Below are 115,343 nucleotides of genomic sequence, written 5' to 3' on the forward strand. Positions count from 1 at the left end.
CAGACGAAACCTTGAACGTTACTCTGCTTTCAGGCCGTCGGCCGATACAGCTTTAACGCCTTTGATTTTCTTGGTGATGGCAACCGCAGTTTCTTTCTGCGATGCAGTCACAGCAGTCGGGGACGACAGGGAAACTACACCTTTGTTGGTCTCGACCTTGATATCAGTGCCAGGAATACCTTTTTCGGTAACCAGGTCAGCCTTCACTTTGGTGGTGATCCAAGTGTCGCTGGTGGTTTCTTTGGCATCAGCAGCCGCACCTTTGGTTTTGTCGATGCCGTCAGCTTTGACAGCGCCGCCAGCCAGCAGGCCGTCAGCCGAAACAGCACTCACACCTTTGATTTTCTTGGTGATGGCTACAGCAGTCGCTTTCTGCGAGTCCGAGATAGCTACGTCCGAAGATAGGGAAACCACACCTTTGTTGGTTTCTACCTTGATGTCGGAGCCTGGGATGCCTTTTTCAGTCAGCAGGTCTGCTTTGACTTTGGTGGTGATCCAGGTATCCGAGGTGGACTCTTTAGCCTTGGTCATTTCGCCAGCTGCCAGGGTCATTGGCGCCTGGGTTGGCTGAGCGAAGGCGGCGTTAGCCATGGCCAGGGTCAGAGCGGTAGCAGTTGCGGTAGCGAGAGCGAACTTCTTCATACGAGTAACTCCTGTTTTATTAAAAGTCTGCAGCGTGTGAACCTTGATGCGGCAGCGTTAACAGGGATAGTGCAGGCGGCGTGCCAAGTGGGATAACAGGACAAAATCGTTATAAAACAACAAGTTAAAAAACAGCGCGCTTTTCGAAATCGTGCAAGTTGCATGAAGCAGGTCGTGCCTGCGTGCAAGTTGCGGTTTTTTGCAGGCGACTAAACAACTGATTTTAGGGGAATTTCCTTCTCCCACAAAAAAGGGACTCCGAAGAGTCCCTTTTTTTCAGCTAGAACGCGGGGTGATTAAACGCCCGAAGCCTTGGCTGCTGCTACGTCCTTGATGGACAGCTTGATACGGCCGCGGTTGTCCACGTCCAGTACCAGCACTTCCACTTCCTGGCCTTCTTTGAGAATGTCGGTCACTTTCTCAACACGAGCGTCGCTCAGCATGGAGATGTGAACCAGACCGTCTTTGCCCGGCAGGATGTTGACGAATGCGCCGAAGTCGACGATGCGCTCAACCTTGCCGACGTAGATCTTGCCGATCTCGGCCTCAGCGGTAATGCCCAGGACGCGCTGGCGTGCAGCTTCAGCCGCTTCCTTGGTTTCGCCGAAGATCTTGATCGAGCCGTCGTCTTCGATGTCGATCGAAGCCTTGGTCTCTTCACAGATCGCACGGATGGTCGCGCCGCCTTTACCGATAACATCACGGATTTTGTCGGTGTCGATTTTCATCGCGATCATGGTCGGAGCGTTTTCCGACAGTTCGGTACGCGACTGGCCAATGATCTGGTTCATCTGGCCGAGGATGTTCAGGCGCGCTTCCAGGGCTTGGCCCAGAGCGATTTCCATGATCTCTTCGGTGATGCCCTTGATCTTGATGTCCATCTGCAGCGCGGTTACGCCTTTAGCGGTACCGGCTACTTTGAAGTCCATGTCGCCCAGGTGGTCTTCGTCACCCAGGATGTCGGTCAGGATGGCGAACTTCTCGCCTTCTTTAACCAGGCCCATGGCGATACCGGCAACCGGCGCCTTCATCGGCACACCAGCGTCCATCAGCGCCAGGGAAGCACCACAAACGGAGGCCATCGAGCTGGAACCGTTGGATTCAGTGATTTCCGACACGACACGGATGGTGTACGGGAACACGTCGGCAGCCGGTAACATCGCTGCAATCGAACGACGGGCCAGACGGCCGTGACCGATTTCGCGACGACCAGCACCACCCATGCGGCCACACTCGCCTACCGAGAACGGAGGGAAGTTGTAGTGCAGCATGAACGGGTCTTTTTTCTCGCCTTCCAGGGTGTCCAGCAGCTGTGCGTCACGGGCAGTACCCAGAGTCGCGACGACCAGGGCCTGGGTTTCACCACGGGTGAACAGCGCCGAACCGTGAGTCTTGGGCAGCACGCCGACTTCGATGTTCAGCGGGCGCACGGTGCGAGTGTCGCGACCGTCGATACGTGGCTTGCCGTTAACGATGTTTTCGCGAACGGTGCGGTATTCGATTTCACCGAATGCAGCCTTGACGTCGCTGGCAGAAGGCTGGCCTTCTTCACCGGACAACTTGGCGACAACCTGGTCCTTCAGCTCGCCCAGGCGAGCGTAACGGTCGGCCTTGACGGTGATGGTGTAGGCGTCGGAGATGGCAGCGCCGAACTCGGAGCGGATAGCGCCCAGCAGGTCGGTAGCTTCCGGAGCAGCAGCCCAGGTCCAGGTTGGCTTGGCAGCTTCGGCAGCCAATTCCTTGACCGCGTTGATTACCACCTGGAACTCGTCGTGAGCAAACAGTACGGCGCCCAGCATCTGGTCTTCGGTCAGCTCTTTGGCTTCCGACTCAACCATCAATACGGCTTCGGAGGTACCGGCAACGACCATGTCCAGGCTCGAAGCTTTCTGCTGCTCGTAGGATGGGTTCAGCAGGTAACCTGTGCTTTCGTGGAAAGCAACGCGAGCGGCGCCGATTGGGCCATCAAACGGAATACCGGAGATAGCCAGCGCAGCCGAAGTACCGATCATCGCAGCGATGTCCGGATCGGTCTTTTTGCTGGTGGAAACGACGGTGCAGACAACCTGCACTTCGTTCATGAAGCCTTCCGGGAACAGCGGACGGATCGGACGGTCGATCAGTCGGGAGGTCAGGGTTTCTTTCTCGGAAGGACGGCCTTCGCGCTTGAAGAACCCGCCAGGGATCTTACCGGCAGCGTAAGTCTTTTCCTGGTAGTGAACGGACAGAGGGAAGAAGCCCTTGCTCGGGTCAGCGGTCTTGGCGCCAACCACGGTCACCAGTACGGTAACGTCGTCGTCAACGGTAACCAGCACTGCGCCAGAGGCTTGACGGGCGATACGGCCTGTCTCGAGGGTAACGGTCGACTGACCGAACTGGAATTTTTTGATAACCGGGTTCACGGTGTCCTACCTTCTTTGTGGCTCTTGGGGGAACTTGTCTTCTTGCGAAATTCTTGGGCAATGTCGGGAATCGGCCCGACCCTCGTCCAGGGTAAAACGTGTATCCAGATAAAACTTGAGGCTGGGAGCCTACCATGGGCCAGCGGGAATCCCACTGGCACACGGCAGACAACCAACCTCTAGCGCAATCGCTGATTAGCGACGCAGACCCAGGCGACCGATCAGAGCCTGATAACGACCCAGATCCTTGCCTTTCAGGTAGTCCAGCAGCTTACGGCGCTGGTTTACCATGCGGATCAGACCACGACGGGAGTGGTGGTCTTTACCGTTGGCCTTGAAGTGACCTTGCAGTTTGTTGATGTTGTGGGTCAGCAGTGCAACTTGCACTTCTGGCGAACCAGTGTCACCAACAGCTTGCTGATAGTCAGCTACGATTTGTGCTTTTTCTTGAACGTCGAGAGCCATGAGGCAATCCTTTTTTCAGGAAACCACCCAAGGGGTGATCTCAATAGGCCGAGGGCATACCCCCGTATCTATAAATGAGAAGTGACCATGCCTATTAACAGCCACCCTCGTTCGGTCATTCTGACCGAATCAGTCGACGCGGCGCGATGCGCCCGTCTTCGCTCACTTCACCGATACCGATAAAGCGACCGTTATGATCCTGTACTCGCACCATGCCGAACTTCGGGGCATCCGGGGCGCGTACCGGCTGGCCGTTGAGCCAGTAGAACGCGCTGTGCTCCGAGAAGTGCAGCAATGGCCAATCCAGCAAACCGCTGTCCGATGGCATCAGGAAGCGATCAACCGCTTCGTTGCCGCCTTCGGCGTGCACCGCTTCCAGCTCTTCCAGCGTGACCGTCTGGGCCAGGGTGAAAGGGCCGGCCTGGGTACGTCGCAGTTCAGCTACATAAGCACCGCAGCCCAGCTTCTCACCAATATCTTCCACGAGGGTACGGATATAGGTGCCTTTGCTGCAGTCCACCGCCAATCGAGCAGTGTCACCTTCACAAGCGAGCAATTCCAGCCGGGCAATAGTAACAGAACGCGGTTCGCGCTCCACCACTTCGCCCGCACGTGCCAGCTTATAAAGAGGTTGCCCATCCCGCTTGAGCGCCGAGTACATCGGCGGTATCTGACTGATTTGCCCACGAAAAGCAGGTAATGCAGCTTCGATATCCGCACGACCAACGGTCACGTCGCGAACCTGCAAAACATCACCTTCGGCGTCTGCCGTGGTGGTTGTCTTGCCCAGTTGCATGAGGGTTTCATAACCCTTGTCCGAATCAAGCAGGTACTGCGAGAACTTGGTGGCCTCACCAAAGCACAACGGCAGAACGCCGGTGGCCAGTGGATCCAGGCTGCCGGTGTGTCCCGCCTTCTCGGCGTTAAGCAGCCAGCGGACCTTCTGCAGCGCTGCATTGGAGGTGAAACCAATGGGCTTGTCGAGCAGAATGATGCCACTGACGTTGCGACGGATACGTTTGACCTGAGCCACCGCTTACTCCTTGGCGTCTTCAGGTGTGGACGGATGCTGGCTGTCTTCAGCCACGGCGCGCTCGATCAAGGCCGAGAGGTGCGCGCCACGCACGACGCTTTCGTCGTAATGGAAGTGCAACTGCGGAACGCTGCGCAGCTTCATTTCGCGGGCCAACTGCATCCGCAGGAAACCTGCGGCGGAGTTGAGCACCTTGATGCTTTGCGCGATTTCTTCGCTGTTGTCCTGCCCCATCACGGTGATGAAGATTTTGGCATGACCCACGTCACGGCTCACTTCAACGGCGGTGATGGTGACCAGGCCAACGCGCGGGTCTTTGACTTCGCGACGGATCAGTTGAGCCAGCTCACGCTGCATCTGATCGCCGATACGCTGGGTACGGCTGTATTCTTTTGCCATGTCTTGTTACCTGTTACTGCCACACGGTGAAACCCGTGGGGTCTGAAAGCGGCAAACGCCCGGCCTGACAAAAGCCAGACCGGGCGTTGCGTTTAGAGTCCGGACACGGCGCGGGGCAAGTACATGCCCACGCGCTGTGTGGCTCCTGAAGTGCGCGAGTTAGAGGCTGCGAGCAACCTGAACCTTCTCGAAGACTTCGATCTTGTCGCCAACCTTGACGTCGTTGTAGCTCTTGACGCCGATACCGCATTCCATGCCGGCACGTACTTCGGCAGCGTCATCCTTGAAGCGGCGCAGGGATTCCAGCTCGCCTTCGAAGATAACGATGTCTTCACGCAGTACACGGATCGGACGGTTACGGTACACGGTGCCTTCGACAACCATGCAACCGGCGATCGCGCCGAATTTCGGCGAGCGGAACACATCACGCACCTCGGCGATACCCAGGATGTTCTCCCGGACGTCGCTGCCAAGCATACCGGTAAGGGCTTTCTTGACGTCTTCGATGATGTCGTAGATGACGTTGTAGTAACGCATGTCCAGGCCTTCCTGCTCGACGATCTTGCGAGCGCCAGCATCGGCACGCACGTTGAAGCCGAACAGTACAGCGTTGGAAGCCAGTGCCAGGTTGGCGTCGGATTCGGTGATACCACCGACACCGCCACCGACAACACGCACTTGCACTTCGTCGTTACCCAGGCCGTTCAAGGCGCCGTTCAACGCTTCGAGGGAACCACGGACGTCGGATTTGAGGACGATGTTAAGCGTCTTCTTCTCTTCCTGGCCCATGTTCTCGAAGATGTTTTCCAGCTTGCCGGCGTGAGCACGGGCCAGCTTGACTTCGCGGAACTTGCCTTGACGGAACAGAGCCACTTCACGGGCTTTCTTCTCGTCGGCAACTACGCTCATCTCGTCGCCAGCGTCCGGCGTACCGTCCAGGCCGAGGATCTCGACCGGGATAGCAGGACCTGCTTCCTTGATTGGCTTGCCGTTCTCGTCGAGCATGGCACGTACACGGCCGTAGTTCGAACCGACCAGCACCATGTCGCCTTGGCGCAGGGTACCGTCTTGAACCAGCACGGTCGCGACCGGGCCACGGCCCTTGTCGAGGCGCGATTCAACCACTACACCACGGCCAGGAGCCGAAGGCGTAGCAGTCAATTCCAGGACTTCAGCTTGCAACAGGACCGCTTCGAGCAGTTCGTCAACGCCGGTACCCATTTTCGCCGAGACCGATACGAATGGCGTCTCGCCACCCCATTCCTCGGATGTCACGCCGTGAACCGACAGTTCGCTACGGATGCGATCGAGATCGGCGCCCGGCTTGTCGATTTTGTTCACGGCTACAACCAGAGGAACACCGGCAGCCTTGGCGTGCTGGACAGCTTCAATGGTCTGCGGCATTACGCCGTCGTCCGCTGCAACCACCAGGATCACGATGTCGGTCGCCTTGGCACCACGGGCACGCATTGCGGTAAACGCGGCGTGACCTGGAGTGTCGAGGAAGGTGACCATGCCGCGTTCGGTTTCAACGTGGTATGCACCGATGTGCTGGGTAATACCACCGGCTTCGCCTGCGGCAACCTTGGCACGACGGATGTAGTCGAGCAGGGAAGTTTTACCGTGGTCAACGTGGCCCATTACGGTCACAACCGGCGCACGGGAAACTGCCTCGCCTTCAAACTTCAGGGACTCGGCCAGGGAATCTTCCAGGGCAGTGTCGCTGACCAGGGTCACTTTGTGGCCCAGCTCTTCAGCAACCAACTGGGCAGTTTCCTGATCCAGTACTTGGTTGATGGTGGCCGGGGTGCCCAGCTTGAACATGAACTTGATGATTTCAGCAGCCTTGACCGACATCTGCTGGGCCAGATCGCCCACAGTGATGGTCTCGCCGATCTTCACTTCACGCACGACAGGGCCGGTTGGGCTCTGGAAACCGTGGGCGTTGCGTTTTTTCAGCTTGGCCTTGCCGCGACCACCACGACGGAAGCCATCGCTTTCTTCGTCGGTAGTACGTGGGGCAACGCGTGGAGCAGGCGCTTTCTCTTTGACCGAGGCACGATGCGGAGCGTTTTTGCGCTCGCCATCGCCACCACCACCGCGACGATTGTTATCGTCGGCACGTGGTTTGTCCGGACGACGAGGTTCGTCGCGCTTGCGGGCGTCGGCTGCAGGAGCAGGCGCAGCAGCAACCGGGGCGGCCTCACGCACAGCTTCAACAGGAGCGGCAACCGCTTCAGTGTTGGCAGGTTGCGCAGCAGCAGGCTGGCGACGCGCTTCTTCTTCGGCGCGACGCTTGGCTTCTTCTTCAGCCTTCTGGCGAGCAGCATTTTCTACTGCGCGACGTTCATCCAGCTCGTGTTTGCGCTCGGCTTCGATTTCTTCCGGGCTGCGCTGTACGAAGACTTTCTTCTTGCGTACTTCTACGCTGATGCTCTTGCTACCCGCAACACGCAGGGTGCTGGTGGTTTTGCGCTGCAATGTAATCTTGCGCGGTTCTTCCACTTTCGCCTTGTGGCTGCTCTTCAAGTGAGTCAGCAAAGACTGCTTCTCACTATCGCTCACACCTTCATCGGCGGCGGTGTGCGGCAGACCTGCCTCACGCATCTGCTGCAACAGGCGCTCTACCGGTGTTTTGACCTCATCGGCCAGTTGTTTCACCGTGACTTGCGTCATGCACTTCTCTCCTCAGGCCGCGCCTAATTACTCGAACCAATGGGCTCGGGCGGCCATGATCAACTTGCCGGCACGATCTTCGTCAATGCCGTCGATGTCGAGCAGATCGTCAATAGACTGCTCGGCCAGGTCTTCGCGGGTAATTACGCCGCGCACCGCCAGTTCCATCGCCAAATCCTTGTCCATACCCTCAAGCGAGAGCAGGTCTTCGGCCGGATGGGCGTCTGCCAGCTTTTCCTCAGTAGCGATGGCTTTAGTCAACAAACGATCCTTGGCCCGAGCGCGAAGCTCGTTGACGGTGTCTTCGTCAAAGCCGTCGATGTTGAGCATTTCTTCCAACGGTACGTAGGCAATCTCTTCCAGGCTGGTGAAGCCTTCATCTACCAGTACCTGTGCCAGGTCTTCATCGACTTCCAACTCTTCGATGAAGTTGCGCAGGATGTCACCGGTTTCAGCTTGCTGCTTAGCCTGGATGTCCGATTCGGTCATCACGTTCAGGGTCCAGCCGGTCAGTTGGCTGGCCAGACGCACGTTCTGACCACCACGACCAATGGCCTGAGCCAGATTGTCTGCGCCAACGGCGATGTCCATTGCATGGGCATCTTCGTCAACGATAATTGCCGCCACTTCAGCCGGCGACATGGCGTTGATCACGAACTGCGCCGGGTTATCGTCCCACAGGACGATATCCACACGCTCACCGCCCAATTCGCCCGACACTGCCTGGACGCGCGAACCGCGCATACCGATGCAAGCGCCTTGCGGGTCGATGCGTTTGTCCTTGGAGCGAACCGCGATCTTGGCACGCGAACCCGGATCGCGGGACGCAGCCATGACTTCGATCAGACCTTCGGCAATTTCCGGCACTTCGATGCGGAACAGCTCGATCAGCATTTCCGGCGCGGTACGCGACAGGATCAGCTGAGGACCGCGGTTCTCGGTGCGGATTTCCTTGAGCAGCGCACGCAGACGCACGCCGACACGGAAGGTTTCGCGAGAGATGATGTCTTCGCGGGCCAGCAACGCTTCGGCGTTGTTGCCCAGGTCGACGATCACATTGTCGCGGGTAACTTTTTTCACGGTGCCGGAGATGATTTCACCCAGGCGCTCGCGATAAGCGTCAACGACTTGAGCGCGCTCGGCTTCACGAACCTTCTGCACGATGACCTGCTTGGCGGTCTGTGCAGCAATACGGCCGAATTCGATCGATTCGATCTTTTCTTCGACGACATCACCGACCTGGGCGCCCGGGTGCGTTTGCGCAACCTTGCTCGGCCAGGTTTCGATGGCCGGATCATCAAGATCGGCTTCTTCGACGACCGTCCAGCGACGGAAAGTCTCATAGGCACCGGTGTGGCGGTTGATTTCCACACGCAGATCAACTTCGTCTTCAAAACGCTTTTTGGTAGCAGTGGCCAGGGCCAGCTCCAGCGCTTCAAAAATCACGTTTGCCGGTACGCCCTTTTCATTGGATACCGACTCAACAACCAGCAGTACTTCTTTGCTCATCGTACGCCTCGCCTTTCGCAAGCCATTGGATCCGCGGGATCCGCGTCTCAGTCAAAACTGGGAATAATGTTGGCCTTGTCGATCATATCGATCGGCAACAGGAACTCATGGTCTTCTACCTGCACCACGACATCCTGTTCTTCTACACCGCGCAGAAGGCCCTGAAAGTTGCGTCGCCCTTCGAAGGGCGAACGCAGCTTGATCTTCACTTGTTCACCGGCAAATTTTGCAAACTGATCAATAGTGAACAGTGGGCGTTCCATGCCTGGCGAGGAAACTTCAAGGGTGTATTCAACGGAAATCGGATCTTCAACATCCAGCACACCGCTGATCTGACGGCTGACAATGGCACAATCGTCCACCAGCACGCCGCCCTCTTTATCGATATAAACGCGCAACATTGAGTGGCGACCTTGAGCCGAAAACTCAATACCCCAGCATTCATAGCCTAGGGCCACGACCACCGGGGCCAGCAAGGCCTGCAACTCTTCTAGCTTGCTCGACACCTGAACCCCCTCGTGCATGTATGTGCATGCTGTGCAAAATAAAAAAATGGGCGAAACGCCCATCCTTGAAACGCCGTCGAACAGCGGCGTTGAAAGTGTCCAGCTAACAAAAAGCCCCTTAAAAGGGGCTCCGCTAAAACTGGTTGCGGGGGCCGGATTTGAACCGACGACCTTCGGGTTATGAGCCCGACGAGCTACCAGACTGCTCCACCCCGCGACAAAGCTGGGGCGGAAGTATACGACCGATCCCTTACAGGGTCAATGTAACCTTCCACCTACAAGAAAGCCCGCAACAGCGGGCTCTCCTGATAATTGGTACCGAGAAGGGGACTCGAACCCCTACACCCTATGGGCACAACCACCTCAAGGTTGCGTGTCTACCAATTCCACCACCTCGGCAATACAGCGCTTACAACCCTTCTTACTTCTGCTCTTGAGCTGGAGGTACGTCAGTCGCTGGAGTAGCCGACTTTTGCTCTTGAAGCACCGGGACATCATCAGAAGCCGGTTTTGCTTTTGGAACTTCCAACACTGCTGGGTTTGGCAAACCTACCTGAGTCAGCACATGAGCTTTCTCTTTAGCAAAGTAACCTAACCCTAAGCTGGTTATGAAGAAACCTGCGGCAAGTATAGCAGTAAACTTACTAAGAAAGGTAGAGGAACCTTGGCTTCCGAACACAGTATTTGAAGCACCTGCACCGAAAGACGCACCAGCATCCGCACCTTTACCCTGTTGCAACAAAACCAGAGCAACTACGCTCAGGGCAGCCAACAGATGAAAAACGACTACGACTGTTTCCAGCATTTTTTCAGTTTCCCGCGGCGCGACAGATCGCACCGAACTCATCTGCATTCAGGGAGGCTCCACCAATGAGCCCCCCATCGATATCCGGCATGCCGAACAGTTCGACCGCATTGGCCGCCTTCACGCTGCCGCCGTATAGAAGCCGCACACCTTGCGCGACTTCAGAATTCTCTGCCGCCAACTGCGCGCGGATGGCTGCGTGCACATCCTGCGCCTGTTGCGGTGTAGCAGTCAGTCCGGTGCCAATGGCCCAGACCGGCTCGTAAGCAATAACCGCCTTTGCAAACGCCCCAACACCCAGCTCCTCGATGATGCTGCCCAGCTGACGCGAGACAACTTCAAGAGTCTTGCCTGATTCGCGCTGCTCAAGGGTCTCCCCTATGCACAACACCGGAACCAAGCCACAAGCCTGTGCCGCGGCGAACTTGCGGTTGAGCGTCGCATCCCGCTCGCCCATCATCTGACGGCGCTCGGAGTGCCCGACAAGTACATAGGCACACCCTGCATCAACCAACTGACTCGGCGAAATCTCACCGGTCAATGCGCCTTGCATGGGCTCCACCGCAGAATTCTGCGCGCCGACCTGGATCGACTTGCCCTTCAAGCCATCAACCACTTGGTTGATATGCAAGCAAGGCGGGAAAACCGCGACATCAACACCGCTAGGCAAGGCCAAGTGACGAAGGCCATTGATCAGCTCAGCGACACTGGCGCGGGTACCGTGCATCTTCCAGTTACCAGCTACCATAGTGCGACGCATGCTGTACCCCGTCGGTCAAAGTGGGCGCAGATGTTACCCAACCACACCATCACTGGCAAGCCGAATTCAGGCGCAAACTTCAGTTACCAGTTTTGCCAGGTCTTCGGCATGGCCGCGAACCTGGGTTTCGTCCTCGCCTTCGACCATGACACGCACCAGAGGCTCAGTGCCCGACTTGCGCAACAACACACGCCCACGCCCGGCCATTGCCTGGGTAACACGCTCACAAGCCTCTTTGACGGCAGGGTGCTCGATTGGATTTTCACCACCGGCAAAACGCACATTGAGCAGCACCTGCGGACACTTGCGCAGGGCCTGACGCGCCTGCGCCAGGCTCTCGTCACGACGACGCAAGGCCAGAAGCACCTGCAGCGCAGCGATGATGGCGTCGCCCGTAGTCGTATGCTGGAAGCATACGACGTGTCCCGAGTTCTCGCCGCCTACCAGCCAGTTACGCTCCAGAAGCTCGGCGATCACATAACGGTCGCCGACATTGGCGCGGATAAACGGAATACCCAACTCCGCCAATGCCAACTCAAGCCCCAGGTTGCTCATGAGGGTACCCACAACGCCGCCCTGCAGCTTGTTACGCTCATGCAGATCACGGGCAATGATGAACAGCAAATCATCACCATCCACAATCATGCCGGTGTGATCCACCATCAGCACACGATCGCCGTCGCCATCGAACGCGATACCCAGGTCCGCATGTTCGGCCAGAACCGCCGCCTGCAGTTGCTCCATGTGCGTGGAGCCGCAGTTGTCGTTGATGTTCAACCCGTTAGGCTGAGCCGACAGCACGGTGACCTGCGCTCCCAGCTCCTTGAAAACACTTGGCGCTACCTTGTAGGTCGCACCATGGGCGCAATCGACAACGATCTTCAGCCCGGCAAAATTGGTACTGCTCGGCACGCTGCTTTTGCAGAATTCGATATAACGGCCGGACGCATCATTGATACGCGACACCTTGCCCAGCTTGCTGGATTCAACCACCGTCATCGGCGCATCCAGCAGCTCTTCGATCATCAACTCGATCTCGTCAGGCAACTTGGTACCCTGCCCCGAGAAGAACTTGATGCCATTGTCGTCATGCGGGTTGTGCGACGCACTGATCACAATACCGGCTTCAGCGTGAAAGGTACGCGTCAGGTAAGCGATCGCCGGCGTCGGCATGGGCCCCAACAGCATTACGTCGGCGCCGGCAGCAGATAAGCCTGCCTCAAGCGCGGATTCAAACATATAACCCGAAATACGGGTGTCCTTGCCAACCAGGATCCGGCACGCCCCCATGCTGCGGAACGCCATGCCTGCCGCCCAACCCAACTTGAGCATGAAATCAGGGGTAATCGGAAACTCGCCAACCCGACCACGGATGCCGTCGGTGCCAAAGTATTTTTTAGTCATAAGTGCTCCATCATTCTTATTCGGCTGATTCTACAGCGGCAATCATGCGCACCACATCCACCGTCTCGGCGACATCATGCACACGCAAAATACGAGCGCTCTTGGTCACGGCAAGCGCTGCAAGGGCGAGGCCGCCGTACAAGCGCTCACCCACCGGGCGATTCAAGGCCAGCCCTATCATGCTCTTGCGCGACACACCGACCAGCAGCGGCCGACCAAGGGCATGCAGCGCCTCCATATGCTTGAACAGGCTTAAATTATGTTGCAGGGTCTTGGCGAAGCCAAACCCCGGGTCAAGGATGATCTTTTCGCACGCGATGCCCGCCTCGACACACTGAGCGATCCTGTCTGCCAGGAACCCAGTGACCTCGCCGACCAGGTTGTCGTAGTGAGGACTGTCCTGCATATTACCGGGCTCACCCAGCATATGCATCAGGCACACCGGCAGGCCGGTCGCTGCAGCGGCATCGAGAGCACCGTCACGCCGCAACGAACGCACATCATTGATAAGCCCCGCCCCCAGACGCGCGGTTTCACGCATTACCGCGGGAGTTGAAGTGTCCACAGAAATGATCACATCCAGCTCACGGGCGATACGCTCGACAATGGGCGCTACCCGCTCAAGCTCTTCCAACGGGGACACCACACGAGCCCCAGGCCGAGTGGACTCGCCGCCCACATCAATCAAGGTCGCACCGGCAGCCACCATCGCCTCGGCATGACGCAACGCAGCATCCAGCTGGCTGAAACGGCCACCATCGGAAAAGGAATCGGGAGTTACATTGAGAATACCCATGACATGCGTATGGGCCAAATCAAGAACCCGGTTGCCGCAAGGCAACCGGGTAGAGGACAAAGCAGAAGTCATTTCAAACCTTAGTGGTCAGCTGCCGGGCCGCCGATCGGGGTCTCAGGGCGTTCGTTCTGAACGACGGGTGGGGTACCCGAAGTACCTGAACCACCTTCCCAATCGCGAGGCTCACGCGGTGTACGACCGGCCATGATGTCGTCGATCTGATCGGCATCAATGGTCTCGTACTTCATCAGCGCATCAGCCATGGCATCAAGCTTGTCGCGGTTATCGGTGAGGATCTGCTTGGCCGTGCCGTAACACTGGTCAATGATGCTGCGAACTTCGGAGTCGATCAGCTTGGCAGTCTCACCGGAGAAGCTGGCACTTTGACCGCCACCACCACGACCGAGGAACACCTCACCCTCTTCCTCTGCATACATCAAAGGACCGAGTTTTTCCGACAACCCCCACTTGGTCACCATATTTCGTGCAATCTGGCTGGCACGCATGATGTCATTGGAAGCACCTGTGGTGACGCCGTCGAAGCCCAAGGTCATCTCTTCGGCAATCCGCCCGCCATACAGCGAACAGATCTGGCTGATCAATGCGCGCTTGGAGAGGCTGTAGCGATCCTCTTCCGGCAGGAACATGGTCACACCCAGCGCACGGCCACGAGGAATGATCGACACCTTGTAGACCGGGTCATGCTCAGGCACAACGCGACCAACAATGGCGTGACCGGCTTCGTGATAAGCCGTGTTCTGCTTCTCTTTCTCGGACATGACCATGGATTTGCGCTCAGCGCCCATCATGATCTTGTCTTTTGCCAATTCGAACTCTTTCATTTCAACGATGCGCTTGCCGGTACGGGCAGCAAACAACGAAGCCTCGTTGACCAGGTTGGCCAGGTCGGCACCGGAGAAGCCAGGCGTACCACGAGCAATCACAGCCGGAGCCACGTCGTCACCCATTGGCACCTTGCGCATGTGCACTTTCAGAATCTGTTCACGACCGCGGATATCCGGCAGGCCAACCACGACCTGGCGATCGAAACGGCCCGGACGCAGCAACGCCGGGTCCAGCACGTCCGGACGGTTGGTCGCGGCGATGACGATAATGCCGTCATTCATCTCGAAACCATCCATCTCGACCAGCAACTGGTTGAGGGTCTGCTCACGCTCATCATGACCACCGCCCATGCCAGCGCCACGATGGCGACCAACGGCATCGATCTCATCGATGAAGATGATGCACGGCGCGTGCTTCTTGGCCTGTTCGAACATATCGCGAACACGGCTGGCGCCCACACCGACGAACATCTCGACGAAGTCAGAACCGGAAATGGTAAAGAAAGGCACCTTGGCTTCGCCGGCAATCGCCTTGGCCAGCAAGGTTTTACCGGTACCCGGAGGACCGACCATCAACACGCCGCGAGGAATACGACCACCCAGGCGCTGGAACTTGCCCGGATCACGCAGGAACTCGACCAGCTCACCCACTTCTTCCTTGGCTTCGTCGCAACCTGCAACGTCAGCCAGGGTAGTCTTGACCTGGTCCTCGGAGAGCAGGCGCGCCTTGCTCTTGCCAAAGCTCATCGGCCCGCCCTTGCCTCCCGCACCACCTTGCATCTGGCGCATGAAGAACATGAACACGGCGATAATCACCAGGATCGGGAAGCTTGCCACCAGGAGCTGAGTCCAGATGCTTTGCTGTTCAGGCTGCTTGCCTTCGACAACCACGTGGTTATCCACCAGGTCACCGATCAGACCGTTGTCCTGGATTGCCGGACGAATGGTCTTGAAGCTGTCGCCGTCGTTGCGCTTACCGGTAATCACGTAGCCATCAACCGCTACGCGCTCGACCTTGCCATCCTTGACTTGCTGGATGAAGTCGGAATAGTTGAGGGTCTGTGGCTCGTTAGGGCTGGAGAAGTTGTTCATCACCGTCACCAGGACAGCCGCGATGATCAACCACAGGATCAGATTCTTTGCCATATCGTTCAATTAACTACCCTCTGAAGCAAGCTCCGCTACTGGCGCGCGCTTCGCATGATATTCACCGGCCTAACTTACTACATTACCTACAACTCTGGCAGGCGCCGTCTGTAACCCTTTGTGAAACTTTGACTACACAATATTCGTAAAGCTTCGTGACGAAAGCGATATAAAAAAACCTATCGCCCTCCTCGAATTTCTCAAAAACGCTCTTCGCTCGCTGCGCCTTCCACACCGCGGTAGCCACGGCACAGCAGATACTGCTCCCTGGACCGGTCACGGGAAGAGTCCGGTTTACGGGTCTGCACCTTGTCGAACAACTTGCGAATGTTCTTGTGGTACTCGTCGAAACCTTCGCCCTGGAAGACCTTCACCAGGAAATCGCCACCCGGACGCAACACCCGACCCGCCAAATCCAGCGCCAGTTCACACAGGAACATGGCACGCGGCATATCAACAGCCGGTAATCCACTCATATTGGGGGCCATGTCGGAAATCACAAGGTCTACCTGCGAATTTCCCACAGCCTCCAGGATCTCGGCCAATACCTTGTCTTCGGTAAAGTCGCCGTGAACAAAGGTCACGTCCGGGATGCTGTCCATCTCGAGGATGTCGGAAGCGATCAATCGGCCTTGCCCACCAATCAGACGACTGGTCACCTGGGACCAGCCACCGGGGGCCGCGCCGAGATCGATAACGCTCATGCCCGGACGGATCAGTTTATCCTTGTCCTGGATCTCCAGCAGCTTGTAGCTGGCCCGGGAACGGTAGCCGTCCTTTTGCGCCTTTTTGACGTAAGGATCATTGAAATGTTCTTGTAGCCACTTAAGGCTGGTTTTGGAACGGGCCACGGGCCACCTCGAAAAATAAAACGGGTCGTGATTAACTGGGCGGTCCCGGACTCGCTCGGGTAAACTGGCCGCCGCTTTTTACAAGATCAGACGCAGGGGTCAGATTATGCCGCTCACTCAAGAGCAGAAGAAACAGTACAAATCCATTGGCCACCATCTGAAACCAGTTCTGATTGTGGCAGACAACGGGTTGACTGAAGGTGTTTTAGCCGAATTTGAACGCGCACTGAACGATCACGAACTGATCAAGATCAAGGTCAATATCCTTGATCGCGAAGCGCGTTTGGCCGCCGTTGCAGAACTGTGCAAGGTGGGCAAAGCGGACCTGGTTCAGGTCATCGGCAAGATGGCGCTGCTGTATCGCAAGAACTTCAGCGTCAACAAGCAACTGTCGAACGTTCATCGTTTCAAATGATGAAAAGGGTCACGGGCGTGCTTCGCGCGCCCTGCCACTCCACCCCGGCGCCGGCTGCATGACCAGCACCAAACCGGAAAACCCTAGCACAAGATAGCTGAATAACTGCCAGCGCAACGCTTGCGGCAGCCAAATATACACCACGCAAAACATCGCGCACGCATACAGCGACATCAACAGCAGTTGCCCGCGAATGTCCCGCCACAAACTCTCAAAGCCCTCAGCCTTGACCAGCACTAACGCCTGGAGCAACACACACGCCGCCGCAAAACCCACCAGCAGCGCGCTCAGCAATTTGTCGATCTCATCGATCAGTAACGGTGCCAGACCAATAAGGCCCAGCACCGGCAATACACCCATATGCAACAGCCACAGACCGCCCACCCAAAGCATCTGAGAGAGCTGCCAAAGCATGGCGCCCGCACGTAGCGGGCGCCGTCTTTCAGATGTGGCGGACTTCGACAATCTCGTACTCAATGACGCCGCTCGGCGTTTTCACGGCAACGACGTCGCCCTCTTCCTTGGCAATCAAGGCGCGAGCGATCGGCGAGCCGACGGAGATCTTGCCTTGCTTGAAATCAGCCTCGTCCTCACCCACGATCTGGTAAGTCACGCTTTCGTCAGTCTCGACGTTGGCGATTTCCACGGTCGTGCCGAAAATCACCTTGCCGGTATGCGGGATGGTCGTGACGTCGATGATCACCGCATTCTGCATACGGCCTTCGATATCACGAATCCGCGCCTCGACCATACCCTGCTGCTCGCGAGCAGCGTGGTATTCGGCGTTTTCCTTCAAGTCACCCAGCTCGCGGGCCGTACCGATGTCCTGGCTCAGCTTCGGACGTACAACCTTGGTCAGATGGGCGTGTTCCTCTTCCAGGGCCTTGGCGCCCTGGACGGTCATTGGGTATTTGATCATGCCTTCAATCCTGCGTGTAGATCCTGCAAGCGACGCACGGTCTTTTCCGGACCGAACTTGAGCGCTTCGCAGATGGCTTCGCCAGCAGCAATGGTGGTGGTGCAGTAGATCTTGTGCTGCAAGGCATTACGACGAATGGAGTAGGAATCCGCGATCGACTGACGACCTTCGGTGGTGTTGATGATCAGCGTGACTTCGTCATTCTTGATCATGTCGACCACATGCGGACGGCCTTCCGTCACCTTGTTCACGCGACGTACTTTCAGGCCCGCAGCCTCGATCAGCTTGGCGGTCCCGGCAGTCGCGACAACTTCAAAGCCCAAGTTGATCAGATCACGGGCCACGCCCGCAACCAGTGGCTTGTCGTCATCACGCACGCTGATAAACGCAGTACCACCGGTTGGCAGCACTTCGCTGGCACCCATCTGGGCCTTGGCGAACGCTTCACCGAAGGTATCGCCCACGCCCATCACTTCACCGGTGGACTTCATCTCTGGGCCCAGGATCGGGTCCACACCAGGGAATTTGGCGAATGGGAACACCGCCTCTTTCACGCTGTAGAAGTTTGGAATGATTTCCTTGGTAAAGCCGATTTCCTTCAAGGTCTTACCGGCCATCACACGGGCAGCGATCATGGCCAGGGACACACCGATGCACTTGGATACAAAAGGCACGGTACGCGAGGCACGCGGGTTGACTTCAATGACGTAGATGTCTTCGCCTTGCAGCGCCAACTGAACGTTCATCAGGCCGACCACACCCAGCTCCAGGGCCATTTTCTTGACCTGTTCGCGCATCTCGTCCTGGATGTGCGCCGGCAGCGAGTACGGCGGCAGCGAGCACGCGGAGTCACCGGAGTGAACGCCGGCCTGCTCGATGTGCTGCATGATCGCGCCGATCACTACGTCAGTACCGTCGCATACCGCATCCACGTCCATTTCGATGGCGCAGTTGAGGAAGTGGTCCAGCAGCACCGGGCTGTCGTTGGACACTTTCACCGCATCACGCAGGTAGCGCTTGAGTTCGTCTTCTTCGTAGACGATTTCCATCGCGCGACCGCCCAGTACGTAGGACGGGCGCACCACCAGCGGGTAGCCGATCTTGCTGGCTGCACGGATGGCTTCGTCTTCGCTGCGCACGGTAGCGTTTGGCGGCTGACGCAGGTTCAGGCGCTCAACCATCTGCTGGAAGCGCTCACGGTCTTCGGCACGGTCGATAGCGTCCGGGCTGGTACCGATGATCGGCACGCCGGCAGCTTCCAGGGCACGCGCCAGTTTCAGCGGGGTCTGGCCGCCGTATTGGACGATCACGCCCTTAGGCTTCTCGACGCGGCAGATTTCCAATACGTCTTCCAGCGTTACCGGCTCGAAGTACAGACGGTCGGAAGTGTCGTAGTCGGTGGAAACGGTTTCCGGGTTGCAGTTGACCATGATGGTCTCGTACCCGTCTTCGCGCAGGGCGAGGGCGGCGTGTACACAGCAGTAGTCGAACTCGATACCCTGGCCGATACGGTTCGGACCGCCGCCCAGAATGATGATCTTGTCGCGATCCGACGGCGCGGCTTCGCACTCTTCCTCATAGGTGGAGTACATGTAGGCAGTGTCGGTGGCGAACTCTGCGGCGCAGGTGTCAACGCGCTTGTAGACCGGAAAGATATCCAGCTTGTGGCGATGAGTACGCAGGTTCTTCTCGGTCACACCCAGCAGCTTGGCCAGACGCTGGTCGGAGAAGCCTTTGCGCTTGAGACGGAACATCAGGTCGCGGTCGATAGACGACAGGCCCAGAGTCTTGACCTTCTCTTCTTCCTTGATCAGATCTTCGATCTGCACCAGGAACCACGGATCGATCATGTTCATGCCGAAGATATCTTCGACGCTCAGGCCGGCACGGAAGGCGTCGGCCACGTACCAGATACGCTCGGCGCCCGGCACGGTCAGCTCGCGCTTGAGGATGCTCATGCTTTCCGGATTGCTCAGGTCGAGCTTCTCGTCCAGGCCGCAAACACCGACTTCCAGGCCGCGCAGGGCTTTCTGCAGGGATTCCTGGAACGTGCGGCCGATCGCCATGACTTCGCCGACCGACTTCATCTGGGTGGTCAGGCGCGCATCAGCCTTGGCGAACTTCTCGAAGGCAAAGCGTGGCAGCTTGGTCACAACGTAGTCGATAGACGGCTCGAAAGACGCCGGCATAGCGCCGCCGGTGATTTCGTTTTGCAGTTCGTCCAAGGTGTAGCCGATAGCCAGCTTGGCAGCGATCCGCGCAATCGGGAAGCCGGTAGCTTTCGAGGCCAGCGCAGAAGAACGCGATACACGTGGGTTCATCTCGATCACGACCATGCGGCCGGTGTCCGGGCAGATGCCGAACTGAACGTTGGAACCGCCGGTTTCAACGCCGATCTCGCGCAATACCGCCAGGGAGGCGTTACGCAGGATCTGGTATTCCTTGTCGGTCAGGGTCTGCGCCGGAGCTACGGTGATCGAGTCACCGGTGTGCACGCCCATCGGATCGAAGTTTTCGATGGAGCAGACGATGATGCAGTTATCCTTCTTATCGCGGACAACCTCCATCTCGTATTCTTTCCAGCCGATCAGCGATTCGTCGATCAGCAGCTCTTTGGTCGGCGACAGGTCCAGGCCACGCGCGCAGATCTCTTCGAACTCTTCACGGTTGTAGGCAATGCCGCCACCGGTGCCGCCCATGGTGAAGGACGGACGGATAATGCAAGGGAAGCCCAGGGTCTCAAGGACCGCATTGGCTTCTTCCATGCTGTGGGCGATACCGGAACGCGGGCACGCCAGGCCGATGGACTTCATGGCCTTGTCGAAACGCGAACGGTCTTCAGCTTTGTCGATGGTGTCGGCATTGGCGCCGATCATCTCTACGCCGAACTTTTCCAGGACGCCTTCGCGCTCCAGGTCCAGGGCGCAGTTCAATGCAGTCTGGCCGCCCATGGTTGGCAGCAGCGCGTCCGGACGCTCTTTCTCGATGATCTTGGCAACGGTCTGCCATTTGATCGGTTCGATGTATGTCGCGTCGGCCATGGCCGGGTCGGTCATGATGGTGGCCGGGTTGGAGTTCACCAGGATGACGCGGTAGCCCTCCTCACGCAGGGCTTTACAGGCCTGGGCGCCGGAGTAGTCGAATTCGCAGGCCTGGCCGATCACGATCGGGCCAGCGCCGAGAATCAGGATGCTTTTTATGTCTGTACGTTTTGGCATGGGTTTGTCACTCAAATCCGCAGGTCAGTCGGCAAGCCGTCTAGAACAATCCTTGAAGAGCCTGCGGGGGCCACCGAGGTTCGGGGCCGCCCGCAGAGCACTCAGTCAGCGTCGCTTGGCCATCTCATTGATGAAACGGTCGAACAGCGGCGCTACGTCGTTCGGGCCCGGGCTGGCTTCAGGGTGGCCCTGGAAGCTGAACGCGCTCTTGTCGGTGCGCTCGATGCCCTGCAGGGAACCGTCGAACAGCGACTTGTGAATGGCGCGCACATTACTCGGCAAGCTGGCCTCATCCACCGCAAAACCGTGGTTCTGGCTGGTGATCATCACAACGCCGGTGTCCAGGTCTTGTACCGGGTGGTTGGCACCGTGGTGGCCGTGGCCCATTTTCAGGGTCTTGGCGCCGGAGGCCAAAGCCAGCAGCTGGTGGCCAAGGCAGATACCGAACACCGGAATGTCGGTTTCCAGCACGTCCTTGATGGCCTGGATAGCGTAGTCGCATGGCTCGGGGTCACCCGGGCCGTTGGACAGGAACACGCCGTCCGGTTGCATCGCGAGCACATCGCTGGCAGGCGTTTGCGCAGGCACCACGGTCACGCGGCAACCACGCTCGACCAACATGCGCAGGATGTTGTACTTGACGCCGTAGTCGTAGGCGACCACGTGGTAAGGCAGATCGGCAGCTTCGATAGTCGCGTGGCTGTCGGTCTTCAGATCCCACACAGTGGAACGCCACTCGTACTTCTCTTTGACGCTGACGACTTTCGCCAGGTCCATGCCTTTCAGGCCAGGGAAGCCTTGTGCTGCGGCAATCGCCGCCTCGTCGGAAATATTGTCACCGACCATGATGCAGCCATTCTGCGAGCCTTTTTCACGCAGGATGCGCGTGAGGCGGCGCGTATCGATACCGGCGATCGCCACAACATTGTTGGCTTTCAGGTAATCGGACAGCGACATCGTGTTACGCCAGTTGCTCGCAACCAGTGGCAGGTCACGAATCACCAGACCGGCCGACCAGACACGATCAGACTCGACATCTTCCGGCGTAGTGCCGGTGTTGCCGATGTGCGGATAGGTCAGGGTAACGATCTGTTGGGCGTAGGAAGGATCGGTAAGGATTTCCTGATAGCCGGTCATGGCGGTGTTGAACACCACCTCTCCAACGGTTTGACCGTCGGCTCCAATGGCTTCGCCGCGAAAAATGCTGCCATCAGCAAGGGCGAGTATGGCTGGCTTAGTCAAGAAGACCTCCCGTAAATAAAGCCTGAAAGGGCGATCGCAGGTTGTAAAAAAGCGGAGTGACGTATGGACACGTCACCCCGCTTCTTCATCGAATTATTCTGCGCGCTTTTAGTGGACACACTAAAGCTGTAGCTTACAGAAAAAGGCTTTTTGGGTCCACCGCTAATGAGCCTTAAAGGCAGGAGAATGCGACAGGACGTCGCTTAGCGGGTAAAAACGGGGCCTCAGGATAATCCCGAGGCCCCATTTAAGCTACTGATTAGTGCAGATCCAGCACGTCACGCATGTCATACAGGCCCGGCTCGCGGCCTTCCAACCAGAGTGCAGCTCGCACTGCGCCCTTGGCGAACGTCATGCGGCTTGAAGCCTTGTGCGTGATCTCCAGGCGCTCGCCTTCGGTGGCGAACAACACCGTGTGATCGCCAACCACATCACCACCGCGCACGGTTGCAAAGCCGATGGTGTCGCGCGCGCGCTCACCGGTATGGCCTTCACGCCCGTATACCGCCACTTTCGATAGATCGCGGCCCAGCGCATCAGCGATAGCTTCACCCATGCGCAACGCAGTGCCCGATGGCGCATCGATCTTGTGGCGGTGATGAGTCTCGATAATCTCGATATCGGCTTCATCACCCAGCACACGCGCTGCCAGGTCCAACAATTTCAGCGACAGGTTCACGCCAACGCTGAAGTTGGCAGCAAAGACGATCGGAATATCCTTGCCCGCCTCCACCAGCAACTGCTTCTGCTCAGCACTCAAACCAGTCGTACCGATCACCATGGCCTTGCCTGCCTTGCGGCAGAAGGCCAGGTTTTTCAGCATCACGTCAGGCAAGGTGAAATCGATGAGCACGTCGAACTCGTCAGCCACCTGCTCAAGGCTGCCCGTCAACGACACACCGATGCGGCCCAACGACGCCAACTCACCGGCATCCGCCCCGATCAACGTGCTTCCTGGGCGAACAATCGCCGCCGTCAGCCCGGAGGCCGGCGAGCGTTGCTGCACCGCCTCGACCAGCGTCTTGCCCATGCGCCCGGCAGCGCCCATTACGGCTATACGTCGCATATTCACGTCCTTACAGGTCGCCGAAGAAGCGTTTCACGCCATCGAAGAAGCCAGTGGTTTTCGGCGAATGGGAGTCATCGCCTTCCAGGGAGCTGCGGAACTCTTCGAGCAGTTCGCGCTGACGACGGCCCAGATTGACCGGGGTTTCCACCGCCACACGACACATCAGGTCGCCCGCACCGCCACCGCGCACTGGCGCAACGCCTTTGCCACGGATGCGGAACTGCTTGCCAGTCTGTGTCCCCTCGGGAATCTTGAGTTTGACTCGACCATCAAGGGTCGGAATCTCCAACTCACCGCCCAGGGCCGCATCGACAAAGCTGATCGGCACTTCGCAGAACAGGTGTTTGCCATCGCGCTGGAAGATCGAGTGCTCACGCACATTGATCACCACGTACAGGTCGCCAGTCGGACCGCCCTGGGTACCCGCCTCGCCTTCGCCCGACAGGCGGATACGATCACCGGTATCCACACCCGCCGGCACTTTCACCGAGAGGGTCTTGTACTCTTCAACACGACCTTCACCGTGGCAGGAATCGCACGGGTCGGAAATGATCTTGCCCTGGCCATGGCAACGCGGGCAGGTTTGCTGCACTGAGAAGAAGCCCTGCTGCATGCGCACCTGACCAATGCCACCACAGGTCGGGCATGTGATCGGCGAGGAGCCTTTCTTGGCACCCGAACCGTCGCACGGCTTGCAGTTAACCAGCGTCGGCACACGAATATTGACGCTGGTGCCGCGCACGGCTTCTTCCAGATTCAACTCCAGCGTGTAGCGCAAGTCACTGCCACGCTGCGCGCCGCCACGTTGACCGCCACGGCCACCGCCGAAGAAATCGCTGAACACGTCGCCGAAAATATCGGAGAAGTTCTGACCGCCGAAACCGGCGCCGCCGCCACCCATGCTCGGGTCGACGCCGGCATGACCGTACTGGTCGTAGGCCGCACGCTTATTGGGATCACACAGGCATTCGTAGGCCTCATTGGCCTCTTTGAACATCTCTTCGGATTCTTTGTTATCCGGATTACGGTCGGGGTGGTGCTTCATCGCCAGGCGACGGTAGGCCTTCTTCAGGTCCGCCTCGCTGGCCCCGCGCTCCACACCCAATACTTCGTAATAGTCACGCTTTGCCATAAGTCTTTGCACTCTTAAGGACGTTCGGCCTGGCCCTCCTGAACCCTGCCAAACTCGTTGAGCCCCAATACAGGCCCGGACCCAACTCACGTCAATTCAACGATCCTGGTCATTACTGCTTTTAGCCAGGGACCCGGCCAAAAACGCGGTGAATGCCATTCGGAAAGCAGGAGCATTCCCGATCACACCGCCAGCATCCGAGCGTTGTCGCATGCTGTAAAAATTCGCATACCCCAGACACGCCAACGCGGGAGCAAGCTCCCGCGCGGCGACATCCTACCAGTCACCGCTTGTGAGCGGTCAACCGGGCGACCAAGTTACTTCTTCTGGTCTTCTTTGACTTCTTCGAACTCGGCATCGACAACATCGTCGTGCTTGGCTTCTGGCTCTGCCTGCTGCGCAGCACCATCAGCCGGCTGGCCTTGTTCGGCGTACATTTTCTGAGCGACCGGTGCGGAGACTTTCGACAGCTCCTCGATCTTGGCTTCGATGGCAGCCTTGTCGTCACCTTTGATGGCGGCTTCCAAGGCAACCAAGGCCGCTTCGATTGCGGTTTTCTCTTCTTCGGTCACTTTGTCGCCAGCATCAGCGATCATCTTGCGAGTGGAGTGAACCAGCGCATCACCCTGGTTACGGGCGCCAGCCAGCTCAGCAAACTTGGCATCCGCATCAGCGTTGGCTTCAGCATCACGAATCATCTGTTGAATTTCTTCATCAGACAGACCGGAGTTGGCCTTGATGGTGATCTTCTGCTCTTTGCCGGTTGCCTTGTCTTTCGCGCCGACGTGCAGGATGCCGTTGGCGTCGATGTCGAAGGTCACTTCGATTTGTGGCACGCCACGTGGTGCTGGTGGAATCTCAGCCAGGTCGAACTTGCCCAGGGACTTGTTCTGCGCGGCTTGCTTGCGCTCACCTTGCAGCACGTGAATGGTCACGGCGCCCTGGTTGTCATCGGCAGTCGAGAACACCTGGGATTTCTTGGTAGGAATCGTGGTGTTTTTCTCGATCAGCGCAGTCATCACGCCACCCATGGTTTCGATACCCAGGGTCAGCGGGCTCACGTCCAGCAGCAATACGTCTTTTACGTCACCGGCCAATACCGCACCCTGGATGGCAGCACCCATGGCAACAGCTTCGTCCGGGTTCACGTCTTTACGTGCTTCTTTGCCGAAGAACTCGGTTACCAGCTTCTGAACCAGCGGCATACGGGTCTGACCGCCGACCAGGATCACGTCGTTGATCGAGCCAACGTCGATACCGGAGTCTTTCAGTGCGATACGGCACGGCTCGATGGTGCGCTGAACCAGGTCTTCAACCAGAGCTTCGAGCTTGGAGCGCGAGATTTTCACGTTCAAGTGCTTAGGACCGGTAGCGTCTGCAGTGATGTACGGCAGGTTGACGTCGGTCGACTGAGCGGAAGACAGCTCGATCTTGGCTTTTTCAGCGGCTTCTTTCAGGCGCTGCATGGCCAGCGGGTCACCCTTGAGGTTCATGCCGCTTTCTTTCTTGAATTCGTCTACCAGGTAGTCGATCAGACGGATGTCAAAGTCTTCACCACCCAGGAAGGTGTCACCGTTGGTGGCCAACACTTCGAACTGGTGCTCGCCGTCAACTTCTGCGATCTCGATCACGGACACGTCAAAAGTACCGCCACCCAGGTCGTAGACGATCACAGTGTGGTCGCCCTTGGCCTTGTCCATGCCGTAAGCCAGAGCGGCTGCGGTTGGCTCGTTGATGATACGTTTCACGTCCAGACCCGCGATACGGCCGGCGTCTTTGGTTGCCTGACGCTGACTGTCGTTGAAGTAGGCAGGAACGGTGATCACCGCTTCAGTCACTGCTTCACCGAGGTAGTCTTCGGCAGTCTTCTTCATCTTTTTCAAGATTTCAGCCGAGATTTGCGGCGGCGACATTTTCTGGCCGTTTACTTCAACCCAGGCGTCACCGTTGTCAGCCTTGGCGATTTTGTAAGGGACCATCTTGATGTCTTTCTGTACGACTTCTTCGTCGAACTTACGACCGATCAGACGCTTTACCGCGTACAGGGTGTTGTGCGGGTTGGTCACCGCCTGACGCTTGGCCGATTGACCGACGAGGATTTCACCGTCGTTGGCGTAAGCGATGATCGACGGAGTGGTACGTGCGCCTTCGGCGTTTTCGATAACTTTTGCAACGCCGTTTTCCAGCACGGAGACGCAGGAGTTGGTGGTCCCCAGGTCAATACCGATAATTTTGCCCATGATTTACTCTCCCGAACTTTGAATTTGGTTGCCGCAGCAGTTGTGGCTAACTGCGGTAGCACTTAAACGCTTGACTTATAGATGGGGGCCTTGCGGCGGATTTCAAGCCTGCTCATCAATAGAAGGTGCAGCGGGTGCAGGAGCCTTGCTCACCACCACCATTGCCGGGCGCATCAAGCGACCATTGAGCTGGTAACCCTTCTGGAACACCTTCATCACGCTGTTAGGCTCCAGGTCGTGGCTTTCCTGCATGGCCATGGCCTGGTGATGCTCGGCGTTGAACGGCTCGCCGCCTTGCGGATCGATCGCTTCCAGCTGATAACGCTTCAGGGTGTCCTGGAACATTTTCAGCGTCAGCTCGATGCCTTCACGCATTGGGCGGATGTTTTCGTCGGCCGGGTCAGACAACTCAAGACCACGTTCAAGACTGTCGATGATCGGCAGCAGATCGCCAGCGAATTTTTCCAGCGCGAATTTGTGAGCCTTTTCTACGTCCTGCTCGGCACGGCGGCGGACGTTCTGCAGATCGGCGGCAACACGCAACGATTGATCCTGCGCAGCGGACAATTGCTCTTCGAGCACTTGCACGCGGGTGGCCAGCTCATCACCGGCAGCCGCATTGGCGTCTGGAGTTTGCGTATCCTGCATCTGTTCGTCAGCCATAGATTTCTCCTTTCAAAATCATGCGCGATCTCGACTCGCGCTTCTGTTCCGGTATATGGGGCCACAATTTCCAGGTTCAAGGGCGCGGGCGTTACCAAAAGTCTTTCGCATGACTCGAATCATTTCCTGCCCCTACATTCCTCATCACGCTAAAAAAAACTATTGATCAAGCAAATCGAGCTAAGCGCCAGGATTGTCAGCCACAAACAAAACACTGTATAAATAACCAGACCTCAAGCCTGGGAGCGGCCGTCATGCTCGTGCACCTGTCTGTACATAACTACGCAATCGTTGAACATCTGGATCTCGAACTGGATCGCGGGATGAGCGTAATCACAGGCGAAACCGGCGCCGGCAAGTCGATCATGCTTGACGCCCTCGGCCTGACCCTCGGCGACCGCGCCGACAGTGGCGTGGTACGCCCAGGCTCCGACAAAGCCGATATCCTGGCCACCTTTGACCTGGCCGACATTCCCGAGGCCGAGGCATGGCTGGTCGAGCGCGACCTGAACAATGAAGGGCCGTGCATCTTGCGCCGGGTAATCACTGCCGAAGGTCGCTCCCGCGGCTATATCAACGGCACGCCGTGCCCACTTGGCGACTTGAAAGCCCTGGGTGAGCTGCTGATCGATATCCACAGCCAGCATGAACACCAGTCCCTGCTCAAAACCGATACTCACCGCCGACTGCTCGACGAATACGCCGGCGCCACCGACCTTGCCCGCCAGGTTCAACTGGCCGCCCAACGCTGGCGCCAGACACGCCAGGAACTGGAACGCCTCTCCAACTCCGGCGATGAACAACGCGCCCGCCAACAACTGCTCAGCTATCAACTCGAAGAGCTTGAAAGCCTGGGCCTGGGCGAGACCGAACTGGAGCAGCTTGAGCAGGAACACAAGAACCTGACCAATGCAGAGACCTTGCTGGGTATCTGCCGCCAGGTCGTCGAGCAATGCAGCGAGAGTGACTCGGGCAATGTGCTCAACGCACTGACAGCCAGCCTCAATCGCCTGTCCAGCGTGAACAATGCTTCCGGTTCGTTGAATGAGGCCACTACCCTGCTCACCAGCGCACAGATCCAGGTTGAAGAAGCCGTCGGCGAACTCAACCGCTTCCTGGACCACTTCGACGCCGATCCGGCACGCCTGCAGGAAATAGAAGAACGCCTGGACACTATCTACACCCTGGCGCGCAAGCATCGAATCCAGCCCACTGAACTGGCTGCCATGCAACAGAAGCTGCTGGATGAAATCGACACACTGAATGCCAACGACGAGTCCATCGAGCGACTCGGCGAGGAACTCGCTTCGTTTGCCCGCCATTATCAGGAGAAGGCCCAGGAGCTGAGCGACCTGCGCCAACAGGCAGCCACCAGCCTGGCCAGCGCCGTCGAGCAGGAAATCCAGCGCCTGGGTATGCCGGGCGGGCGCTTCACCATCGAACTGCGCGCCAACGCCAGCCACGAACTACAGCCCCATGGGCTGGAGCAGGTAGAACTGCTGGTCAGCGCCAACCCCGGTCAGCCACTCAAGGCCCTGGCCAAAGTGGCCTCAGGCGGCGAGTTGTCGCGGATCAGCCTGGCGATCCAGGTGATCACCGCCCAGACCTCACGGGTACCAACGCTGGTATTCGATGAAGTAGACGTTGGCATCGGCGGGCCAACCGCAGAGATTGTTGGCCAGTTGTTGCGCCGCCTGGGGGATCGCGGCCAGGTACTTACGGTGACTCACTTGCCGCAAGTGGCCGCTCAGGGGCATCAACATCTATTTGTGCACAAGGTGCGCGGCAGCGACGCGACGCACACGGCCGTCTCCAAGCTGAACAAGTCCGAACGGGTAGAAGAAGTTGCGCGGATGCTCGGCGGTATCGACCTGACCAAGGAGTCGTTGGCTCACGCGAAAAAAATGGTCGTGGCCGCGAAGGCTTGAACGGGTACTTTTCCTCTTTATAGAAAGCACGAAGGCGACCCTAGGGTCGCCTTCAATCGTTTCGCAGAGCAAAACTGCGTCGATTTTTACTTTTTCTTACGGATGTACAGCACCAGATTATGGTCGACCAAATCGAAACCGTGCTCCTCAGCAATCTTATGCTGCAGCGCTTCGATTTCAGGGCTGGTGAACTCGATAACCTCATTGGTATCCAGGTCAACCATGTGGTCATGGTGACCACCGTCAGCCAGTTCGAATACTGCATGACCGCCGTCGAAATTATGGCGAACCACCAGCCCTGCGGCTTCAAACTGGGTCAGTACACGGTAGACCGTGGCCAGGCCGACGTCCTCGTTAGACTCCATCAGCGCCTTGTAAACATCCTCGGCACTCATGTGGCGTTGCTCAGCAGAATCGAGCATTTGTAGAATCTTGACTCGTGGCAGAGTCACTTTGAGACCGGCTTTGCGTAGTTCGCTATTTTCAACCATGGTTAGCTTTCTCGCGGATGCTGCTTCGCAGCTTCTCTTAATACGGGTATGATCGGCGTTTACGTTGTCCCAGCCAAGATAGTGGAAGTCGCCCACCGATGCAAAACACCAAGCTCTTGCTAACCAGTTTCACCTTTGTGGGACTGCTCGCACTCGCCGGTTGTTCATTCCCCGGGGTTTACAAAATCGACATCCAGCAGGGCAATGTCGTCACGCAGGACATGATAGACCAGTTACGCCCGGGAATGACCCGACGGCAAGTACGGTTTATCATGGGCAACCCCCTGCTGACCGACACATTCCATGCCGATCGCTGGGATTATCTCTACAGCCTGCAGCCTGGTGGCGGTGAACGCCAACAGGAGCGCGTCAGTGTCATCTTCAATGGCAATGACCAGCTCGTGAGCCTGTCCGGTGACTTCATGCCCGGCGTAAGCCGCGATGAAGCCTTGCTGGGCAAGGACAGCGGCACCAACGTGACCGCGCCTGCGCAGGAAGCCGAAAAGCCGAAATCCGAGGTGCCGGCCAAGCCAGGCTCCTTGCTGGACCAGATCCAGAAAGACGTCGACGGTGTCGAAACTGTACCCGTCCCGACGCCACAGCCTCTGGACACCAGCCCGCAATAATTTTGCGGCGCTCGATAAAAAGCCCGGCATGCCGGGCTTTTTGTTGCCTGCCGGTTGGCAAGCTCAGGTGTTTTTTCGCTTGAGCATCGCCGCCTTCGCCGCACGCAGCCTGCGTATTTCCTTGGGGTCTGCCAGCAATGGCCGGTAGATCTCAATCCGATCCCCCGGCTGCACGGCACGCACATCAGCGTCTGCCACCACCTTACCGAAGATACCCAGCGGGCAGTCCGCCAACGCCAACTGCGGAAAATGCTCTGCAATGCCCGACGCCAGCACTGCCGCCCTCAGGCTTGTGCCCACCGGCATCGCCACCGCCAGCAGAACCTGGCGATCCACATCGGCATACACCACTTCAATATCAACCATGCAATTGCTTGGCTCGCTGACAGAAAGCGTCCACCAAGGTATTTGCCGCCTGATTGAACAGTGGCCCCAGCGTCGCCCGCACAATGGGGCCGGCGTAATCAAACGAAAGATCCAGGCTGATCTTGCAGGCCTTATCTGTCAGCGCCTTGAACACCCACACGCCGTGCAGCTGGGTGAACGGCCCTTCCTGCAAATTCATTTCAATGGATTTGCCCGGCACCAGCACATTGCGCGTAACAAAATGCTGGCTGAGGCCACCCTTGGCCACACCAACACTGGCGACCATGTGCTCATCACTGCTCTCCAAAACCTCGGCAGTCGAGCACCAAGGCAGGAATTCCGGGTAACGCGCCACGTCGTTGACCAGGTCATAGAGCGCCTGTGCCGGATAGGGCAGCAGGGCCGAACGTTGAATATGCGTCGTCATGTGAGCGTTACTTCCACTGCTTAAGGCAAACGTCGCGAAAGTACAGCCCGATCCGCGAGAGAAAAAAACCAAAGAACTGCCCGTATTGTCCGGGATTCGTCCAACACGCTCAAGCACGCAGGTTGACCGTAGCCGACACGCTCGCAACTCCCTATAATGCCGCCCCTATGGCTAAACAAAAGAAACACCCCACAGGGACCATCGCGCAAAATAAAAAGGCGCGACACGATTACTTCATCGAACATCGGTTCGAGGCTGGTCTGGTCCTGGCCGGCTGGGAAGTAAAAAGTCTGCGTGCCAGCAAACTGCAGCTGGTCGACAGCTATGTGCTGCTCAAGGATGGCGAGGCGTGGCTGCTCGGCAGTCATATCACCCCGCTGACCACCGCGAGCACCCACGTGATTGCCGACCCGGTGCGCACGCGCAAGCTGTTGCTCAATGCCCGCGAACTCGAAAAGCTCGCCGCGGCCGTGCAGCAAAAAGGCTACGCGTGCGTCTGCCTGTCGTGGTACTGGAGCAAGCACCTGGTCAAGTGCGAAATCGCACTGGGCAAGGGCAAGAAGGAATACGACAAGCGCGACACCGAACGCGAGCGCGACTCCAATCGCGAACTGCATCGCGCCGTGCGCAACAAGGGCAAGGAAGACTAACCCTTGTGATGATGTAGCCGCGGGCAACCCCCGTGGCTACATGCCCTTACGTCGCTCCGCCCGCGCTACCCGCTGAACCTCCTGCCGCACTTCCTCCAACACTTCCTGCACGTACAACAGGTGACGTGTTGAAACGTCGCGCGCCTGCTCGGCCCGCCCCTCGATAATCGCCAGGTACAAGTCCCGGTGCTGACTGATCAGCATGTCGCGGGTCTCGGTGCGCTGCTGATACATACCGCCAATATTGGTCACCACGTTGCGCTTGAGCAAGTCGAACAACCCGCGAATGGTGTGCAGCAGCACCGCGTTATGACTGGCCTCGGCGATCGCCAAGTGAAACCTTGCATCCGCAGCGCCCTCCTCCACTCGGCTCACCTCGTCGGCTCGCGCATAGCAGTCCTGCAGCGCTTCGAACGCCGCCGTCAGTCGCTCACGGTCGACCTCGGTAGCACGCAATGCCGCGTAATAAGCACACGAAGCCTCCAGAGTCTGGCGAAACTCCAGAAGGTCGCGCTGCGCCTCGGGATTGTTTTCCAGCAGATGCAGCAGCGGATCACTGAAGGTCGAACCCAGGGAATCCACCACATAGTTGCCGCCGCCCTGCCGACTGACCAGCAACCCCTTGGCCGCCAATTTCTGGATCGCCTCACGCAATGAAGGGCGCGACACACCAAATTGTTCAGCCAAAGCGCGTTCGGCCGGCAAGCGCTCGCCCGACTTCAACGTGCCCTCAAGGATCATGCCCTCAAGCTGCTCGACAATATCGTCAGACAAACGGCGCTGACGCACCTGATCAAACCCCATAACTCACTCTCCACCATCCCGACCACTCGCCGGGGCCCCTATTCTGGCCTATCGCCGCGCCCGCAGCACCTATCAGAACACCTTCGATTTACCCGTTCAGAACACTCGACAGCCACTCTCAGACCAAAGTTTGACGAGCGGCAAATTGACACACCCCTGCCAAGGCTCTTAATCTAGCCCACAGCGATTGTAAATTGGTATTACCAATTATCCAAGCTGATCAAACAACAACAATCAGGGGCCACCCCATATGCAAACCTGGCAACAGCTCTACAGCCCTCTCGGCAGCCTCGGCCTGTCCGCACTGGCCGCCGTTATTCCAATCGTGTTCTTCTTCCTGGCCCTGGCCGTATTCCGCCTCAAAGGCCATGTGGCCGGCAGCATCACCCTGGCATTGTCGATCCTGGTCGCCATATTCGCCTTCCAGATGCCGGTCGACATGGCCCTGGCAGCGGCCGGTTACGGTTTTGCCTATGGCTTGTGGCCCATCGCCTGGATCATCGTGGCGGCGGTGTTCCTCTACAAGCTGACGGTCAAGAGCGGGCAGTTCGAGATCATCCGCAGCTCCGTCTTGTCGATCACCGATGACCAACGCTTGCAGGTGCTGCTGATCGGCTTCTGCTTTGGCGCCTTCCTGGAAGGCGCGGCCGGGTTCGGCGCACCCGTGGCAATCACCGCTGCGTTGCTGGTGGGCCTGGGCTTCAATCCGCTGTACGCCGCGGGCTTGTGCCTGATCGCCAACACCGCGCCGGTGGCGTTCGGCGCACTGGGCATTCCGATCATCGTCGCAGGCCAGGTCACCGGCATCGATGCGTTCAAGATCGGCGCCATGACCGGCCGCCAACTGCCGCTGCTGTCGCTGTTTGTGCCCTTCTGGCTGGTGTTCATGATGGACGGCCTGCGCGGCGTGCGTGAAACCTGGCCGGCAGCCTTGGTGGCCGGCTTGAGCTTTGCCGTCACCCAGTACTTCACCTCCAACTTCATTGGCCCGGAACTGCCGGACATCACCTCGGCACTCGCCAGCCTGATCGCCCTCACACTGTTCCTGAAAATCTGGCAACCCAAGCGCACCGCAGGCGCGCAGATTGCCGGTGCCACCTCCAGCGTAGCGGTCACCTCCAGCGCCGGCGGCTTCGGTTTGCCGCGCAGCACAGTGGTTTCACCCTACAGCCTGGGGCAAATCTTCAAGGCCTGGTCGCCGTTCCTGATCCTGACCGTGCTGGTCACCATCTGGACCCTCAAACCCTTCAAGGCCATGTTCGCCGCGGGCGGTTCGATGTACAGCTGGGTGTTCAACTTCGCGATCCCCCACCTGGACCAATTGGTGATCAAAGTCGCACCCATCGTCACCAACCCCATCGCCATCCCCGCCGTCTTCAAGCTGGACCCGATTTCGGCCACCGGCACCGCGATCTTCTTCTCCGCGCTGGTCTCGATGCTGGTGCTGAAAATTGACATCAAGACTGGTCTTACCACTTTAAAAGAGACCTTCTTCGAACTGCGCTGGCCGATCCTGTCCATCGGCATGGTGCTGGCGTTCGCCTTCGTCACCAACTACTCCGGCATGTCCTCGACAATGGCCCTGGTACTGGCTGGCACCGGCGCCGCCTTCCCATTCTTCTCGCCATTCCTCGGCTGGCTGGGGGTTTTCCTGACCGGCTCGGACACCTCATCCAACGCCCTATTCAGCTCGCTGCAAGCCACCACCGCCCACCAGATTGGCGTCAACGACACCCTGCTGGTAGCCGCCAACACCAGCGGCGGCGTCACCGGCAAAATGATCTCGCCGCAATCGATCGCCGTGGCCTGCGCAGCCACGGGCCTGGTGGGCAAGGAGTCCGATCTGTTCCGCTTTACCCTCAAGCACAGCCTGTTCTTTGCCACCATCGTCGGGCTGATCACCCTGGCGCAGGCGTACTGGTTCACCGGTATGCTGGTGCACTGAGACCTGCACGTAATAGGGTAAGAATCGACGCCGGACAACGATGCCGGCGTCTGCTATTTCTGGAGGACCGATGAGCCTGCCTGCTGCTTTTCTCAGCGACGTCGCACAACTGATCCCGCAAGATCGCCGCTTCGACGATCCACTTTCCACCCTCGCCTTCGGCACCGACGCCAGCTTCTACCGATTGATCCCACAGCTGGTGATCCGCGTGGAGTCAGAAGACGAAGTCGTCGCACTGCTGCAACTGGCCCAGCGCGATCACGTGCCGGTGACCTTCCGGGCCGCGGGCACCAGCCTGTCCGGCCAGGCGATCAGCGACTCGGTGCTGATTGTGCTCGGTGACAATTGGAACCACCGCGAAATTCGCGGGCAAGGCACACAGATCCGCCTGCAACCCGGTGTCATCGGCGCCCAGGCCAACGCCTGGCTCGCGCCGTTCGGGCGCAAGATCGGCCCGGACCCGGCGTCGATCAACGCCTGCAAAATTGGCGGCATCGTTGCCAACAATGCCAGCGGCATGTGTTGCGGTACGGCGCAAAACACCTATCACACCCTGGCGGGCATTCGTCTGGTATTGGCCGATGGCAGCCACCTGGACACCGAAGATGCCGCCAGCGTGCAAGCCTTCCGCCAAACACACAGTGCACTGCTTGAGCGCCTGGCCACGTTGGGCCGCGAGACGCGGGCAAACGCTGAACTGGCTGCGAAGATTCGCCACAAATACCGTCTGAAAAACACCACCGGCCTGTCACTCAACGCCCTGGTGGATTTCGACGACCCGCTGGATATCCTCAGCCACCTGCTGGTCGGCTCCGAGGGCACCCTGGGGTTTATCAGTGCGGTCACCTACGACACGGTGATCGATCACCCAAACAAAGCCTCGGCGCTGATCGTGTTCCCGGATGTCGAGACATGCTGCAACGCAGTAACGGTGCTGAAAACCCAGCCGGTTTCAGCCGTTGAACTGCTGGACCGACGCAGCATGCGCTCGGTACAAGACAAACCGGGTATGCCCGCATTCGTACAACACTTATCGGAAAATGCCTGCGCACTGCTGATCGAATCCCGCGCGGCCTCGCCGTCATTACTGCACGAACAACTAACGCTGATCATGGCCTCTCTGGCGGCGTTTCCCGTAGAAAAACAGGTCGACTTTACCGAAGACCCCGTGGAAAACGCCCGCCTGTGGGCGATCCGCAAAGACACCTTCCCCGCCGTAGGCGCCGTGCGCAAAACCGGCACCACCGTGATCATCGAGGACGTCACCTTCCCCGTCGAACAACTGGCGATCGGCGTAAACCGCCTGATCGAACTGTTCGACAAACATCACTACGACGAAGCCATCCTTTTCGGACACGCCTTGGAAGGCAATCTGCACTTTGTGTTCACCCAGGGCTTCAACAGCAGCGAAGAAGTCGCACGCTATCAAGCGTTCATGGACGACGTCGCGCAACTGGTGGCGGTGGAATTCGGTGGCTCGCTGAAGGCCGAGCACGGCACTGGTCGCAATATGGCGCCGTTCGTTGAACTGGAATGGGGCAGCGACGCCTATCAATTGATGTGGCAACTCAAGCGCCTGCTCGACCCCAACGGCATCCTCAACCCGGATGTGGTGCTCAGCGCAGACCCGCAAATCCACCTCAAACACCTCAAGCCCCTGCCCGCCGCCGATGAGCTTGTGGACAAGTGCATCGAGTGTGGCTTCTGCGAACCCGTGTGCCCCTCAAAAGGCCTGACCCTGAGCCCGCGCCAGCGCATTGTGATCTGGCGCGACATCCAGGCCAAACGCCGCGCAGGCGTAGACACCACCGAACTGGAAGCGGCCTACCACTATCAAGGCATCGACACCTGCGCCGCCACCGGGCTATGCGCCCAACGCTGCCCTGTAGGCATCAATACCGGCGACCTGGTGAAAAAGCTGCGCAGCTGCGATGCCGACCGTACGAAAACCGCCGAATGGCTCGCCAGCCATTTCGCCACCGCACTGCAAGGCGCGCGCTTCACCCTGCACGTCGCCAATGGTGCACGCATGTTATTGGGTGCCCCGCGCCTGACAAAGTGGTCGGCCACCGTGAACAGACTGTCCAAAGGGCAAATCCCGCAGTGGACCAATGCCATGCCACAGCCGGAAAAAGCCATTCGCTTCAGCCCGCCAGTTACAGATGAGCGCCCGCGGGTGGTCTACCTGGCCGCCTGCGTCTCACGCGCCATGGGCCCGGCAGCCGGTGATAAAGAACAGATGTCGCTGTATGACAAAACCCGCAACCTCCTGGAAAAAGCCGGTTACCAGGTCGTATTCCCCGACAATCAAGACAACCTGTGCTGCGGCCAGCCCTTCGCCTCCAAAGGCTATGCCGAGCAGGCCGAACACAAGCGCCAGGAACTGATCGGCGCCCTGCTCCACGCCAGCCGAGGCGGCCTCGACCCGATCTATTGCGACACCAGCCCCTGCACCCTGCGCCTGGTACAAGACCTCGGCGAAACCCGCCTGGACCTCTACGACCCGGTACGCTTTATCCGCACCCACCTGCTGGACCGCCTCGACTTCACGCCGCAGGAAGCCCCCATCGCCGTACACGTCACGTGCAGCACCCAGCAGCTGGGCGAAAGCCAGGCCCTGATCGAACTGGCCCGGCGCTGTGCAAAAACCGTCGTCATCCCCGAAGGCATTCACTGCTGTGGCTTTGCCGGCGACAAAGGCTTCACCACCCCGCAACTCAACGCCCACGCCCTGCGCTCGCTCAAGGACGCCGTGCAACATTGCAGCGAAGGCATCTCCACCAGCCGCACCTGCGAGATCGGCCTGAGCCAGCATGGCGGCATCGACTATCACGGCCTGGTCTACCTGGTAGACCGCGTCACCCGCGCCCGCGCCCACTGACCGCGCAAAAAAAACGAACCCTGACGTACCGGCGCAGTCATCTGCATAGGCCTCGACAAACGAGGCCCATCAGTGATGTCGCTGGCAGAGGTTGCACGCCAGCAGCGTCGAGCCCTTTTGCGCAAGGAGACACCCTATGAAGCGTTCCGCTCTTGCTGGCTTGTTCATGACCGCTGCGATGCTCGCCTCCCCTGCTTTCGCCGCTGGCGAACCTGACCTGTGCAAGATCAACCTGGACAAAATCAACAACGGCAAAGCCTTGCTGTCCACCGACACCAGCGGCAAAAGTGGCGAAATAGACACCGCCGTCTCCCAAGCCAAGGCAGCCCACGCCGCAGGTGATGACAAGAAGTGCATCGAAATCACCTCCAAGGCCCTGCAAGACCTGCAGAACAGCGAGAAAGGCGGCCAGTAAGCGATAGGGCCAACCTTCGGGTTGGCCTTCGCCAAGCTTTTGGCGTACACTGCACAGGCTTGTCACTCACTAAGAAACAACGAGTTACAAGCACGGGGCCGTTTAGGATTCGACGCCGGTCGCGAAACTTTAGGTGCATGCCGAGTTGGTAACAGAACTCGTAAATCCACTGTTGCAACTTCTTATAGTTGCCAATGACGAAAACTACGGCCAGGAATTCGCTCTCGCTGCGTAAGCAGCCTTAGCCCTGAGCTTCTGGTACCTTCGGGTCCAGCAATCACCAGGGGATGTCTGTAAACCCAAAGTGATTGTCATATAGAACAGAATCGCCGTGCAGTACGTTGTGGACGAAGCGGCTAAAACTTACACAACTCGCCCAAAGCACCCTGCCCTTCGGGTCGCTGAGGGTTAACTTAATAGAAACGGCTACGCATGTAGTACCGACAGCGGAGTACTGGCGGACGGGGGTTCAAATCCCCCCGGCTCCACCATTTAGTCTTCCCAGGAAGACCCAGAAAAGCCGTAAAGCCTAGATAAATCAAAGCTTTACGGCTTTTTTATTGCCCGCGTTTTCCCACCTAATCCCAGGGCATCCCACGGTTGACGGGGGCACATATGGGGGCATAAAACGCTCATCAGCTCGCTCGGAGAGGATGTGCCCCCAATGCCCCTGAAAGACACCAACTGCCGTAACGCCAAGCCCCAGGACAAGCCATACCGCCTGTACGACGAACAAGGTTTGTACCTTGAAGTGCAGCCCAACGGAGGCCGTTACTGGCGCTTGAAGTACCGCTTTCTGGGAAAGGAAAAGCGCCTGGCGCTTGGTGTTTATCCTGAGGTCGGCCTGCAGGAGGCCCGGCGCAAGCGTGATGACGCTCGTGTTCAGCTTGCCGGCGGCCAAGACCCTTCGCTGCAACGGCGTATGGCCAAGGTGGTCAGCCAGCTTGATCACCAGCACACCTTTGAGTCGGTTGCCACGCAGTGGCTGAGTATTCGCGAGTCATCCTGGGATCCGGAGTACACCCGCACGGTGCGGCAGCGCCTTGAGCTCAATGCCTACCCCTGGCTGGGAAAACTCCCGATCAGCAGCATCAGCACGCCCATGCTGGTCGAAAACCTGCAGCGCATCATCAAGCGCGGCGCTCGCGAGACGGCGCGTCGTGTTGCCCAGATCTACAAACAGATTTTCGAGTTCGCCGAAGCTGCCGGCATCACCCCACCCAACCAGATCGGGAATCTCGCGCGCACTCTCCCAGCCAAGCGGGTGAAACACTTTGCTGCCGTGACCGACCCTGAAAAGCTCGGCGCTCTGCTTAAAGCACTGGATAGCTATAGCGGAACGATGCCTGTTTGTTGTGCGTTAAAACTGGCTCCGTTGCTGTTCTGCCGACCCGGAGACCTTCGACACATGGAATGGTCGGAGGTCAATCTGGATGCTGGCGAATGGCTGATTCCCGGCCACAAGATGAAAGGGCTCACTGTCACCAAACAGGATCGCCCGGATCATTTGGTTCCCCTAAGCCAGCAAGCAATCGCTGTTCTGCGCGAGCTGAAACCACTCACCGGCAGACATCGGTACGCCTTCCCCTCGGCACGAGGAGGCGACCGGCCGATGTCCAACAATGCCGTACTCAGTGCGTTACGCCGCATGGACATCAGCGGCGACGAAATGACTGGGCACGGCTTTCGTGCGACAGCGAGAACCATAGGTGCTGAGGTGTTGGGGTTTCGCCCCGATCTCTTGGAGCATCAGCTTGCTCACACGGTAAAAAATCCACTGGGGCGCGCATACGACCGAACATCATTTCTGCCTGAGCGCCGCGACATGATGCAGCGCTGGTCAGATTACCTAGATGCCCTCAAGGCCTGAGCTCACAACTTGGGCTTGCAATACCAATCTCCGCTCGGTAAAAATCTGGCATTCCCTGGACGCTCCTAGGACTCCGTGGGATCGTCACGCTGCTCCGGTTACGGCGTTAAAAATCCGAAGTCCATCTGCTGTTAGCAAATGGACTTCCCAGCTGCCTCATCGGGGTATCTGTAGCATCTTGCAAGGCCTATCGCGCCTATGCATCTGCAGCAACGCTGCTAAAAACGTGCGGACTCCTATTCCGTACCAGCAGGGTCTCTCCTCTCCCCCACGCCAACGACTCAGCTCCAGCTGTCATCCATCAGCTGTCGCCGACAATAAAACTCGGAAGCCCTTTGCATGACGGCCTGGCTAACGCCATCTGCATTGCAGCAGGAAAAGTCCGAGCGCCATCCCCACACATATGCGTATTGCAGCACCTGAGGATCGCTGCAATGCCACCGCTTGAGCATTGATAAATGTCAGCACGCACTATTACAACTAGCTCTGAGGAGCCGCGTTTCCTTCGCCTGCCCGAGGTTGAGCTCGCGGTCGGGAAAAAGCGATCCACAATCTATCGCGACATAGCAGCGGGAAAATTCCCTGCTCCATATGATCTAGGCAGCAGCAGATCGGTTGGCTGGCTCAGCACGGAGATATCTGCCTGGATCCTGAGCCGCCCGCGTGTGCAGCTCCGCGCCTCTATTTCGACGGAGTGGGAGCAATGAGCAACGAAATAATGCGCGCCATCTGGAAACTCCACGGGATTCCCGCCACTACCAAATTCGTGTTCATCTCACTGGGCGACCAGGCAGATAAAAACGGGCGTTGCTGGCCATCTGTACGTCACACAGCTACACGTACGGGCCTCTCTGAGCGAACCGTTCAGAACGCGATTGCGTGGTTGGTAGATGCGGGGCTAGTCACCAGAAAACTCCGACATGGCCGCTCCTCAATGCTGAGCGTGCACCCTGCAGGATATTCACCACGCAGCACTAACGACTACGCAGCTGAGGACAAACCAGCTGCCAATCCTCTCACCCGCCCCACGCAGGCAGTGCACCCGCAACCCGCAGCAGCTTCACTCATAACCCCCATAGAACCATCAGGTAACCCCCAAACAGCTACAGCGCCCTCCGTCACGGCAATACAGGAGAACACCAATACGACAGTAGCCAGACCCGGGCCGAGATCCACAAATAGCAAAACCTATCTCACCTGGCGTCAGTACGCTGAGGCCTATATCGGGCGCTATGGGGTGTGGCCTGTCTGGAATGGCAAAGCGGCTGGGCAGATTAGTCACCTGATCGACCGACTTGGCCCCGATGAGGCCCCACCAGTCGCTGCGTTCTACATCGCGATCAATGACGCACGGATTCTGAACAACTGCCACAGCCTGAGCGACCTGCTAGCACGAGCGGAGTCCTACCGAACCCAGTGGGCAACTGGGCAGCAGATAAATTCGACTACAGCTAGGCAAATGGAGGCAACCCAGGCAAACCTCAATTCAGCGGAGATGGCCAGCCGTATATTCCAAGGGGGAGATCAAAATGCTTTCCTCTGAACAGCAAGCAGCGCTGGCATCCGCCATCTGCGCAACCGCTGAGGCGCTTGGTCAGACGATCAGCCCGACTGCCGCGAGAATTTTCGCTCAGGATCTCGTCAAATATCCTGCCGAGGAAATTCGAAGTGCTCTGCTCGCGTGCCGCCGCACATTGACGGGTAGACTGACTCTTGCGGCAATACAACAACAGCTCTACGAACTGGACGGTAGGCCTGAGCCGAACGAGGCATGGGCAATAGCTGTGACAGCGGCGGATGAGGACAACAGCGTTGTCCTCACAGAGGAAGTTCTGCTCGCACTGGGTGCAGCCCGCCCAGTGCTCAACGCAGGGGATGCGGTAGGTGCGAGAATGGCGTTCCTGAACGCCTATCAACGCCTAGTAGCTGACAGCCGCAGTCAGGTAGCTCCTGTCAAATGGCTACTCAGTCAAGGACACGCCGCAGATCGTAGACAGACGGCCGTCTCAGATGCTGTGCGTCTAGGACGCATAAGGCCAGCGATAGCCAGCCGTTTGGCTCTGCAGCTAGCGCACACCCCGGAGCCAGGAGGATCGCTTATGGGCCCTAATACGGCGTCAGAGTCATCACAATCACTACCGCCCAACCACGAGGTCAGAAAACGCCTGGAGTCTCTTCTCAAAATACTGAAGCGGCCTAAATCGCTATCAGTTGCTCCGTGATAGTGCCCGCTCTCCCAACAAACGGGAGGGTAAGTGTCTTGAAGGGTTTGGGGTAAGACGCGTTTTGGCGCATGGCGATTCTTGCGATAAGGCTAATGGTGTCCACGTCATTTCTGTTGGATACCATTGCCTTATTGCAGGGGATACTGAAGGTGGGATTGCGGACGGCTACTACTCACTGCATACAATGTCCATATCACACCCTATCGTCTCCTTGAGGTACGCCACAGCAGCTGCCAGCACAAGATTTTGATCAGCGGTACGACTACCCGCAGATAGGCCCGGTTGAACAATGAGAATTTCGGCCTCAATGGGCTTGAAGCGCGCTGCCTTAATCAAATCATTTAGCCTCACCCCATTACCAGCAAGGTAGCGCGTTGGACGGCTTAGAGAGCGCAACCGATCCTCGCGCCCTTGCATGTGCTTGCCGAGCTCAGAAAAGCGCCATTTCCACTTGGCTGACCTAATCGCTTGGGAACAGACCTCCACGACATCCTTCACGCGCTCGCCGGCGGTATCTCCTCCGGAATATTTGCAGTGAATCAGCGCAAGTCGGATACGATCCGACTCCTCCTTGAGACAGACAAGATCCGCAGCCTCACCGGCGCCGTCGTCGTCGAAGACGATATCGAAATCACCCTGAATGAAATGTTGTGCAGCTTTCCACTGGATTGCATCAGCGCGCGCAATACCGTCCTTCCAGTACGATTCTTTTGTTATGTCGACCCCTGCCCAGTCCCAAGCCTCGAATCGCTCTTCTCCGATTTCAAGATGCCTGGGGTCTTTGGGCTCGATCAGCATATTGCCGTCCAGCTCGCTTAGGTCAACAAACCGCACTAGCGGTGGGTATGAGCTCAGGTATTGGCTGAGCGTTCCTGACGTTCTCCCGATGGTAAGCTCGATTGCGTCACCGCTTGTCTGTGCGACGACGAAGCCTGCCTCTCCACCTACCGTTAAGGTGAACTCGGCAAATTGGCCGTTCTCGTCACAGCTCAGAGCGAACCTCATGCTGTCCCCTTGCACATCAAGATATTTCAGATCGACGAACGTGATAGGAAGGCCGTTTGGTAATGCCGGCGCGGTAAGTACGACCCTGTCTTCTGCAATACCCATAATTTCGGCCGGCCACTCGACCGCAAGTACCCGCCTGTCGCTTGGAAAGGCTGTCACATCTTTTGGAATGAGGACGTTTGCAATGATGTCATCGACAACGATGCTGTCATCGAGAAGTTTGGCACCAGCCGCCGCGCACCAACGAACAAATGCGGGTATGGAACCTTGCTCCCTCGACCAGACCCGCCCTTTATACGAGCAGCCAACAGAAACGCGCTCCCCATTTTCCCAACCGGTGCCACTAACATTGTTCTTAACGGAGCCGCTACGTTCGGCAACACCGAGTGCGATCGCGACGTCGGCCCCTGTGTACATCGCGTAGCTGAGATTACGTCGCCCGTGTTTTTTGACCCCCATATTCTGGAACACAAGGCGGTTTATATGGCCGAGTATTCGAAACATCTGCTCGCCTTGGATCAGATCAGCTTGCCCTGTGACCTGCTCCGCTAGATCGGGGAACAGCGAGCTGTGATCAGTTGAGGAAAGGAAAAGCAATTCGAGTTCCGGATTGTGGTGCAGGACAAAGAGTGTCCACTCACGATCAAGTACACCTTTGGTATTCGTCCAGCGAACCTTGCTTTCAGCACGGGTCACGAAGTAAAGCGTACGCATTTCCCGGTTTAGCCAGACCCCTTCAATGTGAAGATGTTGAGAAAGTCCGTGATGAAAGCGCTCTGGGAAAAACTGTTGGGCCCTGTAAGTTGCCGTACTGAAGACCGGACGAAGCAATTGGGGCGACAGCGATATCTGGGAGTCGCCTTCCTCATCCAGACGTTCGGATGCTTGCAAGAACGCGATCAATTCCCGGTGCTCCCGAACTGCATTGGAGCTAAGCTCGCTCAGCACCTGGTTCCAGTCGGCGTCTTCGCTGTACAGGCGCTCCAGTGAGTGGGCAACGTCCTGGTCGCCAATGTTGGCCACTACCGTCGCCTCACCGATGTCACTCCCCGCCACACGGGTGAACCGCCCGATGAACTGCAGCATGATCGCCAAACTTCGATGACTGTCATGGAGCGCAGCCACTTTGAGCTGAGGCAGATCAAACCCTTCGCCCAACATGTCGACGCAAATCACTACCCTAGACGTCCCTGATCGCAGGTCGGCCAGCCGCGCTTCAGTGTCGCTGATTTTTGAATGAATCAGGATTGGCCGCAACTCAGGCGCGAGCTGTTGGTAAAGACGCTCTACGAAGGTCGCACGGGCGATACTACTGCATCGAGCCATGAGCAGATGATTAAGTCCTGCGTCCAAGTCACGTCGCAGCTTAGCTAACGCTGCCACGGCGATAGCCTGGTCCGCCTGGGTACCACCGCTTGGTTGGTGTACAGGTTCAAAATGTATTGGTTTGAAGTAATCGTCGCGCTGCGCGGCGGCAAGGGGATAGTTGAAAATCACTTTCCCGTCGACGAGTTCGCCATCCCTCCGAAAAGGCGTCGCGGTAAACTGCAAGATGGGCAGCGAGTGAAAGGCTGCTCTCAGCCCACTCCAGGTTTTGGCAGGGACGTGGTGGGCTTCATCCAGTATCAGCGATTTACACCGCTGGGCAATCCCAGCAGCGAGCGGACTATCGGCTTCCACTGCCAGTGAACTGATGGTGGAAACCACCACGTTGCATTGGGTGAATATGTCCAAATCCGCTAGTGTCTTGGGCTTGGACGTGATTAGCCCGACTACCGGATTCATGACGCAGTTTGGCAACACTCCCAAAGCGCGAAGTAGCCCCAGACTCTGAAACTTGTTTGCAGTTTGCTGGCGTAGGAGATCCCAAGGAACGACCACAAGGGTGGGCGATTTACCGTACGCCGTCAGCGTAGCCAGCATAGTTTCTGTTTTGCCCGTGCCGGTAGGCATAACAATCGTTGCGGGCTGTATATCAAGGCTCCAGTGGGCCCCGATAGCAAAGAGCGCGCCCAACTGAGGCGGTCGCAGCCCCTCCTGTCCAATTGGCACTTGACCATTGGAGTCGCGTCGTTCAGCTCGATATGAAAGTTGACTCTGCCAGCTCTCCACCGCGTCAGAGGCGACAGCGGCCCAACTGGATTCGAGAATTCTGGCCTTGAGGTCGATGAGGAGACGATGAGTCCTCCAGACGGCTTTGCCCTCCCGTAGCTGAATGATCCCATCCACGCCGTCGGGCAAAGCGACATTGGGCCGGTCTGTCAGTAGGACACGGCTACCACATTCGAGTAACCACAAGCGTTCCCTGACACGAGGCGAGACATTCACCAAGGTCTCATTGACGACGCGAGTAGTGATGGCTGGCTGTAGCTGATGCCGAATCTTTCCTATAGAACAGCGTTGCTCATAAACCACTGGTGGGAGCACAACCATCAGAATCCTCCTTGAATTACCTTTAGCTGGGTGCTGCATAGGGGAAGATTGTAAGCCAGACGGCCTAATGATGGCGCAGCTGACGAATATTCGTATTGATAAGGCTCACTACGCCATCTTGAACAGATAATGCAGACTTTGCCCAAGATAAGGAGCCGTTGGCACCCGACTCATAGTTTGCTTGTCGACACATCAATACAATGACGGGCTGCCACCTGCGGCAGTCGAAGAACTTACCCCACTGTCCGGGATGGGTTGGCCACTACAAGATGATTTCGACGAACCGACGTAGCGGTAAAGCGTTGTTCGAGAAACGCCATACCGTCGAGCTACATCGGTTACCTGTATCTCAGGATCTCTGAGAAGAGCTCGTATCTCACGTACCTGACGATCATCCAGCACAGGCTTGCGCCCACCTTTTCTCCCACGGGCACGAGCCGCAGCCAGTCCTGCACGGGTTCGCTCTCGAATGAGGTTGCGCTCGAACTCAGCCAGGGCAGCGAATACATGAAATATCAGCTTGCCGGCAGCGCTGGTGGTTTCAATTCGTTCGGTTATGGACTCGAAGGCCACCCCTTCCCGCTCCAAGCTACTGACAATCTCAACCAAGTCAGGCAAAGAACGACCGAGGCGGTCCAGTCGCCAAGCAACCAGAGTGTCACCACTACGCAGAGCTTTGAGGCAATGTTCCAGCTCCGGCCTATCCTCTGACTTCCCGCTCATGGTCTCTTCGTAAACCACGGAGCACCCAGCCAGGGCAAGTGCATCTCGCTGCAGGTCGAGATTCTGATCATCAGTCGAAACTCGGGCGTACCCAATCCGCTGTCCCATACGTTTTTCTCACACTGATTTCGGTACGGGAAAAATGACAGGAAAGTGGTGAATCCCAAGCCCAAAAGATCATCTGGAATAGGTGTGCCATAAACGACCGTTTAAGGGACGGACGGGCTCGTCAATTTCAGGCGCTGAAAGCGACCGAAAACGAAGCCCAGGATATTTTTTCTCGCTCAACATCTCCTTTCGCAGCTCAGCACCTGAGCTGAATGGAGAAATGACCATGAAGCAGAGTTTCCACTCACATTTTGATCGGGACTTGACCAGAGCCGGCTCGGCGATTCTCAGGGAGGCGGTCCGACGCGGTCTTCTCAGTCAGCACGAGGCCATGATCCACGACCAGCAATGGGCGCAGTTTAGTGTTTATGCCAACGAGTCTCATGAGGTAGACATCCTGGAGTTCGTCAATAAAAAATTGGTGAGGGATTATGGGGAAGAGCTCTATGTCCAGGCATACCAAGGAAATATCCCGCTGCAAAGCGTGTCTGGCCTGCTTGAGACTGTACATTCAGTGATGGGCTTCGCAACTAATGGGCGCTGGAAAGGCGCAGCGGCTAACGTCGGTAGCCGTCTTGGCTTTCCAAGCCATGCACGGATTACTGTACCGCGCAGCCTTGACCGAACTAAGTTTGAAGCCGCGATGGTGGATATTCATGCTCTCTACTCAGAGCAGCTAGCAACATTAATCAGGTCAGTTCGATACCTCGGCATGTCATTGCTTGAGGCTTTTTTCTTCGACGCAGAAGACGCTCACAAGGACGCCGAAGAAGAAAACATCTTTTATGTGTTCAGCAAAGATAAAGATGAGCATCGGATCATTAATATCTCTGCCCCTGAGCAAATTGTAATTTTGGAGAAGGCCGCGGCATTTCAAAAACTTCAGGGCAGCAGTCACGCGACACCAGCAGCTTGGCGCACATGGAAATTAAAGAACCTACCTGCAGCGCAAGAGCTTTTACTTTCTCACGGACTAAACATTGATGATTGTCGCGCGGCATATGCCTGCGAGCTCTACCGGCGATTATCTGGTCACCACGCCCCGATTCTTGAGGGAAAAGCTCCCCACGTTGAGGATCTGGAGGCTCGGAATCACGTCGCCTACGAGCTCGGGAATATGCGTACCTGGGAAACTGATGCGTACGTCGGTGCCCGAGCCGACCTGCGGAAGGAAGCCGCTGCTATCAGTCGCTAAGCCATCGCACAGCAGATTTGGGATTAGATCAGACGCCCTTAACCTTGGCAGACCTCGAATCAAAGGAGTCAGGGTATGGATCGCTTTGAGTTGCTTGTATATGCAGTGCTTGCCGTCATCAGTGTGCTGACTGTCGCAGGTGCCATTGGCTATATGGTCGCAGCGTATCTGGACAAGAAGCACGGCGACAATTGAGCCTTCAGCGGAGCGACCAGATACCTGCAAAAAACTGTCCGCTGCCCATTGGCAGCGGGCGCTTCCCGAATCCATCGGCAAGGCACCCTACCGCTGCGATACGCATTACTTTCCCAAGCCTATGAGGTCATGGGATGACTTCAGAAGGGCTGTCAATTTCCGCAGCCTATCGAAAGTTACCGGAGCGCCGAAGCGTATAGATCAGCAACATGCACGCCCTCCATGTGGCGAGCTAGCTTGCCCAGTGCGCTAAAACCCGTGCACCAACTCGCAGGCAACATCTGATCTTGGGTTTTCCGAAAGCTACCGGAGAGTGTCTAGCGACCTCACCTATCTGGAACACAAGCATGGAATTTCGTCCCCTCGGTAACGGGCTGTACTTCCCACCTATTGCACCAAACGGTCGTGTTTACGCTGTACCTCTTGGGCAGGAAACCCAGGTAGAAATTTTCTGCCTGACCCCAGTAGGCGTCATGGGCGCGGGCATCCTATCGCACTGGTCAGAAATCGTTGGTTTTTACTACGACGACGAATCATGGGAAATCATCCCGCGCAATTACTCGGGACGAGGAATGCGCTTCCGCAGAGACCTATCCTGCATCATGGTGATCGCAGGCAACGAGGCTCTTACGACCCACATCCAGGGCTACTCAATCCCCAACTGCGTAATGAACCGCATTGCATTCGAACAGCAGCGAGGCAGTAAGGGGTAGCGCGTTACCGTCACCACCCGCTGCGCGACACAGGTACCAGCTGGACCGGCACCTACCAATGTTTATTTTATGAAAGTGAAGCCTTTCACCACTAATACAGATCAAAGCTGGCCGGCTGACTTGGTCGTAAGCGTCACTGCTAATAGCAAACACGGCCACCGCCCCCGCCTGCATAGGCCTGGCGGCCGACAGCGAGTAGATTTAGCGCCCTACACTGCTTATAGCCCGAACCCGTCGCCTTCCCTGATCAAGCGCAGCAATATATCTTGCCGTAGTTAACTGCTGATACGAGAAAGCCCCGCCAGACCAAGCTGCACGGGGCTTCGGGATTTACAATCGGGTCAAATCTGTTCGGCACTGCTTATAGGTACTCAACCGCGACCCTCCCGAATAGAGGTCGCCATGATTAAGCGCTTGGTATCTAGACAGCTTCTTCTCATAAGCGACCAACGTCCGACGTAGCTGACGATTCTCGCTCGCAACTCTGCGAATCTCAGCAAGCCGCCCCTCAACTTGCAGAACGAGGTGCCGGTATGGGTATTCAACAAACTCAAACGAGGAAGCCGGGTATTTATGTTTGCCATTCCCCTTGGCAATAGTCAGGGGCGCGAATTTGTTTTTTTGTCCCTGCAGCGGCACCAGTTTGCACCAGTAGATCGAATACGCATTCGGGCTCACCTGCTTGATTGATACGCCGGCCACAACAGATTTGACCCCGGTCTTTTTGTACAGTTTCATGGACGCATCCACATAGCTTGCTACCAAGCATCTCGCGTCCGCAAGCAGCTGCTCGTACTGCTGATCCAGCAGGGTGACTATCGTTTGTGCTTCTTTACTCATGGCCAAGGCTCTCCTCGCTGTAAGAGCCAAAATGGTGACCGATCTCTGAGCACCTGGAATTCGATTTCAGACCGTTCTACCGTCGGAAATCTACCGAAAGTGGGTAGTCTGGCTCAGGCTGTCACCCTACCTCGCGCCAGATGATCAACGGTTGACGACATGTCAGTCGCAGAAAAACATAACGTGCAAAGGATGCACAATAGATGACGACGGCAGCCTTGACCCTGAGCGGAACAAGATCAACATGTTAGAAGCACATGATAGCGAGCGCGCGCGTATCCCTGCCTGTCTTAACTGGCCGGTTTTTGCCAGTTAAGACAGGCAGAAATCGGCCGATTCTGTTGAAAACAGTCGGCCATCGTTTCCACGGTAGAAAAGTACGTGTCTGAGCTTGAAATCTTTGCTTTGAGCAGAGGGTTTCGAGTTCAGATTTCGCGTAGATCCGCGCAAAAAAGGCATTTTCAGCAGTCAGTACATACGCAGCCTGGAAGGACCGACTTTTTCAACACAATCGGCCAAAAGGAGCCAGTCAAAGGCGTCTAGGAAATCAGGGGCGATTCATCCATCGGACTGGCAATAGCCCCACCCACGCGAGCGACGCGTCCCGGCACCATCCCTCCGGCCGCCAAACCTGTTCTAAAACTTTTTATTTAGCCTCGACCAATAGCGGATGCTCCGGAAACCAATCAACGAATTCACAGTTGCCGAACCAAGGCGGCTGCGACGATGCCAGCAGCAATAGCTGGCAAAGGCTTTTTGATAATTAGCATGACGACTGCTGTTGTAAGAAGAGCCCACCGTGCACCGTTATCACCTGCAATTGCCAAGGGTGCAAGCAGTGCCACCAAAACAGACCCCGACATAGCGCTGATAAATAGTTGCACGCGGTAGTTGATGGGTACGAAAGACATTACGAAAACGCCGCCCCAGCGCGTTGCGAGAGTGACCACTGCCATTAACAACACAATGATCAGGGTGCCGTAATCTGTGGTTTCAATGTTCATTTTTTTTCTCTATCCACACTGCACCTAACACACCGCCCGCCAGGGCTCCGACTACCACATGACTGTTTTCAGGCAGACACCAATACGCCCAAAGCGAGGAACATGCAGCGACAATCCAGATAATCAACATACGCAGGCTTTTCTGCCCGCCGACAACCATGGCGAGCAGGAAGCACCCCATCACCATGTCCAGCCCCCAACTGACCGGATCATGAATCGCGCTACCGAAATAGATGCCCATCCAACTTCCCAGCGACCATGACGACCAAAGCGCAATACCTCCACCGAACAGAAGACCTAGTCCTGGCTCACCGCGGCTAAATGCTTGCATCGACATTGCCCAGTTCGCATCGGACACAACCAGCATCACCCCATAGCGTTTCGCGCGAGGCAGTTCGCGTAGCCACGGATACAGAGTGGCGCCCATCAAAAGGTGCCTAGCGTTGATGGCAAATACAGTGATGATGAGAGGAATCAGGGGCACGTGCTCACCCCACAATTTAAGCACCGCAAACTGCGCGGCCCCGGCAAATACCAACGTGCTCATGGCAACAATTGAAATTTCGCCAAGCCCCGTCTGCACTGCAGCAAGACCAAAGGCCACCCCAAAAACAACGACAAAGGAAGAGATGGGCAACAACGTTTTGAAGCCCTCCCAGACGTCGGTGGATTCAAGTCTAGATAACAACCTTTCTGCCGATGACAAAACATAACCTCCGTTGTGCGTGGCGTGCGCGCAATACCCGAGCAAGCACACAGGATGTGCTGAAGCCTTTTCTATAGCCTTCCTGGTATCAGCACTCTGCGAGTACTATCGTCCGGACCTAAAAGCCCGAAAAGCGCATAATCCTCATAAGTCGTATCCGCTAATCGAATACAGAGTTCTCTATGAATCCGCAGAATCTTCAGATTGATTGGCTCAAATGTCTCATCGCGGTTGTCGATACCGGCTCACTTTCCAACGCGGCACCAGAGGTTTATCGCTCCCAATCGGCAGTGAGCATGCAACTCAAAAAGCTTGAAGCCGCGGTCGGTCGGCAATTATTAGTGCGAAACGCCCACCACCTTCATCTGACATCCGATGGCCAGGTCTTTCTTGGGTATGCACGGCGGATACTGGACCTGCACGCAGATGCCCAGGCAGCTTTTAGCAAGAACGAACTGGCCGGGCGAATTCGCCTGGGAGTTCCGGACGACTATGCAGCCAAGTACCTGACGCCTGTGCTCAAGCGTTTTGCGCCCCGCCATGGCGCAGTTGAGATTGAACTCGATTGCGAGCAATCCACTTCACTGATCCCCCGAGTGGAAAAAGGTGATCTCGACCTAGCGCTGATATCACGAGACCACTCTCGACGAGGAACCTTGTTGTTCCATGAACCAATGGTCTGGGTGGGATCACCGCAGTTCGATATATGGAGGCGCGATCCACTCCCTATCGCGACATACGAGGAGACCAGTCTAGCCAGGCGCAGCGCTATCAACTCCTTGGCTTTGCAAGGGCGTCAGTACAAGGTGATTTACAATAGTTCAAGCCTGGCTGGCCAATTGGCTGCAGTTGAAAGCGGCTTGGCCGTCGCCGTTTTGACTCGATGCAGTGCACCAGATCATCTTGAAATTCTAGGCGCCGAACACGGGCTCGGCCCGCTTGAGCCGATGGAAGTCTCCGTCTATCGCAGTCGTGCCTCGTTGGCGTCCAAGCCGGTCGATAGTCTGTACAGCATGCTGATCAAGACGCTGAGAATCTCGGCAACTTGAATATTTGGACACTAGCCGTTGAACAGATAGGCGATAGCAAGCAGGTTCTGCTGCGGTGCATGGTTAGTGCGCCTTCCCTCCGCTATTTCGACCGCAGGTCAGTCCTGCCCGCCCTCCTCCCTCTTGTGCTTACGGTAACGGGAGAGCGAAATCCCCGTTTGGCGCTTGAAGTAGCGACACAAGTAAGATGCGTCGGCGAAGTTCAGTTCGTCGGCCACACGGCCAATAGCCAAGTCACTGTATGAAAGGAGAGCCTTGATTTCCAAGGTTACCTGCCGATCGATCAGGCCCTTGGGGGTGTCATTGAAAAACGCTTTGGTCAACTGCGACAGGTAGAACGGCGTGATACTCAGTGCGTCGGCGTAGAACTTCACATCTCGGTGGCGGATGCAGTGTTTGCCTATCAATTCCCAGAAGCGCCAACTGAGCATTTCCTTCCTGCTGAATCCCTTGGTCTCTATTTGGTTGGCTGGAAGTTGCTCGGCTATTTTCAAAAAGAGGTTCTGCAGTTGATTGCGCAACATGATGCGTTGGTAGGTGGGGCAGGTCTGCGCAATGTTCCGCATCTGCGTCACCCACCCCTCTATCAGCGGCATGTCGTCCTTGGATGGGACGCAATGAGGATGGTCATGCAGAAATACGAACAAGGTATTTGGCAGTGGGTAGGCAACCTCCGCCGCAAAGTTTTTCGGCATAAGGCAGAAAAACACCTTGAAGCGGCGCGAGCGACGTTTGAGCAAGGCAATCGTGTCTTCAGCCAGCAGCATCACACCACCGCGCCTGACCGCATGCTCTTTGAAGTTTAGAGTGAAGTGGGCACTACCGCAGAGGCATACCAGCAGCGTCAAGTAAGCATGACCGAAGGAGAGCGGTAAACCTAGCCCTTGCGCGAGCGTGGTTTCTCCCATCCGCATCGAATCGTCAGGAACAAGAAGTTTCGGAATGTGATGCATAGTGCCCCAGCTCTACAACAACCAAAGGCCACCATCGTATCACCGCTTGGCGCGATTGTTTCTAAAAGTACCGAAGAAGCCGAGGTACTGGCGTGTACCGATGATCTGTCTCCCAATACTCTATCTCGAACGCACCAATCCACTACGAGTACAGGATATGACACTTGTAACAGAACGACTCTCGCTGCGCCCCTGGCTGGACACAGACGCCGCCGATCTATACGAATATGCCAAAGATGCCCGAGTCGGTCCCATCGCTGGCTGGCCCCCGCACACAAGTGTGGAGAACAGTGCCGACATCATCCGCACAGTCTTCAATCACCCAGAGGTGTACGCGGTCGAATTGAAGGAAAATCGCCGTGCTGTTGGTTGTGTGGGCATTCTCATAGGTAGCAACAGCAATTTTGAAATCAGTGAGCAGGAAGGGGAAATAGCCTACTGGATCGGCGTGCCTTACTGGGGCAAAGGCCTGATTCCGGAAGCAGTGCGTGAAGTGATGCGACACGCTTTTGAAAACCTGAACCTCAAAGCACTTTGGTGTGGTTACTTCGCCGACAACATCCAATCCCATGCTGCTCAATCGAAGTGTGGCTTTCGCTTTCATCACACCGAAGAAAACAAATATAACCAGTTCCTCGAAGACTATCGGACAGAACACATCAGCCGCATCACCTACCAAGAATGGCTGGAACATACGAAAGAGTAAGGGCGCAAAGTAAACATACCGGCATGAGGAGGCAGCGACCGGCGGACGCAGTCTGGTTACAATGTATACCGCACGAACGCCGGAGAGGGGTGCAAACCTTACTTGGGGCTGTACGGAGAACTAGCCGGATTTCCCTTCCGCCGTAGCACTGCCGCGAACTACAACAGCTCATGGCGACCTATGTGACACCAATGTTTTCGTTGACGCCCATGACCAGTTGCATTTCATCGATCTGGGGCGGGGCGGTATCGCGGATCGCTGGCTGGACATCGCGTTTGCTCATCGAAACCTGCGCGAAGATATTTCGGACAATGCAGCAAACAACTTTCTTCGGGGGCTTGGCGAGCCCGACCAGTCTGCGAAGCGTGTGTATTTCGAGCAGTTGATCGATCTGGACACCTGGATTGTCGACTCCACCGCGGTAAACGCAACCCGAGCCTCTTCCGGCGCCGGGAAACTGTCACCGGTGGCTTGACGCTGGTTTTCTCTGCTGGCCTTTAGTGTTAAAGGCCACACTCCATTTGTTTCAGAAACGCCGCCCCCCTACAGAATTCACAAACACATAAGAGCGACGTCCTTCAGGGTGGAAGTTATTTCATAGTCTGTCCCCTCGAACAAACTTTCACAAAGCATTTCTTGATAGCTCCAGCCAATTACCATTCAATACTTCCAGCAGTCAGTCGCAACTCAGGCGTTCTACACCCCAATAAACACCCATAACAGTAAATTGAGCCCGATCATCACCAAAATGCAGGATACTCTATGGAAATCTCACTCACCCAAATAACGCAACAAAACTATGAGGCAATTTGCGAGCTGGAGGTCACTGAAGAGCAGGAGGACTACGTGTCCAGTAATACTTGGTCGCTCGTTGAGGCTGCATACAACCCGGGTTACTTCACACGCGCCATCATTGCAAATGAAGAGCCAGTAGGCTTTTTTATGTGGGTGCAGGAATCCGAAGAAAAAGTCTCTATCTGGCGCTTTATGGTGGACAAAGAACATCAGCAGAAATCCATCGGTAGAGTAGCGCTGGGTCTCGCCCTACGTGAAATAAAACAGATCAAAGACTTGAAAGAAATTGAAATTTGCTATAACCCCAACAACGTCGTAGCTAAAGGGTTTTATTCCAGTTTCGGGTTTGTCGAGGTTGGCATGGATGCAGACGGCGAAGATATGCTGGCGAGGATCATAATTTGAACTTCACCAAATACAACCCGAGCTGCACAATAGCTCTAATTACCTTCAACTCTCCCTGAATTCAGAAGTGCGAGCCTTCTGGCATCGTTTGCAGGCTATTGTCGTCCTTAACAATGCCCCGATATCTTCAAATTTTAAAATCAGCTGCGGCGCAAGTCGAGGCCGCAGCTGTTAGGCGATCGGGCCGCCCGGCTTGCAACTTGCGCATCGCCCTGGTCTTTACTCCATTGTGCAGCCTGGAGGATCATATGAGAATCTCGGAATCCGTGCTCTTTGGGGCGAATAGTTCGCGAGTAACGAGAGGTCCTTCAAAGCACAAGAAAAATTCGGACTCCTCAATCAACTCACTGAAGAAATAAATTCGAATAAATTCTTGGAGATTACAGAACCGAGCATATCAGTCGAATGACCAAGGAAGAATGACTTGCACTGGAAGTAACCACTACTCAACCGACTATGGCATTAAATTAAAGCCGTGATAGTCGCTCCTTAGGACCTGCTTGGGGCGGAGGAATATGCAAAGTGCACACGGATACTCCGAAGCCATACTCATTCTCCCTCGACACACGGGACTCTTCAAAGCGGATTTTCTGCAGAAGATGCGCCCGACGCTGCGAGGATAAAAGCATTAGCGGAGGAGGAAACTCAATGATTCCCAACGTTCTGAGCATCGCGGGTACGGACCCAACCGGCGGCGCAGGCATTCAAGCTGACTTGAAGACGTTTTCTGCGCTTGGCGCCTACGGAATGAGCGTAATAACTGCAGTTGTGTCGCAGAACACGCAAGGAGTTCGTAGCTTCGTTGCACTGGAGCCAGAATTCGTAGCCGACCAAATCGAGGCTGTGTTCGACGACGTGCGGGTGGACGCGGTCAAAATCGGCATGATTGCCAACGCAGCCATTGCCGACGCGATCGCTACCCGACTAGAGCGACATGCTAACTGCCCCATAGTCTTGGATCCCGTCATGGTCGCCACCAGTGGACACCGCCTGCTTCCTCCAGATGCAGTTTCTATCGTTCGTGAACGGCTGATTCCACTTTGCACGTTGATCACCCCCAACTTGCTCGAAGCAGGCGACCTACTCGACTCACCCCACCCCACATCTATAGAAGAGATGCATACGACGTTGGAGGGGCTTCATCAGTTGGGTTCAAGCTGGGTATTACTCAAGGGCGGCCATTTAGACGGTCAACACAGTATTGATCTACTCCACGGTAATGGAGAAACCTGCACCTTGGCCGCACCGCGAGTGCTTACATGCAATTCACATGGTACCGGCTGCACTCTATCTGCTGCGATCACGGCGTTTCTACCATCAATGGATATGATGTGCGCAGTGAAACTGGCAAAGAATTACCTAACGCATGCACTGGCGGCAGCCGACCGGTTGCAAATTGGGACCGGCCATGGGCCAGTTCATCACTTCCATGCAATTTGGAAGTAGATGGTTCCGTAGCCCAGATAGCTCGGTAGCACACTCCTACCCGCATAGCAGTGATACATAACGCCCGTATACACTCTACTGCCACCAGGAGTTCACTTGAGATAGCTCTTTGGCCGACTCGCTCACCTGATCGGCCGATTCGAATGGCGCTAAGAGTCATGTGTAGCCCAATTGTCGCGAGAAGTAGAAATGATCGAGCAAAATAAATTTGTTAAAACCCTTGAGAAAGACTTTACAACAGCCGTCCCTATCTCTGATGGAGTAGTGACTATCCGGCTTATGTCCAATCTCGATGCAGATGCCTATGCAACCGGAGCAGACGACGCTCTAGTCAAGCGTTTCGCTCACCTTCCGCTGGGAAAATATACACCACAGGTTGTTCGCGACATGATCCGAGGCGTAATCGCGGACGGGTTGCGCGATAGAACACTGGCAGTTTTAGCGATCGCCGACACACGATCAGACTCCTTTCTTGGGAGTTTAGTAATCTTTGATATAAAGAAGGATGAAGCAGAGATTGGCTATTGGGTTGCACCTACGCATAGAGGTCATGGTGTATCCAGGCGAGCTCTCATTCTGAGCACAGAGATTGCGCGCATTTTGGGTTTAAAAAAACTGCGCGCTCGCACTGTTAGAGAAAACCCTGCATCAGAGAAAAGCCTTATCAAAGCTGGATTCTCTCAAGTCAGCGAGCCAAAGCTTGAGGAAACACCATCTGGAAAACTTGAGATGGGCATATGTTATTGCCTTGAAGTATGAAATATCAGCCAACCCACCGAAGTCTGTGTGCGTGATCAACTGCCGCGTACGACTCCAGACTGAACCCCATGCCGTAATCCAGCATCGCGTAGCGCGCCAGCATCATGCGCTGCCCTCGGCTCTCGGCCAGCCCCTGTTTGGCGAGCAAGTGAGCGCGCTGCTGCATTGCCTACTTGGCCTCGCCACCTCATCATCGAGTGCGAATCCGCACTCAAGGTCGCCCAGGAAAAAGTAGACTGCCGTTGCGACCCCGGCGATATGATCGAAACCTTGAAACGCACCATTAGGTGTCACCGAGACGGCAGTTGCGATACCAACCCCCGCGAGCCACATTGGGGGAATAAAGCCCAGTACCGAAGTCGGCACCAGAACTTCGCCCACGCAGTGCAAGAGCGCTCCTGCCAGCAGACACCCCATTCCCATCCGCAGCGTGTTCAGGATTCCCCAGCAGGTAATCAGTCGCTTCATGATTCTTGCGGTAGCCATCATCGCGAAAGCTACTGTCGCAAATAGCAAGCTGAACTGAAGCTGTTACAACGGTCGCGGTAGGGACGGCAGTTACCTGCCGCCCCCCCGCACAGATCCGTACATGCGGAACTACCGCATACGGCTCCTGCCTCGGGTAACCAAGCACGCATTGCACTCGATTGGCGGCTAGTAAGAAGCTGAACGCCAGACGCGAGACTTGAGCGATGAGGATCGCTGGCGAATACGTCAGGAAAAGGCGGCACCGATATCAAAACGCTGCATGACTGGATGTTGGCCCAGCGCGATCTGGTGCCCAATGGATCAGCGACGGTCAAGGCCCTGGACTACAGCCTTAAACGCTGCACGGCGCTGACGCGCTACTTGGACGACGGGGCTGCGCGCATCGACAACAATCTAGTAGAGAATCAGATCCGACCGTGGGCACTTGGGCGCTCGAACTGGTTGTTTACCGATTCGCTACACAGTGGTAGATGGGCAGCTGCGAGCATGAGCTTGATCCAGGCTGTGCGCATCAATGGGCACGATCCGTACACCTAACTAAAGGACGTTCTAACTCGTTTACCAACGCAACGAGCAAGTGAGATAGGCCATCTGCTGCCATATCAGTGGACTCTTGCCTAACTTGCGGAGGTCAGTTAAGCAGACGCTTACATTGGCTGGTCGATGCCACCGCCGGTGTTCAATCGTTTTCCTCTGCGATTGATGGGGGATCACCGCGACGCCTGTAGTTACCTGCCCATTACGCGTACAGAATGCACTATCACGAGTGCTAGGCCATATAGCTATCTGAAACTGCACCAATCGTCTGAAACGATGCTGACGAGTGTATCATCACCGTGCTTCACTGAGTGATTTAGCAGCTCAATAGCATCGACGACTGATCAAGATTGCTAGGCGCCTGTAGAAGGCCATGACCAGTTTCGTAAAAAAAGCACTTATTAAATCAATACAGTCACCTGCTTGCCGACTGCAACGCAGGAGAGATCAATATGTCATTGCGCGCGCTTCGTACCTTAATCGCTATCGTTCACCACGGTTCGTTTACGCGAGCCGCAGACACCGTTCATCTCACACAATCGGCTGTGAGCCTGCACATAAAGTCGCTTGAAGAGGAGTTCAATGCTGCGTTGTTTGACCGCTCGCGTCGCTTGCCCGTGTTAACCGACGCAGGCTATTTGGCGGTGGAGCGGGCGCGCGAGATCGTTGCACTTTACGACAGCATTGCTGTGGACATTGGTAGTGATAACGAGCTTCGCGGTCGACTGAAAATTGGTGCCATCCAGACGGCACTGGCCGGTGCTTTACCTCTTGCCCTGGCCGCCTTAGCTGCCGAGCACCCACATCTACGCATAAACGTAGCCTCGGGTATGTCTGCCGAATTGGCCACGCGCGTAGAGGCTGGCGAGTTGGATGTCGCGATCACTACAGAGCCTGTGAAACCGCACCCCTACGGCTTGGTTAGTACATCACTTTACGAAGAAGGCTTTTGGATCATTGCCCCGAGCTCATGCGCAGGTCTAGATTTTCGGCAGATCCTTCAAAAACTACCTTTCATCCGCTTCGACCGCCGGGCTTGGGCTGGGCGTACCATTGATCGGGAGCTTCGTCGATTGCGATTGCGCGTGCAAACCAGTATGGAATTGGACAGCCAGGATGCGATCATCCAGATGGTCGCCAGCGGTTTGGGGGTGTCAGTGGTTCCGCTATCCAACCAAAATCTTGAACACCTCAAGCACCTAGAAGTCCAGCCGTTTGGATCACCGCAAAAATCGCGTCGCGTTGTGATCTTGGAGCAGGAAGAACGGCCATGCGGACGACTGGCAGCAGCCCTGGCGCAGGCGGTAAAAAGGCATGCTCCTACCTAACGACAAATGAGTAAAACTTGTCGAATCGTGAATTTTAAATCGTTTTTACTTTAGGTATCGACTCCTTATCGTAGTGCCCATACAAACGTACTCCGTGAAGGCACCATGCACAGCAATGAAACTCCAACCAGCGCTTTCCAATCGCCGATTCTACTCATGGCAAAACGTGCTGCCGCCATGCGCGCTGAGGGGCGAGACATAGTTGACCTAACACTCGGCGAACCTGATTTCAATGCCCCTAAGCACGTGCTGGACGCAGCGCATCTAGCGCTAGGTAGCCGCCTAACCTATTCCCCGTCAAACGGTATTGAGCCCCTTCGCAGTGCTATCCGTATGCGGGCTCGAGAAGACCGGGGATTAGATTTCGATGACGATCAAATCACGGTTGGTTGTGGCGCAAAACAGATCATCTTTAACGCCTTTCAAGCTACCCTCAAGCCGGGTGATGAGGTTATTGTCCCGGCCCCTTACTGGGCCAGCTATCCAGGGATGATTAAGATGTGCGGTGCCCAACCGATCATCCTTCCGACCGCCGCTTCGGAAGGATTCCGATTGACAGCGGAGCACTTGGCAGCAGGTTTCCGCCTGGCAAAATCGCCCAAGTGGGTGATTCTCAATGCACCTGGTAATCCGTCCGGTTCACTGTACTCCGAAACCGATTTGCAAGCATTGGCTGAAGTTCTGCGCCAGTACCCAGAGGTGATGATACTGTCTGACGATATCTACGCAGAAATCCGATTCAATCAAGAGCCTTATCAGACATTAGCGTCGGTAGCACCAGACCTAGCAGAACGTATCCTTATCGTCGACGGTGTATCCAAAGCATACGCCATGACAGGTTGGCGCGTAGGATGGGGTTGCGGGTCGAGATCGCTGATTTCGGCAATGACTACAGTGCAATCTCAAAACTGTACGCAGACCAGTACCTTGAGCCAGCTCGCTGCGGTCGCTGCGCTTGAGGGGCCACGAGATTTTCTTGCTGAGCGCAATGCGATCTATCGTCAGCGCCGAGATGCCGCACTTCATGTTCTCCAGGCGAGCGATAAAATGGAAGTATCGCGCCCGGAGGGTGCGTTCTATCTACTTCCTCAGATCAAAACGAGTATTGACGATCAATCGCTCGCATTTGATCTGCTCGAAGTCGGTGTTGCAACGGTTCCCGGAAGTGCTTTTGGTCTGCCTAGTCATCTGCGCCTTTCCTTCGCCACCGACGAAGCTACCTTAGTTGAAGGATGTACGCGGTTGGTTCGTGCGCTAGAGGCGTACTCGTGACTGCCGAACTTTTGATTGCACTCACGCCTATTGCCCTGCTGATTGTCATGGGCGCCGGGCTCAAGCGCAGTCAGTTTTTTGAAGACACCTTCTGGGCACAGGCAGAACGCCTAGGCTACTACGTTCTCCTGCCCGCGCTGTTTTTGCATGGTCTGGCGACCGCCAAGTTGGACAACGTGCCAGTCCAAGGGATGATCATGGCGCTTGTACTCTCGACGGTCATGGTCGCAGTGCTGATGGTCGGCGCCCGTAGGATTATTAAAGGTAACGACGCGGCGTTCACTTCCGTCTTCCAAGGAGGGCTGCGGTATAACAATTATGTGGGTGTCTCGGTGGTGGCCGGCTTGTTCGGTGCCCAGGGGATCGCTCTGGCTGCCGTAGCCAATGCGGCCATAGTGCCGACAGTGAATATTTTGTGTGTCCTGGTGTTCGCGCGCTACGGCACAGGAGGCAAGATGTCTGCGGGCAAGGTTGCCAAGCTGTTGGCACTTAACCCTTTGGTACTCGCTTGCTTCGGGGGAATACTGCTTCAGACTCTAGGATTAGGCCTGCCTGCTGGCATCGAGCCGGTTATCAAGGCATTAGGGCAAGCGTCCTTACCACTGGGCCTGCTTTGCGTAGGGGCAGCCCTTGAGCTGGGCTCAGTGCAGAGTTGGATTCGCCCCGTGGCGTATTCATCGGTGGTCAAGTTCATGATTATGCCGCTGACCACGCTGTGTGCATGTCATTTATTTGGATTGGACGGCAGAGCAGCAATCGCGGCGTTGCTTTTCCAGGCACTGCCTACAGCTTCTTCGTCCTACATCATGGCGCGACAGTTAGGCGGGGACGCACCTCTTATGGCGGGGATAATTGCCAGTCAAACCTTACTTGCAGCACTGGCACTACCAATCGCAGTGATCGTTTTGATTCCTTGGATTTGATGATCATGATCCATCATCAGTCGGGAAGGCTGGATTTGATGCGAAAACTCGTCTACAAATTTAACGCGCCCTATAAATTTGTACGCATGAGTCGGAGTGGTCGCGGTGAAGAGATAGCCATTTGCTAATGGCATCGGCATCCTGACATTGAACGGAAAAAAGCCTACTCAACACAGACTGATACCACCCTCTCGGATGCCAGAGCAGCAAAATTGTGTTCACTGGACGTTTACGTTCTACCTGAATTCGAGGGGCGCGGGTTGGGGGGCGGGCTAATGGATAAAGCAGAGACTAGCCAAGCGAGTGGCTTCTATAAAGCCCTCGGCTGACAGCCCGTGGAGCACTTACCAGAAGGTGATGTTTAGTTTGAAAAGTGCTAGAAATAATTGTTAAAAATTGTGCTGACTAGAGAATTACGCTTAGGTGCGCATCCGCTTGATAACGCAAGATGTGTTCGTCGAATGGTTAAGATGCTGAGACGTCCACCATTTGATATGCAGATTAAGTCGTTGTTCTGCAGCGTGGTCGCGTCGTTAAGAACAAGAACGCATACGGAATTGAAGAACCTGAACGGTGTTTATGCTGCGCTTACAAAATCGAGGCTTTGAGCCACTCCTTCAAACGCTCACTAGCGTCCTTGTTTTCGTACGACTCTCGCCTCGCAAAGAAACATCCGCGAAAATTTGTAGTACGGGCCCTTGCCGGCCCCATACCTATCTATTGACGCAACTGCAGGGTCATATCCCAACAATCCATGCCTGATCCATGACCATCAGGCGTGACCTTTACAGGAACGAAACCGAATCTGCCATAGAAGCGTTGTGTGTGTTGACTCGTACTTATACACACCATTTTGATTGACGGCAGAGCTCGTATTGCCGAGAGTCGGGCCTCAATCAATGCGCGCCCCAAACCTTGGCCATGTAGTTTTTGGTCGACCATTCCCCAGCAAAGGCTAGCCACATTATCGCCGTGCCCAAGAGCATACCCCCCACAAGCGAGGATCTTCTCGCACCGCTCAACGACGTAGAATGTTTGACTCGAAGTGCGCAGAAAATCACAGAATGCTGTGCGCTCTGTTGCGTCGAAGAAATCTGGTGTGTTGCCATCAAACAGACGCAGGCACTCATCAAAGTCACTTAACTGATAGAGACGTATTTTTGTCATAGCTTTACTCTCTCAAAGATTTACGGGAATAAAAGACAAGATCTCCGTGCTTCGCCTTCATCGCACGATAGGTATGGTGCATTGCTTCAAGATGTCCTTTGCTAATCGCTCAACAACTACCATGGCATCGGGCTCATCGGCAAGCTGGGCGAAACGCTCACTCATTTCGCGCCGATCGTGCTCCGCAATGGCCTCAATCATTGCCTGTTTATTGGGAAAATAATGAAACAGGTTGCCAGGACTCATCCTTCAGCGGCACAGATCTCATTGGTCGACGTGCCGCGAAAGCCTTTTTCGGAAAAGCACATGACGGCAGCTTCGAGGATATGGCGCAGCTTTGCCTGATGCTACTCAGAATCAACCTTTCTCATCTCCTCTCCCCAGAAGCAGGTGTAGATTTGCGCCGTGTTAATTAGATTGACTACTTAGTCTAACTGCATAATAAACTCAAGCACAGTCAAGCAACAAAAAAACGCAGAAGCCGCAAAATAACCACAGATCACTGCAAGTGCTGAGCCACAAGTCACAAACACTTCTGTTCCGATAGCTCCGACACCAAATATCTTATTGTTCACTGAGGTGGGTTGAAGACTTTCGGAGAAAAATGTAATTCCTTTCCCCCTATTCATCTCAGCGCTACACCGGCGTCTCAACAAGTAACACCCATGAAGAATTTGAAAACTCAAAACCACCCAACTTTCGTGCACTGAGCGGTCTTGGGCTGTCTTCAAATGCCTATCTGACTGATCAACTTCGTCGTCAAGTAAGCCTCAAGGCCTTCTGTTCCACCTCCGCTACCATGACCACTCGCCCTGACTCCACCAAACGGAGTTTCCGGCAAGGCTAGGCCAAAGTGGTTGATCGAGACCATTCCTGCCTGTAAGCGATTACCCAACTCGGTCGCCGTTTTCAACGACTTGGTGAACCCGAACGCTGCCAGCCCATACTCCAGGCTGTTAGCTTGGGCAATGACGCTATCCAGATCAGTGAATAGCAGTAACGATGCCACAGGACCGAAAGGCTGCTCGTTGAGGAGTCGTGCCTGTTGCGGTACATCGACCAATACTGTCGGTTCGAAAAAATGGCCCTTGTCACCAATGCGCTTCCCTCCCGTTAACGTTCCCCCCCCCCCAGCTCTGCTGCGTCAGCCAGCAACTCCTGAACCATCATCAAACACCGAGCGTTGGCCAACGGTCTCATCTGACTGGTTGGAGCGAATCCGTCACCTATCTTGAGCTGGTCTGCTAACTCGGTAAATCTTTGAGCGAAAGCGGCGAATACTGTTTCATGCACGTAGAAACGCGAGGGCGAGGCACATACCTGCCCGGCGTTGCGAAAAAGCCAAAGTGGCAGCGCCCTCAATATCGGCATCCTCACACACGATAAACGGTGCATGCCCCCCTAACTCCATCGTTGTCAATTTCAAGTGAGACGCAGCCAGAGCACCAAGCTGTCGGCCTATGGCCGTCGAGCCGGTGAAGGACACCCTACGGATAATCGGGGACCTGATCTGGTAATCGGAGACGTAAGCAGGGTTAGGCACACGTTTCATGCTGTCCGAGGAAGCGTTCCTGCATCCTGCCTATAAGCAAAAAGTACTCGACGCCGACACTGGCGACACCGTCCTGGTCGGACGTGGAGCGTTACCGGTACGCAGCGTGCGCAACGCTTTTACCGAACGAGTTGAACAGGCCGAGCGCGACGGCATGCCACAGGCTGCGCCCGACGCCGACGCTTCACTGCTGGCTTCTGCCAGTTTGAAGCAAGCCTCATTCGACGGCGATGTCAGCGACGGCAAAGTGGAAGCGGGGCAATGTGCAGGGCTGATCCATCAGCTACTGCTAGCCGCCGAAATCATGAACTCACTCATCGAAGAACTCGAACAGGCCCTTGGCCATGATGAAGGCGCACGTGAGACCGTGGCTCGATTTTTGATGCAGCTGGGCTTTGAGCCGATCATTTTGCACGAGCAAGCCAATCAGGGCCGTACGGTCATGGAGAAGGTCGAAGCACATGGACAAGTGGATTTTGCCGTGGTGCTGCTGACGCCGGACGACGAGGGTTGTGCCAAAGGAGGCAAGCCGGAGCCGCGAGCCCGGCAGAACGTCCTGCTGGAGTTGGGCTATTTTCTGGGCCGTTTAGGCCGCGCCAAGGTCTGTGCGTTGAAACGCGGCACTCTGGAGATTCCTAGTGATTTTGCTGGTGTGGTGTGGGAGCCCATGGAAGGTAATAGCTGGAAACAAGCCTTGGGCCGTGAGCTTGAAGCCGCCGGTCATGAGATCGATTGGAACAAGGTCATGCGGGGGTAAGCCAGCTTCTAATTTCTTCCTTGTCAGCCTTCCATTGATGAGCGGCAAGCAAACCTGTTTGGTGACCGCTTACGGCCATTGGCTGCCGCTCATGCCCCAATAAATAGTCAGTGCAGGGAGCAACGCTCACCAACAGAGATGAGCCCACGATTCGTTATGACCGCTGCCGTACATGATTAGGGAAAGAGATCGCTAGTGGAGACTGATTGCTCGCCGGTAGAAGAAGCGATAGCGAGCACTGTACAGGTGAAAGGGTTATGGCAATATGACTTCATGCGTCGTTGAGAAATGCCTCATGCTGGCGTACACAAAGGACGTGAAATGACATCGCTGGCAGCCCATCTCACCTGGCTTGAGCACAATGGCACCTATACCTCGGCGTGTGGGCGCTCAATCCCAGTTTATCGATTCAACCATAACGCATTAGATATTTCCATAATGTCCGGTTGGGCGAGACATTTTAGAAGTCACTACTGTAGCGACCAAGAATTACGATACTTAAAAAACCCCACAAAGACTAACTCTGAATATCTGATCACCGAAAAATTCCCCAGCGAATCGATTGCGCCGGGCCCGAGCATTCGGGCCGGGGATTTTGCAGAGATTCTAATAGCTGACTACCTTCAATATATTAGAAACTACGCAGTCCCTCGAACGCGCTATGATCGGAAGGTTATAGCGAATGAATCCAGCAAGGGGTCAGACGTAATCGCGTTCAAAAAAAATCCGAACGTAATCAGTGAAAAAGATGAATTGTTAATATTTGAAGTTAAAGCAAAAGCAACTGAAAAGACAAAAGTTAACGTCCTTCAGAATGCAATTGATGATTCCATTAAAGATGAAATCCGGATTGCAGAGTCTTTAAACGCCATGCGTCAGAGGTTATATGATCGACAAGATTTTGATGGAGTCGACTTGATAGAGCGCTTCCAGCGCGAACCTGATTATCCTTGCAAGCGCAAGTATGGCGCGGCTGCGGTTTACACATCGTCATCGCTACACGAGAGCGTGGTATGTACCTCACATGCTGGCAATCACCCTAGTGCCGACAGCTTGGAACTACTCATAGTGAGTGGGGTTGAACTGATGTCACTGATTCACGAGCTTTATCGGAGAGCGGCAGATGAAGCTTGAAAATAAGGGTCGTGAAATCCTTGATGTTACACGCGCTAAAGCAAAACAGTATGAGTTTGGAATCGAAGAGGAATACCACGTTGAGCTTCCTCAGGATCCTAAGCGATTGCTAGTGTTCACGATTGGCGTGCTCGGGGAGTTGGCTGCACTTGAATCCCGCCCATCAGCTGAGCGCGAAGAGCATAAGCAAGTACTGAAGCAACAATTAGTACTAGCTGGACAATTTTTTGAATCTTTAAGTCTGTCTCGCCTGACAACCGAAATAGATGAGTATCTAAAGATTTTGAGCTCGGCCTCTTATTATCTTGCCGACATGCCAGGTAGTTCATTGGTTCTAGCCAAAGCAGTTTCAAAAACCCCCTCAGAGCTAACAGGCAGTAGGCTCGAAAGCTTATTAGTGTGGCTACTAAAATCCGAACTGAATGAAAACTTCTTTCTCGCTTCATCGGGGGGCTATAACGAGCAGATTCGCAGAACAGCAATGGCTTATCGCGCTTTTATGAATATGGAGGCAGATCTATCAGACGTAGAAGACGAGCTAAATGAGTTCAGAAGTACTGTCTATGCGAGCGGCTCAGATCGTGAGGTGCTGCTGGCTGACACTATCAATGCTCTAATTAAAAGAAAAATCAATAATTCGTCATTGATCTGCCTACCTAAATACACCGGTCTGGAACAGAATCGCTGGCACCAAGCGCTCGCAAACGACAAGTTTATGAAGGAGTTCTGGCCTGCACAGCGCTTGGTGGGAAGCCTGGGCGTGCTGAAGGGTGAGTCGGCAGTTATGCAAATGCCCACTAGTGCGGGTAAAACCAAGTCTATCGAGCTTATCATCCGGAGCGGATTTCTATCAGGTCGTGCAAAACTAGCCGTGATTGTCGCCCCTTTCCGTGCATTATGCCGGGAAATTACTCAGGGCTTCATGGCATCGTTTGAGCATGACTCCGTCAATATCAACGAGCTTAGAGATGTTACAAATGTGGATGAGGATGAGCAGGAATTTCTTAAATTTTTGCTTGGTGAAGATTTCAAAGGCAAACACGATCATACTGTGATTGTTTCAACTCCGGAGAAGTTAGTTTACCTGCTTAGGCATGAACCTTCTCTCGCCAAACAAATTGACTTGCTGATATTTGACGAAGGCCATCAATTTGATAGCGGAAAAAGGGGGGTAACCTACGAGCTCTTGATTGCTTCGCTGAAGAAAACAATACCTGAGAAGGCACAGAAGGTGTTGATTTCAGCGGTTATGTCTAATGCAGAAACAATTGGCGACTGGCTGAATGGAGAGTCCAGCCTAAGCATCCAGGGTAGTAATTGGCTGCCATCTATCAAAAGTGTAGCTTTTCTGAGCTGGTTTCACGATATGGGCCAACTGAGTTACCTCCGGCCAGACAATAAACGCGACAGCGGCTTATATGTCCCCAAGATAATCCAACAGTCAAGTCTTGCGCTGCGAGGGAGAGAAAGCAAGGCCCGGTTGTTTCCAATAAAGACCGAAGTTCAGTCAATTTCCTGCTATTTGGGACTTCGACTGTGCCAGCAGGGGCCAACAGCTATATTTTGCGGGGATAAAAGAACAGTCATTAGCCTGTGTTCAACCGTTGTAGATGTGTACAAACGAGGATTATCACTTCCTGCGCCAAGCTCAGTCTCAGATACCGATGAACTTCAGAAAATAGCGTTTCTGTCACATCTACACTTTTCCGATCAACACATTTTTTCTGAAGCTATTCCGCTAGGAGTCTTGCCTCACAGTTCAGCCATTCCAAATGGTCTCAGGATCGCGGTTGAATGGGCTATGGACAAGGGTGCCGGACACCTCGTCATATGCACCTCGACTCTCGCTCAGGGTGTAAATCTTCCAATCAAATACCTTCTAATCTCAAACTTGATGCAGGGTGGTAAAAGGATTTCCACTAGGGAGTTCCAAAACCTGATTGGTCGCGCTGGACGGGCAGGTTATCACACTGAAGGTGGTATAATTTTCACTGACCCCAAAATTTACGACAACCGTTTTCACTGGAGAGGACGTGACAAATGGGAAAGAACGCTCAAGCTTTTAAATTTTAATAACGCTGAAGAGTGCATGAGTAGCTTGATGGAGATAGTTCAACCATTCCCTTTGATAAAAGGTGAAAATGACGTTCTCAAATTCATCTCAAACCCGCTTAGTGAAAGACTATTGTGGCGTGAATGGTGCGAGAAAAGCGGAATCCCTGAGGAAAGCTTTACTGAACTGATGCAAGACTTGGATAAAAAGGAGCAAGTCCTTCATTCCATTGAAAGCTATTTCATGTCCACTTTGAAGGACGAGAGCTCTTTATTATCGACAGAATACTTTCTAGACCTCGCTTACGAAACTCTTGCCTACCATCTTGCGAACGACGTCGCTAAAGATCAGTTGGTGGCAATATTTTCTGCCATCCACTCAAGGTTGAGCGTGATACCTGTAGAAAAATTCTCCTATTATGGACGAACCTTGCTTGGACTTGATCAGCTTATTTACATCGAAGACTGGATAGAGTCTCAATTATTCGAGCTTGAATTTTGTGACTCTCCTCAGGATTTTCTCGAAGTATGCTGGCCCTTAATCACGATGTTTTCAAGAAAGAAGATTGCCTCTAATATCTATCCGCAGGAACAAGCGGTAAACATTGCCACTCAATGGTGCAATGAAACAAGCTATGCAGAGATCCTGACCTATGCAAAACTAAACAACTTTTCCATCAGGGCAAAAAGCACTTATTATTCGATTACTCAAGAGCATATTGTAGATTTCTGCTCTGCTCTCTCCTACGATGGAATGTTAATAATTGGAGCTGTCGGCGACATTGTCGAAGGCAAGGCCTTGAATGAAACATTGCTTAACCATGCCAGATTGCTTCAAAGTCAGCTGAAACTCGGCCTGTCAGACGAATTCAAAATCTGGATACATGGGCAAGGGTTCCCTGACAGAGAGGTGTGCAAGTTCATCAGCCAGCAATTAGAAAGCGTACGAGAAAACAAAAATATTATTGACTACAAAATTTTAAAAAACAATAAGCAGGTGCTAAAGGAAGCGCTGTCAAGATTGCCCAGTGCGTTTTCATTGCCGAAATTTAATTGACTGAGCCGCCCTGTCTAATAGGCATTTTCAAAGAACTTTGTCGGCTCTTTAGCAGATAAAATAGAACGTCCGCTCTTGGCCGAAAGCTGACGCCTGTGAGTAGCTGCCACAATCCAAAATGGATACTATGGTGCGAGTTCAGCGGCCGCCGCAAGAACGACTTTTTGGTTGTGCAGCGAACGAAGTGAATGATAGTTGAGCGCATTGTTAATGTTTTAGCTGTTTACTTCTTCACTTTCTTTGGGGGGGGATAAGATGTTAGCATGGCCAGATATGTAGGCATGAACCACTCTCTAACTAACTCCTCATACATGTTGGACAAATTCGTTAAACGATGCCAAATATAATCCGAGCAGTAAGTTAAGAATTGTTCATGATCTTCAGGCTTTACGCCCCTGCTTAATTTTTCCTTGAGTGTGAGTAGTTCAGTGTGGCTCCACAGAACTGGCTTCCAGAACTCATGGCCTGTCCATATGTCTTGCCGTAGTGAAATGTCGACGAAGGTTTTAATCATTTCCGTTGCTTGCGCAAGTGGTATGAAATGTGGGGACGCTGTTTTGCCCTGCATCCGAAAAATTTCTTTTAATTGATAGTTAAATAAAGCAAATGCGCCATACATTTTTGAGCGCTTCCCATATGCTCTTAATGCCACGAGCGCATCTTCTGTATCTAGTATTTCATTGGCAGTTGGGATGTAGATTGTCTTTGAACCTTTTGACGCATAGCTAGGGTCTTCTGGGATAAGAACTTTATCTATGTAATCATTAAGGCACAAAAAGAAAGCCCTTTCGGAGTTTGTGTCAATCAGCACCAGAAGAACTGGGATTGCAATTCCAATTGACTGGATGGTTAGGATGTCGGACATATCCAATTGAAATTTTGCTACTGGGATTTCAACACAGTCGTCTTTGTCCTCGATTAGGGCTCCTTTAGCAACATTTCCTCGGCCATATGCCTTTCTCGTAGCGTACTCAATGCAGTCGGATGACTTTAACTGAACGAAAAAATTTTCGCCGAGCGTTTCAGCTATATTTTTGTCCTCATCGATAAAGTCGAAAAGCTCAACAACACAATCAATGCCGTAGTCAGCTCCATAGCTATGGACAACCCACTCTTTTGGAAGCTTTTCTCGCAAAACCCGAACGGAGATATCTTCCTTTACTTGGTTTAATGACCTCTGTTTTCTTGGCATGAAATTCCTTATACATAAATAGGTGGGCCACAATATGGGATGGTTTACGCCTCTTGTGTGGCATAACGCTCCTTGTCCATGCGTATTCCCGGAGCCCGTCGGGTCCGCCGTTAGAAACGCGGCATAGACAAAGGAAAAAAGGACGAGCACTGCAAGGAGGATACGAAGTCATTTGCAGAGTGTCTATCGCGAGGTTCGAGTGATTGTCCCGTCCCTAAACGACCGCTTTTGGCCGATTGCTGCCTTCCACAGCACGATCACCGGTCAGCAATCAACAAACCAGTTGTAAAAATGGTATCCCGCGGTAACCGACACAGCACATGTGCCAAGCGTCAATAGAGACCACTGTCCTTCGACACCAAGCCACCACTGCACCTTGAACAGAAGAGCCCCCACCAATACGCAGGCCAGAACACCGAGAGCTAGGCCTACCAACGCGAACAGCCGAGCCCCTAACGCTGGATTTCCGCCGTGCCAGTTCTCACTCAGGCAAAAGGGGCAATGATTGAACGAAGGCGAATACCCCCAGAAACCACGGCTATATGACGCTCTCGGAACCATCGCTTTGCCACAGTTGTGGCAGGTAACCATCGAGTGTCTCATACCGCACCTCAGCTCAAATCGTCTTAGATGAGCCCATGGTGCGCTGCCGCTGAAAAAACCCAACTGCGTGACCTGACATCTACCCAGCAACCGGTCTGAGCTGGGCATCAAACCCTTCTGGCCAGCTAACCGAGGTTGTGCTGTACACGACCGACTCTATTAAATGCTCCCGGTGGTTGACTGGCCTCGCCCGGTCGCTAACGAGATTCAGGACGCCAGTTCAACTCCTTAAATAGCCGCTCATCGGAAATATGTGCACGGGGGCACTTATGGGGGCATTTAATAATGAACTTTTAAATAAATCCATTTAAAACAATATCTTATGTATAAATCTTTAATCCCCCCGGCCCACCAAACGAACGAAAAAAGACGTCTTTTGACGTCTTTTTTGTGCCTGAAGTCCAGTAAACACGGGAAAAATAAATCCATCTCCTTCCTCCAGTCCCATTTTCCAGTGGAATGAAAGACTGCTACCTATACTGTACCGATCAGGAGACCGCGCAATACCTTGAGAGCCAACTTGCCGGGTACAGTAACGGCTAATGGGCCCGCCGGTAGGATGTCACTATCCAGGGTTCAGCCTCACAAAAAAACCATAGGCTGAACACAGTAGAAAACTAACGCTCGATTACCCATCGCCCGCGCAACATGCCTTTCAGCTCATCAACGCTCAGCGTCATATCCCGCTTGCGATGGAGCACGGCGTGACAGTTGGCGCACAACGTAACGAGGTCAGTCTCAGGATTCACGGCTTTCTCACCACCAAAGTCCGAAATCGGCACTATATGGTGAACGTGAATGAACCCCTTCGCGTGCTCGCCGTACGCCTGTTCGAAATCAAAGCCACATGCCTTGCAGGCGAGCCCGTGGATAGCAATGGCCTTCACCCTCAGATCTTTCCGACGTTCGTAACGGGTTCCGAAGTAACTTGATTTGCTGCCTTCATTGGCCGACTCAAAGATCAATGGATCGCCTTCTGAATTTGGCGCGACCTGGTCAGCCTGGGAAGACAGGAGCTTCGCATGACTTAGGATTGCATCGTAATCCAGTTGGGAAATGGACCGAACCCCGTCACGCCAATAGTTGTTCACGCGAGTAACGGGGATCGTCTCCAGGTACGCTCCGTTAATTTTCGAGGGGATAGCGCCTTCAAACGGAGTGAAGTTTTCGATCAAAGCAAAAAGGTCACCCTTATCACTCTTCCGGTCTGCGTAGACCTTGCCGATGCGTGCCATACCAAAATAATGCGGATCGGTACTGAGGCGGACAGAAGCAAAGGTTTTGTCCTTGATGCGTCCTTTGTAATAGATCACTTCGGTTCCTTCAGCAAGCCAGGCTTGGTACCGCTTGGGGAAGTGATAGACAGCACCGGTCTCGTCTTGCCATTGCGATGTGTCGTTTTCAACGATGACTGCGGGCATTCCATTTCCTCTCGACTGATGGCAAAAGCCTACCAAAAATGAGGAAACTTCTTACAAAATATTCCTGCTCAACTTTTTAAGATTCTTATTCTTTATATAAATTAATAAGATGAGAAAGTTTTTCAGCTTCCCCTGGCATCAATAAAAAAGACGCCCAACGACGTTTTTTTTGTACTTGGCATCCCATCAATCACAATGCTAGTGTCAGCCCATGACTACCTATTGCCTCACCTCGACAACTACCACCACGACCGCTTCAAGCGGAGCGTGCGAGGTGTCGTGAGCCAATAACAAACGAACACTTCAAAGGCCCGCCAGCGATGGACAGGGCCTTTTTTTATGCCTTGTGTCGCTGGTTCACACGCAAGGAGATGCACCTATGTACGCCCTGTTGATACTCGATATCCAAGTCGGACTCATCCACGGCCCGGAGAAACCCTGGCGCTGCGACGAGCTGTTGGAAACCCTGAATACCTTGATGGACAAGGCCCGCAGCGCAGGTGCGCCGATTTTTCTCGCTCGTCACATCGGGCCCGCGGGTTCGCCAATCGAATCGGGCAGCCCGCTTACGCTGATTGCACCGGAACTGAAGTTGCTGGGTGGGGAAGTGGTGTTCGAAAAGCGTCGGCCTAACGCTTTTGCGATGACTGACCTGGCGGACAATCTGCGCTCCAGCGGCGCTACCGGCGTAGTAGTCACTGGGATGAAAACGCAATACTGCGTCGACAGCACCTGCCGCGCCGCACGTGATCTTGGCTTCGATGCGGTGCTTATCGCCGACGGTCATACCTGTTCTGACACGCCCTTGATGAAAGCCGAGGCCATCGTGGCTCATCACAATGCCACGCTCAATGGGCCGTTCTGCCAGTTGGTTCAGGCTGAGGACTGGAGCTTTTAACAGAGCTTGGCGACGGGGGAGGTCAACAGGGCCGGGCTTCGGAATTTTCCCGCAAAATACCGCGCTGTTGATGAACTAGCGCAAGCCACCTCACAACGCTAACTTCTTTACGTCGCTGATGATCAGCGTCCGGCTTTGACAGGCCGAAAAGTGTAACCTTTCACACCCCGTGATAAGGCGGCATGCTTACGCATTCCGCTCCGTTCATGGCGGCTGTGCGTGGGGCATCTTCGGGTGCGCCGGGTTCCTACACTTCCGGTCTGTCGACCCGCGTACAGCTGCCACCCAATCCTGTTTGACAGCAGGGGGCGGTAGCGCCTTAAACAGTGTGGGAGCTTCATCATGAAAAAGATCACCCCCAATCCCCCAACCACCCTCTTCATCCTCGCCGAAAACATCCACCCCGAAACCCTGCTAATCCAAGCCAGCGAAACCCTCGCTTCCCTCAACGCGATGACCACCGACCTGGCTTTCGAACTTGAAGGCGCGCACCGTCACAAGCTGCTGGCCGCTCAGCAATTGATCGTTCTGGGTGAGTTACTGGTAGAACGGGTCTTGAACACCCAGCCATTCAATACCCATCCGCCACAACCCTAAAACACGAAAACGGGCGAGACGCCTCAGCACATCTCGCCCGCTGGCGTCCCCTCACACTTCCCATTACCCTGACGGCCTTTATCAGACAACCGGAAGTCAGATACCCGTGTTCAAGCCTTTCGCCGTCATCGCCCTCGCCTTCATCCCTTCATTCGCCACCGCTGCCGAGCTGGCCGGGGTTTGGCAGGGTACTTTGGGCAAGTCCGCTATCACCGTGTGTTTCAACGGCGCCGACGGGGAGCATGGCAGTTATTACTACCAGCGCATCCGTACCCCGATTCAACTGACCCAGGCCAACGACAACGCACCTTGGGTGGAAGAAGGAAACACCGGTTTCTGGGCCCTGCAAAAACCTCAGGCCGATACCCTTTCGGGTGCCTGGAGCAAAACCGATGGCGGTATGCCGCTGCCACTGGCCCTGCGCCGCATCGGCGCGGACGGCTGCGGCAGCGATGCCTATAACGCGCCCATGGAAGCCGCGCCGCTGCCGATCAAGACCGAGAAGAAGACTTTCCACAACCATCTCTACCAGCTCAAGACCCAAGGCCCCCGCGTCACGCTCAAGCTGGAGGGTGACGGCCCGGCGGTGCAGAAGATCAACCAGCAACTCGCCGCTCTGGCCGTCAATGACGAAGATCTAACCGACTATTTTTATGAGCGGCGTGAATACCTGGGTCGAAACGGTTCGGCCTATACCAGTGAAATCGAGGTTGAGCCCGCCTATTGGTCATCGCAATTTCTCACCGTGCGGTTCTACCGCTGGGCCGCAGGCCAAGGCGCCATGGGCATCAGTTGGGGCCTGCACTCCTGGAACCTGCAAACCGGTGAATCGGTTGACCCCTGGACCTGGATCGGCGGCCATCAGCAATGGTATGACGCCTATTCCGGTCACTTGAAGCTGCCGGCCGCCTTCAGCACCTGGCTGGCCAAGCAAACCACCACCGACGAGGGCTGCCCCGCGATCACCGATTACTCCAACTTTCACCTCAGCTTCAACACCCAGGGCCTGCAACTCTCGACACCGGCCAATGGTGACGGTTGCGACAACGACTTGAGCTTTACCTGGGAGCAGTTGGAGCCGGTGCTGACCGCACAAGGCAAAGCAGCAGTGCCCAGCTTGAAAATGCCCTGACGCGCCCGAGAAAAACCCCACGGCCGTTCACCAAAGGTTAAGAATCGCGCTCGTATACTCCCTGACTACCCATGACCGGTCGCCCGATCGGTCTCATGCCCCGGTAGCCAGATTCCATGACGCGCCCCGCTCCCCTGCTGCTCCTGCTTGCTGGTCTGTTGTTCTTCTTCGCCCTTGGCAACCACGAGCTGCAAGGCTCCACCGAGGCTCGGGTGTCCGGGATCGCTATGGCGATGCATCTGGACAATGACTGGGTGGTGCCGCGCCTGTTTCGCGAGCCCTTCCTGGAAAAACCACCCCTGAGTCTGTGGCTGGATGCCGGTGCGATTCGCCTGTTTGGCGCCAGCACCGGGGCGGTGCGCCTGGCGTCGGCGTTTGCCGGGTTGTTCAGCGTGATGCTGTTGTACGGGATGCTGCGTCGCTTCGGGCGGCCGCAGACGCTGGCGTTCAGTGCCGCACTGATTCTGGCGACCATGGCCAGTTACTGGGGCAATGTGCGCGGGGTGGGTGAGGATTCGTTGCTCAGCCTCGGCGTAACCACGGCCTTACTGGCGTTTTACCAGGCTGTGCGGCCCGAGCGCGATGGCTCCAGTGTGTGGGCGTGGGCGTTGTTCACCGCTGGCATGGTCATCGCCACGCTGAGCAAGGGGGTGTTGGGCCTGGCGCTGCCGGGGATCGTGATCTTTGTGTACCTGCTCAGTACCAGTCTGATGGATAAACGCCTGCGCATCGGCGACTGGCTCAAGCCGGCGCTGTTCACGCTGCTGGCCTTGGTGCCGTTGCTGATCTGGCTGGGGTTTCTGTTTCAGCGCGGTGGGATGCAGGCGGTGGGCGAGGTGTTGTGGACCAATAGCGTCGGGCGCTTCAGCGGATCGTTTGTCGAAGCAGGGCATTACGAACCTTTCTACTATTACCTCGCGAAACTGCCCGAGGCCTTCCTGCCCTGGAATATCCTGGTGTACCTGGGCCTGTGGCATTTCCGCAAAAGCCTGGTGCGCAACCGTTATCGCCTGTTTTTCAGCGTGTGGCTGGTGGCGCAGTTCACCCTGCTGACCCTGGCTTCCAGCAAACGCACGGTGTATTTGATGGCGCTGACGCCAGCCGCGGCGGTACTGGCCGCCGAATATGCGCGGGTGCTGTTGGAGTGGGCCAAAGACCGCAAGCCGGCGCTGTACCGCTACCACCGCCAGATCATCGGCGGGGTTTTCACCCTGGCCATCGCCTGCTACCTGAGCGCAGCGTTCTGGTTTGCACCAAAAGCCGATGTGCGCCACTCCTTCGTGCCGGTGATCAGCCAGGTCCAGACCCTGCAAGACGAAGGCCGAACGGTGGCGATGTTTCAGCCCAACGAACGAATCGCCGGCGCCAGCGTGTTCTATCTGCAGGCCTACTTGCCGATCCTGCAGACCGAAGCCGAACTGCGCGCCTTCCTCAGCGCCAAGCCCGGCAACGTTGCGTTGACGGACCACACCGACCGGCTCAACGAGAAGGTCACGGTGATCAAACAAATGGCGATCAACCGCCAGCCTTACTACTTCGTCGAGCAGTAAGGCCGGCGCGCGGCATCAGTGCTTGGTGAGCTTGTCCAGGTAGCCCATGGCGAACGCCGAGACCACGAACGTCATGTGGATGATCACGTACCACATCAGGTGCTGCGGATCGACGTTCTTGGCGTCCATGAAGATACGCAGCAGGTGGATGGAGGAAATCGCCACGATGGAGGCCGCCACTTTCATCTTCAGCGACGAAGAGTCCATGGTGCCCAGCCAGTTGAGCTTTTCCTTGTTTTCATCGATATCCAGCTGCGAGACGAAGTTCTCGTAGCCGGAAATCATCACCATCACCAGCAAGCCGCCAACCAGGGCCATGTCGATCAACGACAGCAGCAACAGGATCACTTCCGCTTCCAACATGGTGAAGATGTTGGGAATCACGTGAATGATTTCCTGGAAGAACTTCAGCGCCAGGATCAGCAAGCCCAGGGACAGCCCTAGGTAGATCGGCGCCAGCAGCCAACGCGAGGCGTACATCGTGTTTTCGATAAAGCGTTCCATTGAATCTCACACAGCTTGGCTAAAAATGGCGCCGAGTATACCAGCCGCCACCCGGCCCCTGTCACCGCGAGAAAACTGACCCAAGTGGCATCTGTAAGAGAATTTTTCTGCTAGTGTCGAGGCCATTAACTCGGCTCGATGATGTCGGACAGGAAAACTCAGATGATGGATGTGCGATCCCCTTTGGCCACTCTCGGCCTGTGTGCGGCGTTGCTGATGGCCAGCGGCTGCTCCCCCAAAGAAGAGCAGAAGCAGGCGACCCTCGAAGAGAAAACCGCGAAGTTCGAACAGTCCCTGGACACCATCCAGGACCCCAAGCTGCGCGATGCCATCGCGGATCTGGGCGGCTCGCTGCTGTTGCTGGAACGGGCGCGCCTCAAGCTCGCCACCAAGCCCATCGAGGCCGAGTACGGCGAAGACACCCTGGCCTTGCTCAAGCACTACCCCACGCCCCAGGCCCTGGTGGATACCTATATCAACGGCCTGTTCGTGCTGCGCAAAAGCTCTCATTCGGACTATCTGACGGATTTGCAGCCGGTCTTCCCGTTCAATTTCAACGCCCCTGACCAGTTCCCCTTCCCCCATGGCCTGGAATGGCAGTCGGTAACCCTGAGCAACAACAAAGTCATTCCCTTTCAGCCGGAATGGTCGGAAACCGACCCGGGCATCCAACTGAGCCCCAGCAGCTCCAACCTCACCAACCCCGATGACCTGACGGTGACCTACCCGTTTATCGAAGGCATCGAGACGGAAAACAAAAGCCAGCCGCAGCCCGTCAGCCTCAAGGGCGCGGTTGAAGTGATCACGCCGGGCAAAGTGCTGACCTTCGACCTGAGCAAAAAGGATGTGGGCCATAAACGCACCGAGGGCAACATCACCCTCAATCTGCTGTTGCTGGAAAAGAACTACGCCGAGATCGAACTGACCAACAGCGCCCCCCTGGCCGCAGACGTGGGCGACGAATCACCGAACCCTTTGCTGGTGCAGGCGCGGGACACTACCGGGCAATTTCTGACCCGTTCGGGCTCGATCAACGAAAGTGCCGCGCAAGTGGCGTTCTACGAGAAGCAACTGGCTGAAATGCACAAGCAGAACGCCTGGTCAGACGCCTTCGAGAAACAGCTCACCGATGAGCAAAAAGCCTTCGAACACAAGCAAACCAGCCATTACGCCAAGGTGTATTTCAACGGGCTGATCGACAACCTGCAGGTCAATGTGCTGGATTTCTCCCAGGCCACGGTTACCCACAAAGACCTGGATCTGCCGGTATTACGCTTCGACAGGAACAGCCTGCAAACCACGGTGCAGGCCCTGCCGATGCCGGTCACGGTGTATGACGACGGCGCCGCCAGCTGGCTCAAAGATGCCTCGATGACCGAGGACCAACTCAAAAGCAGCGTGACCATCAGCCAATCGACCGAAGACGCCAGCGCCGCGAAAATCATGTTTGACCACCCTTTCACCTTCAACGACGACCTGGTCGGCGCCGAGCGCAACAACAGTGATGCGCCTATCACCTTCTTCACCGCCGACGACAAGGGCGAGCGCGGCGAGCCCATCGAGCTGCCAACCGAGGCTTTCGAGCTGAACGCAGTAAACGGCACACTGACTTACGACCTCAACCTGTTCCCGGAAACCCCGGCGTTTGTGGTGGGCTCGGTGCCGCTGTTCCTGGCGACTATCGAGAAAGCCGTGATTGATGTCGCCAAGCTGCCCAAGGGCCTGTCGCTCAAGGACAACGCGCTGATCGTCGATCAAAAGGACTTCCCCTCCGACAGCTGGCGCTTCTACGCCAAGGACGCCAGCGGCAATTACCTCAAGGAAATCCTCAATGTCAGCCACCGCGCCGAGGAGTACGGCACCGCGCTGTTCGACGTGCATTACTTCTACGGCCAGCCGACTACGCTGGAGAGTTACCAGCGCACCGACCTGAGCACCGTGCAGTACGGCTTCGAGGTCAAGCTGGACAAACCAGAGAGCAAATAGCCGGCGCTAAAGGGCCAACTGCTCCTGGCCGCCATTGAGTTGGCGCAGATGGGCTTGCAGGTGCAGGCACCAGATCTGCGGCTCGTCCATTTGCTCGTAGCCATGCAAGGTCAGGCTATCAACGATGGTGCCCAGCATTCTTTCGGCCACGAAGGGCCCATGGAACGGGCCCTGGGATTTGATGGTGGAAGGCTGCTCGCCCGACATTCCGGCGGCAAACAATAGCGTCCACATGCCGTTATCCCCGGCGAGGGGGCGAATGGAGCATTCGATACGGGTGACCAGGCCCAGGCACTGGCGGGTAAGGCAAAGGTTGCGCGACATGGCGGCGCCCCTCGGTAGATCGGTGTTCAGCCCCAGCGCAAGGCGAGGCTGTTTCTATCCTGCGACTCCTGTGGATATCCCTGACTCTGAGAATAGAAGAAAAACACCACAAACCAAGGTTGTAGGGACCAACGGGCGTTGGTCCCCGAGAATGGAGTCAATTTTGTGGCACGCTAAACGTCCCTAAAGACATCACGGACCACTGTGGGAGCTGGCTTGCCTGCGATGACGGACTCATAGCCAACCTCCCAGTTGGCTGATACACCGCTATCGCAGGCAAGCCAGCTCCCACCTTAACCGAGTGATGACAGCAATCAGCTTGGCTTGGCTTCTGCCAACGCCTGCTGCGCCAGCTCTTTCTCCGCCTCCTTCAGATCTTCCTCGCTGATCATCTCGGCAATCGCGCGCAAACGCTCCACCACCCGCGCATTCACGGTGCCTTCCGGAAATTGCCCCTCGGCGTCCGGCTCACCGGCATCCTCGCCCACCAACAGGCTCAACGCCTCATCGGCCTGGCGTACCGCATAGATGTGGAATTGCTCGGCGCGCACGGCCTGCAGCACCTTCTCGTCGAGCATCAACGTGGCAACGTTGGCCTGAGGGATGATCGCCCCTTGCTCACCGGTCAGCCCGCGTGCTTCGCAGAGGCGGAAGAAGCCTTCGATCTTCTCGTTGACCCCGCCCACCGCCTGCACTTCACCAAACTGGTTGATCGAGCCGGTGATGGCAAAGCACTGCTTGAGTGGCGTCTTCGACAAGGCCGAAATCAAGGTGCACGCCTCGCCCAGGGACGCACTGTCGCCGTCCACATAACCGTAGGACTGCTCCAGGGCGATACTCGCGGAGATCGCCAGCGGGAATTCCTGGGCATAACGGCTGCCCAGGTAACCAGTGAGGATCATCACGCCCTTGGAGTGAATCGGCTGGCCGAGGTTGACTTCACGCTCGATGTCGACAATGCCGCTGCCGCCCGGGTACACCGTGGCGGAAATCCGCGCCGGTACGCCGAATGCCGAGTCGCCGACCTCCAGCACCGTCAGGCCGTTGCACTTGCCCACGGCCGCACCCGCGGTGTCGATCAGGATGACTCCGGCGAGCATGTCGTCGAGAATCCGCGCCGACACGCGGCCTGTACGCGTGGCCTTGGCCTTGAGGGCGCGCTCGATATGCCCGGCATCGGTCATTTCGTCGCCGGCCAGGTGGCGAATGAAGTCCGCCTCGCTGACCAACTGGAACAGGTCGCCAATACGCGCCGACAAGCGGCCCTGATGTTCCGCCAGGCGTGCGCTGTAAGTCGCCAGGCGCGCGACCGCATCCGAGGTCAGCGGCGCCATGCCTTCTTCCGACGTGCGGGTTTTGAGCAACTGGGCGAACTGCTCCAGGCTCTCGTCGACCATCGGGATGTCTTCGTCGAAGTCCACCAGCACCCGGAACATTTCCTGGAAGTCCGGATCGGCGTCTTGCAGCGCGTAATACAACTGGCGCGAGCCGATGATGATCACCTTCACCTGCAAGGGGATCATCTGCGGGTTGAGGGTCACGGTGGCCAGGCGGCCCAGTTCGCCCAGGGGCGACTCCATCTTCAGCTTACGCGATTGCAGGGAACGCTTGAGGGCATCCCATACAAACGGCTCGCTGAGCATTTTTTCGGCTTCCAGAATCAGAAAGCCGCCATTGGCGCGGTGCAAGGCGCCCGGACGCAGCTGGCGATAGGTGGTGTAAAGCGCGCCCTGGTCGGTGCTGTATTCGATACGGCCGAACAGGTTGTCGTAGGTCGGGTGCGGTTCAAACACCACTGGCGCACCACCGTTGACCGGGTGACCCACCACCAGGCTCGGGCAGTACTGCTCTTCAAGCAGCTTGCGCGCCTGGGCGTCGGTCTTGGCGTCGTCCACCAGTTGCTCGACCACGGTTTTAAGCAGGTATACCTGCATCGCTTGCAGGTAGCCGCACACGCCGGCGTTTTCTGCATACTTTTCCGACAACGGTGCCAGCAACGGCTGCAGGGCCAGGGTGATGGTTTCTTCGTTGAACTGGCGCAGCTGGTTGTTGGACTCGCGCTTCCACTGCGGCAGGCTGGCCAACTCTTCGTTGAGGCGCTCTTCCAACGCGGAAATATCGTTGTGGAAACGCTCGCGATCGGCTTCCGGCAGTTGCGAAAACTCGGCTTCGTCCAGCGCCTTGCCGTCGAGCATCGGCGTAAAGGCGATGTTGGAGCTGTCGCGGTACAGCGCCACGTCTTTTTCCAGGGCCAGTCGTTCGATCACATCCAGCGCCTTGTCGTAGCGCTGGTTGAAGGCCCGGTCGATGGCGCTTTTGCGCTGTTGATAAGTGGGGTGTTCAAACACTGCCGGAAAGGTGGCCACCAGGTTGTCGACCAACCCGTTGATATCGGCGATAAACGCCGCGGCGCCGCCCCCCGGCAATTCCAGGGCGCGGGGCTCGCGTGGCTCATCGAAATTATTCACATAGACCCAGTCCGCCGGGGTCTGCAGGCGTTTGCCTTCGGCTTTGAGGTAGCGTTTGACGAACGAAAAGCGGCCGGTGCCGGGCTCGCCCATCACAAACACGTTGTAACCGGGGCGTGGCATGGCCACGCCGAACTGCAAGGCTTCAACCGCACGTTCCTGGCCAAGCACACCGCGAAAGGGCTCCAAATCATTGGTGGTCGAGAAGCTGAACTGTTCAGCGGAGAAAGGGCGAGTCAGCGCTTCGGGCGCTAGACGCAAGCTGGCAGCAACAGGATCAGGCATCGGGCTTCCTTACATCAGGCGGGGCAGATGGGGGCATTCTGGCTCCGGGTTGAGCGCTCTGGCAAGGCGCGCTTTCGGGAAAGCATAGCCACCGCACGCGCCCTACAAAAAAATCGCCAGCGATTGAATGTTTATAAAAAAACACGGAACCCTAGGAACGTGCCTAAACTCCAAACTGCGCGGGTTGGACTAATAACTGGCCCCTAGGGTGCTGAGAAGCACCTGAACCCTTGTCCATTGGTTTGCACACAAAGAGAACAAAGCTATGAAACGGATCCTTCTTGGTACTCTCTTCACCGTCGTCTCCCTCAATGCAATGGCAGAAGCACCAGGTGGCCCGAACTGCGGTTGGGGCAACATGTTGTTCGAAGGCCAGCGCGGTACTCCGGCTCACTTCCTCGCTTCCACCACCAACGGCACCTCGGGTAACGCCACCTTCGGTATGACCTCGGGCACCAACGGTTGCAGCACCAACAGCGCCCTGACCTACGGCGGCAAGTCCTGGATTGCCATGAATGGCATGATGAACGAGCTGTCCGAAGACATGGCCAAAGGCAACGGCGAAGCACTGACCACCTATGCCGTGGTACTGGGTGTTGCCCCGGAAGATCGCGATCACTTCGCGGCCGTGACCCACGAGCACTTCCAGCAGATCTTCAGCAAGGCTGACGTGACCGCTGACGACGTGCACAACAACACCATTGCTGTACTGAAAAGCGATGCCCGTCTGGCGAAATACGCTACCCAGGCTTAAGCTCGACCCGCCCGCGTCTTTCGAGGCGCGGGTTTTATTTTTTCGACCTGCCCCCCTTGGGTCTTTTTTTCAGTCCGACTTAAGTAGCCCCCATGCTCAAACGCCTCGCTTGCCTGGCTCTCTTCGCCTGCGCCCCGCTGCATGCGGCACCGCACCTCGACGATCAACGTTTGCAGCAACTGGCCAATGACCCGTTCTGGCTTTCGCTGGGGCATTACGAAGCCGGCAAGATCAGTGGCTGGCGCAGCTATGTCAGCGACAAGAAATTCTTCCTCGCCGCCGACGGCGCCCATCACCCGGACGCCGAACTCAAGGCCACCGTGCAAGCGCTGTATGCACCGGCCAGCCTGGGTGAGAAGCACGCCCAGTGTGTGTACCCCGCACGTACCCGCTGGCTCAAGGATCAGTTGCAGCTGACTGACCTGCCTGCCCTGGACTGCAAAGAATTCACCCAATGGTTCAAGGACGTCGCGCCCCATAGCGCGGTGATGATCTTCCCCGCTGCCTATCTCAACAGCCCGTCGTCGATGTTCGGTCACACTTTGCTGCGGATCGACCAGGCCGACGTGCAAAGCAACAACACCGCTCTGCTCAGCTATGCGATCAACTTCGGCGCCTATATCGAAGGCTCCGACAACAGCATCCTGTATGCCTGGAAGGGCCTGATGGGCGGCTACCCCGGCCTGTTCGCCCTGGTGCCCTATCAGGAGAAACTCTCCGAATACCGCAGCCTGGAAAACCGCGACCTGTGGGAATACCGCCTGAACCTAACCGAGGTCGAGACCAAGCGCATGGTCGAGCACGTGTGGGAACTCAAGCAGATCCAGTTCGACTACTTCTTCTTCGATGAAAACTGCTCCTATCGCCTGCTGGAACTGCTGCAAGTGGCCCGCCCCGGCCTGCGCCTGACCGAGCAATTCCCGCTCACCGCGATCCCGACCGATACCGTCAAGGCGGTAAAGGACGCAGGTCTGGTGGAAAAGATCGACTATCGCCCCTCGCGTGAACGCGAACTGCTCGAACGCGCCAAGCCGCTGGACGGCGATGAGCAGCAGTGGGTGTTGAAAGTCAGCGATGACCAGAAGCAACTGCAAGAGCCCGCATTCAAGGCCCTGCCTCGCGAGCGCCAGGCGCTGATCATCGACGCCGCCTACCGCCTGGGCCGCTACCGCGCCAATGGGTTGGAACGCGACACCGAACGCTCCCAACGCAGCTTCGAACTGCTGCGGGCGATCAACCAGAACCCTGCGCCAGACCTCAAGATCACGCCGCCTGGTTTGCCGGAAAACGGCCACCAGTCACGCACCTGGCAAGCCGGCATCGGCACCCGTGGCGACAAAGCCTTTGGTGAATATGGCCTGCGCATGGCCTATCACGACCTTAACGACAACGCCGAAGGCTTCCCCCTCGGCGCCCAGATCGAAATCCTGCAAATGAAACTGCGCCAGTACGAAGGCAATCACTGGCAACTGCAGCAACTGGACCTGGCCACCATCCGCTCGCTGACGCCGCGTAACGCGCTGCTGCAACCCTGGTCATGGCAAGTCACCGGCGGCCTGGAGCGGGTACCGGGCAAGCACGACGACGAAACCCTGGTGGCCCACGTCAACGGCGGTGCCGGCGGTACCTGGCAGCTCTCCGACGACATGCTCGGCTTCGCCCTCGGCACCGTGCGTGTGGAGCACAACAATGACTTCAGCGAAGCCATCTCCCCCGCCGCCGGCTTCAACACTGGCGTACTGTGGAAGAACCCACTGGGCAACCTGAGCCTGGAAGCCAAGGGCGATTTCTTCACCAACGGCGAAGTGCGCCGCAGCATCAGCCTCAACCAGCAATGGGAACTGTCACGCAACCTGGGCCTGCGCTTGAGCGCCCAGCGTGAGTTCAGCCACCTGTCCACGCCGGTGAATGAAGTGATGCTTGAATTGAAGTGGTATCACTACTGACTCAAGCCTGATGAAAATCAAAATGTGGGAGGGGCGGTGCGACGATTCGACTTGCTCCCGATTGCGGTGTGTCAGTCCAGTATTCAGTGACTGCCAGTTTGTCATCGGGGCATAGGTATCTACACACCTTCGGTACGACGCTAAACCTGTGGCGAGGGAGCTTGCTCCCGTGACGACGGACAGCCGACGCTTATCTACCTGACACCCCACGATCAAACTGTGGCTGGCTTGTCGGGTCGCCGCATCGCTGCGATGGCGGCCTGACAGCCGACACCGTTATACCGAGTACATATCCATTCTTGCGGTAACGGCTACTTAGGGTTCCGCCCTGACGGCGGCTCACTTTGCAAAAGCGGCAAAGTAAGCAAAACGCTCTTGCCCCACCACTCGGCACCTCGCTTAGGCTCGGTGTGCCCGTAATCCGCCATGGATTTGGGGGGCCGCCGCCACGCGCCATCCATGGCGCGGGGCGGCTAAACCGGCATCCCTGCCGGTTTACCCCCCAAATCCCTGTCGAATTCCGGCCAGCGTGGTTTAACGGGGCGCCTAAGATCAAAAGCAGATCCAAAGCGACTCGCTCCGCATCGTAGTTACCGTCGGCTGCTAAAACCTACAAAATTGTGTAGGTACCCATAGTCATCGGGGGCAAGACCCTCCCACACTTTGTTAGCATTTCTCGCCTAATCAGGAGCCCACTTAATATGGCCGTTTACTGCAATACCCTTGAAGAAGTCCGCACTAACATCGACCTCCTTGACCAGAAAATCGTCACTCTGATCGCCGAACGCGGGCACTACGTATCCCAAGCCGCACGCTTCAAAAAAGACACCGATGGCGTCAAGGCGCCGCAACGGGTTGAACAGGTGATTGCGAAAGTGCGGGATCTATCCCTGGCGGCGGGGGCTAATCCTGAGGTCACTGAGCAGGTATATCGCGCGATGATTGCGGCGTTTATCCGACAGGAATTGGTTGAATATGCTGTGCTGGACAAAGTCGGCAAGCCACAAGCCTGATCCATCCATATTATCTGCTCAGGATTACCAGTCTTTCGCCGCCAGGCACAAATTATTGGCGCTCTTGCAACCCATTGAAAAATAGGCAGGAAATTTCGGACGTCTTTTTAGCTTTTTTCAGTCGAAACAAACCGCCTCTTACCTCATTCTCTTTGTGAGGTTTTGTGTCTAGTATCGAGTGGCAATCAATTTGCCACCACTTCTATACACGGATCCGAATAGGGTAAGAGGCTTATATGGAATTTCTTGAAAAACTCACCAGCCTGGCAGCAAAAGTCCGTCTGCAAGGCCCCGCCATCCAAACAGAAGAAGCTACAAAAAATGCTTTTGTAATGCCTTTTATCAACACCGTGTTGGGTTATGACGTGTTTGACCCGCAAGAGGTGACGCCCGAATTTATCTGCGACGTCGGAACGAAAAAAGGTGAAAAAATCGACTACGCAATCATGAAAGATGGCGAGGTTCAGATACTCATTGAATGCAAAAAGATTGGCGAGTCATTGAGCATTAACCACGCGTCGCAGCTCTTTCGGTACTTTCACGTTACAAGCGCAAGAATCTCAATTCTTACCAACGGCCAGGTCTACAGATTTTTTACCGATCTGGACGCCCCTAACAAAATGGACGAAAAGCCATTTTTAGAGCTGGATCTGCTGGACATTGATGAATACTCCGTACCAGAGCTGATAAAACTTACCAAATCAGCCTTCGATGTGGACTCGATCATAAGCGCAGCGGGAGAGCTGAAATACGTCAGCCAACTCAAGAAGCTCATTGGCGCACAAGTCAGTAAACCAGAAGACGACTTCGTGAAATTTTTCGCATCCCGAGTTTACGAAGGAGTGATCACGCAGAAAGTGCGGGAGCAATTTTTCGAACTAACACGCAAAGCGTTAGCTCAATTTTTGAATGACCAAATTAATGAGCGACTGAAGTCTGCCATGAGTGGTGCAATTCAGCCGGCGATAACGTCATTGACTGTCGCGAACAGTACAAATGTAGACATGCAGGATCGAGACGAGGCAGAAGATAAAATCCTGACAACCCTTGAGGAAATGGAGGGTTACCACATCGTCCGCGCTGTCGTCCGGTCTGTTGTCGATGCCAAACGAATCGTTCAACGTGATACCCAAAGCTATTTTGGGATATTACTGGATGACAACAATCGTAAGCCCATCTGCCGACTCCACTTCAATCGTAGCCAAAAGTACCTCGGGGTATTCGACGAGGAAAAGAATGAGACCCGACACGCTATTTCATCCATTGATGAAATTTACGAATACGCCGATCAGCTAAAAAAGACAGTGGGTTACTACGAATAAAGGCTGCACCGGGAGACCGGAGTTATGGATAAAACTGTGGGAGGGGCGGTGCGACGATTCGACTTGCTCCCGATTGCGGTGTGTCAGGTCCAGCATTCAGTGACTGACACTCTGTCATCGGGAGCAAGTCGAATCGTCGCACCGCCCCTCCCACATTTGATTTTGTGCTTGGCCAAAAGTCCTGCACATCCCTCTGACACCTCTTTCACATACAGCTGACAAATCCCCTTCTAGACTCTCCATATCAGCCGTGAATCGGCCAGGGAGTACGCCATGTGGCGGTATGCGCTAATGCTGTGTGCAGTGGTGTGGCTGGCGGGGTGCCAAACAACCCATCAGGATTTACTGGCCAAGGGTTACCCACCCGCGTTTGCCGATGGCTTTGACGACGGTTGCAGCAGCGGTCGCCAGGCTGCGGGGGTAATCACCGGAGAGTTTCGCAAGAACGTGCCGCGCTATCTGAAAGAAAAGCACTATGCCGAAGGCTGGGAGGATGGTTTCCGCCAATGCAAGGCCATGCGCGAGAGCGAAGAGCTGCGCGACTACCAGGACAACCGCAACAACGACCGCGAGCACGAGTGGCAACAGGAAAAAGACCGCGATGCGGCCAAGGCGTATCGCTCGCAATAGGTCGTTTGCAGACATCCATCGAAACTAAAGCACGGCGAACATGGCCCAAATGCCATAGAGGGAGAACACCATGAGCCGAGCTTTTGTAAATGAAGACAACGCCGCCGCCCAGGCCGATCAGCCGGTGGAGCGTCAGGTCAGCGCGCAACCTAACCGCCTGACCGCGCAAGGGTTGGCGCAGTTGCAAGCCAAGGTGGCGCAATTGCAGCTTGAGTACAGCGCCGAGTCCGCCAAGGGTGAGCATGCCGATAAGCAGCGCCAGGCGGATCTTGAGCGGGACCTGCGTTACTTCAACCAGCGGGTGCAGAGCGCTCAGGTGGTCGCGCCGGCGACAGCCACCGACAAGGTGCAGATCGGCAGCTGGGTCACGTTCGCCAATGAGCAGGACGAGCAGCAGCGCATTCAATTGGTAGGTGAGGATCAAGCCGACGCCAACGCCGGTTTGATCAACTGGGGCTCGCCTCTGGGCCGCGCCTTGTTGGGGGCCCAGGTGGGCGACGAGGTGCTGTGGAAGCGCCCCGTCGGCGATCAGTTGATCGAAGTGCTGAGCATCGAGCCCGAGGTTTAGACGATACCCTGGGCCAGCATCGCGTCAGCCACTTTCACGAAGCCTGCGATGTTGGCGCCCTTGACGTAGTTGACCCGGCCGTTTTCCTCACCGTAATGCACGCAGGCATGGTGGATCGACTGCATGATGTTGTGCAGTTTGCTGTCCACTTCCCCGGCGGTCCACAGCAGGCGCATGGCGTTCTGCGACATTTCCAGGCCGCTCACCGCCACACCGCCGGCGTTGGACGCCTTGCCGGGCGCAAACAGGATGCCCGCGTCGATGAAGATATCCACAGCCTCCAGGGTGGTCGGCATGTTGGCGCCTTCGGCCACGCAGATGCAGCCGTTGCGCAACAGCGTGCGTGCGGCTTGGGCGTCGAGTTCGTTCTGGGTGGCGCATGGCAGCGCGATATCGCACGCCAGCTCCCAGGGGGTTTGGCCTTTGCGGAATTCCAGGCCGAAACGTTCAGCCAATTCACTGATGCGCCCACGTTGTACGTTTTTCAGCTCCAGCAGGGCCGACCATTGTTCTTCGGTCAAACCACTTTCGGCGTACAGGGTGCCTTCGGAGTCCGACAGGGAAACCACCTTGCCGCCCAGGTCCATGACCTTGCGCGCCGCGTATTGCGCCACGTTGCCGGAGCCGGACAGCGCCACCCGCTTGCCTTCGACCCGCTGACCTTGGCGCTTGAGCATTTCCTCGGCGAAATACACACAGCCGAAACCGGTGGCTTCCGGACGAATCAGGCTGCCGCCATAGGTCATGCCTTTGCCGGTCAGCACTGAAGTGAATTGATTGCTCAGGCGCTTGTACTGGCCGAACAGAAAGCCGATTTCCCGTGCGCCCACACCGATATCGCCGGCCGGTACGTCGACGTCCGCACCGATGTGGCGGTACAGCTCGCTCATGAACGCCTGGCAGAAGCGCATCACTTCGGCATCGCTCTTGCCCTTGGGGTCGAAGTCCGAGCCGCCTTTGCCGCCGCCCATGGGCAGCGAGGTCAGGGAGTTTTTGAAGGTCTGCTCGAAGGCGAGGAATTTCAGCACGCCCAGGTTGACCGAAGGGTGAAAGCGCAAGCCACCTTTGTACGGGCCGATGGCGCTGTTCATCTGGATACGGAAACCGCGATTGACCTGAACCTTGCCGTGATCATCCACCCACGACACCCGGAAGGTGATGGTGCGTTCCGGTTCGCAAATGCGTTCCAGAATGCCCGAGGTCAGGTAGTGGGAGTTGGCTTCAAGAAAGGGCCACAGGCTGCGCAGGACTTCTTCTACAGCCTGGTGGAATTCCGGCTGGTCGGGGTCGCGTTTCTTGAGGCGGGCCAGGAAGGATTCGACGGATTCGATCATGAAAAGTCTCGGAAAATTGATTGTTGTTAAACAGAGAATGAGCCGGACTTTATCAATTCATTTCGCACCGTGACAGGGCAAAATGTCGCTTTTGTGAATTTAAATGGTGCATTGGATATAAATAATCAGGATTTTTGCCCTCTAACAGGGATTTCAACGCGAGATATGCACCAATAGTTAAACCGCTATCGCAGGCAAGCCAGCTCCCACATTGGACCGTGTCGTAGCAGAGGTACTCGATCTAATGTGGGAGCTGGCTTGCCTGCGATGAAGTCGCCTCGGTCCACCTGAACAGCGCCCAAAAAAAAGCGAAGCCCGAAGGCTTCGCTTTTTTCAAACCAGCCCGAATCAGGCCAGTTTTTTGTGACGCACACGGTGCGGCTGGGCAGCTGCTTCGCCCAAGCGCTTTTTACGGTCTGCTTCGTACTCGGTGTAGTTACCTTCGAAGAACACCGCCTGGGAGTCATCTTCGTACGCCAGGATGTGGGTCGCGACGCGGTCAAGGAACCACCGATCGTGAGAGATCACAATGGCGGCGCCCGGGAAGTCCAGCAGGGCTTCTTCCAGGGAACGCAGGGTTTCAACGTCGAGGTCGTTGGACGGTTCGTCGAGCAGCAACACGTTGCCGCCCTCTTTCAAGGTCAGGGCCAAGTGCAAGCGACCACGCTCACCACCGGACAGGTCCTTGACGAACTTCTGCTGATCGCCGCCCTTGAAGTTGAAACGGCCGACATAGGTGCGCGACGGGATTTCATAGTTGCCGATGCGGATCTGGTCGGAGCCGTCGGAGATCTGCTGGAATACGGTCTTGCTGCCGTCGAGGTCGTCGCGGCTCTGGTCCACACAGGCCAGTTGCACGGTGTCGCCGATCTCGATGCTGCCGGAGTCCGGAGTTTCCTTGCCCATCAACATGCGGAACAGCGTGGACTTACCCGCACCGTTACCACCAATGACGCCGACGATCGCGCCTTTTGGCATGGAGAACGACAGGTTGTCGATCAGCACGCGGTCGCCATAGCCCTTGGATACGTTCTTGAACTCGATGACCTTGTCACCCAGGCGCGGACCGGCCGGGATGTAGATCTCGTTGGTTTCGCTGCGCTTCTGGAATTCCTGCGACTGCATTTCTTCAAAGCGTTGCAGACGGGCCTTGGATTTGGACTGGCGGGCCTTGGCGCCTTTGCGCACCCACTCCAGCTCTTCCTTCATGGCTTTTTCGTGAGCCGATTGCTGCTTGGATTCGGCGGCCAGACGGTCGGACTTGGCTTCCAGCCAACCAGAATAGTTGCCCTCGTAAGGGATACCGGCGCCGCGGTCGAGCTCGAGGATCCAGCCGGCGACGTTGTCCAGGAAGTAGCGGTCGTGCGTGATCGCAACCACGGTGCCCGGGAAATCGTGCAGGAAGTGCTCCAGCCAGGCGACGGAATCGGCGTCCAGGTGGTTGGTCGGTTCGTCGAGCAGCAGCATGTCTGGCGCCGACAGCAGCAGGCGGCACAGGGCCACACGACGTTTTTCACCACCAGACAGGTGCTCGACCTTGGCGTCCCACGCCGGCAGGCGCAGCGCATCGGCGGCGACTTCCAGTTGGCGCTCCAGGTTGTGACCGTCGCCAGCCTGCAGGATGGCTTCGAGCTTGGCCTGCTCGGCGGCCAGCTTGTCGAAGTCGGCATCCGGTTCGGCGTAGGCGGCATAGACCTCGTCGAGGCGCGCTTGGGCGTCCTTGATCACGCTGACGGCCTCTTCAACCACTTCGCGCACGGTCTTGGTCGGATCCAGGATCGGCTCTTGCGGCAGGTAACCGATGTTCAGGTCCGGCATCGGGCGGGCTTCGCCTTCGAACTCGGTGTCGACGCCGGCCATGATTTTCAGCAGCGTGGACTTACCCGAACCGTTGAGGCCGAGCACGCCGATCTTGGCGCCAGGGAAGAAGGACAGCGAAATGTTTTTCAGGATTTCCCGCTTCGGCGGAACAACTTTTCCCAGCCGATGCATGGTGAAGACGTATTGAGCCATGGTGAACCTAGCGTCAGTGACTGATGAATTAAGCGGACGAAGCCCGTGCCAGGCCATGCGCCGCGCGGGCCTTTGACTATCATCAATGCCTGCGTGGGGAAAAAGCCTGAATGTCTGGGGCTGGAACGCCCCCGCGTAACCGGCAAAGCTACCTGAATGCGCTGGGGCAGTCCAGCCAGGGAAGACTGGCACTTTGCCACAACTCAAGGCATGCTAGCCGCCCTCCGGGCGTCCGGCTTATAGTGCACGTCGCGCGCCAGTCCAGCCAACCGCAGGATCACAGCTTGTCCAAAGTCACGCCGCCCACTCCCTTGCGCGCCGCTCATATTGCGCCGGGAGCGCCCCTGCACGGTACCTTGAAGGGCGCATTGGCGACGCTTGTGCTGATGTTGCTCGCGTTATTGTTCTGGCAACTGCTTGACCAGTTGCAGCAAAACCAGAAAAACCAGCAGCAATACACCATCGACTACAGTGCCGACCTCGCCGAGCAGATCAGCCAGAGCATGGCCCTGAGCGCGCAGATCGCCCTGAACCTGCTGCCCATTGTCGAGCCGCCGCGCAATGCCGAGCAGCAGCAGGCCTTGATGCGCACATTGCAGCGCTCGTTGCCGGACCTGCGCAGCTTCGCCCTGCTCGCCCCCAGCGGCGCGCTGATCAGCGACACTGCCGAAGGCAGCCAAGACAGTGCCCTGCTCGAAGACCTGGTCAAGCGCAGTCACGCCCAGTCTTACTACCTGAGCAACGACAATGACGGCACGGTCATCTATCTGTTGCTGCACCAACCCAGCGGTGGCTCCAAGGTGTACTGGGCCTTGCGCCTGGCCCCCAATTACCTGGCCAACCTCACACGGCAGGACATTCAGGGCCAGCGCCCGATGTGGGCGATCGAGAACAGCCTGAACCATCGTGTGGTCAGCCGTGACAGCGGGATGCCGGCGCAGTGGCCCAGCGCTCTGACACCGGAAGAATTGAACCGCAGTGTGCTGGTCACGCCCTTGAGCAAAAGCGACTGGCAACTGCGCGGCCTGTTTGACCGCAGCGCCGTGCTGGAACAACTGCTGCCTGCCTTTATCGGCAAGTGCCTGCTGGGCCTGGCGTTTTCGCTGGTCCCGGTGATCGTGCTGCTCAACATGCGCCGCCGCCAACGCCAGGTGCATGAAGGCCGGCGACGCTATCAGGACATCTTCGAAGGCACAGGCGTGGCCTTGTGCGTGCTCGACCTGGCGGGGCTCAAGGCGTTTTGCAACAAGACCCAGGTACAAAGCCGCGAACAATTGCACGCCTGGTTGCAGGCCAACCCCGCCGAGCGCAAGCAACTGCTCAAGGAGTTGCGCGTCACCGAGGTCAACCAGATGGCCGTGCGCCTGCTCAACGTCGCGTCCTGCGAGCAGGCATGGGAACGCCTGATCGATGATTGCCCGAGCAATGCCACGTCCATCGGCTATCAGGTGCTGGAAGCTGTACTGACCCGGCAAAAACAGCTGGAGCTGGAAATCCAGCTCAACGACGTGGCCGGCAACGAACAGTACCTGTGGCTGGTGATGCGTTTGCCGGAGCAGCAGGATGACGTCAAGGCCGTGATCCTCAGCATCAGCGACATCACCAGCCGCAAGCTGATCGAGTTGTCGCTGGTGGAGCGCGAGAGCTTCTGGTCGGATGTGGTGCGCACGGTGCCTGATCACCTGTATGTGCAGGACGTGATCAGCCAGCGCATGATTTTCAGCAACCATCATCTGGGCCACACCCTGGGCTATAACAAAGCCGAACTGCAGCAAATGGGTGAGTACTTCTGGGAAATCCTGCTGCACCCCGAAGACGCCGAGCACTACCATGATTCGCGTGAGCAGCAACGCCAGGTCGGCTACACGACCCAGTTGCACTGCCAACTGCGCTTTCGCCACCGCAATAACCAGTGGCGCCGCTTCGATATTCGCGAACAGGCCCTGGCCCGGGATACGTCCACCGTGGTCACTCGGATCATCGGTGTGGCCAAGGACATTACCGACCAGATCGAAGCCAGCGAATCCCTGCGCGACAGCGAACAGCGCTACCGCATGTTGGCTGAAAGCATCAGCGACGTGATCTGCTCTACCGACAGCCAACTGGCTCTGAATTACATCAGCCCATCGGTCAACACCGTGCTGGGCTATGACGTGGATTGGGTGTTCAAACATGGCTGGCAGTCAATCGTTGCCAATCCGCAACAGTTGACCGGCATTTATAGCCTGATGGAACAGGTCAGTCGCGCCCTCGGCAACCCCGAGGCGTTGAACACCTTGCGCGATGAAGTCCAGACCCAACTGTTCCTGTTCGACTGCCTGCGCGCCGACGGGCGCAAAGTACCGATCGAACTGCGCCTGGTGCTGGTGTGGGATGAACATGGCGCGTTTGAGGGCATCCTCGGCGTGGGCCGCGATATCAGCCAGCAACGCCGCGCCGAAAAAGACCTGCGCATGGCGGCCACGGTCTTCGAGCACTCCACCTCGGCGATCCTGATCACCGATCCGGCCGGCTATATCGTGCAAGCCAACGAGGCGTTCAGCCGGGTCAGCGGGTATGAAGTGGCGGACGTGCTCGACCAATTGCCGAACATGCTCACCGTCGACGAGCAGCAGGAAGCCCACCTGCGTTATGTGCTCAAGCAACTGCACCAGCACAGTACCTGGGAAGGCGAAGTGTGGCTCAAGCGCCGCAACGGCGAGCATTACCCGGCCTGGGTCGGCATTACGGCGGTGTTCGACGACGAAGGCGACCTGGCCAGCTACGTCTGCTTCTTCAGCGATATCAGCGAGCGCAAGGCCAGCGAACAGCGCATCCACCGCCTGGCCTACTACGACGCCCTGACCCACCTGCCCAACCGCACGCTGTTCCAGGACCGTCTGCACACGGCGTTGCAATCGGCAGAACGGCAGAAGTCGTGGGTGGTGTTGATGTTCCTCGACCTCGACCGCTTCAAGCCGATCAATGACTCCCTCGGCCACGCTGCCGGCGACCGTATGCTCAAGGAAATGGCGACGCGCCTGCTCGGTTGCGTGGCCGAAGACGACACCGTGGCGCGCATGGGCGGCGACGAGTTCACCCTGCTGTTGCAACCACGGGTCAGCCGCGAAATGGCGCTGAACCGCGCGATTCATGTGGCCGAACAGATCCTGGCCAGCCTGGTGAAGCCATTCGTGCTCGAAGGCCGCGAGTTTTTCGTGACCGCCAGTATCGGCATCGCCCTCAGCCCCCAAGACGGCAACGAGCTGAGCCAACTGATGAAAAACGCGGATACGGCGATGTATCACGCCAAAGAGCGCGGCAAGAACAACTTCCAGTTCTACCAGGCCGACATGAACGCCAGCGCCCTGGAGCGTCTGGAGCTGGAGAGCGACCTGCGCCACGCCCTGGACCAGAACGAATTCGTGCTGTATTACCAACCGCAATTCAGCGGCGACGGCAAACGCCTGACCGGTGCCGAGGCCCTGCTGCGCTGGCGCCACCCGCGTCGCGGGCTGGTGCCACCGGGGGATTTCATTCCGGTATTGGAAGAACTCGGGCTGGTGGTGGACGTGGGCGATTGGGTGATCAGCGAAGCCTGTCGCCAACTCAAGACCTGGCACCAGAACAAGGTGCGGGTGCCCAAAGTCTCGGTGAACATCTCGGCGCGGCAGTTTTCCGACGGCCAGCTGGGCACGCGCATCGCCACCATCCTCAAGGACACTGGCCTGCCGCCAGCGTGCCTGGAGCTGGAACTGACCGAAAGTATCCTGATGCGCGAAGTCAACGAAGCGCTGCAAATCCTCGCCAGCTTGAAGAACCTGGGCCTGAGCATCGCGGTAGACGACTTTGGCACTGGCTATTCATCGCTCAACTACCTCAAGCAATTCCCCATCGACGTGCTGAAGATCGACCGCACCTTCGTCGATGGCCTGCCCTCCGGTGAGCAGGACGCACAGATCGCCCGGGCGATCATTGCCATGGCCCACAGCCTGAACCTGGCGGTGATCGCCGAAGGTGTGGAAACCCACGAGCAATTGGACTTTTTGCGCGAGCATGGCTGTGATGAGGTACAGGGTTACCTGTTCGGGCGGCCGATGCCGGCGAATCGGTTCGAGGCGCAGTTCAGTAATGATGCTCTCTTCATGTTCGACTGAAGTGCTGCAGTGGAGCTTATGGCCTCATCGCAGGCAAGCCAGCCCCCACATTTGATCGGGTCCACACAGTCAAATGTGGGAGCTGGCTTGCCTGCGATGGGGGCCAGTACTGACACCACTCATCTCCAGATGAGCCCCACTTGTCCGCGACATGATGTCCTTTCATATGCCATCCAAAACCCATTGGGTTAGAATGCCCTCCTTTTCTGCCCCCGATCCTTGAGGACCGCCATGTTCAGCCGTGATTTGACTATTGCCAAGTACGACGCCGATCTCTTCGCCGCCATGGAGCAAGAAGCCGTGCGCCAGGAAGAGCACATTGAGCTGATCGCTTCGGAAAACTACACCAGCCCTGCGGTGATGGAGGCTCAAGGTTCGGTTTTGACCAACAAGTACGCCGAAGGCTACCCGGGCAAGCGCTACTACGGTGGTTGCGAGTACGTCGACGTGGTTGAGCAGTTGGCCATCGACCGTGCCAAGGAGCTGTTCGGCGCCGATTACGCCAACGTCCAGCCACACGCCGGTTCCCAGGCCAACAGCGCCGTGTACCTGGCCCTGCTGCAAGGCGGCGACACTATCCTGGGCATGAGCCTGGCCCACGGCGGTCACCTGACCCACGGCGCCAGCGTTTCTTCCTCCGGCAAGCTGTACAACGCCGTCCAGTACGGTATCGATGCCAACGGCCTGATCGACTACGACGAAGTCGAGCGCCTGGCGGTCGAGCACAAGCCAAAAATGATCGTGGCTGGGTTCTCTGCCTACTCGCAGATCCTGGATTTCCCACGCTTCCGTGAAATCGCCGACAAGGTCGGTGCCTACCTGTTCGTCGACATGGCCCACGTGGCCGGTCTGGTGGCAGCGGGCGTGTACCCGAACCCAGTGCCTTACGCTGACGTGGTGACCACCACTACCCACAAGACCCTGCGCGGTCCACGCGGCGGCCTGATCCTGGCTCGCGCCAACGCCGAGATCGAGAAGAAGCTCAACTCCGCGGTATTCCCGGGCGCCCAGGGTGGCCCGCTGGAGCACGTGATTGCCGCCAAGGCGATCTGCTTCAAGGAAGCACTGCAGCCTGAGTTCAAGACCTACCAGCAACAAGTGGTGAAGAACGCCCAGGCCATGGCAGCTGTGTTCATCGAGCGCGGTTTTGACGTGGTGTCCGGCGGTACTGAAAACCACCTGTTCCTGCTGTCGCTGATCAAGCAGGACATTTCCGGTAAAGATGCTGACGCTGCCCTGGGCAAAGCCTTCATCACCGTAAACAAGAACTCCGTGCCGAACGACCCACGTTCGCCGTTCGTCACCTCCGGCCTGCGCTTCGGCACCCCGGCTGTGACCACCCGTGGCTTCAAGGAAGCAGAGTGCAAGGAACTGGCCGGCTGGATCTGCGACATCCTGGCTGACCTGAACAACGAAGCCGTGATCGACGCGGTACGTGAGAAGGTCAAGGCCATCTGCAAGAAGCTGCCGGTATACGGCGCTTGATTGCAGTTGCTTGAATGAAAAGCCCGGCTCTTGAGCCGGGCTTTTTTATTTCAATTTGAAATGCATTCAATTGTGGGAGGGGGCTTACTCCCGATAGCAGTGTGTCAGTCACTTATATGTTTACTGACCCACCGCAATCGGGAGCAAGCCCCCTCCCACAGTTGATCGCATTTCAAGTCAGGATTGGTAGACGCGCTGGAAGCCTTCACGGATCTTGTCCTCCGGCAACTCATCGGCAATAAACACAATCACACTCTCCCGCGCTTCACCCTCGGCCCATTCGGTGTCCCAGTCAAAACCATAGAGTTTCAGCACGCCCTGGAACACCATACGTCGATCCTCCCCGGCAATATTCAGCACGCCCTTGTAGCGCAGCAGCTGCTTGCCGTGGTCTTCCAGCAGTTCGTTCATGAACTCACTGAGGCGGTCGATATCCAGCGGCTGGTCGGTGCGCAGCACCAGGCTGGAAATACGGTCGACCGATGGCGCAGCGCTGACCGGGCGCAGGCTCATGCCGGCATTGAGGTTGAAGCCGCGCACATCCAGCAACTCAGCCAAGTCGATCTTGCCGTGATCCACCACACGGATCGGCGCACGCCGGTTGATACGGGTCAGGCGCTGGCTGAGGGCGTCGAAGGTGGCGTCGTCCACCAGGTCGCGCTTGCTCACCAGCAGGCGGTCGGCAAAGCCTATCTGGGCCTGGGCGATGGTCTGGGTCAGGTGATGCTCGGCGTGGGCGGCGTCCACCAGGGTAATGATGCCGTCGAGGATGTAGCGCTCGCGCAGTTCTTCGTCGATGAAAAAAGTCTGGGCCACCGGCGCAGGATCCGCCAGGCCGGTGCATTCGATCACCAGGCGGTCGAAGGCGATTTCGCCGCTGTCCAGGCGCTCAAGCAGCAGGTAAAGCGCCTTGGTCAGGTCGGTGTGGATGGTGCAGCACACGCAGCCGTTGGACAGGGTCATGACTTGTACCGGCTCGTCGCCCAAGAGCTGGGTGTCGATGCCGGCGTCACTGAATTCGTTTTCGATCACGGCGATTTTCAAGCCGTGCTCGGCCTTGAGCAGATGGCGCAGCAAGGTGGTCTTGCCGGCACCGAGGAAGCCGCTGAGGATGGTGACGGGGATGGGAGAGGACAAAACTATTCTCCTGATAACTGAATAAACACAAAACAAAAGTGGGAGCAAAGGCCCCTGTGGGTGCTGGCTTGCCTGCGATGCAGACAACTCGGTGCTTCAGTCAGACCGAGGTGATGCTATCGCAGGCAAGCCAGCTCCCACAGAAAGCCCTGCTCCCACAGGGGTATCGCATTGGCCCGCGTTACCGGGTCAACAGCACTTGGGCCCACCCTTGCCGCCGTAACGGGCCTCCTGGCGTTCGCGGAAGAACGCCTTGTAGTCCATCACCGGCTTGTCCGGGTGTTTGGTTTGCATATGCTCGACGTAGGTGTCGTAGTCGGGCATGCCGACCATCAGGCGCGCAGCCTGACCGAGGTATTTACCGAGGCGACTGATGTCATTGAACATAGTGGCAATCCTCGCTTATGCGTCCGGTACGGCCTGGAATGGCGCTTCTTTATCCGTACGCTCTTTGTTGCCCCAGGCGGCTACGCCGACTTTGAGCGCATAGAACAGGATGCTGAATACCACGAACAGGAACAGCGCCGTCAGCGTTGCGTTGGTGTAGGCGTTCCAGATCACATGCTGCATCTGGTCGATGCTCTTGGCCGGGGCGAGGATCTGACCGTTGGCCAGGGCATCGCTGTATTTCTTGGCCAGCGACAGGAAGCCGATCGCCGGGTTGGCGTCGAACAGCTTGATGAAGCCTGCGGTGGTGGTGCAGATCAGCAGCCAGACGGCCGGCAACATGGTCACCCAGATGTAGCGCTGGCGCTTCATTTTGATCAGCACAACGGTCGCCAGCATCAGCGCGATACCCGCCAGCATCTGGTTGGAGATACCGAACAGCGGCCACAAGGTGTTGATGCCACCCAGTGGGTCGATCACGCCCTGGTACAGCAGGTAACCCCACATGGCCACGCAACCGGCCGTCGCGATCAGGTTGGCGGTCCAGGACTCGGTGCGTTTGAGCGCAGGCACGAACGAACCGAGCAGGTCTTGCAGCATGAAACGACCGGCACGGGTACCGGCATCGACCGCCGTGAGGATGAACAGCGCTTCGAACAGGATTGCAAAGTGGTACCAGAACGCCATGGTGTTTTCACCTGGCAGCACACTGTGCAGGATCTGTGCGATACCGACCGCCAGCGTCGGCGCACCGCCGGCACGGGCCAGGATGGTGGTTTCCCCGATATCGTGGGCCACGGCAGAGAGCGCCTCAGGGGTAATTGCAAAACCCCAGCTGCTGACGGTTTGCGCCACGGTGACCACGTCGGTGCCGACAATGGCGGCCGGGCTGTTCATGGCGAAGTACACGCCAGGCTCGATCACCGAAGCGGCAACCATCGCCATGATGGCCACGAACGACTCCATCAACATGCCGCCGTATCCGATGTAACGGGCGTGGCTTTCACTGGCGAGCAACTTGGGCGTGGTACCCGAAGAGATCAGCGCGTGGAAGCCCGAGACCGCGCCACAGGCAATGGTGATGAACAGGAACGGGAACAGGCCGCCCTTCCACACCGGGCCAGTGCCGTCGATGAACTGGGTCAGTGCTGGCATTTTCAGGTCAGGCATGGTGACCAGGATGCCGATCGCCAGAGCGATGATGGTGCCGATTTTCAGGAACGTCGACAGGTAGTCACGCGGCGCCAGGATCAGCCAAACCGGCAGAACAGCGGCAACGAAGCCGTAGCCGATCAGCATCCAGGTGATCTGGATCCCGGTGAAGGTGAAGGCTTTGGCCCAGACCGGGTCAGCGGCAATCTGCCCGCCCAGCCAGATCGAACCCAGCAGCAACAGCACGCCGATGATCGAAATTTCACCGATGCGGCCCGGGCGGATGTAGCGCATGTAGATGCCCATGAACATCGCAATCGGGATGGTCGCCATCACCGTAAAGATGCCCCATGGGCTCTCGGCCAGGGCCTTGACCACGATCAGCGCCAGCACCGCGAGGATGATGATCATGATCAGGAAGCAGCCAAACAGGGCGATGGTCCCGGGAATGCGGCCCATCTCTTCGCGAACCATGTCACCCAGGGAACGCCCGTTGCGACGAGTGGACAGGAACAGGATCATGAAGTCCTGCACCGCACCCGCCAGCACCACACCGGCAATCAGCCACAGAGTGCCGGGCAGGTAACCCATCTGCGCCGCCAGCACCGGACCGACCAACGGGCCTGCACCGGCAATCGCCGCAAAGTGGTGACCGAAAAGGATATGTTTGTTGGTCGGCACATAGTCCAAACCGTCGTTATTGACCACTGCGGGGGTGGCCCGCCGAGGGTCGAGTTGCATCACGTTATTGGCGATGAACAGACTGTAGTAACGGTACGCAACCAGATAGATGGCCACAGCAGCGACCACAATCCACAAGGCGTTGATCGCCTCGCCGCGGCGCAAGGCCACTACGCCAAGGGCGCACGCTCCTACGATTGCCAGCACCAGCCAGGGTAGGTGGCGTAGCAGGCTATTATTATTTTTCATTTTTGTATTCCAGCCAGGGTGGACAGAAAGGACAGCCAGCCCGAGTTTAGCGCTGTTGGCCTCAAAGACCAGCCCCCTACGTTGGTCTAGAGCCTTCTATGCGGCAAAAAAACGAAATAAATGCCAAATGATGGCGCAAGGCTACAATCCTCCTATCCACCGAGGACTTCACCATGACTGAGCAACCGTCTGATCGCCGCCGTTTTCGCCGGATTGCTTTTGATGCCAAAACCGAAATTCGGCAAAACGGATGGGATTTTCCGGTGAAACTGGTGGATCTCTCGCTAAAGGGTCTACTGGTCGAGCGCCCCGAAGACTGGAAGGGGAACAAGGCGCTGCCGTTCGACGTAGACATACGCCTGGATCCGAAAGCGCATATAAAGATGCAAGTGAAGCTGAGCCACGAGGATAAGGGGCAGTTGGGCTTCGTGTGCCAACATATCGATCTGGATTCGATCAGCCATTTGCGGCGACTGATTGAGTTGAACCTGGGGGATGAGGAAGAGCTACACAGAGAGCTGGCGGCATTGCTGGAAATCTAGAAGCCAACACAACTCAAATGTGGGAGGGGGCTTGCTCCCTCCCACATTGGTTTCGCGGTGTCGCTGGCTACTCGAACAGTGCATCCAACGCCTGCTCCAGGCGCGTCACCCCAATCACCTGCAAACCTGCCGGCATTTCCTTCGGCGCATTGCCCTTGGGCACGATCGCCCGCTTGAACCCATGCTTGGCCGCCTCCTTCAACCGCTCCTGCCCACTGGGCACCGGGCGGACTTCGCCCGACAGGCCGACCTCACCAAACACCAGCAGATCATGGGGCAGCGGCCGATTGCGCAGGCTGGACATCACCGCCGCCATCAGCGCCAGGTCGGAGGCGGTCTCCAGCACCTTGACCCCGCCCACTACGTTAAGGAAAACATCCTGGTCATGGGTCGGAATGCCGCCGTGACGGTGCAATACCGCCAGCAACATCGCCAGACGGTTCTGGTCCAGGCCCAGCGTGACCCGCCGCGGGTTGGCCAAATGGCTGTCATCCACCAGCGCCTGGACTTCCACCAGCATGGGCCGGGTACCCTCCCACGTCGCCATCACCACACTGCCCGGGACTTCTTCCTGGGCCCGAGTGAGAAAGATCGCCGAGGGGTTGGAGACTTCTTTCAGTCCACGGTCAGTCATGGCGAACACACCCAGCTCGTTCACGGCGCCAAAGCGGTTTTTTACCGCCCGCAGCAAACGCAGGCGGCCATCGGACTCACCTTCGAAATACAGCACGGTATCCACCATGTGCTCCAACACCCGTGGCCCGGCCAGCGCGCCTTCCTTGGTCACATGGCCGACCAGGAAGATCGCCGTGCCGCTCTGCTTGGCGTAGCGCACCAACAGCGCCGCACTCTCGCGCACCTGGGACACGCCGCCCGGTGCCGATTGCAGTTGCTCGGTGAAAATCGTCTGGATCGAGTCAATTACCATGACCTTGGGCTTTTCGATCCGCGCCGTGGCGATGATGCTTTCGATGCAGGTTTCGGTCATGACCCGCAACTGGTCCTGGGGCAGGCCCAAACGGCGGGCGCGCATGGCCACTTGCTGTTGGGATTCTTCGCCGGTGACGTACAGCGCCGGCATACGGCTGGCGATGCTGCACAGGGTTTGCAAGAGGATGGTCGACTTGCCGATGCCTGGGTCACCGCCGATCAGCACCACCGAACCATCGACCAGGCCACCGCCAAGTACGCGGTCCAGTTCGCCGGACGCGGTGGAGAAACGCGGGATCTCTTCGACGCTGACCTCGGCCAGGGTCTTGATCTGTGCCTGTTGTCCGGTCCAGCCGGCGCGGCCGGTAGGGGCTGCGGCACCACCGCTTTCGATCATGGTTTCAGTCAGGGTGTTCCACGCACCGCATTCGGAGCACTGGCCCGCCCATTTGGGAAAGGTCGCGCCGCACTCCGTGCAGCCGTACATGCGCTTGGCCTTTGCCATGTGAGAACCTCCAACCGAAAAACCGCGATGATAGCTCAGCGCGACGCCGGGGTCCGGATTTCGCCACTGGCCAAACGTGAAGCACTGTTACCGACGGGGTCCTCGGCGTTCAGGTCTGCGCCTTTGGCTTGCAGTTCACCCAGCAACTCGACGCGTTTGAACAGCCCGGCGTACATGGCGGCAGTCTGTCCCGCGCCATTGCGTTGGTCCGGGTTGCAGTCGGTGGCCAGCAGGCGCTGGGCGATTTTCAGCTCACCCTTGAAGATCGCGCCCATCAGCGCCGTGTTGCCGCGTTTGTCCTGTACGCAGGCGTTGGCACCCGCGTCGAGCAGACGCTCCACGTACGAGCCCTGGCCGTGATAAGCGGCGAGAATCAGTGCGGTGTAGCCTTTGTCATCCTGGGTGTTGAGGCTGTAGCCGGAGTCGATAAAGGTATTGAGCATGTCGAGGTCGCCACGGCGAGCAGCGTCGAAGTAGTAATCCTGCAACTGGGCTTTGAGCGCCACCGGGTCGGGAGACTCCGCATGGGCGACAAAGGCCAGCATGGCCATCAGTAAACCGATAGAGATACGCATAGGGGCTTCTCCTGCCAAAGGTCGACGCCCGTAGAGGCGCCGACCGCAACCAACGAATCAGTCAGTCAGTTTTTCCGCCAGCGCCTTCACGCGAGCCAGATCACCTTTGGCCACCTTGGTCACGCCGGTGCCGTATTCCGGATCAGCCTTGTAAAGGAACGACAGGATGATGTGCTTGCTCTCGTCATCGGTGGTGGCCAGCGAGCCGCCGAAATTGTCGATCAAGTCCTGACGCTCTTTCTTGGTGTAGGAGCGGTACAGGTCACCGGCCTGTTTGAAGTTCTGCTCGCGCTGGATCTTCGCCTGCTGGGTGCTGCCCGACAGCGGCGACTGGCTGTAGCGCGCGGTTTGCGGCTCTTCGCGTGGCAACAGCCGGCTTGGCTGGTAGTTCACGCCGGTGGTGGTTTTGCCGAAGTTCATCGCACCGTCCTGGTTACCGTTGTTGACGGTGACCCGTGGAGCGTTGATCGGCAGTTGCAGGGCGTTCGCACCCAAGCGGTACATTTGCGTATCGGCATAGGAGAACACCCGGCCTTGCAGCAGGCGGTCTTCCGACGGCTCGATGCCCGGCACCAGGTTGGCAGGCGCCATCGCGACTTGCTCGGTTTCCTGGAAGACATTGGCCGGGTTGCGATTGAGCACCATCTGCCCGACTTTACGCTCAGGTACATCCGGCCAGATCTTGGTGGCATCCAGGGGGTCGAAATCAAACTTGGCCAAGTCCTCGGGCTTGAGCACTTGCACATACAAGTCCCACTTGGGGAAGTCGCCCTTGTTGATATGGGTGACCAAATCGTTGGTCATATGACTGTAGTCACGACCCTGTACTTCGGTGACTTGCTTGGGATCCAGGTTCTTGATGCCTTGCAGGCTCTTCCAGTGGAACTTGACGTAGTGCACTTCGCCCTTGGCGTTGATCAACTTGTAGGCATGTACGCCATTACCGTCCATCTCGCGGTAACTGGCCGGTGTACCGGAGTCCGAGTACAACTCGGTCAAAGTACGCGTGGCTTCGGGAACATGGGAGAAGAAGTCGAAACGGCGCGAGTCGTCATCCAGGTTGGTGCGTGGGTCGGGTTTGAAGGCATGGACCATATCCGGGAACTTGATGGCATCACGGATAAAGAAGGTCGGAAAGTTATTGCCGACCAGGTCCCAGTTACCTTCGGCGGTGTAGAACTTGGTAGCAAAGCCCCGTGGGTCACGCAGGGTTTCAGGGGAATGGTTGCCGTGGACGACCGCCGAAAAGCGCACGAACACTGGCGTGGTTTCACCGGCGGCGAACACCTTGGCCTTGGTCAGGTCGCTGAGGTTGTCGGTCACCGTGAAGGTGCCATGGGCGCCCGTACCGCGGGCATGTACCACACGCTCGGGGATGCGTTCGCGGTCAAAGCGCTGCAACTTCTGGATCAGCTGAACGTCCTGCAACAATACCGGGCCGTTCGCTCCGGCCGTTTGCGAGTTCTGGTTATCACCGACGTTGGCCCCGTTATCGCGGGTCAGGTTGGCGGCTTGCACGGAGAGGGACAGCAGGCTTGCGGTCACCAGTGCCAGCGCGTGACGCGCGGACACGGGCCTGCGGCGGATTGGAGTGTTCATCGAGGTTTCCTCTGGTTTTTTTAGCGCACATTCTGTTGTGCTTGTCAGAGGCTAGTGACCTGCGACTCAGAAGATAAATAGAAAAACACCACAGGCCCGATTAAGAAAATAATCTGGTAACGGGCTGAAATGACGGGTAATTCGCGCGCGATTGGTGGCACTTTGCAAACTATTTGCGTTTTAATGTGTCGATAAAAATCGACAGTGTTAACAGTTGTGTCGAGCAAGCCTTGTACGACTGAATTACACTGACCTCCACCCTTCTCAACTGTAACAAGGAATAACCTATGGGCGTGATCAGTGAGTTCAAGGCCTTCGCGGTCAAAGGTAATGTGGTCGACATGGCCGTCGGTATCATCATCGGCGCCGCCTTCGGCAAGATTGTTTCCTCGTTTGTAGGCGACGTGATAATGCCGCCTATTGGTCTGCTGATCGGGGGGGTGGACTTTGCCGACCTGGCGATAACACTCAAGGCCGCGCAGGGTGACGTACCGGCGGTGGTGTTGGCTTATGGCAAGTTTATCCAGAGCATCATCGACTTCGTGATCGTCGCTTTTGCGATCTTCATGGGTGTGAAGGCCATCAACCGCCTGAAGCGAGAAGAAGCCGTAGCCCCTAGCTTGCCACCGACGCCGACCAAGGAAGAAGTGCTGCTGGGCGAGATCCGCGATCTGCTCAAGGCTCAAAATAACAACAAACCGCTTTAATCAGCGATTGCAAAAAGGCGCCTCGTGAGGCGCCTTTTTTCTACCAGTAATTTTCTACTGCAACCTGACCAGGGCGTCGACTCAGGCTCAGTTGCATGTCCCGTTGCTTGAGTAGCTGACGAGTGTCATCGACCATCTGCGGGTTGCCGCAAATCAGTACGCGGGAATGTTCGGGTGTTAACTTAAGGCCGGCCGTGCGCTCCAGTTTGCCATTCTTGATCAACGTGGTAATGCGCCCGTTGAGCGCACCCGGATGTTGCTCGCGGGTGACGATGGGGATGTAGGTGAGTTTATGCGCGTACTCGGCCAGGTGTTCGCGCTCCCCCAGTTCTTTGATCAGCGCCTGGTAGGCCAGCTCTTTCGCTTCCCGGGCGCTGTATACCAGGATGACGTGTTCGAATTTTTCCCATACCTCAAAGTCCTGCAGGATCGACAGGAACGGCGCAACGCCAGTCCCTGTCCCCAACAGCCACAGGTCGCGCCCGTCAACGAAGCGATTAAGGGTCAGGAAGCCGGTGGCCTGGCGCTCTACCAGCAGGGTATCGCCGACCCGCAGCCGGCTGAGTTCGCTGGTGAACTCCCCGCCGGGAACAACGATGGAAAAAAAGTCGAGATGCTCATCAAAAGGCGATGACACCACAGAGTAGGCACGCCACACGGTGCTGCCATCGGCCTTGGTTACACCCAGGCGCACGAACTGGCCGGCGGTAAAGCGAAAGCCTGGGTCGCGAGTGGTGCGCAGGGTGAAGAGGCTGGGGGTCAGCGATTGCACGTCGAGCAAGGTCTGGCGGGTAAATTTCTCAGCACTGGCCGTCATGGGAGGCTCCGTTTTGCACAGGCTGCTAGTGTCTCTCAAAGCAGATGACGCAAACACCGTTGATTTGTACTGGCATTGCATTTACCCATGATGCACGGCCTGTCAGTGACGCAAGTGGGCCAGCGGCTCACCAGCAATCCGAAGGAAACAAAGAGCCGCACACTCATACTAATCATTTGGCTATTAACCCAACCGGAATACGCCACAAGATGAAACTACGCCGTCCGAAGACGTCATTTTGATATCACCTGCAAGTCATTAAAACCAGTGCAAAAAAAATGTCCCATCGGTTTTTTCATACAAACCAACAACGCTTGTACATATCTGAAACCTGTAGACCAACCACCTGATGAATTTTTTTTCAGACTAGCTTGTACGACGTGTCCTACACTTGTTTTCGTGCTGGATTGGGGATCAGGAAGTACCCAAGTCACAAAGAAACCCATGGAGAGTTACCGATGGTCAATTGGCGCAATTCACGGCTGCCCAAGCTGGAAGGCGAGAGCGAAATCACCACCGTGTATGAAATGGTGATCAACCGCACTCAGGAAATGGGGTTCAAATATTGCTCGTTCACGATGAGTACTCAATCCGAAAATACCCAAGCAAAGCCTTTCAACTGCAACAACTACCCAAATGAATGGAACAGAATCTATCAACAAGCAGGTTTCTTCGACAAAGATCCGGCTGTAGTTCACTGCAAGCACTCTGTACTGCCCATCCTCTGGGAGAAGCAAGCCTTCGGTAACACCCCTGAACTGTGGGACTTGGCTGAGTCATTTGGGGTGCATAGGGGCTGGTCCCAGGCGGTGCATGATTTCAAGGGTGTATTCAGTATGCTGACCCTGGTGCGTGACAAGGGTGAGGTCAGCCCTGAAGAGCTTTACGAAAAAGCCGGTCAAGTCTTGTGGCTCTGCCATGCGATGCATGCCGTAGTCGCGCTTCAATACACCTGCGAGCCCATCGACGAGGCGCCGTTCAAGTTAACGGCCCGCGAAACGGAGATTCTCAGATGGTGCGCGATGGGCAAGACCGCCGCGGAGATCGCTCGCATTCTGTGCCTGTCCGAGCGCACGGTGGGTTTTCATGTCGGCAGAGTACTCAGCAAATTGAAGGTCACCAGTAAGATCCAGGCTGTGCTCTGCCTCGCCAAAGCGGGGATGCTCTAATCGTCAATTAAACACCCCATGTCATTGCGTAAAAAAAAACGTAACATTTACGGCCAATTCTGAGTGTTGATGCCGCCCCCTTCAGCGGGTCGCGTCGCCTTTCACTCAGACGGTTCCGTCGATTACCCAGAGCATTCTTCCCCCATGCCCCTGCTTGACAGCCCTTTCGCCCAGCTCGATCTGATTCGTCAGCCAGAGCAACACAATGATCCGCTGCAAGCCTTCGATGCCGCCGACGAGTACCTGCTCAACCACCTTGGCGCACAGCAACCCAATGCGCTGACCCGCGTGCTGGTACTCAATGACAGCTTTGGTGCCCTCGCGGCCAGCCTTGCGGGCCAGATGCCGGTGACCTCCAGCGGCGACTCGTTCCTCGCCGCCCACGCCCTGGAGAAAAACCTGGTGCGTAACGGCAAGGCGTTTGATGCCGTGCCATTCGTACCCGCCAGCATCGCGCCGGTGGGGCCCTTCGATCGGGTGCTGATCCGTGTGCCAAAAACCCTGGCGCTGCTGGAAGAACAGTTGATCCGCCTGCAAGGGCAATTGGCGCCGGGCGCCGAGGTGATCGCCGGGGCGATGGTCAAGCACTTGCCCCGCGCCGCCGGTGAACTGCTGGAGCGTTACATCGGGCCTATGCACGCGACGCTTGCGGTCAAAAAGGCGCGATTGCTGATCGCCACCGTGGCGGATCGCCCTGTCGCAGTCTCGCCCTACCCCACCCGCTACACGCTGGACGCCCCAGCGATCGAGTTGCTCAACCACGCCAACGTTTTCTGCCGCGAAGGCCTGGACATCGGCACCCGCGCCTTCCTGCCGCACCTGCCGAAAAACCTTGGCAGCGCCCGCGTGGCAGACCTGGGCTGCGGCAATGGCGTATTGGCGATTGCCAGCGCTTTGCAAAACCCCGACGCGCAGTACACGCTGGTGGATGAGTCCTATATGGCCGTGCAATCGGCGGCTGAAAACTGGCAAGCCGCCCTGGGCGATCGCGACGTGATTGTACGTGCCGATGACGGCCTGGCCGGTCAGGAGGCGCAATCGCTGGACGTGGTGCTGTGCAACCCACCGTTTCATCAACAACAAGTGGTGGGTGACTTCCTCGCCTGGCGCATGTTCCAGCAGGCACGCGAAGCCCTGGTAGTGGGCGGCGCGTTGTATATCGTGGGTAATCGCCACCTGGGCTACCACAGCAAGTTGGCGCGATTGTTCCGTGGCGTCGAACAAGTGGCGGCCACACCAAAGTTCGTCATCCTCAAAGCGCGCAAATAAAAAAGCCCTGCCCTTCCAATAGAAGAGCAGGGCTTGCCTCTCACGCTGGCAGGCCGGTTCGGTATGTCAGTGCGTGGTCAGGCCCGCCGCATTCATGAACATGCGCATCAGGCTGGCCACCACGAACAGGGCCAACACGCTGCCGACCCAGATCATCGCCAGCCATCCCAGGCGCTGCCACAATGGCTGCTTCTCGGCCTGTTCAATCTCGTGCAGTGAAGGTTTACCGGACATGTTTCAACCCTCCTAGTGGTAGCCGTCTTCGTGGGTGACCTTGCCGCGGAACACGTAGTAGCTCCAGAAGGTATAACCCAGAATGAACGGGATGATGAACAACGTGCCCACCAGCATGAAGCCCTGGCTTTGCGGCGGTGCCGCAGCGTCCCAGATCGACACGGATGGCGGGATGATATTAGGCCACAAGCTGATGCCCAGGCCGCTGTAGCCCAGGAAGATCAACACCAGTGTCAGCAGGAACGGCGTGTAGTGCGCATGACGGGCCACGGCGCGGAACAGTCCGTACATCGTGACCAATACCAGAACCGGCACCGGCAGGAACCAGAACAGGTTCGGCAAGGTGAACCAGCGCGAAGCGATTTCCGGGTGGGTCAGAGGCGTCCAGATACTGACGATACCGATCACCGCCAACACCACGAAAGCCAACGGCCGCGCCAGGTTATGCATCTGCTCCTGCAACTTGCCCTCGGTCTTCATGATAAGCCAGGTGCAGCCGAGCAAGGCATAGGCCACGATCAGCGCCACGCCGCAGAACATCGTGAACGGTGTGAGCCAGTCCAGTGAACCACCGGCAAACTGGCGGTCCACCACCGGGATGCCGTCGATAAAGGCGCCCAACGCCACGCCCTGGAAGAAGGTCGCTGCCAGCGAGCCACCGATAAACGCCTTGTCCCACAGGTGACGCTTGTGGTCCTTGGCCTTGAAGCGGAACTCAAAGGCCACGCCGCGAAAGATCAGCCCGATCAGCATCAGGATCAGCGGCAGATACAACGCCGACAACACCACCGAATACGCCAGCGGGAACGCGCCAAACAACGCCGCGCCGCCGAGTACCAGCCAGGTTTCGTTGCCGTCCCATACAGGGGCCACGGTGTTCATCATCACGTCACGGTCGACTTTGCCGGGAATAAACGGAAAGAGGATGCCGATACCCAGGTCGAAGCCGTCCATGACCACATACATCATGATGCCGAAGATGATGATCACGGCCCAGATCAGCGGAAGATCAATACCCATCTCAATTCCCCTTGTGCTGGATGTGGTCGTGGTCGTTATCGCTGCCATCGTCGGCGGCAGACAACGGACGCGCCGGGGTGCGTTTCTGACCAGGGCCACCATGGGCCGGTTCGGTACTGTCGTGAGTCACAGGGCCCTTGCGCACCAGGCGCATCATGTAACCCAGGCCTGCGCCGAACAGCGCGAAGTACACCACCACGAACAACACCAGGGTAATGGTCATCTGCGCCAGGCTATGCCCGGACGAGGCATCTGCGGTGCGCATCAGCCCGTAGACCACCCAAGGCTGGCGGCCGATTTCAGTGGTGAACCAACCAGCAAGAATCGCAATCAGCCCGGACGGGCCCATCCACAGCGCCAGGTACAGGAACGGTTTGGAGGTGTACATCTTGTCGCCACGGCGCAGCCACAGGCTGAACAGACCGGTGAAGATCATCAGGAAACCCAGGCCAACCATGACCCGGAACGACCAGAACACGATGGTCGAGTTGGGGCGGTCCTCAGGGGGGAACTCCTTGAGGGCCGGCACCTGCTTGTCCAGGGAGTGGGTCAGGATCAGGCTGCCCAGGTACGGAATCTCGACCGCGTATTTGGTCTTCTCGGCTTTCATGTCCGGCCAGCCGAACAGGATCAATGGCGTCGGCTCGTTGCCGATGTTTTCCCAGTGGCCTTCAATCGCGGCGATTTTTGCCGGTTGATGCTTGAGGGTATTAAGGCCATGGAAGTCACCGATCACCGCCTGGATGGGCGCGACAATCAGCGCCATCCACATCGCCATGGAGAGCATTTTGCGGATCGCCGGGTTGTCCTTGCCGCGCAGCAAATGCCAGGCCGCCGACGAGCCGACGAAGAATGCCGTGGCAACAAATGCAGCCGTGGCCATGTGCATCAGGCGATAGGGGAACGAAGGGTTGAAGATCACCGCCAGCCAATCGGTGGGAATCACCCGGCCATCAATGATTTCAAAGCCCTGTGGCGTTTGCATCCAGCTGTTGGAGGCGAGAATCCAGAACGTGGAGATCAACGTCCCCACGGCCACCATCACCGTGGAGAAAAAGTGCAGCTTGCGCCCCACCTTGTTCCAGCCGAACAGCATCACACCAAGGAAACCGGCCTCAAGGAAGAAGGCCGTGAGCACTTCGTACGTCAGCAATGGCCCGGTGACAGCACCGGCGAAGTCCGAGAAACGGCTCCAGTTGGTGCCAAACTGATAGGCCATGACCAAGCCGGAGACCACACCCATGCCGAAGTTGACGGCAAAGATCTTCGACCAGAAATGGTAGAGGTCACGGTAGGTATCGTTATGAGTCTTGAGCCACAAGCCCTCCAGCACCGCAAGGTAACTGGCCAGGCCGATGGTGATCGCCGGGAACAGGATGTGAAACGAGATGGTGAACGCGAATTGAATTCGGGCGAGATCTAGCGCCTCCAAACCGAACATAAGTCTTCCTCTGTCAGGTAATACCGGCTGCTGGCTGGGAGCCTGCACCCACTGCCCCCACGGATATGGAGTGTGGCGAATTTCAATTCGTTTCTTTTTTTACCCATCTCGTGGGGATTCTGGCCTTGCGGCCGCCAGAGCAATTCCGGGGCAGGTTTTGATCTGGATCAAGCATCGTTGAAAGAGTAGTCCCATTTTTGCTGTACGACTGTGTGGTCTTTTGCCGCGTGACAGCTTGCCTCAGTCCTGTTCTTGCAACTATTTGTTACAGCTTGATGCTAATCTCGCCATTCCCCCGCTGCCGACCTGATTCCCGATGCCCAGTGAACCCGCGTTGCTGTTACGTCACCACCGCCCTTTCATCGCGTTCTGGCTGGCGCGGATCTTTACCGCCAGCGGCTTCCAGATGCTCACCGTGGCGATCGGCTGGAACCTCTACCAACTGACCGGCAACGTGCTGGACCTGGGGCTGGTTGGCCTGGTGGAATTCGTACCGCGCGTGCTGTTCATGCTGCACACCGGGCATGTGGCCGATCGCTATGAGCGACGCAGGGTCGCCGCCATTTGCCAGACGTTACAGGCGCTGATTGCCTTGTCCCTGGCCATCGGCGGCCTGACCGGCAACGTGACCCGCGAGATGATCTTTATCCTCGCCTTCCTGTTGGGCGCCGCGCGCTCATTTGAAATGCCCACCACCCAGGCACTGTTGCCAAGCATCGTGCCCAGCGCGTTGTTCCCACGGGCCGTGGCGGCATCGCAATCGGCCCAGCAACTGGCGACCATCGTCGCACCCGCCGTTGGCGGTTTGCTCTACGCGTTTGGTAGCGTGTGGGTGTACGGCCCGACCGTGGCGCTGTACCTGATTGCCTGCGTGCTGACCTTGAACCTGCCCGCCCGCCAGACGCCGCTCAACAAAGCCAAGGCCACGATGGACTCGCTGCTGGCCGGCATCCGCTTTATCCGCAGCCGCCCGGACATCCTCGGCGCCATCTCCCTGGACCTGTTTGCCGTACTGCTGGGCGGCGCCACCGCGTTGCTGCCGGTGTTCGCCAAGGACATCCTGCTGACCGGCGCCTGGGGCCTGGGCCTGCTGCGTTCGGCACCGGCGGTGGGCGCCTTGCTGATGTCACTGTGGCTGGCGCGGTTCTCGGTAGACCGCAAGGTAGGACGCGTGATGTTTACCGCCGTCGGCGTATTCGGCGTGGCGACCATTGCTTTCGGCCTCTCGACCTCGTTCTGGTTCTCCCTGGCGGTGCTGGTAGTGCTCGGCGCGGCGGACATGATCAGCATGGTGATCCGCGCGTCGTTCGTGCAACTGGAAACACCGGATGAGATGCGTGGGCGAGTCAGCGCGGTCAATGGCCTGTTTATCGGTGCATCCAATCAACTGGGCGAGTTCGAATCCGGGATAACCGCTCATTGGTTCGGCACCGTGCCGGCGGTGGTAATGGGCGGGATCGGCACGCTGGTGGTGACCGGGGTATGGATCAAGTTGTTCCCGACCCTCGCCAATCGCGATCGTATGCATGTGCCGGTGGAAGAAACCAAGCCATAAGCTTAAGCGTTGTACCCTGTGGGAGCCGGGCTTGCCCGCGATAACGGTGTATCAGGCAACTCTCTGGTGGCCGAGGCACCGCTATCGCAGGCAAGCCAGCTCCCACAGTTGGAGCTTCGGTGTTTGGAAGGCCGGTGCTAGAGCACTTTATCCAAGGTGATCGGAAACTCCCGCACCCGCTTGCCGGTGGCATGGTAAATCGCATTCGCCACCGCCGCCGCCACGCCGACAATGCCGATCTCCCCCACGCCCTTGGACCCTAGTGCATTGACCACATCGTCGTGTTCTTCGACAAACAGCACGTCAATCTCGCCAATATCGGCGTTCACCGGGATGTGGTACTCGGCCAGGCTGTGATTCATGTAGCGCCCCAATGAGTGGTCGACCTGGGTCTCTTCATGCAGCGCCATGCCAATGCCCCACACCACGCCGCCAAGGATCTGGCTGCGGGCCATCTTCGGGTTGACCACGCGCCCGGCAGCAATCGCGCTGACCACACGGCTGACCTTGATGGTGCCCAGGTCTTCATCCACCCGCACTTCGACGAACACCGCCGAGTGCGTAGCGCTGGCATAACCCTCGCGCTTCTTGTCGGGCTCGCTGTCGACCTGTACCTGCAAGGCGTCTTCACCGCTGTCCTTGACCAGTTGCGCCAACGACACGCTCACGTCACCGCTGTGTAGCTGGCCGTCTTCAAACCGAACCGAATCGGCATCCTTGAATACCGGGTAAGTCTGCCGGGCGATCTCCAGCAATTTGGCATTCAGCGCTTCGCACGCTTGCTGTACAGCGGTGCCGACGGAAGACACGGTAAACGAACCGCCCTGCAACGGCGCCGTGGGCAATGACGAATCACCCAACAGAAAACTGATATCGGCCATCGCCACGCCACTGGCCTGAGAGGCAATCTGGGTCATCACCGTGTAGGTGCCCGTGCCAATGTCGGTGGTGGCACTGCTGACGGTGAGTTTGCCGCTGCTATCGATGCGTGCCTTGGCGCTGGCCTTCATCTGCATGGCTTCCCACACCCCACCGGCCATGCCCCAGCCGATCAATTGGCGACCGTCGCGCATACTGCGCGGTTCCGGGTTGCGCTGGCTCCAGCCGAAGCGTTCGGCGCCTTCGCTGTAGCATTCGCGCAGGGCTTTGCTCGACCAGGGTTTGTCTTCGTTCTGGTTGCGCTCGGCGTAGTTGATCAGCCGCAGTTGCACCGGGTCGATGGCCAAGGCGCAGGCCAGTTCATCCATGGCACATTCCAGGCCGATCACGCCCAGCGCAGCACCGGGGGCGCGCATGTCCAACGGAGTGAATACATCCAGCGGCACCAGCTTGTAGGTCAGTTGCACGTTGTCGCAGTGATAGAGCATGCCGCTCCACTCCACCACGTGCTCGCTGAAATCCTCGAAGCGCGAGGTCTGGCCAATCGCGGTATGCCCCAGGGCCAGCAAGCGCCCATTGGCGGCGGCACCCATCTGCAAACGCTGCAAAGTGCGTGGGCGATAGCCGAAGGTGAACATCTGCTGGCGAGTCAGGGTCACGCGCACCGACCGCTTGAGCACCAGGGACGCCATCACTGCCAGTGGCAGTTGGTACTGCGGGCGCAGGCCCGAACCGAAGGCGCCACCGACAAAGGCAGCAAAGATGCGCACCTGGCTTTTATCCAGGCCGAACACTTTTTGCACGTAGGCTTGGCAGTTCTGCGGACCCTGGGTTTTGTCGTGGATATGCAACGTGCCGTCCGGCTGATACAGCACGGTGCTGGCATGGGGCTCCATGGGGTTGTGGTGTTCGATGGGGGTGCTGTAATGCAGATCGAGGCTGATCGCCGCACCGGCCCACTCGGCCTGAAAGTTGCCGCGTGGTTTGGGCGGTGTCTGCGGTGAAGGGTAGGCCCCTTCCTGCTGGGTGAGCAGGTCGGTTTCGAACGCTTCAGGCGCGTATTCGATGTGCACCAGTGAACCGGCGTGCCGGGCCAGTTCCAGGTTATCGGCGATCACCAGGGCCAGGGGCTGGCCGCTGTAAAGCACGCGGTCGTTGTACAGCGGGCGAAAGGGTGAGCCGTCGGCGGCATCATCATCCTGGAAGGCGTCGTCGTAACTGGCGATTCTGGGGCGATTGAGGTGATCAATGACCTCGACCACG

91 protein-coding genes, 2 tRNA genes, 1 other RNA gene and 3 pseudogenes (1 of these 97 running past the window's edge) are annotated in these 115,343 nt (G+C 56.8%); 43 read left to right on the top strand and 54 right to left on the bottom strand.

All coding sequences use genetic code 11. The features are described 5' to 3' along the window. Nucleotides 1–18: 18 nt before the first annotated feature. From IH404_RS24050 to rlmE, 16 genes are all read right to left on the bottom strand, one after another. Nucleotides 19–642 (bottom strand): BON domain-containing protein, encoded by a 624-nt coding sequence (locus tag IH404_RS24050; RefSeq protein WP_005791472.1) that lies wholly within the window; start codon nt 640–642, stop codon nt 19–21. Between the two features lie 296 nt (nt 643–938). Then, on the bottom strand, nt 939–3,044 hold the full coding sequence (gene pnp, locus IH404_RS24055) for a polyribonucleotide nucleotidyltransferase (protein ID WP_005791474.1): 2,106 nt from the start codon (nt 3,042–3,044) through the stop codon (nt 939–941). Between the two features lie 195 nt (nt 3,045–3,239). Then, nucleotides 3,240–3,509 carry a 30S ribosomal protein S15 gene (gene rpsO / locus IH404_RS24060; protein WP_003176135.1) on the bottom strand — a complete coding sequence of 90 codons (270 nt, stop codon included), beginning with the start codon at nt 3,507–3,509 and terminating at the stop codon, nt 3,240–3,242. A gap of 115 nt (nt 3,510–3,624) precedes the next feature. Beyond that, a complete protein-coding gene (gene truB, locus IH404_RS24065; protein ID WP_005791476.1) occupies nt 3,625–4,542 on the bottom strand; it encodes a tRNA pseudouridine(55) synthase TruB in 918 nt (305 codons plus the stop codon). 3 nt (nt 4,543–4,545) lie between these two features. Beyond that, nucleotides 4,546–4,941 (bottom strand): 30S ribosome-binding factor RbfA, encoded by a 396-nt coding sequence (rbfA, locus tag IH404_RS24070; RefSeq protein ID WP_003176137.1) that lies wholly within the window; start codon nt 4,939–4,941, stop codon nt 4,546–4,548. A gap of 159 nt (nt 4,942–5,100) precedes the next feature. Further along, a complete protein-coding gene (gene infB, locus IH404_RS24075; RefSeq protein WP_194439223.1) occupies nt 5,101–7,617 on the bottom strand; it encodes a translation initiation factor IF-2 in 2,517 nt (838 codons plus the stop codon). Nucleotides 7,618–7,644: 27 nt separating this feature from the next. Next, nucleotides 7,645–9,126 (bottom strand): transcription termination factor NusA, encoded by a 1,482-nt coding sequence (gene nusA / locus IH404_RS24080; RefSeq protein ID WP_005791481.1) that lies wholly within the window; start codon nt 9,124–9,126, stop codon nt 7,645–7,647. A gap of 47 nt (nt 9,127–9,173) precedes the next feature. Further along, nucleotides 9,174–9,632 carry a ribosome maturation factor RimP gene (gene rimP, locus IH404_RS24085; protein WP_003235029.1) on the bottom strand — a complete coding sequence of 153 codons (459 nt, stop codon included), beginning with the start codon at nt 9,630–9,632 and terminating at the stop codon, nt 9,174–9,176. A gap of 140 nt (nt 9,633–9,772) precedes the next feature. Further along, nucleotides 9,773–9,849, bottom strand: a tRNA-Met gene (locus IH404_RS24090). A gap of 96 nt (nt 9,850–9,945) precedes the next feature. Next, nucleotides 9,946–10,031, bottom strand: a tRNA-Leu gene (locus IH404_RS24095). A 22-nt stretch (nt 10,032–10,053) separates the two neighbouring features. Next, nucleotides 10,054–10,437 (bottom strand): preprotein translocase subunit SecG, encoded by a 384-nt coding sequence (gene secG / locus IH404_RS24100; protein WP_003194191.1) that lies wholly within the window; start codon nt 10,435–10,437, stop codon nt 10,054–10,056. Nucleotides 10,438–10,441: 4 nt separating this feature from the next. Continuing rightward, nucleotides 10,442–11,197: a triose-phosphate isomerase gene (gene tpiA / locus IH404_RS24105; protein WP_005791483.1), complete on the bottom strand. Its 756-nt coding sequence runs from the start codon at nt 11,195–11,197 to the stop codon at nt 10,442–10,444. Between the two features lie 66 nt (nt 11,198–11,263). Continuing rightward, nucleotides 11,264–12,601 (bottom strand): phosphoglucosamine mutase, encoded by a 1,338-nt coding sequence (gene glmM / locus IH404_RS24110; RefSeq protein WP_005791485.1) that lies wholly within the window; start codon nt 12,599–12,601, stop codon nt 11,264–11,266. A 16-nt stretch (nt 12,602–12,617) separates the two neighbouring features. After that, a complete protein-coding gene (gene folP / locus IH404_RS24115; RefSeq protein WP_194439225.1) occupies nt 12,618–13,469 on the bottom strand; it encodes a dihydropteroate synthase in 852 nt (283 codons plus the stop codon). Between the two features lie 8 nt (nt 13,470–13,477). Next, complete coding sequence (gene ftsH / locus IH404_RS24120) at nt 13,478–15,388, bottom strand: ATP-dependent zinc metalloprotease FtsH (RefSeq protein WP_032803717.1); 1,911 nt, start codon at nt 15,386–15,388, stop codon at nt 13,478–13,480. 200 nt (nt 15,389–15,588) lie between these two features. Beyond that, on the bottom strand, nt 15,589–16,239 hold the full coding sequence (rlmE, locus tag IH404_RS24125; RefSeq protein WP_003194199.1) for a 23S rRNA (uridine(2552)-2'-O)-methyltransferase RlmE: 651 nt from the start codon (nt 16,237–16,239) through the stop codon (nt 15,589–15,591). A 106-nt stretch (nt 16,240–16,345) separates the two neighbouring features. Here rlmE and IH404_RS24130 point away from each other — a divergent pair, with 106 nt between their 5' ends. After that, nucleotides 16,346–16,654, top strand: a complete 309-nt coding sequence (locus IH404_RS24130) for a YhbY family RNA-binding protein (RefSeq protein WP_003176146.1) — start codon at nt 16,346–16,348, stop codon at nt 16,652–16,654. Nucleotides 16,655–16,663: 9 nt separating this feature from the next. On the opposite strand, the gene IH404_RS24135 is transcribed toward IH404_RS24130, so the two are convergent. From IH404_RS24135 to grpE, 8 genes are all read right to left on the bottom strand, one after another. Beyond that, a complete protein-coding gene (locus IH404_RS24135; protein ID WP_005791492.1) occupies nt 16,664–17,068 on the bottom strand; it encodes a hypothetical protein in 405 nt (134 codons plus the stop codon). A gap of 28 nt (nt 17,069–17,096) precedes the next feature. Next, nucleotides 17,097–17,573 carry a transcription elongation factor GreA gene (greA, locus tag IH404_RS24140; RefSeq protein ID WP_005791494.1) on the bottom strand — a complete coding sequence of 159 codons (477 nt, stop codon included), beginning with the start codon at nt 17,571–17,573 and terminating at the stop codon, nt 17,097–17,099. After that, a complete protein-coding gene (gene carB / locus IH404_RS24145) occupies nt 17,570–20,791 on the bottom strand; it encodes a carbamoyl-phosphate synthase large subunit (protein ID WP_005791497.1) in 3,222 nt (1,073 codons plus the stop codon). The genes greA and carB overlap by 4 nt, the downstream gene beginning before the upstream one ends. 105 nt (nt 20,792–20,896) lie before the next feature. Continuing rightward, nucleotides 20,897–22,033 (bottom strand): glutamine-hydrolyzing carbamoyl-phosphate synthase small subunit, encoded by a 1,137-nt coding sequence (gene carA / locus IH404_RS24150; protein ID WP_005791498.1) that lies wholly within the window; start codon nt 22,031–22,033, stop codon nt 20,897–20,899. A gap of 259 nt (nt 22,034–22,292) precedes the next feature. Continuing rightward, nucleotides 22,293–23,099: a 4-hydroxy-tetrahydrodipicolinate reductase gene (dapB, locus tag IH404_RS24155; protein ID WP_005791500.1), complete on the bottom strand. Its 807-nt coding sequence runs from the start codon at nt 23,097–23,099 to the stop codon at nt 22,293–22,295. Between the two features lie 10 nt (nt 23,100–23,109). Then, nucleotides 23,110–24,234 carry a molecular chaperone DnaJ gene (gene dnaJ, locus IH404_RS24160; protein ID WP_005791501.1) on the bottom strand — a complete coding sequence of 375 codons (1,125 nt, stop codon included), beginning with the start codon at nt 24,232–24,234 and terminating at the stop codon, nt 23,110–23,112. A 317-nt stretch (nt 24,235–24,551) separates the two neighbouring features. Beyond that, nucleotides 24,552–26,474 carry a molecular chaperone DnaK gene (dnaK, locus tag IH404_RS24165; RefSeq protein WP_005791503.1) on the bottom strand — a complete coding sequence of 641 codons (1,923 nt, stop codon included), beginning with the start codon at nt 26,472–26,474 and terminating at the stop codon, nt 24,552–24,554. 102 nt (nt 26,475–26,576) lie between these two features. Beyond that, nucleotides 26,577–27,137: a nucleotide exchange factor GrpE gene (gene grpE / locus IH404_RS24170; protein WP_194439227.1), complete on the bottom strand. Its 561-nt coding sequence runs from the start codon at nt 27,135–27,137 to the stop codon at nt 26,577–26,579. Between the two features lie 254 nt (nt 27,138–27,391). Between grpE and recN the strand changes: the two genes are divergently transcribed. Beyond that, complete coding sequence (gene recN / locus IH404_RS24175) at nt 27,392–29,065, top strand: DNA repair protein RecN (protein ID WP_194439229.1); 1,674 nt, start codon at nt 27,392–27,394, stop codon at nt 29,063–29,065. Nucleotides 29,066–29,151: 86 nt separating this feature from the next. Here the strand turns inward: recN and fur are convergent, their stop codons facing one another. Continuing rightward, nucleotides 29,152–29,556 carry a ferric iron uptake transcriptional regulator gene (gene fur / locus IH404_RS24180; RefSeq protein ID WP_003194220.1) on the bottom strand — a complete coding sequence of 135 codons (405 nt, stop codon included), beginning with the start codon at nt 29,554–29,556 and terminating at the stop codon, nt 29,152–29,154. A 98-nt stretch (nt 29,557–29,654) separates the two neighbouring features. Between fur and IH404_RS24185 the strand changes: the two genes are divergently transcribed. Further along, complete coding sequence (locus IH404_RS24185; protein ID WP_005791510.1) at nt 29,655–30,182, top strand: outer membrane protein assembly factor BamE; 528 nt, start codon at nt 29,655–29,657, stop codon at nt 30,180–30,182. Nucleotides 30,183–30,245: 63 nt separating this feature from the next. Here the strand turns inward: IH404_RS24185 and IH404_RS24190 are convergent, their stop codons facing one another. Together IH404_RS24190 and IH404_RS24195 are read right to left on the bottom strand one after the other, a co-directional pair. After that, entirely contained in the window at nt 30,246–30,548 is a 303-nt protein-coding gene (locus IH404_RS24190) for an RnfH family protein (RefSeq protein ID WP_005791511.1), read from the bottom strand. Next, nucleotides 30,541–30,975, bottom strand: a complete 435-nt coding sequence (locus tag IH404_RS24195) for a type II toxin-antitoxin system RatA family toxin (RefSeq protein ID WP_005791512.1) — start codon at nt 30,973–30,975, stop codon at nt 30,541–30,543. The genes IH404_RS24190 and IH404_RS24195 overlap by 8 nt, the downstream gene beginning before the upstream one ends. 167 nt (nt 30,976–31,142) lie before the next feature. Here IH404_RS24195 and smpB point away from each other — a divergent pair, with 167 nt between their 5' ends. Continuing rightward, the gene (smpB, locus tag IH404_RS24200) at nt 31,143–31,625 is read left to right on the top strand and encodes an SsrA-binding protein SmpB (protein WP_005791513.1); all 483 of its coding nucleotides are present in this window, start codon (nt 31,143–31,145) and stop codon (nt 31,623–31,625) included. 36 nt (nt 31,626–31,661) lie between these two features. Here the strand turns inward: smpB and IH404_RS24205 are convergent, their stop codons facing one another. Next, nucleotides 31,662–32,429 carry a GntR family transcriptional regulator gene (locus IH404_RS24205; protein WP_005791515.1) on the bottom strand — a complete coding sequence of 256 codons (768 nt, stop codon included), beginning with the start codon at nt 32,427–32,429 and terminating at the stop codon, nt 31,662–31,664. Between the two features lie 250 nt (nt 32,430–32,679). Between IH404_RS24205 and IH404_RS24210 the strand changes: the two genes are divergently transcribed. The 6 genes from IH404_RS24210 to IH404_RS24235 all read left to right on the top strand — a co-directional run bounded on the left by IH404_RS24210 (nt 32,680) and on the right by IH404_RS24235 (nt 40,247). Next, nucleotides 32,680–34,374, top strand: a complete 1,695-nt coding sequence (locus IH404_RS24210) for a lactate permease LctP family transporter (RefSeq protein ID WP_194439231.1) — start codon at nt 32,680–32,682, stop codon at nt 34,372–34,374. A 70-nt stretch (nt 34,375–34,444) separates the two neighbouring features. Continuing rightward, on the top strand, nt 34,445–37,255 hold the full coding sequence (locus tag IH404_RS24215) for an FAD-binding and (Fe-S)-binding domain-containing protein (protein ID WP_194439233.1): 2,811 nt from the start codon (nt 34,445–34,447) through the stop codon (nt 37,253–37,255). A gap of 136 nt (nt 37,256–37,391) precedes the next feature. Further along, nucleotides 37,392–37,670: a hypothetical protein gene (locus IH404_RS24220; RefSeq protein WP_194439235.1), complete on the top strand. Its 279-nt coding sequence runs from the start codon at nt 37,392–37,394 to the stop codon at nt 37,668–37,670. Nucleotides 37,671–37,764: 94 nt separating this feature from the next. Further along, nucleotides 37,765–38,161, top strand: a transfer-messenger RNA (tmRNA) gene (gene ssrA / locus IH404_RS24225). A 173-nt stretch (nt 38,162–38,334) separates the two neighbouring features. Beyond that, entirely contained in the window at nt 38,335–39,540 is a 1,206-nt protein-coding gene (locus tag IH404_RS24230) for an integrase arm-type DNA-binding domain-containing protein (protein ID WP_194439237.1), read from the top strand. A gap of 458 nt (nt 39,541–39,998) precedes the next feature. Beyond that, nucleotides 39,999–40,247: an AlpA family phage regulatory protein gene (locus IH404_RS24235; protein WP_094989019.1), complete on the top strand. Its 249-nt coding sequence runs from the start codon at nt 39,999–40,001 to the stop codon at nt 40,245–40,247. 1,686 nt (nt 40,248–41,933) lie between these two features. Here the strand turns inward: IH404_RS24235 and IH404_RS24245 are convergent. Then, nucleotides 41,934–45,206, bottom strand: a complete 3,273-nt coding sequence (locus IH404_RS24245) for a DEAD/DEAH box helicase family protein (protein ID WP_194439241.1) — start codon at nt 45,204–45,206, stop codon at nt 41,934–41,936. A 192-nt stretch (nt 45,207–45,398) separates the two neighbouring features. Further along, nucleotides 45,399–46,037 carry a recombinase family protein gene (locus IH404_RS24250; protein WP_242462630.1) on the bottom strand — a complete coding sequence of 213 codons (639 nt, stop codon included), beginning with the start codon at nt 46,035–46,037 and terminating at the stop codon, nt 45,399–45,401. A 226-nt stretch (nt 46,038–46,263) separates the two neighbouring features. Between IH404_RS24250 and IH404_RS24255 the strand changes: the two genes are divergently transcribed. Both IH404_RS24255 and IH404_RS24260 read left to right on the top strand, forming a co-directional pair. Next, entirely contained in the window at nt 46,264–47,232 is a 969-nt protein-coding gene (locus IH404_RS24255; protein WP_194439242.1) for an integrase, read from the top strand. Between the two features lie 542 nt (nt 47,233–47,774). After that, a complete protein-coding gene (locus IH404_RS24260) occupies nt 47,775–48,140 on the top strand; it encodes a hypothetical protein (RefSeq protein ID WP_194439244.1) in 366 nt (121 codons plus the stop codon). Between the two features lie 330 nt (nt 48,141–48,470). Here IH404_RS24260 and mobI read toward each other — a convergent pair whose 3' ends face one another. The 3 genes from mobI to IH404_RS24275 form a co-directional block, all read right to left on the bottom strand. Next, nucleotides 48,471–48,980 carry a conjugative transfer protein MobI(A/C) gene (gene mobI / locus IH404_RS24265; protein WP_194439246.1) on the bottom strand — a complete coding sequence of 170 codons (510 nt, stop codon included), beginning with the start codon at nt 48,978–48,980 and terminating at the stop codon, nt 48,471–48,473. A 695-nt stretch (nt 48,981–49,675) separates the two neighbouring features. Next, nucleotides 49,676–49,984 carry an AzlD domain-containing protein gene (locus tag IH404_RS24270; protein WP_032879432.1) on the bottom strand — a complete coding sequence of 103 codons (309 nt, stop codon included), beginning with the start codon at nt 49,982–49,984 and terminating at the stop codon, nt 49,676–49,678. Beyond that, nucleotides 49,974–50,690: an AzlC family ABC transporter permease gene (locus tag IH404_RS24275; protein ID WP_056845764.1), complete on the bottom strand. Its 717-nt coding sequence runs from the start codon at nt 50,688–50,690 to the stop codon at nt 49,974–49,976. The genes IH404_RS24270 and IH404_RS24275 overlap by 11 nt, the downstream gene beginning before the upstream one ends. A 182-nt stretch (nt 50,691–50,872) precedes the next feature. On the opposite strand from IH404_RS24275, the gene IH404_RS24280 reads away from it, so the two are divergent. Beyond that, complete coding sequence (locus IH404_RS24280) at nt 50,873–51,739, top strand: LysR family transcriptional regulator (protein ID WP_194439248.1); 867 nt, start codon at nt 50,873–50,875, stop codon at nt 51,737–51,739. A 98-nt stretch (nt 51,740–51,837) separates the two neighbouring features. Here IH404_RS24280 and IH404_RS24285 read toward each other — a convergent pair whose 3' ends face one another. Continuing rightward, nucleotides 51,838–52,692: a response regulator transcription factor gene (locus IH404_RS24285; protein WP_194439249.1), complete on the bottom strand. Its 855-nt coding sequence runs from the start codon at nt 52,690–52,692 to the stop codon at nt 51,838–51,840. 157 nt (nt 52,693–52,849) lie between these two features. Here IH404_RS24285 and IH404_RS24290 point away from each other — a divergent pair, with 157 nt between their 5' ends. From IH404_RS24290 to IH404_RS24310, 5 genes and pseudogenes are all read left to right on the top strand, one after another. Continuing rightward, a complete protein-coding gene (locus IH404_RS24290) occupies nt 52,850–53,398 on the top strand; it encodes a GNAT family N-acetyltransferase (RefSeq protein ID WP_032879428.1) in 549 nt (182 codons plus the stop codon). 148 nt (nt 53,399–53,546) lie between these two features. Next, nucleotides 53,547–53,738, top strand: a pseudogene (locus IH404_RS27920) (phosphotransferase); the annotation flags it as partial. A gap of 422 nt (nt 53,739–54,160) precedes the next feature. Further along, nucleotides 54,161–54,598: a GNAT family N-acetyltransferase gene (locus IH404_RS24300; protein WP_194439251.1), complete on the top strand. Its 438-nt coding sequence runs from the start codon at nt 54,161–54,163 to the stop codon at nt 54,596–54,598. Nucleotides 54,599–55,246: 648 nt separating this feature from the next. After that, nucleotides 55,247–56,044, top strand: coding sequence for a bifunctional hydroxymethylpyrimidine kinase/phosphomethylpyrimidine kinase (gene thiD, locus IH404_RS24305; protein ID WP_194439253.1), 798 nt, complete (start codon nt 55,247–55,249; stop codon nt 56,042–56,044). A 189-nt stretch (nt 56,045–56,233) separates the two neighbouring features. Beyond that, entirely contained in the window at nt 56,234–56,803 is a 570-nt protein-coding gene (locus IH404_RS24310; protein WP_194439256.1) for a GNAT family N-acetyltransferase, read from the top strand. Between the two features lie 213 nt (nt 56,804–57,016). Here the strand turns inward: IH404_RS24310 and IH404_RS24315 are convergent. Then, nucleotides 57,017–57,346 (bottom strand): annotated as a pseudogene (locus IH404_RS24315) (CmlB family chloramphenicol efflux MFS transporter); the annotation flags it as partial. 76 nt (nt 57,347–57,422) lie between these two features. On the opposite strand from IH404_RS24315, the pseudogene IH404_RS24320 reads away from it, so the two are divergent. From IH404_RS24320 to IH404_RS24335, 4 genes and pseudogenes are all read left to right on the top strand, one after another. Further along, nucleotides 57,423–57,913, top strand: a pseudogene (locus IH404_RS24320) (transposase); the annotation flags it as partial. 368 nt (nt 57,914–58,281) lie between these two features. Further along, nucleotides 58,282–59,157, top strand: coding sequence for a LysR family transcriptional regulator (locus IH404_RS24325; RefSeq protein ID WP_177004327.1), 876 nt, complete (start codon nt 58,282–58,284; stop codon nt 59,155–59,157). Between the two features lie 105 nt (nt 59,158–59,262). After that, nucleotides 59,263–60,429 (top strand): pyridoxal phosphate-dependent aminotransferase, encoded by a 1,167-nt coding sequence (locus IH404_RS24330; RefSeq protein WP_194439258.1) that lies wholly within the window; start codon nt 59,263–59,265, stop codon nt 60,427–60,429. Then, nucleotides 60,426–61,352: an AEC family transporter gene (locus IH404_RS24335; protein ID WP_194439260.1), complete on the top strand. Its 927-nt coding sequence runs from the start codon at nt 60,426–60,428 to the stop codon at nt 61,350–61,352. Before IH404_RS24330 ends, IH404_RS24335 begins: the two co-directional genes overlap by 4 nt. A 717-nt stretch (nt 61,353–62,069) precedes the next feature. On the opposite strand, the gene IH404_RS24340 is transcribed toward IH404_RS24335, so the two are convergent. Then, nucleotides 62,070–62,519 (bottom strand): GNAT family N-acetyltransferase, encoded by a 450-nt coding sequence (locus IH404_RS24340; RefSeq protein ID WP_194439262.1) that lies wholly within the window; start codon nt 62,517–62,519, stop codon nt 62,070–62,072. A gap of 1,550 nt (nt 62,520–64,069) precedes the next feature. Here IH404_RS24340 and IH404_RS27925 point away from each other — a divergent pair. The 3 genes from IH404_RS27925 (at nt 64,070) to IH404_RS24365 (ending at nt 69,071) form a co-directional block, all read left to right on the top strand. Then, a complete protein-coding gene (locus IH404_RS27925; protein ID WP_242462631.1) occupies nt 64,070–64,828 on the top strand; it encodes a TIR domain-containing protein in 759 nt (252 codons plus the stop codon). A gap of 321 nt (nt 64,829–65,149) precedes the next feature. Further along, nucleotides 65,150–65,962 (top strand): Hachiman antiphage defense system protein HamA, encoded by an 813-nt coding sequence (locus IH404_RS24360; RefSeq protein WP_194439264.1) that lies wholly within the window; start codon nt 65,150–65,152, stop codon nt 65,960–65,962. After that, on the top strand, nt 65,952–69,071 hold the full coding sequence (locus IH404_RS24365; protein ID WP_194439266.1) for a DEAD/DEAH box helicase: 3,120 nt from the start codon (nt 65,952–65,954) through the stop codon (nt 69,069–69,071). The genes IH404_RS24360 and IH404_RS24365 overlap by 11 nt, the downstream gene beginning before the upstream one ends. A gap of 223 nt (nt 69,072–69,294) precedes the next feature. On the opposite strand, the gene IH404_RS24370 is transcribed toward IH404_RS24365, so the two are convergent. Next, nucleotides 69,295–70,263, bottom strand: a complete 969-nt coding sequence (locus IH404_RS24370; RefSeq protein WP_194439268.1) for a DUF4365 domain-containing protein — start codon at nt 70,261–70,263, stop codon at nt 69,295–69,297. 1,220 nt (nt 70,264–71,483) lie between these two features. Beyond that, nucleotides 71,484–72,287 (bottom strand): HNH endonuclease, encoded by an 804-nt coding sequence (locus IH404_RS24375; protein ID WP_194439270.1) that lies wholly within the window; start codon nt 72,285–72,287, stop codon nt 71,484–71,486. A gap of 379 nt (nt 72,288–72,666) precedes the next feature. Here IH404_RS24375 and IH404_RS24380 point away from each other — a divergent pair, with 379 nt between their 5' ends. The 4 genes from IH404_RS24380 (at nt 72,667) to IH404_RS24395 (ending at nt 76,464) form a co-directional block, all read left to right on the top strand. Then, nucleotides 72,667–73,185, top strand: coding sequence for a cysteine hydrolase family protein (locus IH404_RS24380; protein WP_194439272.1), 519 nt, complete (start codon nt 72,667–72,669; stop codon nt 73,183–73,185). 342 nt (nt 73,186–73,527) lie between these two features. Further along, a complete protein-coding gene (locus IH404_RS24385; RefSeq protein ID WP_194439274.1) occupies nt 73,528–73,782 on the top strand; it encodes a DUF6124 family protein in 255 nt (84 codons plus the stop codon). 106 nt (nt 73,783–73,888) lie between these two features. Then, the gene (locus tag IH404_RS24390; protein ID WP_194439276.1) at nt 73,889–74,914 is read left to right on the top strand and encodes a hypothetical protein; all 1,026 of its coding nucleotides are present in this window, start codon (nt 73,889–73,891) and stop codon (nt 74,912–74,914) included. Nucleotides 74,915–75,030: 116 nt separating this feature from the next. Continuing rightward, nucleotides 75,031–76,464 (top strand): glycosyltransferase family 39 protein, encoded by a 1,434-nt coding sequence (locus IH404_RS24395; protein ID WP_005791580.1) that lies wholly within the window; start codon nt 75,031–75,033, stop codon nt 76,462–76,464. Nucleotides 76,465–76,479: 15 nt separating this feature from the next. On the opposite strand, the gene IH404_RS24400 is transcribed toward IH404_RS24395, so the two are convergent. Beyond that, the gene (locus IH404_RS24400; RefSeq protein WP_005791582.1) at nt 76,480–76,968 is read right to left on the bottom strand and encodes a TIGR00645 family protein; all 489 of its coding nucleotides are present in this window, start codon (nt 76,966–76,968) and stop codon (nt 76,480–76,482) included. A gap of 162 nt (nt 76,969–77,130) precedes the next feature. Here IH404_RS24400 and IH404_RS24405 point away from each other — a divergent pair, with 162 nt between their 5' ends. Next, a complete protein-coding gene (locus tag IH404_RS24405; protein ID WP_194439278.1) occupies nt 77,131–78,954 on the top strand; it encodes a hypothetical protein in 1,824 nt (607 codons plus the stop codon). Nucleotides 78,955–78,960: 6 nt separating this feature from the next. Here IH404_RS24405 and IH404_RS24410 read toward each other — a convergent pair whose 3' ends face one another. Further along, nucleotides 78,961–79,278, bottom strand: coding sequence for a hypothetical protein (locus IH404_RS24410; protein ID WP_005791586.1), 318 nt, complete (start codon nt 79,276–79,278; stop codon nt 78,961–78,963). A 314-nt stretch (nt 79,279–79,592) separates the two neighbouring features. After that, a complete protein-coding gene (locus IH404_RS24415; RefSeq protein ID WP_005791588.1) occupies nt 79,593–82,031 on the bottom strand; it encodes an ATP-binding protein in 2,439 nt (812 codons plus the stop codon). 265 nt (nt 82,032–82,296) lie between these two features. Between IH404_RS24415 and IH404_RS24420 the strand changes: the two genes are divergently transcribed. The 6 genes from IH404_RS24420 to IH404_RS24445 all read left to right on the top strand — a co-directional run bounded on the left by IH404_RS24420 (nt 82,297) and on the right by IH404_RS24445 (nt 88,264). Then, nucleotides 82,297–82,785: a DUF3015 domain-containing protein gene (locus tag IH404_RS24420; RefSeq protein WP_003194274.1), complete on the top strand. Its 489-nt coding sequence runs from the start codon at nt 82,297–82,299 to the stop codon at nt 82,783–82,785. A gap of 92 nt (nt 82,786–82,877) precedes the next feature. Beyond that, entirely contained in the window at nt 82,878–84,731 is a 1,854-nt protein-coding gene (locus tag IH404_RS24425; RefSeq protein WP_194439280.1) for a DUF4105 domain-containing protein, read from the top strand. A gap of 701 nt (nt 84,732–85,432) precedes the next feature. After that, the gene (locus IH404_RS24430; RefSeq protein ID WP_005791592.1) at nt 85,433–85,744 is read left to right on the top strand and encodes a chorismate mutase; all 312 of its coding nucleotides are present in this window, start codon (nt 85,433–85,435) and stop codon (nt 85,742–85,744) included. A 236-nt stretch (nt 85,745–85,980) separates the two neighbouring features. Beyond that, on the top strand, nt 85,981–87,066 hold the full coding sequence (locus IH404_RS24435; protein WP_005791593.1) for a type I restriction endonuclease: 1,086 nt from the start codon (nt 85,981–85,983) through the stop codon (nt 87,064–87,066). Nucleotides 87,067–87,339: 273 nt separating this feature from the next. Continuing rightward, on the top strand, nt 87,340–87,696 hold the full coding sequence (locus IH404_RS24440) for a hypothetical protein (RefSeq protein WP_005791596.1): 357 nt from the start codon (nt 87,340–87,342) through the stop codon (nt 87,694–87,696). 70 nt (nt 87,697–87,766) lie between these two features. Next, nucleotides 87,767–88,264: a GreA/GreB family elongation factor gene (locus tag IH404_RS24445; protein WP_194439281.1), complete on the top strand. Its 498-nt coding sequence runs from the start codon at nt 87,767–87,769 to the stop codon at nt 88,262–88,264. On the opposite strand, the gene gdhA is transcribed toward IH404_RS24445, so the two are convergent. Continuing rightward, on the bottom strand, nt 88,261–89,598 hold the full coding sequence (gdhA, locus tag IH404_RS24450) for an NADP-specific glutamate dehydrogenase (RefSeq protein WP_005791599.1): 1,338 nt from the start codon (nt 89,596–89,598) through the stop codon (nt 88,261–88,263). The genes IH404_RS24445 and gdhA overlap by 4 nt on opposite strands. Nucleotides 89,599–89,946: 348 nt before the next feature. Next, on the bottom strand, nt 89,947–91,611 hold the full coding sequence (gene ettA / locus IH404_RS24455) for an energy-dependent translational throttle protein EttA (protein ID WP_005791601.1): 1,665 nt from the start codon (nt 91,609–91,611) through the stop codon (nt 89,947–89,949). Nucleotides 91,612–91,895: 284 nt separating this feature from the next. Here ettA and IH404_RS24460 point away from each other — a divergent pair, with 284 nt between their 5' ends. Both IH404_RS24460 and glyA read left to right on the top strand, forming a co-directional pair. Continuing rightward, entirely contained in the window at nt 91,896–95,747 is a 3,852-nt protein-coding gene (locus IH404_RS24460; protein WP_194439284.1) for a bifunctional diguanylate cyclase/phosphodiesterase, read from the top strand. A 231-nt stretch (nt 95,748–95,978) separates the two neighbouring features. Beyond that, nucleotides 95,979–97,232 carry a serine hydroxymethyltransferase gene (gene glyA / locus IH404_RS24465; RefSeq protein ID WP_005791605.1) on the top strand — a complete coding sequence of 418 codons (1,254 nt, stop codon included), beginning with the start codon at nt 95,979–95,981 and terminating at the stop codon, nt 97,230–97,232. A gap of 177 nt (nt 97,233–97,409) precedes the next feature. Here the strand turns inward: glyA and yjiA are convergent, their stop codons facing one another. The 3 genes from yjiA to IH404_RS24480 all read right to left on the bottom strand — a co-directional run bounded on the left by yjiA (nt 97,410) and on the right by IH404_RS24480 (nt 100,838). Continuing rightward, nucleotides 97,410–98,369, bottom strand: coding sequence for a GTPase (gene yjiA, locus IH404_RS24470; RefSeq protein ID WP_194439285.1), 960 nt, complete (start codon nt 98,367–98,369; stop codon nt 97,410–97,412). A 189-nt stretch (nt 98,370–98,558) separates the two neighbouring features. Further along, on the bottom strand, nt 98,559–98,756 hold the full coding sequence (locus IH404_RS24475) for a YbdD/YjiX family protein (protein WP_003194308.1): 198 nt from the start codon (nt 98,754–98,756) through the stop codon (nt 98,559–98,561). Nucleotides 98,757–98,771: 15 nt separating this feature from the next. Beyond that, nucleotides 98,772–100,838 carry a carbon starvation CstA family protein gene (locus tag IH404_RS24480; RefSeq protein ID WP_005791609.1) on the bottom strand — a complete coding sequence of 689 codons (2,067 nt, stop codon included), beginning with the start codon at nt 100,836–100,838 and terminating at the stop codon, nt 98,772–98,774. Between the two features lie 173 nt (nt 100,839–101,011). Between IH404_RS24480 and IH404_RS24485 the strand changes: the two genes are divergently transcribed. Next, on the top strand, nt 101,012–101,380 hold the full coding sequence (locus IH404_RS24485) for a PilZ domain-containing protein (protein ID WP_005791611.1): 369 nt from the start codon (nt 101,012–101,014) through the stop codon (nt 101,378–101,380). 67 nt (nt 101,381–101,447) lie between these two features. Here the strand turns inward: IH404_RS24485 and radA are convergent, their stop codons facing one another. From radA to katB, 3 genes are read right to left on the bottom strand one after another with little or no spacing between them, the layout of a single operon-like run. After that, nucleotides 101,448–102,815, bottom strand: a complete 1,368-nt coding sequence (radA, locus tag IH404_RS24490; RefSeq protein ID WP_005791613.1) for a DNA repair protein RadA — start codon at nt 102,813–102,815, stop codon at nt 101,448–101,450. A gap of 35 nt (nt 102,816–102,850) precedes the next feature. Then, nucleotides 102,851–103,390, bottom strand: coding sequence for an ankyrin repeat domain-containing protein (locus IH404_RS24495; protein WP_005791615.1), 540 nt, complete (start codon nt 103,388–103,390; stop codon nt 102,851–102,853). Between the two features lie 57 nt (nt 103,391–103,447). Beyond that, entirely contained in the window at nt 103,448–104,989 is a 1,542-nt protein-coding gene (katB, locus tag IH404_RS24500; RefSeq protein ID WP_005791616.1) for a catalase KatB, read from the bottom strand. 287 nt (nt 104,990–105,276) lie between these two features. On the opposite strand from katB, the gene mscL reads away from it, so the two are divergent. Beyond that, nucleotides 105,277–105,696, top strand: coding sequence for a large-conductance mechanosensitive channel protein MscL (gene mscL / locus IH404_RS24505; RefSeq protein WP_005791618.1), 420 nt, complete (start codon nt 105,277–105,279; stop codon nt 105,694–105,696). A 40-nt stretch (nt 105,697–105,736) separates the two neighbouring features. On the opposite strand, the gene IH404_RS24510 is transcribed toward mscL, so the two are convergent. Beyond that, the gene (locus tag IH404_RS24510) at nt 105,737–106,513 is read right to left on the bottom strand and encodes a ferredoxin--NADP reductase (protein ID WP_005791620.1); all 777 of its coding nucleotides are present in this window, start codon (nt 106,511–106,513) and stop codon (nt 105,737–105,739) included. A 458-nt stretch (nt 106,514–106,971) separates the two neighbouring features. Here IH404_RS24510 and IH404_RS24515 point away from each other — a divergent pair, with 458 nt between their 5' ends. Together IH404_RS24515 and IH404_RS24520 are read left to right on the top strand one after the other, a co-directional pair. Next, a complete protein-coding gene (locus tag IH404_RS24515; RefSeq protein ID WP_005791622.1) occupies nt 106,972–107,682 on the top strand; it encodes a LuxR family transcriptional regulator in 711 nt (236 codons plus the stop codon). 144 nt (nt 107,683–107,826) lie between these two features. Next, on the top strand, nt 107,827–108,951 hold the full coding sequence (locus tag IH404_RS24520) for a methyltransferase (protein WP_194439286.1): 1,125 nt from the start codon (nt 107,827–107,829) through the stop codon (nt 108,949–108,951). Between the two features lie 66 nt (nt 108,952–109,017). Here IH404_RS24520 and IH404_RS24525 read toward each other — a convergent pair whose 3' ends face one another. The 3 genes from IH404_RS24525 to IH404_RS24535 are packed head-to-tail and all read right to left on the bottom strand — an operon-like array spanning nt 109,018 to nt 111,646. After that, nucleotides 109,018–109,185: a DUF2474 domain-containing protein gene (locus IH404_RS24525; RefSeq protein ID WP_194439288.1), complete on the bottom strand. Its 168-nt coding sequence runs from the start codon at nt 109,183–109,185 to the stop codon at nt 109,018–109,020. A gap of 12 nt (nt 109,186–109,197) precedes the next feature. Further along, nucleotides 109,198–110,205, bottom strand: a complete 1,008-nt coding sequence (gene cydB / locus IH404_RS24530; RefSeq protein WP_005791627.1) for a cytochrome d ubiquinol oxidase subunit II — start codon at nt 110,203–110,205, stop codon at nt 109,198–109,200. Nucleotide 110,206: 1 nt separating this feature from the next. Continuing rightward, nucleotides 110,207–111,646 carry a cytochrome ubiquinol oxidase subunit I gene (locus IH404_RS24535; protein ID WP_005791629.1) on the bottom strand — a complete coding sequence of 480 codons (1,440 nt, stop codon included), beginning with the start codon at nt 111,644–111,646 and terminating at the stop codon, nt 110,207–110,209. Nucleotides 111,647–111,962: 316 nt separating this feature from the next. Here IH404_RS24535 and IH404_RS24540 point away from each other — a divergent pair, with 316 nt between their 5' ends. Continuing rightward, nucleotides 111,963–113,201: an MFS transporter gene (locus IH404_RS24540; protein WP_005791631.1), complete on the top strand. Its 1,239-nt coding sequence runs from the start codon at nt 111,963–111,965 to the stop codon at nt 113,199–113,201. A gap of 137 nt (nt 113,202–113,338) precedes the next feature. Here IH404_RS24540 and IH404_RS24545 read toward each other — a convergent pair whose 3' ends face one another. Further along, nucleotides 113,339–115,343, bottom strand: the 3' portion of a protein-coding gene (locus tag IH404_RS24545) for a xanthine dehydrogenase family protein molybdopterin-binding subunit (protein ID WP_194439290.1). 179 nt of this gene lie beyond the right edge of the window; 2,005 of the gene's 2,184 nt are visible here — the last part of the coding sequence; its start codon lies beyond the right edge, outside the window — the gene reads right to left on this strand; its stop codon occupies nt 113,339–113,341.

It is taken from the genome of Pseudomonas sp. OST1909 (genome assembly GCF_015277575.1).
Taxonomy (GTDB): Bacteria; Pseudomonadota; Gammaproteobacteria; order Pseudomonadales; family Pseudomonadaceae; genus Aquipseudomonas; species Aquipseudomonas synxantha_A.

What these genes read in the sequence shown, in the direction of transcription:
- IH404_RS24195 (WP_005791512.1), bottom strand. Translation starts at nt 30,975, where the DNA reads ATGACGACGCATATTCAACGTTCGGCCCTGCTGCCCTATCCGGCACAG.
- IH404_RS24290 (WP_032879428.1), top strand. Translation starts at nt 52,850, where the DNA reads ATGACACTTGTAACAGAACGACTCTCGCTGCGCCCCTGGCTGGACACA.
- IH404_RS24370 (WP_194439268.1), bottom strand. Translation starts at nt 70,263, where the DNA reads ATGCCAAGAAAACAGAGGTCATTAAACCAAGTAAAGGAAGATATCTCC.
- rbfA (WP_003176137.1), bottom strand. Translation starts at nt 4,941, where the DNA reads ATGGCAAAAGAATACAGCCGTACCCAGCGTATCGGCGATCAGATGCAG.
- IH404_RS24435 (WP_005791593.1), top strand. Translation starts at nt 85,981, where the DNA reads ATGGAATTTCTTGAAAAACTCACCAGCCTGGCAGCAAAAGTCCGTCTG.
- dnaJ (WP_005791501.1), bottom strand. Translation starts at nt 24,234, where the DNA reads ATGGCAAAGCGTGACTATTACGAAGTATTGGGTGTGGAGCGCGGGGCC.
- infB (WP_194439223.1), bottom strand. Translation starts at nt 7,617, where the DNA reads ATGACGCAAGTCACGGTGAAACAACTGGCCGATGAGGTCAAAACACCG.
- IH404_RS24480 (WP_005791609.1), bottom strand. Translation starts at nt 100,838, where the DNA reads ATGAAAAATAATAATAGCCTGCTACGCCACCTACCCTGGCTGGTGCTG.
- mobI (WP_194439246.1), bottom strand. Translation starts at nt 48,980, where the DNA reads ATGAGTAAAGAAGCACAAACGATAGTCACCCTGCTGGATCAGCAGTAC.
- IH404_RS24385 (WP_194439274.1), top strand. Translation starts at nt 73,528, where the DNA reads ATGAAAAAGATCACCCCCAATCCCCCAACCACCCTCTTCATCCTCGCC.
- IH404_RS24220 (WP_194439235.1), top strand. Translation starts at nt 37,392, where the DNA reads ATGAAGCGTTCCGCTCTTGCTGGCTTGTTCATGACCGCTGCGATGCTC.
- mscL (WP_005791618.1), top strand. Translation starts at nt 105,277, where the DNA reads ATGGGCGTGATCAGTGAGTTCAAGGCCTTCGCGGTCAAAGGTAATGTG.
- IH404_RS24540 (WP_005791631.1), top strand. Translation starts at nt 111,963, where the DNA reads ATGCCCAGTGAACCCGCGTTGCTGTTACGTCACCACCGCCCTTTCATC.
- dapB (WP_005791500.1), bottom strand. Translation starts at nt 23,099, where the DNA reads ATGCGACGTATAGCCGTAATGGGCGCTGCCGGGCGCATGGGCAAGACG.
- ettA (WP_005791601.1), bottom strand. Translation starts at nt 91,611, where the DNA reads ATGGCTCAATACGTCTTCACCATGCATCGGCTGGGAAAAGTTGTTCCG.
- IH404_RS24245 (WP_194439241.1), bottom strand. Translation starts at nt 45,206, where the DNA reads ATGGTTGTGCTCCCACCAGTGGTTTATGAGCAACGCTGTTCTATAGGA.
- IH404_RS24250 (WP_242462630.1), bottom strand. Translation starts at nt 46,037, where the DNA reads ATGGGACAGCGGATTGGGTACGCCCGAGTTTCGACTGATGATCAGAAT.
- IH404_RS24255 (WP_194439242.1), top strand. Translation starts at nt 46,264, where the DNA reads ATGAAGCAGAGTTTCCACTCACATTTTGATCGGGACTTGACCAGAGCC.
- katB (WP_005791616.1), bottom strand. Translation starts at nt 104,989, where the DNA reads ATGAACACTCCAATCCGCCGCAGGCCCGTGTCCGCGCGTCACGCGCTG.
- IH404_RS24215 (WP_194439233.1), top strand. Translation starts at nt 34,445, where the DNA reads ATGAGCCTGCCTGCTGCTTTTCTCAGCGACGTCGCACAACTGATCCCG.
- IH404_RS24380 (WP_194439272.1), top strand. Translation starts at nt 72,667, where the DNA reads ATGTACGCCCTGTTGATACTCGATATCCAAGTCGGACTCATCCACGGC.
- IH404_RS24365 (WP_194439266.1), top strand. Translation starts at nt 65,952, where the DNA reads ATGAAGCTTGAAAATAAGGGTCGTGAAATCCTTGATGTTACACGCGCT.
- IH404_RS24260 (WP_194439244.1), top strand. Translation starts at nt 47,775, where the DNA reads ATGGAATTTCGTCCCCTCGGTAACGGGCTGTACTTCCCACCTATTGCA.
- IH404_RS24485 (WP_005791611.1), top strand. Translation starts at nt 101,012, where the DNA reads ATGACTGAGCAACCGTCTGATCGCCGCCGTTTTCGCCGGATTGCTTTT.
- IH404_RS24535 (WP_005791629.1), bottom strand. Translation starts at nt 111,646, where the DNA reads ATGTTCGGTTTGGAGGCGCTAGATCTCGCCCGAATTCAATTCGCGTTC.
- IH404_RS24285 (WP_194439249.1), bottom strand. Translation starts at nt 52,692, where the DNA reads ATGCATCACATTCCGAAACTTCTTGTTCCTGACGATTCGATGCGGATG.
- radA (WP_005791613.1), bottom strand. Translation starts at nt 102,815, where the DNA reads ATGGCAAAGGCCAAGCGCATGTACGGCTGCACGGAGTGCGGCGCGACC.
- IH404_RS24050 (WP_005791472.1), bottom strand. Translation starts at nt 642, where the DNA reads ATGAAGAAGTTCGCTCTCGCTACCGCAACTGCTACCGCTCTGACCCTG.
- rpsO (WP_003176135.1), bottom strand. Translation starts at nt 3,509, where the DNA reads ATGGCTCTCGACGTTCAAGAAAAAGCACAAATCGTAGCTGACTATCAG.
- recN (WP_194439229.1), top strand. Translation starts at nt 27,392, where the DNA reads ATGCTCGTGCACCTGTCTGTACATAACTACGCAATCGTTGAACATCTG.
- IH404_RS24425 (WP_194439280.1), top strand. Translation starts at nt 82,878, where the DNA reads ATGCTCAAACGCCTCGCTTGCCTGGCTCTCTTCGCCTGCGCCCCGCTG.
- gdhA (WP_005791599.1), bottom strand. Translation starts at nt 89,598, where the DNA reads ATGATCGAATCCGTCGAATCCTTCCTGGCCCGCCTCAAGAAACGCGAC.
- IH404_RS24430 (WP_005791592.1), top strand. Translation starts at nt 85,433, where the DNA reads ATGGCCGTTTACTGCAATACCCTTGAAGAAGTCCGCACTAACATCGAC.
- IH404_RS24520 (WP_194439286.1), top strand. Translation starts at nt 107,827, where the DNA reads ATGCCCCTGCTTGACAGCCCTTTCGCCCAGCTCGATCTGATTCGTCAG.
- IH404_RS24420 (WP_003194274.1), top strand. Translation starts at nt 82,297, where the DNA reads ATGAAACGGATCCTTCTTGGTACTCTCTTCACCGTCGTCTCCCTCAAT.
- IH404_RS27925 (WP_242462631.1), top strand. Translation starts at nt 64,070, where the DNA reads ATGCTGTCCGAGGAAGCGTTCCTGCATCCTGCCTATAAGCAAAAAGTA.
- IH404_RS24340 (WP_194439262.1), bottom strand. Translation starts at nt 62,519, where the DNA reads ATGACAAAAATACGTCTCTATCAGTTAAGTGACTTTGATGAGTGCCTG.
- tpiA (WP_005791483.1), bottom strand. Translation starts at nt 11,197, where the DNA reads ATGCGTCGCACTATGGTAGCTGGTAACTGGAAGATGCACGGTACCCGC.
- IH404_RS24415 (WP_005791588.1), bottom strand. Translation starts at nt 82,031, where the DNA reads ATGCCTGATCCTGTTGCTGCCAGCTTGCGTCTAGCGCCCGAAGCGCTG.
- IH404_RS24230 (WP_194439237.1), top strand. Translation starts at nt 38,335, where the DNA reads ATGCCCCTGAAAGACACCAACTGCCGTAACGCCAAGCCCCAGGACAAG.
- IH404_RS24270 (WP_032879432.1), bottom strand. Translation starts at nt 49,984, where the DNA reads ATGAACATTGAAACCACAGATTACGGCACCCTGATCATTGTGTTGTTA.
- IH404_RS24135 (WP_005791492.1), bottom strand. Translation starts at nt 17,068, where the DNA reads ATGCTTTGGCAGCTCTCTCAGATGCTTTGGGTGGGCGGTCTGTGGCTG.
- IH404_RS24210 (WP_194439231.1), top strand. Translation starts at nt 32,680, where the DNA reads ATGCAAACCTGGCAACAGCTCTACAGCCCTCTCGGCAGCCTCGGCCTG.
- IH404_RS24130 (WP_003176146.1), top strand. Translation starts at nt 16,346, where the DNA reads ATGCCGCTCACTCAAGAGCAGAAGAAACAGTACAAATCCATTGGCCAC.
- IH404_RS24405 (WP_194439278.1), top strand. Translation starts at nt 77,131, where the DNA reads ATGATGGATGTGCGATCCCCTTTGGCCACTCTCGGCCTGTGTGCGGCG.
- IH404_RS24410 (WP_005791586.1), bottom strand. Translation starts at nt 79,278, where the DNA reads ATGTCGCGCAACCTTTGCCTTACCCGCCAGTGCCTGGGCCTGGTCACC.
- dnaK (WP_005791503.1), bottom strand. Translation starts at nt 26,474, where the DNA reads ATGGGCAAAATTATCGGTATTGACCTGGGGACCACCAACTCCTGCGTC.
- IH404_RS24475 (WP_003194308.1), bottom strand. Translation starts at nt 98,756, where the DNA reads ATGTTCAATGACATCAGTCGCCTCGGTAAATACCTCGGTCAGGCTGCG.
- nusA (WP_005791481.1), bottom strand. Translation starts at nt 9,126, where the DNA reads ATGAGCAAAGAAGTACTGCTGGTTGTTGAGTCGGTATCCAATGAAAAG.
- IH404_RS24185 (WP_005791510.1), top strand. Translation starts at nt 29,655, where the DNA reads ATGCAAAACACCAAGCTCTTGCTAACCAGTTTCACCTTTGTGGGACTG.
- IH404_RS24280 (WP_194439248.1), top strand. Translation starts at nt 50,873, where the DNA reads ATGAATCCGCAGAATCTTCAGATTGATTGGCTCAAATGTCTCATCGCG.
- glyA (WP_005791605.1), top strand. Translation starts at nt 95,979, where the DNA reads ATGTTCAGCCGTGATTTGACTATTGCCAAGTACGACGCCGATCTCTTC.
- IH404_RS24205 (WP_005791515.1), bottom strand. Translation starts at nt 32,429, where the DNA reads ATGGGGTTTGATCAGGTGCGTCAGCGCCGTTTGTCTGACGATATTGTC.
- IH404_RS24325 (WP_177004327.1), top strand. Translation starts at nt 58,282, where the DNA reads ATGTCATTGCGCGCGCTTCGTACCTTAATCGCTATCGTTCACCACGGT.
- IH404_RS24445 (WP_194439281.1), top strand. Translation starts at nt 87,767, where the DNA reads ATGAGCCGAGCTTTTGTAAATGAAGACAACGCCGCCGCCCAGGCCGAT.
- secG (WP_003194191.1), bottom strand. Translation starts at nt 10,437, where the DNA reads ATGCTGGAAACAGTCGTAGTCGTTTTTCATCTGTTGGCTGCCCTGAGC.
- folP (WP_194439225.1), bottom strand. Translation starts at nt 13,469, where the DNA reads ATGACTTCTGCTTTGTCCTCTACCCGGTTGCCTTGCGGCAACCGGGTT.
- IH404_RS24395 (WP_005791580.1), top strand. Translation starts at nt 75,031, where the DNA reads ATGACGCGCCCCGCTCCCCTGCTGCTCCTGCTTGCTGGTCTGTTGTTC.
- IH404_RS24440 (WP_005791596.1), top strand. Translation starts at nt 87,340, where the DNA reads ATGTGGCGGTATGCGCTAATGCTGTGTGCAGTGGTGTGGCTGGCGGGG.
- IH404_RS24400 (WP_005791582.1), bottom strand. Translation starts at nt 76,968, where the DNA reads ATGGAACGCTTTATCGAAAACACGATGTACGCCTCGCGTTGGCTGCTG.
- IH404_RS24360 (WP_194439264.1), top strand. Translation starts at nt 65,150, where the DNA reads ATGACATCGCTGGCAGCCCATCTCACCTGGCTTGAGCACAATGGCACC.
- glmM (WP_005791485.1), bottom strand. Translation starts at nt 12,601, where the DNA reads ATGACTAAAAAATACTTTGGCACCGACGGCATCCGTGGTCGGGTTGGC.
- IH404_RS24330 (WP_194439258.1), top strand. Translation starts at nt 59,263, where the DNA reads ATGCACAGCAATGAAACTCCAACCAGCGCTTTCCAATCGCCGATTCTA.
- greA (WP_005791494.1), bottom strand. Translation starts at nt 17,573, where the DNA reads ATGATCAAATACCCAATGACCGTCCAGGGCGCCAAGGCCCTGGAAGAG.
- IH404_RS24300 (WP_194439251.1), top strand. Translation starts at nt 54,161, where the DNA reads ATGGAAATCTCACTCACCCAAATAACGCAACAAAACTATGAGGCAATT.
- IH404_RS24375 (WP_194439270.1), bottom strand. Translation starts at nt 72,287, where the DNA reads ATGCCCGCAGTCATCGTTGAAAACGACACATCGCAATGGCAAGACGAG.
- carB (WP_005791497.1), bottom strand. Translation starts at nt 20,791, where the DNA reads ATGCCAAAACGTACAGACATAAAAAGCATCCTGATTCTCGGCGCTGGC.
- IH404_RS24235 (WP_094989019.1), top strand. Translation starts at nt 39,999, where the DNA reads ATGTCAGCACGCACTATTACAACTAGCTCTGAGGAGCCGCGTTTCCTT.
- IH404_RS24510 (WP_005791620.1), bottom strand. Translation starts at nt 106,513, where the DNA reads ATGACGGCCAGTGCTGAGAAATTTACCCGCCAGACCTTGCTCGACGTG.
- IH404_RS24190 (WP_005791511.1), bottom strand. Translation starts at nt 30,548, where the DNA reads ATGGTTGATATTGAAGTGGTGTATGCCGATGTGGATCGCCAGGTTCTG.
- IH404_RS24515 (WP_005791622.1), top strand. Translation starts at nt 106,972, where the DNA reads ATGGTCAATTGGCGCAATTCACGGCTGCCCAAGCTGGAAGGCGAGAGC.
- IH404_RS24310 (WP_194439256.1), top strand. Translation starts at nt 56,234, where the DNA reads ATGATCGAGCAAAATAAATTTGTTAAAACCCTTGAGAAAGACTTTACA.
- IH404_RS24525 (WP_194439288.1), bottom strand. Translation starts at nt 109,185, where the DNA reads ATGTCCGGTAAACCTTCACTGCACGAGATTGAACAGGCCGAGAAGCAG.
- thiD (WP_194439253.1), top strand. Translation starts at nt 55,247, where the DNA reads ATGATTCCCAACGTTCTGAGCATCGCGGGTACGGACCCAACCGGCGGC.
- ftsH (WP_032803717.1), bottom strand. Translation starts at nt 15,388, where the DNA reads ATGGCAAAGAATCTGATCCTGTGGTTGATCATCGCGGCTGTCCTGGTG.
- cydB (WP_005791627.1), bottom strand. Translation starts at nt 110,205, where the DNA reads ATGGGTATTGATCTTCCGCTGATCTGGGCCGTGATCATCATCTTCGGC.
- smpB (WP_005791513.1), top strand. Translation starts at nt 31,143, where the DNA reads ATGGCTAAACAAAAGAAACACCCCACAGGGACCATCGCGCAAAATAAA.
- IH404_RS24495 (WP_005791615.1), bottom strand. Translation starts at nt 103,390, where the DNA reads ATGCGTATCTCTATCGGTTTACTGATGGCCATGCTGGCCTTTGTCGCC.
- fur (WP_003194220.1), bottom strand. Translation starts at nt 29,556, where the DNA reads ATGGTTGAAAATAGCGAACTACGCAAAGCCGGTCTCAAAGTGACTCTG.
- grpE (WP_194439227.1), bottom strand. Translation starts at nt 27,137, where the DNA reads ATGGCTGACGAACAGATGCAGGATACGCAAACTCCAGACGCCAATGCG.